This window comes from Aliifodinibius sp. S!AR15-10 (assembly GCF_031569985.1).
In the GTDB taxonomy this organism is placed as follows: Bacteria; Bacteroidota; Rhodothermia; order Balneolales; family Balneolaceae; genus JAMQKA01.
This window is the reverse complement of record NZ_JAMQKA010000008.1, coordinates 63717-151788: the sequence shown is the minus strand read 5'-3', so window position 1 is coordinate 151788 and position 88072 is coordinate 63717. Positions and strand designations below refer to the sequence as shown.

82 protein-coding genes and 1 tRNA gene (1 of these 83 running past the window's edge) are annotated in these 88072 nt (G+C 41.8%); 22 read left to right on the top strand and 61 right to left on the bottom strand.

Annotated elements, in window-relative coordinates; genetic code table 11:
• Nucleotides 1-691 precede the first annotated feature (691 nt).
• Nucleotides 692-1030 carry a hypothetical protein gene (locus NC796_RS07960; RefSeq protein WP_310683723.1) on the top strand — a complete coding sequence of 113 codons (339 nt, stop codon included), beginning with the start codon at nt 692-694 and terminating at the stop codon, nt 1028-1030.
• Between the two features lie 54 nt (nt 1031-1084).
• Complete coding sequence (locus tag NC796_RS07955) at nt 1085-2047, top strand: NAD(P)-dependent alcohol dehydrogenase (protein WP_310683721.1); 963 nt, start codon at nt 1085-1087, stop codon at nt 2045-2047.
• Between the two features lie 314 nt (nt 2048-2361).
• Here NC796_RS07955 and NC796_RS07950 read toward each other — a convergent pair whose 3' ends face one another.
• The 9 genes from NC796_RS07950 to sufB all read right to left on the bottom strand — a co-directional run bounded on the left by NC796_RS07950 (nt 2362) and on the right by sufB (nt 10729).
• Nucleotides 2362-3243, bottom strand: coding sequence for a hypothetical protein (locus NC796_RS07950; protein ID WP_310683719.1), 882 nt, complete (start codon nt 3241-3243; stop codon nt 2362-2364).
• A 98-nt stretch (nt 3244-3341) separates the two neighbouring features.
• Nucleotides 3342-4100, bottom strand: a complete 759-nt coding sequence (locus NC796_RS07945; RefSeq protein WP_310683717.1) for a DUF1499 domain-containing protein — start codon at nt 4098-4100, stop codon at nt 3342-3344.
• 76 nt (nt 4101-4176) lie between these two features.
• Entirely contained in the window at nt 4177-4698 is a 522-nt protein-coding gene (locus NC796_RS07940) for a DUF2480 family protein (RefSeq protein WP_310683715.1), read from the bottom strand.
• Nucleotides 4699-4716: 18 nt separating this feature from the next.
• Nucleotides 4717-5055 carry an iron-sulfur cluster assembly accessory protein gene (locus tag NC796_RS07935; protein WP_310683713.1) on the bottom strand — a complete coding sequence of 113 codons (339 nt, stop codon included), beginning with the start codon at nt 5053-5055 and terminating at the stop codon, nt 4717-4719.
• Between the two features lie 61 nt (nt 5056-5116).
• Nucleotides 5117-5668 (bottom strand): NifU family protein, encoded by a 552-nt coding sequence (locus NC796_RS07930; protein ID WP_310683711.1) that lies wholly within the window; start codon nt 5666-5668, stop codon nt 5117-5119.
• 119 nt (nt 5669-5787) lie between these two features.
• Nucleotides 5788-7035, bottom strand: a complete 1248-nt coding sequence (locus NC796_RS07925; protein ID WP_310683709.1) for a cysteine desulfurase — start codon at nt 7033-7035, stop codon at nt 5788-5790.
• Between the two features lie 8 nt (nt 7036-7043).
• Complete coding sequence (sufD, locus tag NC796_RS07920; protein WP_310683707.1) at nt 7044-8390, bottom strand: Fe-S cluster assembly protein SufD; 1347 nt, start codon at nt 8388-8390, stop codon at nt 7044-7046.
• A 9-nt stretch (nt 8391-8399) separates the two neighbouring features.
• Nucleotides 8400-9176 carry a Fe-S cluster assembly ATPase SufC gene (gene sufC / locus NC796_RS07915; RefSeq protein WP_310683706.1) on the bottom strand — a complete coding sequence of 259 codons (777 nt, stop codon included), beginning with the start codon at nt 9174-9176 and terminating at the stop codon, nt 8400-8402.
• A 104-nt stretch (nt 9177-9280) separates the two neighbouring features.
• Nucleotides 9281-10729 carry a Fe-S cluster assembly protein SufB gene (sufB, locus tag NC796_RS07910; protein WP_310683704.1) on the bottom strand — a complete coding sequence of 483 codons (1449 nt, stop codon included), beginning with the start codon at nt 10727-10729 and terminating at the stop codon, nt 9281-9283.
• A 447-nt stretch (nt 10730-11176) separates the two neighbouring features.
• Here sufB and NC796_RS07905 point away from each other — a divergent pair, with 447 nt between their 5' ends.
• Entirely contained in the window at nt 11177-11455 is a 279-nt protein-coding gene (locus tag NC796_RS07905; protein WP_310683702.1) for an RNA-binding protein, read from the top strand.
• A 42-nt stretch (nt 11456-11497) separates the two neighbouring features.
• On the opposite strand, the gene NC796_RS07900 is transcribed toward NC796_RS07905, so the two are convergent.
• The 5 genes from NC796_RS07900 to greA all read right to left on the bottom strand — a co-directional run bounded on the left by NC796_RS07900 (nt 11498) and on the right by greA (nt 16374).
• Nucleotides 11498-12355 carry a hypothetical protein gene (locus NC796_RS07900; protein ID WP_310683700.1) on the bottom strand — a complete coding sequence of 286 codons (858 nt, stop codon included), beginning with the start codon at nt 12353-12355 and terminating at the stop codon, nt 11498-11500.
• A complete protein-coding gene (locus tag NC796_RS07895; protein ID WP_310683698.1) occupies nt 12355-14121 on the bottom strand; it encodes a caspase family protein in 1767 nt (588 codons plus the stop codon). The genes NC796_RS07900 and NC796_RS07895 overlap by 1 nt, the downstream gene beginning before the upstream one ends.
• A 9-nt stretch (nt 14122-14130) precedes the next feature.
• Nucleotides 14131-15354 carry a hypothetical protein gene (locus NC796_RS07890; protein WP_310683695.1) on the bottom strand — a complete coding sequence of 408 codons (1224 nt, stop codon included), beginning with the start codon at nt 15352-15354 and terminating at the stop codon, nt 14131-14133.
• Entirely contained in the window at nt 15351-15812 is a 462-nt protein-coding gene (locus NC796_RS07885) for an NUDIX domain-containing protein (RefSeq protein ID WP_310683693.1), read from the bottom strand. Before NC796_RS07885 ends, NC796_RS07890 begins: the two co-directional genes overlap by 4 nt.
• 88 nt (nt 15813-15900) lie before the next feature.
• Nucleotides 15901-16374, bottom strand: coding sequence for a transcription elongation factor GreA (greA, locus tag NC796_RS07880; protein WP_310683692.1), 474 nt, complete (start codon nt 16372-16374; stop codon nt 15901-15903).
• Between the two features lie 181 nt (nt 16375-16555).
• Between greA and NC796_RS07875 the strand changes: the two genes are divergently transcribed.
• From NC796_RS07875 to NC796_RS07835, 9 genes are all read left to right on the top strand, one after another.
• Nucleotides 16556-17092, top strand: a complete 537-nt coding sequence (locus NC796_RS07875) for a TrmH family RNA methyltransferase (protein WP_310683690.1) — start codon at nt 16556-16558, stop codon at nt 17090-17092.
• A gap of 253 nt (nt 17093-17345) precedes the next feature.
• A complete protein-coding gene (gene metG / locus NC796_RS07870; protein WP_310683688.1) occupies nt 17346-19382 on the top strand; it encodes a methionine--tRNA ligase in 2037 nt (678 codons plus the stop codon).
• Between the two features lie 60 nt (nt 19383-19442).
• Nucleotides 19443-20804, top strand: a complete 1362-nt coding sequence (locus NC796_RS07865) for a sodium-dependent transporter (protein WP_310683686.1) — start codon at nt 19443-19445, stop codon at nt 20802-20804.
• A 148-nt stretch (nt 20805-20952) separates the two neighbouring features.
• Nucleotides 20953-21528 carry an elongation factor P gene (efp, locus tag NC796_RS07860; protein WP_310683684.1) on the top strand — a complete coding sequence of 192 codons (576 nt, stop codon included), beginning with the start codon at nt 20953-20955 and terminating at the stop codon, nt 21526-21528.
• A gap of 9 nt (nt 21529-21537) precedes the next feature.
• Complete coding sequence (accB, locus tag NC796_RS07855; RefSeq protein WP_310683682.1) at nt 21538-22020, top strand: acetyl-CoA carboxylase biotin carboxyl carrier protein; 483 nt, start codon at nt 21538-21540, stop codon at nt 22018-22020.
• Between the two features lie 17 nt (nt 22021-22037).
• Entirely contained in the window at nt 22038-23393 is a 1356-nt protein-coding gene (gene accC / locus NC796_RS07850) for an acetyl-CoA carboxylase biotin carboxylase subunit (RefSeq protein WP_310683680.1), read from the top strand.
• Between the two features lie 8 nt (nt 23394-23401).
• Nucleotides 23402-23782, top strand: coding sequence for a glycine cleavage system protein GcvH (gene gcvH / locus NC796_RS07845; RefSeq protein WP_310683678.1), 381 nt, complete (start codon nt 23402-23404; stop codon nt 23780-23782).
• Between the two features lie 56 nt (nt 23783-23838).
• A complete protein-coding gene (gene guaA / locus NC796_RS07840; RefSeq protein WP_310683676.1) occupies nt 23839-25389 on the top strand; it encodes a glutamine-hydrolyzing GMP synthase in 1551 nt (516 codons plus the stop codon).
• 68 nt (nt 25390-25457) lie between these two features.
• Nucleotides 25458-27272, top strand: a complete 1815-nt coding sequence (locus NC796_RS07835; RefSeq protein WP_310683675.1) for an ABC transporter substrate-binding protein — start codon at nt 25458-25460, stop codon at nt 27270-27272.
• Between the two features lie 33 nt (nt 27273-27305).
• On the opposite strand, the gene mltG is transcribed toward NC796_RS07835, so the two are convergent.
• The 4 genes from mltG to NC796_RS07815 all read right to left on the bottom strand — a co-directional run bounded on the left by mltG (nt 27306) and on the right by NC796_RS07815 (nt 33204).
• Nucleotides 27306-28388, bottom strand: a complete 1083-nt coding sequence (gene mltG, locus NC796_RS07830) for an endolytic transglycosylase MltG (protein ID WP_310683674.1) — start codon at nt 28386-28388, stop codon at nt 27306-27308.
• Nucleotides 28389-28713: 325 nt separating this feature from the next.
• Nucleotides 28714-30111 (bottom strand): hypothetical protein, encoded by a 1398-nt coding sequence (locus NC796_RS07825; protein ID WP_310683673.1) that lies wholly within the window; start codon nt 30109-30111, stop codon nt 28714-28716.
• An 84-nt stretch (nt 30112-30195) separates the two neighbouring features.
• On the bottom strand, nt 30196-32271 hold the full coding sequence (locus NC796_RS07820; RefSeq protein WP_310683672.1) for a SpoIIE family protein phosphatase: 2076 nt from the start codon (nt 32269-32271) through the stop codon (nt 30196-30198).
• A gap of 24 nt (nt 32272-32295) precedes the next feature.
• Nucleotides 32296-33204, bottom strand: coding sequence for a DUF4097 family beta strand repeat-containing protein (locus NC796_RS07815; RefSeq protein ID WP_310683670.1), 909 nt, complete (start codon nt 33202-33204; stop codon nt 32296-32298).
• Between the two features lie 363 nt (nt 33205-33567).
• On the opposite strand from NC796_RS07815, the gene NC796_RS07810 reads away from it, so the two are divergent.
• From NC796_RS07810 to NC796_RS07785, 6 genes are all read left to right on the top strand, one after another.
• Nucleotides 33568-34095, top strand: coding sequence for an RNA polymerase sigma factor (locus NC796_RS07810; protein ID WP_310683668.1), 528 nt, complete (start codon nt 33568-33570; stop codon nt 34093-34095).
• 10 nt (nt 34096-34105) lie between these two features.
• Nucleotides 34106-35377: an outer membrane beta-barrel protein gene (locus NC796_RS07805; protein ID WP_310683666.1), complete on the top strand. Its 1272-nt coding sequence runs from the start codon at nt 34106-34108 to the stop codon at nt 35375-35377.
• Nucleotides 35378-35408: 31 nt separating this feature from the next.
• A complete protein-coding gene (locus NC796_RS07800) occupies nt 35409-36296 on the top strand; it encodes a hypothetical protein (RefSeq protein WP_310683664.1) in 888 nt (295 codons plus the stop codon).
• A gap of 65 nt (nt 36297-36361) precedes the next feature.
• The gene (locus tag NC796_RS07795) at nt 36362-36862 is read left to right on the top strand and encodes a c-type cytochrome domain-containing protein (RefSeq protein WP_310683662.1); all 501 of its coding nucleotides are present in this window, start codon (nt 36362-36364) and stop codon (nt 36860-36862) included.
• Nucleotides 36863-36966: 104 nt separating this feature from the next.
• Complete coding sequence (locus tag NC796_RS07790) at nt 36967-37527, top strand: YceI family protein (protein WP_310683660.1); 561 nt, start codon at nt 36967-36969, stop codon at nt 37525-37527.
• Nucleotides 37520-38371 carry a DUF5777 family beta-barrel protein gene (locus NC796_RS07785; RefSeq protein WP_310683658.1) on the top strand — a complete coding sequence of 284 codons (852 nt, stop codon included), beginning with the start codon at nt 37520-37522 and terminating at the stop codon, nt 38369-38371. The genes NC796_RS07790 and NC796_RS07785 overlap by 8 nt, the downstream gene beginning before the upstream one ends.
• Before the next feature lie 177 nt (nt 38372-38548).
• On the opposite strand, the gene NC796_RS07780 is transcribed toward NC796_RS07785, so the two are convergent.
• The 10 genes from NC796_RS07780 to NC796_RS07735 form a co-directional block, all read right to left on the bottom strand.
• Complete coding sequence (locus NC796_RS07780) at nt 38549-38896, bottom strand: TM2 domain-containing protein (protein ID WP_310683656.1); 348 nt, start codon at nt 38894-38896, stop codon at nt 38549-38551.
• Between the two features lie 3 nt (nt 38897-38899).
• Nucleotides 38900-39208 (bottom strand): DUF2752 domain-containing protein, encoded by a 309-nt coding sequence (locus NC796_RS07775; RefSeq protein WP_310683654.1) that lies wholly within the window; start codon nt 39206-39208, stop codon nt 38900-38902.
• Between the two features lie 84 nt (nt 39209-39292).
• Nucleotides 39293-43198 carry a DUF2194 domain-containing protein gene (locus NC796_RS07770; RefSeq protein WP_310683652.1) on the bottom strand — a complete coding sequence of 1302 codons (3906 nt, stop codon included), beginning with the start codon at nt 43196-43198 and terminating at the stop codon, nt 39293-39295.
• Entirely contained in the window at nt 43191-45242 is a 2052-nt protein-coding gene (locus tag NC796_RS07765; RefSeq protein WP_310683649.1) for a hypothetical protein, read from the bottom strand. The genes NC796_RS07770 and NC796_RS07765 overlap by 8 nt, the downstream gene beginning before the upstream one ends.
• Nucleotides 45243-45266: 24 nt before the next feature.
• On the bottom strand, nt 45267-46877 hold the full coding sequence (locus NC796_RS07760) for an HD domain-containing phosphohydrolase (protein ID WP_310683646.1): 1611 nt from the start codon (nt 46875-46877) through the stop codon (nt 45267-45269).
• Nucleotides 46878-46888: 11 nt separating this feature from the next.
• Nucleotides 46889-48514, bottom strand: coding sequence for a hypothetical protein (locus NC796_RS07755; protein WP_310683644.1), 1626 nt, complete (start codon nt 48512-48514; stop codon nt 46889-46891).
• Nucleotides 48507-50078, bottom strand: a complete 1572-nt coding sequence (gene pelF / locus NC796_RS07750; protein WP_310683642.1) for a GT4 family glycosyltransferase PelF — start codon at nt 50076-50078, stop codon at nt 48507-48509. Before pelF ends, NC796_RS07755 begins: the two co-directional genes overlap by 8 nt.
• 7 nt (nt 50079-50085) lie before the next feature.
• A complete protein-coding gene (locus NC796_RS07745; protein ID WP_310683640.1) occupies nt 50086-51267 on the bottom strand; it encodes a DUF3492 domain-containing protein in 1182 nt (393 codons plus the stop codon).
• 25 nt (nt 51268-51292) lie between these two features.
• Nucleotides 51293-52222, bottom strand: a complete 930-nt coding sequence (locus NC796_RS07740; RefSeq protein ID WP_310683639.1) for a response regulator — start codon at nt 52220-52222, stop codon at nt 51293-51295.
• Between the two features lie 27 nt (nt 52223-52249).
• Nucleotides 52250-53398, bottom strand: a complete 1149-nt coding sequence (locus tag NC796_RS07735; protein WP_310683637.1) for a hybrid sensor histidine kinase/response regulator — start codon at nt 53396-53398, stop codon at nt 52250-52252.
• 144 nt (nt 53399-53542) lie between these two features.
• On the opposite strand from NC796_RS07735, the gene NC796_RS07730 reads away from it, so the two are divergent.
• The 4 genes from NC796_RS07730 (at nt 53543) to NC796_RS07715 (ending at nt 57802) form a co-directional block, all read left to right on the top strand.
• Nucleotides 53543-55606, top strand: a complete 2064-nt coding sequence (locus NC796_RS07730; protein ID WP_310683636.1) for a TonB-dependent receptor — start codon at nt 53543-53545, stop codon at nt 55604-55606.
• Between the two features lie 195 nt (nt 55607-55801).
• The gene (locus tag NC796_RS07725; RefSeq protein WP_310683634.1) at nt 55802-56386 is read left to right on the top strand and encodes a hypothetical protein; all 585 of its coding nucleotides are present in this window, start codon (nt 55802-55804) and stop codon (nt 56384-56386) included.
• Between the two features lie 119 nt (nt 56387-56505).
• Complete coding sequence (locus NC796_RS07720) at nt 56506-56844, top strand: hypothetical protein (protein ID WP_310683632.1); 339 nt, start codon at nt 56506-56508, stop codon at nt 56842-56844.
• Nucleotides 56845-57508: 664 nt separating this feature from the next.
• Nucleotides 57509-57802, top strand: coding sequence for a hypothetical protein (locus NC796_RS07715; RefSeq protein ID WP_310683630.1), 294 nt, complete (start codon nt 57509-57511; stop codon nt 57800-57802).
• A gap of 17 nt (nt 57803-57819) precedes the next feature.
• Here the strand turns inward: NC796_RS07715 and NC796_RS07710 are convergent, their stop codons facing one another.
• From NC796_RS07710 to NC796_RS07550, 33 genes are all read right to left on the bottom strand, one after another.
• On the bottom strand, nt 57820-65883 hold the full coding sequence (locus NC796_RS07710; protein ID WP_310683628.1) for a hypothetical protein: 8064 nt from the start codon (nt 65881-65883) through the stop codon (nt 57820-57822).
• Between the two features lie 129 nt (nt 65884-66012).
• Entirely contained in the window at nt 66013-68472 is a 2460-nt protein-coding gene (locus NC796_RS07705) for a phage tail tape measure protein (RefSeq protein WP_310683626.1), read from the bottom strand.
• 79 nt (nt 68473-68551) lie between these two features.
• Nucleotides 68552-68809, bottom strand: coding sequence for a hypothetical protein (locus tag NC796_RS07700; protein ID WP_310683624.1), 258 nt, complete (start codon nt 68807-68809; stop codon nt 68552-68554).
• Between the two features lie 86 nt (nt 68810-68895).
• Nucleotides 68896-69234 (bottom strand): hypothetical protein, encoded by a 339-nt coding sequence (locus NC796_RS07695; protein WP_310683622.1) that lies wholly within the window; start codon nt 69232-69234, stop codon nt 68896-68898.
• Nucleotides 69235-69260: 26 nt separating this feature from the next.
• Nucleotides 69261-69701: a hypothetical protein gene (locus NC796_RS07690; RefSeq protein ID WP_310683620.1), complete on the bottom strand. Its 441-nt coding sequence runs from the start codon at nt 69699-69701 to the stop codon at nt 69261-69263.
• Nucleotides 69702-69879: 178 nt separating this feature from the next.
• Complete coding sequence (locus NC796_RS07685) at nt 69880-70266, bottom strand: DUF3168 domain-containing protein (protein WP_310683617.1); 387 nt, start codon at nt 70264-70266, stop codon at nt 69880-69882.
• 1 nt (nt 70267) lies between these two features.
• Nucleotides 70268-70744, bottom strand: a complete 477-nt coding sequence (locus tag NC796_RS07680; protein WP_310683615.1) for a hypothetical protein — start codon at nt 70742-70744, stop codon at nt 70268-70270.
• A 72-nt stretch (nt 70745-70816) separates the two neighbouring features.
• On the bottom strand, nt 70817-71188 hold the full coding sequence (locus NC796_RS07675; protein WP_310683613.1) for a hypothetical protein: 372 nt from the start codon (nt 71186-71188) through the stop codon (nt 70817-70819).
• Between the two features lie 11 nt (nt 71189-71199).
• A complete protein-coding gene (locus NC796_RS07670) occupies nt 71200-71505 on the bottom strand; it encodes a hypothetical protein (protein WP_310683611.1) in 306 nt (101 codons plus the stop codon).
• Nucleotides 71506-71524: 19 nt separating this feature from the next.
• A complete protein-coding gene (locus NC796_RS07665) occupies nt 71525-71854 on the bottom strand; it encodes a phage head closure protein (RefSeq protein WP_310683609.1) in 330 nt (109 codons plus the stop codon).
• Entirely contained in the window at nt 71854-72480 is a 627-nt protein-coding gene (locus NC796_RS07660) for a hypothetical protein (protein WP_310683607.1), read from the bottom strand. Before NC796_RS07660 ends, NC796_RS07665 begins: the two co-directional genes overlap by 1 nt.
• 142 nt (nt 72481-72622) lie before the next feature.
• On the bottom strand, nt 72623-73279 hold the full coding sequence (locus NC796_RS07655) for an NUMOD3 domain-containing DNA-binding protein (protein WP_310683605.1): 657 nt from the start codon (nt 73277-73279) through the stop codon (nt 72623-72625).
• A 204-nt stretch (nt 73280-73483) separates the two neighbouring features.
• Complete coding sequence (locus NC796_RS07650) at nt 73484-74743, bottom strand: phage major capsid protein (RefSeq protein WP_310683603.1); 1260 nt, start codon at nt 74741-74743, stop codon at nt 73484-73486.
• A gap of 85 nt (nt 74744-74828) precedes the next feature.
• Complete coding sequence (locus NC796_RS07645; RefSeq protein WP_310683601.1) at nt 74829-75701, bottom strand: head maturation protease, ClpP-related; 873 nt, start codon at nt 75699-75701, stop codon at nt 74829-74831.
• A gap of 82 nt (nt 75702-75783) precedes the next feature.
• On the bottom strand, nt 75784-77055 hold the full coding sequence (locus tag NC796_RS07640; protein WP_310683600.1) for a phage portal protein: 1272 nt from the start codon (nt 77053-77055) through the stop codon (nt 75784-75786).
• 69 nt (nt 77056-77124) lie between these two features.
• On the bottom strand, nt 77125-78924 hold the full coding sequence (locus NC796_RS07635; protein WP_310683598.1) for a terminase TerL endonuclease subunit: 1800 nt from the start codon (nt 78922-78924) through the stop codon (nt 77125-77127).
• Nucleotides 78925-78954: 30 nt separating this feature from the next.
• A tRNA-Gly gene (locus tag NC796_RS07630) sits at nt 78955-79028 on the bottom strand.
• Entirely contained in the window at nt 79019-79189 is a 171-nt protein-coding gene (locus NC796_RS07625; RefSeq protein WP_310683596.1) for a hypothetical protein, read from the bottom strand. The genes NC796_RS07630 and NC796_RS07625 overlap by 10 nt, the downstream gene beginning before the upstream one ends.
• Nucleotides 79190-79192: 3 nt before the next feature.
• A complete protein-coding gene (locus NC796_RS07620; RefSeq protein ID WP_310683594.1) occupies nt 79193-79576 on the bottom strand; it encodes a hypothetical protein in 384 nt (127 codons plus the stop codon).
• Nucleotides 79577-80088: 512 nt separating this feature from the next.
• On the bottom strand, nt 80089-80550 hold the full coding sequence (locus tag NC796_RS07615) for a hypothetical protein (protein WP_310683592.1): 462 nt from the start codon (nt 80548-80550) through the stop codon (nt 80089-80091).
• A gap of 114 nt (nt 80551-80664) precedes the next feature.
• Nucleotides 80665-80820, bottom strand: a complete 156-nt coding sequence (locus NC796_RS07610) for a hypothetical protein (protein WP_310683590.1) — start codon at nt 80818-80820, stop codon at nt 80665-80667.
• Nucleotides 80821-80836: 16 nt separating this feature from the next.
• Nucleotides 80837-81151, bottom strand: coding sequence for a hypothetical protein (locus tag NC796_RS07605; protein ID WP_310683588.1), 315 nt, complete (start codon nt 81149-81151; stop codon nt 80837-80839).
• 21 nt (nt 81152-81172) lie between these two features.
• A complete protein-coding gene (locus NC796_RS07600; RefSeq protein WP_310683586.1) occupies nt 81173-81328 on the bottom strand; it encodes a hypothetical protein in 156 nt (51 codons plus the stop codon).
• A gap of 1134 nt (nt 81329-82462) precedes the next feature.
• The gene (locus tag NC796_RS07595) at nt 82463-82864 is read right to left on the bottom strand and encodes an HNH endonuclease signature motif containing protein (RefSeq protein ID WP_310683584.1); all 402 of its coding nucleotides are present in this window, start codon (nt 82862-82864) and stop codon (nt 82463-82465) included.
• The gene (locus NC796_RS07590) at nt 82864-83478 is read right to left on the bottom strand and encodes a hypothetical protein (protein ID WP_310683582.1); all 615 of its coding nucleotides are present in this window, start codon (nt 83476-83478) and stop codon (nt 82864-82866) included. The genes NC796_RS07595 and NC796_RS07590 overlap by 1 nt, the downstream gene beginning before the upstream one ends.
• Nucleotides 83479-83660: 182 nt before the next feature.
• Complete coding sequence (locus tag NC796_RS07585) at nt 83661-84173, bottom strand: GIY-YIG nuclease family protein (RefSeq protein WP_310683580.1); 513 nt, start codon at nt 84171-84173, stop codon at nt 83661-83663.
• Between the two features lie 204 nt (nt 84174-84377).
• The gene (locus NC796_RS07580) at nt 84378-84875 is read right to left on the bottom strand and encodes a hypothetical protein (protein WP_310683578.1); all 498 of its coding nucleotides are present in this window, start codon (nt 84873-84875) and stop codon (nt 84378-84380) included.
• A gap of 19 nt (nt 84876-84894) precedes the next feature.
• Entirely contained in the window at nt 84895-85134 is a 240-nt protein-coding gene (locus tag NC796_RS07575; protein ID WP_310683576.1) for a hypothetical protein, read from the bottom strand.
• 24 nt (nt 85135-85158) lie between these two features.
• On the bottom strand, nt 85159-85380 hold the full coding sequence (locus NC796_RS07570) for a hypothetical protein (protein WP_310683574.1): 222 nt from the start codon (nt 85378-85380) through the stop codon (nt 85159-85161).
• A 70-nt stretch (nt 85381-85450) separates the two neighbouring features.
• On the bottom strand, nt 85451-86122 hold the full coding sequence (locus NC796_RS07565) for an NUMOD3 domain-containing DNA-binding protein (protein ID WP_310683573.1): 672 nt from the start codon (nt 86120-86122) through the stop codon (nt 85451-85453).
• A 16-nt stretch (nt 86123-86138) separates the two neighbouring features.
• Nucleotides 86139-86930, bottom strand: coding sequence for a hypothetical protein (locus NC796_RS07560; RefSeq protein ID WP_310683571.1), 792 nt, complete (start codon nt 86928-86930; stop codon nt 86139-86141).
• Between the two features lie 3 nt (nt 86931-86933).
• Complete coding sequence (locus tag NC796_RS07555) at nt 86934-87707, bottom strand: NUMOD3 domain-containing DNA-binding protein (protein WP_310683569.1); 774 nt, start codon at nt 87705-87707, stop codon at nt 86934-86936.
• Nucleotides 87708-87710: 3 nt separating this feature from the next.
• Nucleotides 87711-88072: the final stretch of a replication protein gene (locus NC796_RS07550; protein WP_310683567.1), read on the bottom strand. The gene runs 544 nt beyond the window's last position; the window shows 362 of its 906 coding nt (coding positions 545-906); its start codon lies beyond the right edge, outside the window — the gene reads right to left on this strand; the stop codon is at nt 87711-87713.

Here is an 88072-nt window from a genome sequence, read left to right as displayed (position 1 = left end):
CGAGGACAGGTATGACGTCTATTTTTGCCATCAACAAATTCGAACAATTACTGTAAATCAACATGCTAATTAAAAAGTGTAAAGGATCTCCCCGAACGGGTGTAAACCATGTCCCCGAACAGAACATTCGAAGGGGGAATTTCGTGCTAGTACAATACGACCAGACATACTCGCCCCAAAAAAACAGGTGACCTCGCTCGCTATAGATTTTTCGAAATACTAAAGTTCTGCACTGAAAGTGCAGGGTTTTAAACCCAGTTCTGGGACCAATAAATGGTAAGGGCACGATGCATCGTGCCCCAACAAACGGCAATTTATCAGACTAAACTCCCTCTAATCGCTAAACTCGTTGATATGGATGCGTTCGACGCAGAGCGTCAATCTGGTATACCGCCGCAGAGCGAACGGTACCAAGTTCGGTAAGGTTAGAATTACTTCAACAATTCAACGACTAAACACTTCAACAACTTTCAACCTTAGACCTTCCGACCTTCGACGTTCTGACTTTGGACCTTTTGATCTAGAACTTAAAGGTATAACATCTCGAATTTGCCCCTTCTCACTAAAAAATGCTATTCCTGAGTTTGTTTTATTACCAGGATGCCGTAAACTGAAATTACTGGCCATTAATATTTTTCCATCCAATATTTGATCAGGGAAAAACAACAACATTAAATAGGGAGATATGCAAATGCCACAATTCATATTTGTTTATGTGGGAGGAAACCAATCCTCCAGTCCGGAAGAGCAAAAACAGCACTTCTCAAAATATATGAAGTGGTTGTCAGCACTGGGTGATGCTGCTGTCAGTCCCGCCAATCCATTCAAAAATACAAAAACTATAAGTCCAGATGGCAAGGTTGGTACGGGCAGTTCTACTGGAATTTCCGGTTACACCATCATTGAGACTGACTCCATGACGTCGGCACTAACCATCGCCAAAGGCTGCCCATTCCTGGATATCGGAGGGTCTCTTGAGGTCTCGGAACTTGTAGAAATGCCATTTAAAGAATCTCCTCCCCCTGGTTAAAGAATGACGCGTTTTATACTGCCCCATACCTATTAACCCAACCAGTTAAATAATATGAAAGCAGTTGTAGCGAACCAATATGGCTCACCGGATATACTACAATTAAAAGAAGTAGATAAACCAGTCAACGCCGACAACGAAGTCCTGGTAAAAGTATATGCGACAACGGTAAATCGTACTGATTGTGCCATACTTCGTGCCAAGCCGTTCATCATGCGTTTTATATTGGGCCTGTTCAGACCCAGGAATTCAATTACGGGAACTGATTTTGCCGGAGAGGTTGAAGCGGTTGGTAATGCCGTGACCTCATTTGAGGTTGGAGATCGCGTTTTTGGATTTGATGACGGCGGCCTCCGTTCACATGCCCAGTATATGACGTTTCCGGAAGATAAAGGGATAGGTACAATGCCGGAAAATGTCACCTATGAACAGGCAGCTGCCAGCATTGAGGGAGCCCATTATGCGTATAACTTTATTAATAAAGTTGAGCTTAACCATGGAGACAAGGTGCTGGTTAATGGGGCTACCGGTGCAATCGGCTCGGCGGCCGTACAGCTTTTAACATATTATGATGCCAGGGTTACGGCGGTATGCGGCACAGAAAACATAGAACTCGTGAAATCCCTTGGGGCTGAGAAGGCCATTGATTACCAAAAAGAGGATTTTACCAAGATAAACGAACAATTTGATTTTGTTTTTGACACCGTTGGTAAAAGTTCATTTGCCAAATGTAAACCATTGCTTAAATCCAGGGGAGCTTACATCTCATCAGAGTTGGGGGATATGGTGCAAAATCCGATCCTTGCACTTGTCACACCATTGATGGGCGGTAAAACAGTGAGGTTTCCCTTCCCCTATGATGTTAAGAAGAGTGCACTTCTCGTTAAGAAACTCATTGAAGAGGGCCACTTCACCCCTGTGATAGACCGTAAATATCCACTGGATCAGATCGCAGATGCTTACCGATATGTTGAGAAAGGATTCAAAACGGGAAATGTGGTCATAACGGTGGATTAAAATAGCCTGTGAAGGGATGGCATTATAGCAAAACAGCTGGATGAACGTTTCCCGATAACTGATAACAAAATCGTTGGCGCTGATTGGTCCAATTATCTGCACTATGACTATAATGCGTTTCCCAGTTAGTCATCTTTACGGGCGATCATAAAGATGGATGTCCCAGACAATCTGCGGAATCCGCGTCATCTGCGGGTCCTGTCGTTCTCCCACTGATTACGCAGATCTCGCAGAGACTGTATAGCAACTCTAAATTCAACCGGTAAATACGCTGAACTATACTTTCTCACGGGTATGAATCTTACTGTCTTACCCTACTTTGTTTTCTCCATCCAGCCATCCAGAAAGCGGGCAAACCGTGCGGGCGACTCCGGATCCATATTGAAGTAGAGAGAAGGCTCAATAAGCTCCAGCTCCATAAGCAAAAACGTATCGCCATCGCGGACCATATCCACCCTGCTGTAAAGTGGAGTCGGATCAATCTTTGTTACCAGCTGGTCAGATATTTCACGTAGTAATGGCTCCGGTTCCACCGTTTTCAATCGCCCTCCATGTTCCTCCTGCACCCGGAAATCAGCATCTTTCGGTGTTTTGAGCAGCGTATGGCTGTACACTTCGCCAAAATAGATCAGGGAATACTCCCCCTCATCCAGGATGTGCTTCATCATCGGCTGCACCATAAACGCTTGGTTTGCAAACACCTTCTTCAACTCAGAAAATTGCTTTTTAGCCCCTTCCCTCGTCAGTCGAAATGTGTCATCGGCGCCTGCACTGATAGTTGGCTTTATAACAATTTCTTCAGTATTGAAATAGTCATAAAACTGCAGGAGGCGTTCTTTCTCCAACCCTACATCTTTAGTTCCCCATTCTGTGGGCACAATACCGATCCCCTGTTGCTCCAGGTCCTTCAGGTAGGTTTTATCGATGTTCCATCGAACCAAGTCAAGTGAGTTCTCTAGCTGTGCAGAGGAATCCTGTATCTGTTGCAGAACCTCCATAAACCTATCTGGATCATCCTGGTAATCCCATGGAGAACGGATAACAACGACATCAAATTGATCCCAATCGGTATCATTGCCTCTCCAGGGCACATCCGTCACGTTCCAACCCAACTGGCCCAGCGGTTCATTTAGCAAATAATCATAGTGAACAAAATCGTCAAGACGATCCATGGTCAGGAAAGCGCACTGCTTCATTACTTTATAACCTCTTCGGTAGATAATTTGCTGGTAAAATTAAGGAGCCTGAATATAGAATTGAGACAGGAGAAAATCAGCTATAGATGATGGGATTTCTATTGTAAACGTTGCAGGTAACTTCGAATACGGTCAGCATTCACCCCGATATCACCGCGCCCAATGCGTGAGACCGAACGTACATCGATCTTGCTAGCCAGTGAATCGGTATCAGCGGTGTCTACACGAATTACTACGTCATCCTTGAATCCGTACCACGGAAGTGTATGGGTAGCCTCAATACGTCCTTCTGCGTCGTCATACCCCACAATCTCCCAGGAAGTAGATTCTGCAGCCTCCAACGCCTGTTTGAATGCCTCAGGATACGGCTCTTGTAAAACGAGCGTCTCGATATCGGGGTAGTGCTCTTTCTGCACTTTGGCCACCTCTTCCCCACCATATTCAGTTGCATTCGGTGCATCGGCTCGCAATGGAACAATGGCCCTAAACTGGGGTGGGTTCTGCGTATCTGTGGTGATGTCATGTATGGGCGGGTACTGCTGTGCCTGGTAAAACCAATAACCAAAATTGGCAACTACTATCAACCCAAGAATAGCAGCGGCATAGAGCATGCCTTTTCCCCTGACTGGCGGACTGTCGGATTTGTTAACAAAGGGAAAAACGAAGGCGAGAATCATACCGATAACACCAAGAATGGCACCGCCGGGTATCAATATGCGGAACGAGGTGTACAAGCCCCACCAACCCCACTGGTATCCGTAACCAGACATCAAAAAAACTAATGCACCGACAATGGAGAAGAGTAATGAAGTGACGGCTAATTTAGACAGTGGCGGTTGTTGGTTTGACGACTCCATGTTCGTACCTATTGTTAGTTATTCATGGTAAGTAACAAACCTTGAGTAACTTCCACAAATTTCCCGCCTAAAATAACTACCGAGACTTGCGATATACCGGCACGTTGGAGCAGGCTTCGCCGTACATCAACTTGGCCACATGTGGAAGGAGCTTTTTGGTGGCGTGTATATAAATACTTTCTGGTACGGGCTTGTTGCTGCATCCTTTCAGCAGGACAAACCGGTCTTCATATTCGGTCCAGTCCACCGAATCCAATTTTCTCCTGTACAGTTCAAATAAAAGTTCCTCTTCCCTGCCCTCGAAGATATCCTTGGCATATGGTGTGGCATAAGATACAATCAGCATGTATGCCCACCGGGTTATGATGGCATCCGTGGAACAGAATACCGTTAGATATTTTCCCTCGTACTTAGACCAATCGTGATCTTCCAGCTTCTCCCGGAAGTATTCCTCCTTAAGGATTAACCCCTCGTAAAGAAAATCCTTGAGATCCAGTTCAACGACAGGCGTTTCGTCATAGAATTTTTGCAAGTCAATCGTAACAAGCTTTTTAGACTGTTTAACCTTGTTAACGATTTCACCTTCTGCAGTAGCCATAAACTGAATTGATCATCTTTAGATTGAAAAGGATTCACCGCAGGAGCAGGTCCGGGAGGCATTGGGGTTGTGAAAATGGAATCCCTCCCCGTTGAGGCCTTCCGTAAAATCGAGCGTAGTTCCGGACAGGTAAAGAAAGCTACGCATATCCACAACCAATCTGATCCCTTTGTCTTCAAAGAGCTTTTCTTTGTCGTCATCTTCAGACAATTTGGTATCAAAATCCAGCTCATAGGTGAGCCCAGAGCAGCCCCCACTGACGACACCTACACGAAGAAGCGCATCTTCTCGAATATCCTGCTCCTTTCGTATCTCATTTATGCGGTCGGCCGCTCGTTCACTGACGGAAATGGACATATCTGTTATATTCTTTCTAAATTAAATCCAGCTAATTCAAATAAATTACCGGGGTTAATATCTAGACGGAAACCACCTCAATTTCGGGATCAATACGTTTCACCATGCTCTCGATAGCATAGAGTGTTCCCGAAGTCGCTGTCGGACAGGTTCCACATGCCCCTTGGTAATGCACCTTCAGGCGATTGCCTTCTAAGCCCAAAATCTTGAGTCCACCGCCATCTGCCAAGAGGTATGGCCGAACTTGGTCATCAAGCATTTCATTAATCTGGACCAGCCGGGGGTCATCACTTTCCTGAACTTCTTTCGTTGCATGCACCTCGTCGTCTTCAGTAGCATCAAGCTGTGCCTTGGCTTCACGAATTGGCGGAGCGAGCTTGCGAAGCAGCTCAGACCATACAGCCTGACCATCCTGGGTAACCGTCACATACTTGTCAACGTAGTAGACATTTAAAACGTGATCGATTGAAAAAAGTGCATTGGCCAATTCATCCTCCTCTGCTTCGGAGGGGTTTTCAAAGGATTTGGTCACACCATTTGTAAGCGGTTCGTCTAGTACAAACCGCATTGCATCAGGATTTGGAGTACGCTCGATTTCTTTAATTTTAGGCATAACTGAAGTATTGATTTATTCTTCCGTCCATTATTTAGAACGAATATAAATAGAAATAAATTTCGTTAAAAATCATTTCTTAAGATAACGCTCATAGACGGCATCTATCATGCTTTACTTTAAAACAACTCTTTTGCTTTCTTGATGCCTTCCACAAGCCGATCTATATCCACTTTATTATTGTAAAAACTGAGAGAAGCGCGTGCCGTAGCAGGTACGTCAAATCTGCGCATTGAAGGCTGAGCACAATGATGCCCGGTTCGTATCGCTATTCCCTGCTGATCTAAAATTGTCCCAACGTCGGTGGCGTGAATGTCATCGAAGACAAAAGAGAGCACCGAGGCCTTCTCTTTGGCTGTACCGATAATGCGCAGCCCTTCAATCTTTTGCAGCTGCTCTGTGCCATAATCAAGCAGCTCTTGTTCGCGGGCAGCAATCTGTTCCATGCCGATATCATTCAGGTAGTCGATCGCAGTGCTATAGCCGATTCCCGCAGCAATGGGCGGTGTGCCGGTTTCAAACTTATATGGTAGCCGGTTGTAGGTCGTCTCCTCAAATGTGACCTTGTCGATCATCTCACCGCCGCCACGGAAAGGTGGGATCTGTTCCAGCCATTTTTCTTTTCCATATAAAATGCCGAATCCTGTGGGACCGCACATCTTGTGAGCGGAAAAAGCGTAGAAATCACAATCGATATCCTGAACGTCGATCTTGCTGTGAGGAGCTGCTTGTGCCCCATCCAGCAATACAGGGATATCGTGCTTGTGGGCCTCCGCAACAATCTCCTTAACAGGATTGATAGTACCTAATGCATTGGATACATGCGTGATTGCAACAATCGCCGTGTTTTCATTCAGCGCCTCCACGTATTCTTCCCAGATCAGTTCGCCGTCATCATTAACAGGAATCACTTTCAATTTAGCACCGGTCTGCTCGCCGATAAGCTGCCAGGAAACAATGTTGGCATGATGCTCAATTTCAGAAATGAGAATCTCATCTCCTTCTGAAAAGAACTTTCGGCCAAAACTGTTGGCTACCAGGTTGATAGAATCGGTGGTACCGGTAGTGTAGACAATCTCATGCTCGTACTCAGCGTTGATCAGCTTTTGCACCTTTTTACGTGCAAGTTCAAACTCGTCGGTAGCCTTCTGGCTCAATGTGTGAATCCCACGGTGCACATTGGCATGTTCCGAGGAGTGGTAGCGGTTGATACGGTCGATCACCGTTTGTGGCATCTGGCTGGAGGCCGCATTGTCGAGATAGACCAGAGGTTTCCCCATAACCTGCTGATTCAGGACGGGGAAATCATCTCTGATCTTATCAAAGTTTACCGTGTAGTCCGATATGGTTTTAATAGCTTCAGCCATTTTAGGTTTTAGACTACAAGTTCAGAATCAAGCTGACGGTTCGTGAAATTGTGAACTTCGTTAACCAACAGTTCTTGCACTGAATCAACCGGGATATTCTCGATAGTTTCGAGTGCAAATGCATATACGAGCAGTTCACGAGCTTTCTCTTCCGTTAGTCCACGGCTCTTGAGGTAGAACACTTCGTCTTCCTCCAGCTGACCAACGGTTGCACCATGTGTACATACGACATCATCAGCAAAAATTTCGAGCTGTGGTTTGGTATTTACCGTTCCGCCGCGAGAAAGCAACAGATTCCGGTTTTCCTGGAATGAATCGATCTTTTGCGCATCCTTGCGGACAAAGATTTTGCCGTTGAAAACCGAGTGCGCCTTGTCGTTAATTACGCACTTGTGCAGCTGGTGACTCTCGGCGTGAGAGAATCGGTGATCCATAACGGAGTGCGTATCGGACACCTGGTCCCCGTCAATCAACACGAGTCCGTCGAGCGTAAACTCTACTTCTTCGGCCAATTGCGTCACACGCGGCTCATTTCGAGAAAGCTTCGCCCCGATGTTGATCGTGTACGACTCATAGTTGGAATGGTGGTTTACGTGCGCTCCCACTCTTCCAATATGGATCGACTTTTCACTGTCTCGCTGTATACGAGTGTGAATAACGTGTGCTTCCTCTTCCAGGTTTACTTCAATAGCCGGGCAGTTGAAATACTTGTTTCCTCCAAGACCAACATAATCTTCAACAAGGTTCAGCTTGGAAGATTTCTCAGCCACTACCAGGCAACGCGGAGTTACGAAATAGTTTTCAGGAGCATCGGTTTGAACAAAAAGGATGTGAACCGGTGCTTCGACCTCAACTCCTTCCGGAACGTAGATAAACGCTCCATCTTGCAGAAATGCATTATTGAAGGATGTAAAAATATCGTCTTCAAAATCAGCATACTGGTTAAGGTGTTTTTTAATCTGCTTGTCGTCTTTAGCAGCAAACGAGGCCAGGTTACCGGCTTTCACTCCTTTAGGAAGTGCATCAACATTGGAGTGTTCTTCAGAGAACTCCCCATTGATGAATACCAGTCGTGATTTCTCGGCTTCGGGCAGCAGGTAATTGCTGAAATCAACCGATTCAACCTGATCCTTCAGCTCATCAGCAGCTTTATAGTTATCCTGGTATAGTTCTCTTAGACTGATGAAACGCCAATCTTCATCTTTCGGTTGTGGGAAACGTCCATTGCGAACTTCGTCAGCCCCTTTCAGGCGTAGTTCATCTAATAAATTAGATTTCCCATTCAAAGACCCTTGGAATTCCAACAGGTCTGAAAGGAACGTATCTTTATTCTTTTGTTTAGTAATATTAGACATAGTTTCTGTTTACGATTCTCCATTTACTGCTACAGGTGAATGTTCAGCGACCCATTCATAACCCTCATCTTCGAGCTTCTTAGCAAGCTCTTTATCACCGGATTTAATAATTTTGCCATTCATCATAATGTGAACGTGGTCCGGTACCACATAGTCGAGGATACGCTGGTAGTGCGTTACGAGAACAAAAGTATTCTCTTCACTGGCAAGCTCGTTAATACCATTAGCCACAATTTTGAGGGCATCAATATCCAAACCTGAATCAGTCTCATCCAAGAGGGCTAATCTCGGGTTCAGCACGGCCATCTGGAAGATTTCATTCCTCTTCTTTTCACCGCCCGAGAACCCCGCATTAACGCTGCGTTCCAGGAATTCAGGACTCATCTTAATCAGATCAAGCTTCTCTTTGGCGTAGTCTTCAAACTCCAGCGGATCTAGCTCTTCCCACCCGCGATGCTCTGCCATGGTGTTGTAGGCTTCACGCAACAGATTTGAATTGGTGACGCCAGGAACTTCCACTGGATATTGAAACGCGAGAAAAAGCCCGAGATGAGCTCGCTCATCAGCTTCCAATTCCAGAATACTTTCACCTTCAAAAAGGATATCTCCCTGGGTTATTTCATATGCCTCATGGCCTGCAACTACTTTTGAGAGTGTACTTTTACCACTCCCGTTCGGGCCCATGATCGCATGAATTTCACCTTTTCCAATAGTTAAGTTGACGCCTTTGAGAATCTTAGTTCCATCCTCTTCGGCAATGACATGTAAGTCTTTTATCTCTAGCACGTTAGATGTTTCCTTTAAAGTTTATTTTAGTTTCGAATTGATTATTTCAAGTCAGCTATTCCTGCATGTGATGATAAACAGCAGTGAATCGAGACAGCAGTGACTTATCCAACGCTGCCTTCAAGCTTAATACCGAGCAGCTTATCAGCTTCAACTGCAAACTCCATCGGGAGCTCCTTAAGTACCTCTTTACAGAAGCCGTTCACGATGAGGTTGACAGCGTCATCTTCATCCATTCCACGCTGCTGCAGGTAGAAAATTTGATCTTCGCCTACCCGGCTTGTTGAAGCTTCGTGCTCAACTTTGGCCGTGGGGTTGGCTGACTCAATATATGGGAAGGTGTGCGCCCCACATGTTTGCCCGATCAGCATAGAGTCGCAAACCGAATAGTTCCTGGCATTTTCAGCACGTGGACTGATTTTTACCTGTCCGCGGTAACTGTTGTTGGATTCTCCGGCAGAAATACCTTTCGAAATGATCGTACTCTTTGTGTTCTTGCCGACATGAATCATTTTGGTACCGGTATCAGCCTGCTGGCGTTTGTTGGTCACAGCTACAGAGAAAAACTCTCCAACCGAGTTATCACCAGCAAGTATCACACTGGGATATTTCCACGTAATGGCGGATCCGGTCTCAACCTGCGTCCAAGAAATCTTGGAGTTGTCACCGCGGCACTGGCCACGCTTGGTTACAAAGTTGAAAATACCGCCCTGCCCCTTCTCATCACCGGAATACCAGTTCTGAATGGTGGAGTATTTAATTTCTGCATCTTCAAGAGCAACCAACTCAACAACTGCTGCATGCAGCTGATTTTCCTGGTACATCGGTGCAGTACAGCCTTCAAGATAACTTACGTGGCTGTTGTCCTCACATATGATGAGCGTTCGCTCAAACTGCCCGGACTGCATGTTGTTGATACGGAAGTACGTGGAAAGTTCCATCGGGCACACGGTATCTTTAGGTACATACACAAACGATCCGTCTGAAAATACAGCAGAGTTTAGTGCCGCAAAAAAGTTATCCCCTTTGGGTACGACGGTACCAAGGTATTTTTTTACCAGTTCAGGATGATCTTGAATGGCTTCAGAAATAGAGCAGAAAATAACCCCCGCCTCTGCAAGTTTCTCCTTGAACGTAGTGAAAATAGATTCACTGTCGAATACAGCATCAACCGCGATACCCTGAAGCATTTTTTGTTCTTCCAGCGGAATACCCAGCTTGTCATATGTTTCTTTAATCTGGGGATCTATATCATCCAGACTTTCGGCCTTTTTATCATTCTTTTTCTTAGTAGCTGAATAATATTGAATATTCTCGTAATCCGGCTTTTTATATTCTATGTTCGCCCAGTCCGGCTCTTCCATCTTCTTCCATTTCTCAAACGCTTCCAGACGAAACTCCGTTACCCACTCCGGCTCATTTTTCCGGCGTGAAATTTCACGAATAATATCTTCATTGATACCCGTGGGAAAATCTTCATATTCAATATCAGTGGTAAAGCCATACTTGTACTCACCACCAACCATTGATTCAAGTGCTTCTGTTTCACTCATAAATATTGGTTGCTGATTTTACTTATTTATTAACTTCTGTTTGGCAAACAATCAGTTCGAATGATCCGTTCGTAATCATCTATATTAAGTCTATATAAACGCTAGAAGATACATAAAATGTTGCGCAAGAAAAACTAAAGCGAGTGACTATTTCCAGCTATCTCATCTTCTGTATTAGAACGGTGAAATATCATGATTCAAACCGCTTCAGGCAATTGAAAGGTTCTATCTGCCATATAAGCCAGGGCTATTACAGGACCTGCTGGTTAAAAGTGTTAAAATAATTCTGTATTTCATTTTTTATTAGGTTCATATTTTCGAAAAGTGTAATTTCAATTGTTAACCAGGTTCTGGCGGCAAATATTTTGATAGAGATGGCCTACTGCTATTAATTCAAATCTTTCCGACTATCCCTGTTTTATTACTAACTAATTACTTATTCCAGCAATGACTAACCTGTATGTTGGAAACCTTGATTATGGGGTTTCCAGTGATGATCTAAGAGAACTGTTTGAAGAGTTCGGAGTTGTAACTTCTGCCAAAGTCATTACTGATCGTGAAACTGATCGGTCAAAAGGATTTGGCTTTGTTGAGATGGAAAATGAAGAAGAAGCACAAGAAGCCATTGATGAACTTGATGGCGCGGAGTACGAGGGTCGTACTCTAAAAGTCAATATAGCCCGTCCTAGAGAAAATCGGGATAAACGGAAAGAGTTCAATCGTTGATAAATTCACAGGCCTGTCAGCAACAAGTTGGCAGGCCTGTTTCTATACCAACAGAAGAATGGCTGCCACAGCTACTGTAATGCCAAGCCACTGAAGTTTTGAGACCCTGTCCCCCCATATCCATAAACCGATCAAGGTCCCACCCACTACATTCAGAATGTTCACAATCGGATAGGCTACAGAACCATCGATTTCCCGGAGGGCATAAATCAAAAACACGGCAGAATACAGGTTCGGGATTCCAATCAGGCAACCCATAAACACTTCCCGACGTGTTACCAGGTTCCCTTGGCCAAACATGCTGCAAATAAGACCAATAATAAAGGCGCAGCTAAACACCAGTCCCATAAAACTTAACTCGCTAAACTGCATGCTGAAATCCTCTTCATAAATTTTGAGCGATGAATCGGCCAGTCCGGTTAGCAAGAATATGATCAGCAAAAGCCATGCAGCATCAATCTTGCGAAACCGGATATTTTGTTTCTTGGGAATCAGCAGGCCCAGCGCGGTAAATACCGACAGAAGCCCAAGGAGCTTATTTGTCGTAACTCGCTCTCCATACAGCCAAACGGAGAGCAAAACGGGCAGCAGCAGAGAAAGCCGCATCGCAGCGACGGATACACCCATTCCATTGAGATGAATTGATTTGCTGTAGACCAGGAAATTTCCAATGAAAACAGCACCTGTCACGGCTGCAAAAATAAAGGCGGGATTGGTAAAACCAGTGGCCTCAATCGAAAAGGAAGGAAATCCTCCCAATCCGAATGCTACTATCGCAGCAACAAGATAGTTAATGGTAAATGTGTTTAGCATCCGTAATTTGCGGTGCTCGCCTTCCTTCATTAAGTGCACTAAAATGAGGGAACAGGCGGCACTTGCCAGCAGGTAAAAATAGCTCATTATTCTGCCAGGTTGATCGAGCGATTACCAAAAATGATTGGATCTTCAGGCTCGTCATGCAGCTTGCGTGCAGTGTACGACACATTGCGCTGAAGATACTGGTAGAGATCTGAAATTACTGTTCTGCGTTCCTGCAATGCCTTTGAAAAGAAATAGGGAAAAATATGGTGTTTTTTATCCTCTTGGCCATTGCCAAGGTAGGTATGAGTTGACTGGTCTAATTCGGAAGAAAAGATGATCGTTAACCCTTCATTTTGATTCGTCAACGTGATAGCACTGTTCTGAAGTGGCTGCTGCAGGCTCTGGATGAAAATATCAGTGCTGTCATTAATGGCATCTACGGAACGTCGAAAATCGATATTATTTATAATGACTGTTTTTTGTGCGGGAATGCTGGCCAGAGATTTGTAAAGATCGATTAGGTTAACTGTTTCATTACCCTCCCCTTCCGAAGTTAACAACAGTGCAGGCTGGTAGTCGCCCTGTACCTTTTCCAGCACGCCATATCCACTCAGGTATACAAAAATTTCAGAACTATCGGTTGCCATATACTGCATAAGTGCCAGCGTAGAATCTATCGGTTGCCGATTCTTGAGGTTTTCCATCTTTTCGATTCGGCTGGCCGGATATCCCAGCGCATTATCAAGGTAGGCCTCCATCAGCTGCAGATCCCGGATGGTGTATTTCCGGGGAGAATAATCACCTTGATACTCCTCGTTGCCGATGATCAACCCCATTCCATTCCTGTTAGAAAAATTAAGAATGGGGATATTACTCTCGACATCAATTTTCCCGAATGGTACGGTTGGAACTGCCACCACTTGATTTTTCTTGGCAAAATCGGAGGTTCGCCAGACCAGTGAGACGTCGCTGCGTGACACATAATTCTCTGAAATACCATAAAGCACTTTATACCAATCCTGATCAACCTCTTCTACAATTTGAAGCTGACTGTCCTGGATAAGTTCAGCCAGAACATTCTGGGAGGATTCCCCGGGAGCGTTTCTGAGTTCTGTCATTGAAGACTCCACTTTGGCAAAGGGTCTCAGGATTGAGGTCAGTGGGAAGGAAAAGGCATAGGTGCTGTCGCTGTAATCAACACTGACGCCAACAGAATCGGGGTTTTTATCTGTAATCTCCATCTGGCTCAGGGAACTGCCCAGATCTATATTCATCTGTCCACTGCTAATGGCATAACGCTGATTTTCAGCAACCGGTCGACCGTCATAGAATATATTGACCACCGCAGAATCACGCCCCGTTTCATTAAGCTGCGTGGTATCAGTTCGAATCTGGGTCCCGGAAGTACGCAGAAACCGCTCTTCCCCCGTAGGCCGGGGCTCTCCAACGGGCTTAAAATTAAAAATACTACTTACAGCCAGCAGTCCCCCAACGGCATTCAGTGTTACCGTCTCCAGTCGCCCGTTTACATCATTAATCGCATCGGAGTTTGCCAGGTAAAAAGCTGTGGCAGCGCCCATCAAGCCCAAAGAAAAGAAGACAGGCCGCATCTTGTAATCTTGAACATAACGAGCCATCAACACTTTCTGGGCATACTCATAATTCCGTTTCGACATAATCTGGATATGCAGCACCGGGTCCTCGTGCGTGGGTGGCTGGGCAACGGCAGGAAATTCCTTCGATGAAATTAGCGTGTAATCCTCGGGATCAATCGTTTGACTATCCTTCACTATCCAGCGCGGATTGGTACAGGCCCCTGCCAAAAGCAAGAGTGAGAACAAGTAATATGGCAGAATGCGTTTCAAATCAGACGTTTAAAATGTAAAAATTGCACCTACTCCAACTACACTTCTGTAGCTAAAATGCTGATCTCCTTCGGGATGCGACAACCATAGTGGTATGTCATAACGTAACATAAGGCCACGCGGATTACCAAGGTAGTCTGGAATATTCAAAGACAACATAAATCCCAGCCCGGCATCAGACAAAACGCGCGACTCTTCCTGCCCTGTCAATCCAAGGGAAGTGCCGGTATCATTGAAGAGGTATGAGCGCAGTTGCATCAACTTTCCAACCGTTGGTATCTTTTTTATCGCATGATCGACAGGGTTCGGGTAATCAATTTCAATATTCACGGACCCCACAGAAGTTAACAACGGGCGTTGTCCTCTTTCCAGGGCAGAAATATCCTGTTCACTATATCCACGCAAGTTTGCTCCGCCGGCGACCTGGAAAATACCGGAATCCATCCACGTTGTTGGAATGGTGCCCTTGGCCCGAACGAGGCTGTTTTGGACCCACTGCCCCGTGGAGCGAAAGCTGCGGCCAAACAGGAACTCCGGTACAGCCTGGTTAGAGGCGATTCCTGCAAATAGTCGACCTCGCAGGACGAATCCCTTTCCAAGTAACGCCCGCTGTACAAATTGGGTCTCAGACTGCGTGAATGACGGGGCATCACCAAACATATTGACAGACAAATCGCTGTGGAACCGGTATCGGCCCAGCCCGTTCTCATTTTGCAGCCTGAATTGTAGATTCCCAAGCCACAGCCAATCCTGCTGCCAGGTATTTGGGTATTGTGTGTATGCCAGGTCAAACCGTTTTTGTGTGGTGAGACCCGCTGAAATTTCAAAGTAGTGATACTCATTAAATCCGGGCTGCCACCGCTTGTTAAAACGAATGCTGTGCCTTGAGAGACCTGTTCGGACAGAGCTAAGGAGTTGGACATTTCCCTCGCTGTTAAATCCTGAAATGGAGGGAATCGGTTCGGTAAACACAAAATTGTAGGAAACGGGATTTTCTGGCCACCAGGTACCAAGCCAAACTCCCGCATTTAATCGGTGGGGGCCGTCTCCAAACGTCCCTGGCACCTGCCCGATAAGACGGGCACCAACCCTGATGCCGTCAACATCATTATACCATACGTCGGGATATGGTAGCAACTCGTAGCCTCTGGAATCCTGGGACCACCCTGATGTGGCAAAAAAAAGGATAAGAAACGTGGCGACAACGGTTGTTCGGAAGGGAGTGATTTTCATTTATTAATCGGGATGATCCAGTCTTGTAATATCGCTTGTGAAGTCAATATTTGGTGAATTAGCTGCATTATCCGGAGCTGTTCCGGCCAGTTAATATAACGTTCTGCTACATCAATCGTAATCCATTTGTAGTCGGAGTGTTCCTCGTTGAGCTTGATTCCGGCACCAGCAGGTAGCCGGGCTGCAAAAACCGGGATGTGATGGACTGTATCCGAAGAAGGCTCGTAAAACTGGTTCAATGTGGGTGGCGACCAGAATTTTACCGGCACAACACCTGTTTCTTCCTTTAACTCACGAAATGCTGCTTCCCAGGCTTTTTCACCATCTATTACCTTACCACCCACCATTCTCCACTGATCTGCATATACTTTCCCCGGAGCCCGTTTACCAACAAAAAATTCAGGTATAGATGCATCCCCAATTAAGCGGTAGGGATAGACATCAATCAGTTGAGCCATGGATGTACAGTATCTGGTAATATGGTGATCAAGCCATCAGGCAACTCATGGAAGGTTTAGCGAAACCCAAAATTCCAACTATTTTTTCTTATCGCTCAATATTTTTGACCTCTAGCTTGAGCGTTCCCGCCGGTACGTCTACTTCAACGACCTCCCCAACTTCGCAGCCCAAAATAGCTTTTCCTATCGGGGATTCTATCGATATTTTATTTTCCTTGAAGTCAGCCTCATCTTTGGAAACCAGTGTGTATTTCACCTCTTTATCCGTCCTGTGATTATGGATGGTAACCGTAGAAAGCAAATAAGCTTTATCCGTCTTGATATCTTCCTCATCCAAAATACGGGCATTGGCCAGCGCATTCTCAAGCTCAGAGATTCGTTTTTCAAGCATCCCTTGTGCTTCCTTCGCCGCATCGTACTCTGCATTTTCGCTTAGGTCACCTTTTGCCCGTGCTTCGGCAATTTCTTCAGCTATCTCCTTGCGGCCTCGCGTTTTCAAATCTTTGAGTTCTGCTTCCAGTTTTTCAAAGCCTTCTCTGGATAAGTAATTCTTCTTACTCATGGTGAGGTTTCATTCTTTTACATTCAAAATCTGTTTCAAAAAAAGAAAGCCAGCCAAAAGCTGACATATCTTTGTATTTCATCCTAATTTGTGCGCCTATGAAAATACCATGATATTTGTATTAATGCTAACTATTTAACCGTATTAAATTCACTACCAAACGGTCCCTAAGTAACCTTATATGACAATCAACAAACTTTCTACCAAAGAGATTCTGGAAAACAACCTGGCCAGATCGGCGCCGGAACGGATGGGGAACCTGAAAATTTTGCTTCACGACCTTCGGAGCATGCATAATGTGGGAGCGGCCTTCCGCAGTGCCGATGCGTTCGGTATCTCGGAGATTCTAATTTCAGGCATCACCCCTGCCCCACCACGTCCCGAGATCACAAAAACCGCAATCGGGGCCGAGGAGTTTGTTGATTGGAAACAGTTCAAAGACCCGGAATTCATCTTCCCGCAACTTAAAAACGGCGGATTTCACATCATAGGGATTGAGCAGACCGACCACAGCATTCATCTTCCCGATTACAAACCGCCGAATGAAAAGAAGCTATGCTTGGTCTTTGGCAATGAAGTTACCGGCATAGATGAATGTATACTGCCGTTTATTGATGAATTTGTTGACATCCCCCAATTCGGAAATAAGCACTCTCTAAATGTATCGGTAGCTGTGGGCGTTACACTCTACGGATTTCTGCAAAAATTCTGGGATTAAATCATCAGAGTATAACGCGTTGAGTGGTTAGGAGATGGCTGAGGGGTTCTATTGTGAGTTATGGCTTCATAACTCAACCCGCGTTCAAGTATATTTTTTGTTTATTTTCACTCTGCGCAATCTGCGGAAGAAAATCTTCCCTCTGCCTGTATTTTGGGATTTAAACTATTCGAATTTCGGATTTTTACTTCGAAGCTGTTATCTTCGCAATCTGTTCAAAATAACCTGTTAAAACTGAATTCAAGTATTTCGAATGTCAAAAAAGCTTCTTGTCACTTCCGCACTTCCCTACGCAAACGGACCCATTCACCTGGGGCATATTGCCGGCGCCTACCTTCCGGCCGACCTTTTTGTGCGATACAAGCGACTTAAAGACACTGATGTAGTCTACATTTGCGGCTCCGATGAGCACGGCGTGCCGATTACTATTGCTGCTGAAAAAGAAGGGGTCACTCCGCAGGATATTGTGGACAAGTTTCATGAGATGAATAAAAAGGTTTTTGCAGAGTTCAATATCTCATTTGACTACTACGGGCGAACAAGCTCGGACGTACACCGAGAGACTTCGCAGGAGATTTTCAAAAAGCTTTATGATGACGGGGTATTCAGTAAAAAGGTAGAAGAACAGTTGTATGATGAAGAAGCCGACATGTTTCTGCCCGATCGCTATGTAAAAGGGACCTGCCCGAATTGTGGGTATGAGGAAGCCTATGGCGACCAGTGCGAACAGTGCGGCACCTCCCTCTCTCCCAATGACTTAATCGATCCGGTAAGCTCATTAACCGGGAATAAGCCGATTACCAAGAAAACCGAGCACCTCTACCTGCCGATGGGTAAATACCAAAAAGAGCTGGAGGAGTGGCTGGACACGCGGGAAAACTGGAAGCCCAACGTAATGGGGCAGGTAAAAAGCTGGCTTAATGATGGCCTTAGCGATCGTGCTATGACGCGTGATCTTACCTGGGGTGTGCCGGTACCGGTCGAAGGATTTGAAAACAAAGTGCTCTACGTCTGGTTTGATGCGCCGATCGGCTACATCTCGGCAACAAAAGAGTGGGCGCAGCAGCAGGGAGATCCCGACCGCTGGAAAGAGTATTGGCAGGATGAGAATGTGGAGCTTGTGCACTTCATCGGGAAAGACAACATCGTATTCCACTGTATTATTTTTCCCATGCTGTTGATGCAGCACGGCGATTACGTGCTTCCGGAAAATGTGCCGGCCAACGAATTCCTGAATCTCGAAGGAAAGAAGCTTTCCACCTCACGCGGATGGGCCGTCTGGCTGAATGAATACCTCGAGGATTTTGAAGCTGACCTGCTCCGCTATGTGCTTGGCACCTCCCTGCCGGAGACGAAGGATTCTGATTTCTCATGGAAGGATTTTCAAACAAAAGTAAACAGCGAGCTCGCGGATGTCCTGGGCAACTTTATTTTCCGGACCACCTCCTTTACGGAAAAATACTTTGACGGCAGCGTTCCCGAACTGAAAGATCCCTCTGAAAAAGATAAAGAGGCCCTGGAACAGATTGAGATCCAAAAAAAGAAGATTGCCGAAAACTACGATCTCTATAAAATCCGTGAGGCAATTGCAGAAACGATGAACCTGGCGCGTATCGGGAACAAATATTTTACGGAGATGGAGCCGTGGAAAACCCGGAAAGATAATCCCCAGGTGTGTGCCAATACCCTGCATGTCTGTCTTCAGATTTCATCGGCGCTCTCGGTACTTTTTCACCCGGTTATCCCCAGAAAAATGAATGAACTCCGACAGCAACTAGGACTTGCAGAAAACATCGGGTGGGACCAGGTGAATGGAAACCTGATGAAAGCAGGAGAAGAAGTTGAACAGGGCGAAATTCTTTTCCAAAAAATTGAAGATGAGGAGATCGACGAACAGCTTCAAAAACTGAAAAACAGAGCGGAAGAGATGAGCGGTGGTGAAGATTCCCGAGATTATGAACCGCTGAAGGATGAGATAGATTTTGGAGACTTTACCGCAATCGATATCCGGGCCGGTAAAATTACCAAGGCCGAGCATATCGAAAAGGCGGACAAGCTGCTGAAACTAACAGTAGATGTCGGATTTGAAACGCGTACCATCGTCTCCGGCATTGCGCCTGACTTTGACCCGGATGATATTGTGGGACAGCGCGTATGTGTGGTGGCCAACCTGGCGCCAAAAGCGCTGATGGGCGTAGAAAGCAACGGGATGATACTGATGGCAGAATCGGCTGATGGATCACTTCGCTTTGTAGAAACTGATGCTGAGCCGGGCAGCCCAATCACATAAAAATCACCATTCCCAATAGTTAAAATTTCAAACCTGTTTTTAATCTAAAAGGAGTTTCACTTGGCTATTTCAGATGCAAACACAAGGGGTAGTTGGAATTCAAAATTGGGATTCATTCTTGCCGCTGCGGGTTCTGCAGTGGGTCTTGGAAATATTTGGGGATTCCCAACTCAGGTTGCCTCTAATGGAGGAGCTGCTTTCCTGTTTATCTATCTGATTTGCGCCTTCCTGATCGGGTTTCCCGTGATGGTGGCAGAAATCACGATTGGCCGAAAAACGGGTCGAAATCCTGTCGGGGCCTTTAAGGCACTCAGCGATAACAAGTGGACGTACGCACTCATAGGAATGTGGGGCGTAATCTGCGGGGTGATGATCCTCTCCTTTTATAATGTCATAGCGGGATGGACCGTCAGCTATGTTTTTGAAGAAGTCTTCTATTTCATGGGCATGCAGGATTGGGCAACCTATATTTCTGACACTGATAACGGTCCCATTAATGCCGTCTTTTCCACCATCTTTATGGCCGCTACCGTATCCATTATTCTGGGCGGGGTAAGCGACGGTATCGAACGAGCCACAAAGCTTATGATGCCGCTGCTGATCGGAATCCTTATTATTATGATCGGATGGGTACTAACCCAGGAAGGAGCGGGCGTCGGCCTCCGCGAATATCTCTACCCCGACTTCTCTCGTGTTGGCGTTGACCTTGTCTTTGACGCGATGGGCCAGGCGTTCTTCTCGCTCTCACTGGGAATGGGAGCGTTAATCACTTATGGCTCCTACCTCAGCAAAAAGGAGAATGTCCCGGGTGCTGCCGCCTATGTGACACTGGCCGATACCTCGATCGCGTTTCTGGCCGGTCTCTTGATCATACCGGCAATGTACATGGCGCAGGCACAAGGCGTAGCTATCTTTGATGACAGTGGTAACCTGCTGGCCAGCACCTCCCTTATTTTCCAGGTTCTTCCTCAACTTTTTCACGAACTCGGTGGTACACTGGGTATGGTTGTGGGTGTCGTATTCTTCCTGTTGTTAAGTATTGCAGCCCTCACCTCGACGATTTCCCTGTTGGAAGTACCAGTATCATTTGCTATTGATGAATTTGAAATTCCACGTAAAAAGGCAGCTCAAATTATCGGTTTGGGGATCCTTGCAATATCACTGATCATCTCTTTCAATACCTCCCTGATCGGTATTTTTGTAATCATATTCAATAATATAGGACTGCCACTGGGGGGACTTCTGATCTGCCTCTTCCTTGGCTACTACTGGAAGACAGAGAACGCCCTGTCAGAAATGGAAAATGGTAGTCCGGGAATACGAAAAACTCTTTTTGCCAAGGTGTGGCCGGCGTTTGTTATGGTCATCGCTCCCCTGGCAATTGCCTATAATTTATGGACTGCATTAAGCAACCTCTTTTAGCTGTTATGGACGGGGATTTTTGGGCTTGTTATCCTTGACCACTCATGCTATTTTTGACCAACTTAAATTAGGGTTGAGTTCTGGGTCTTGGTTCCGAATAAAACCATTTAACGACCCAAAACTCACTACTTACGACTAGAACATATTTATGGCTAAAATTGATACATCTGATTTCCGGACCGGCATGGTCATAGAGGTAGAGAACGAACTCTACTCCATTGTCGATTATCAACATGTGAAACCGGGGAAAGGCGGGGCGTTTATTCGCACCAAGTTGAAGGGCGTCGTCAATGATAAAACCATTGAAAAAACCTTCCGTTCAGGCGAAAAACTCTTAGAAATTCGGGTTGAACGCCACCCATACCAATTCCTGTATTCTGATGGAAACCTCTACCACTTCATGCACCAGGAAACTTATGAGCAGATTCCCGTCAATAGGGAAAATGTCAAGAAGGCGGAATTCTTTGCTGACGGCCAGGAGTGTACACTTGTTATCGATACTGATAACGAGAATGTACTTTATGCAGAACCGCCGGATCATTTGATTTCTAAAGTAGTGGAAACTACACCGGGCGTGCGGGGCGATACGGCCCAGGGTGGTAGTAAACCGGCCACACTTGAATCAGGTGCAACGGTACAGGTACCTCTTTTCATCAACGAAGGGGATGAAATCAAGGTTGATACCCGCACTTCCGAATATATAGAACGCGTTAAGTCTAACTAATCACAAATCATGGATCTCAAAGAAATAAAGAAACTTCTCGATCTGATAGCCGAAAGTGAAGTCAACGAGGTTGCCATTGAAGAAGGCGATTTTAAAATTAAGGTAAAGAAAAAGGGAGATACACAGCAGGTAAACCTGCCACAACAAATTCCTGCCCAGCAGTTCCAGGCTCCCGCCCAGGTTTCACAACCACAACCATCCGGCGGAGCCCCGTCCGGGGAGTCAGCACAAGCTGAAGCCAAAGAGGAAAAAGTGGATGGGGATGTGGTCAAGTCACCGATCGTTGGCACGTTTTACCGTTCACCATCACCTGATTCAGAAGCATTTGTGCAAACCGGCGATTCTGTCGAAAAAGGGCAAACCCTTTGTATTGTTGAAGCAATGAAGATCATGAATGAGATCGAGTCGGAATATTCCGGTGAGGTTAAGAAAATCCTCGTTGAAGACGGTGAACCGGTAGAATACGATCAACCTCTATTTGTCATAGGCTAACAGCAAAATAGTTATCCATGTTTAATAAAATATTGATCGCCAATCGCGGCGAAATTGCACTCCGTATCATCCGTACCTGTAAAGAGATGGGCATTAAGACAGTTGCGGTTTACTCCACAGCCGACCAAGACAGCCTGCACGTCAAATTTGCTGACGAGGCGGTCTGTATTGGCCCCCCGCCCAGCAAAGACAGCTATCTCAAAATTCCGAGTTTATTGGCGGCTGCCGAAATCACTAATGCCGAAGCGATTCATCCCGGCTACGGCTTCTTGTCTGAAAACGCGGAATTTTCCAGGATCTGTGCCGAACACGATCTTAAATTTATCGGGCCCTCCCCTGAAATGATTGCCACTATGGGTGACAAAGCCAAGGCCAAGGAAAAGATGATCAGCAACAAGGTTCCCGTAGTACCTGGTAGTGACGGTATTGTTGAGGACCTGGAGGAAGCCAAGAAGGTCTGCAAAGATATCGGCTATCCCGTTATCCTGAAGGCAGTAGCCGGCGGCGGTGGCCGTGGCATGCGGATCGTTCACGAAGAGTCAAAATTGCAGCAAGCGTTCAGCACCTGTCGCAATGAAGCGGAAACGGCATTTGGGAACCCCAATGTGTACATCGAGAAGTTTGTGCAGGATCCCCATCACGTAGAGATCCAGGTCCTCGGGGACCAGCATGGCAATGTGATCCACCTGGGTGAGCGCGATTGCTCCCTGCAGCGGCGACATCAGAAAATTTTGGAGGAATCTCCCTCTCCCCTGATGACGCCGGAGCTACGTGAAAAAATGGGAAAAGCGGCGGTTAACGCAGCCCATTCTGTCAATTATGAAGGTGCCGGTACCGTTGAGTTCTTGGTCGACAAGGATCTGAACTTCTATTTTATGGAAATGAACACCCGTATCCAGGTGGAGCATCCGGTGACCGAGGAAATTACGAATTATGACCTGGTGGAAGAACAGATCAAAGTGGCAGCCGGGGAAAAGATCTCTGACAAACCGTTGAAGATGCGTGGTCATGCCATTGAGTGCCGTATCAACGCCGAAGATCCTGCCCACAATTTCCGGCCAACTGCCGGTACCATCAGCGTATTTCATCCTCCCGGTGGCCACAGCGTGCGCCTGGATACCCATGCTTATGCCGGCTACCGCATCCCCCCGCACTACGACTCGATGATCGCCAAGCTGATTGTCAGTGCCAAAACGCGGAAGGATGCTATCAACAAAATGCGGCGTGCACTGTCAGAGTTTGTTGTGGAAGGCATCAAAACAACGATCCCTTACCACCTCCAGCTTATGGATGATCCCAACTTTCAGAAAGGAACGTTCAATACCCATTACCTGGAGAAAGAGTTTAAATTCAATCCCGATAAATATAATTAAAGACCACAATGGAATATCCCGAAGATCTTAAGTATACCCGTGAGCACGAATGGATTCGAGATAACGGCGACGGCACCGCAACGATAGGGATCACGGATTTTGCACAAAGCGAGCTCGGCGATATCGTTTTTGTTGAGCTGGAGCCTGAGGGTTTTGAGTTCGAACAGGAAGATGTTATCGGAACTGTAGAAGCAGTCAAAACAGTTTCTGAGCTCTATGCCCCCATTGACGGAAAGATCGTTGAGATCAATGAAACCCTGGAAGATGAACCGGAGCTTGTTAACGATGATCCCTACGGCGACGGCTGGATGCTCAAAATCGAAGTTTCTAATGCTACCCAGCTAGAAGACCTGATGTCAGCCGAAGCGTATCGCAAAATAATCCTTTGATTATACTCCATTACCATTTCAATCCTATACCTTCTCTTACTTAGTTTTTCTGCCTTATGCACCATCGACCTGATGAATGGATACTAATTATTGATTTTGGCTCCCAGTATACGCAGCTCATTGCAAGGCGCCTTCGAGAGCTGAACGTTTATTGTGAGATACATCCCTGCAATGCCGATCTAACCGAATTCGACGAAACTGTTCCGGGAGGAATTATCCTTTCCGGTGGTCCGATGAGCGTAAATGACGAGGATGCTCCAGGCCTGAACAAGCATATCTTTTCGTGGAATGCTCCTGTTCTGGGAGTTTGCTACGGTCTGCAGCTACTTGCTCATGATGCCATTCCGGGCAGTGTGGAGCAGGCAGAACGACGCGAATTTGGACGGTCGGAGCTTATCATCGATGATGGCACTGACCTACTTAAAGAGATCCCTGAAGAGTCGATCGTATGGATGAGCCATGGAGATCATATCAAGGAACTCCCGGGTGAATATGATATTATAGGCCATACTGATAATGCTCGTGTGGCAGCCGTACGACATGCCCAAAAGCCGATATTTGGCGTACAGTTTCACCCGGAAGTCGTACATACAGTTTACGGGAAGCAGATCCTGGAAAACTTTGCCTTTGAGATCTGTCATCTTCACGGCAGCTGGACGGCCGAATCGTTTATTGAATCCACGATCAAAGAGATACGTGAACAGGTCGGTGACAACCGCGTCTTGTGTGGACTTTCCGGCGGCGTGGATTCAACAGTAGTGGCAACCCTGGTTCACAAAGCCATTGGGGATCAGCTACAATGTATTTTTGTGGATAACGGGCTGCTTCGAAAGAATGAATTCCAGGATGTGCTGGATATCTATGAAGACAAACTGCACTTGCCTGTTAAGGGGATTGATGCCTCACAGCAGTTTTTGGAAAAACTCGAGGGCGTGTTTGATCCTGAAAAAAAACGCAAAATCATCGGGAATACCTTTATTGATGTCTTTGATGATGCAATCAAAGATGACAATTCGTTCAGGTTTTTAGCCCAGGGAACCCTTTATCCCGACGTCATTGAGAGTGTCTCCTTCAAAGGACCGTCGGCCACGATTAAATCACACCACAACGTGGGTGGCCTCCCGGAAGAGATGAACCTGGAACTGGTAGAGCCGGTTCGTGAGCTGTTTAAAGATGAAGTTCGTAATGTGGGGCGCAAGCTGGGCATTCCGGACCATTTCATCAAGCGGCATCCGTTCCCGGGACCCGGCCTTGGCATTCGCATCATCTCTGATGTTACCAAGCCCAAACTCGACCTCCTGCGCGAAGCCGATGATATTTTCATCTCGGAACTGAGGAAAAACGATCTTTATGATGAGGTTTGGCAAGCGCTGGCCGTACTGTTGCCCGTGCAAAGTGTGGGCGTTATGGGAGATGAACGAACATACGAATTCACTATAGGATTACGCGCTGTTACCAGCGTAGACGGGATGACCGCCGACTGGGCAAAACTGCCGCATCCATTTCTTGCGCACGTCTCAAATCGAATTATTAATGAAGTACGCGGTATCAACCGGGTAGTCTACGATGTGAGCTCAAAACCACCGTCCACAATTGAGTGGGAATAATAAAGAACAAATAGCCGGTGTTACTGTATACATATATAGCATTGACACCACAACAAATATTTGCTTCCGTGAATAAACAGACCGTTACTACAAGACTCTCCATCAAGCTTTTTATCGCTTCTTGGGTTCTTTTTTTGGGAATTACAGCACCAGTCAAGGCGCAAGATTTTGAAGAAGGCCTCAACCTATATAAAAACCAACAATTTGAAGAGGCGGCTAATATATTTCAGTCCCTGGATTCCCCGGAGGCGATATTATTTACTGGTAAGAGCTACTATAGTCTCGGAGAATACCTTAGAGCCAAATCCTATCTCCGGCAGGTTTCTTCTGATGCCCCTCCTGAAATCCAGCATGAAGCGCAATTCACAAGGGCCTTGGCGGAATTCCAGCTCGACCAATTTGGGCCGGCTTTGAACAGGCTGTATGAACTCAAAGATATCAGCCCGCGGACCTCGCTTATCAATAATTCCAATACATTCTATAACGAAATCCTCGATTATCTTACCATTGCCCAACGACGTAAAGCGTTCCAGGAAGCCGACTTTGCTGAAGTTCAAAAAGATCTGGTCCAATCTGCGTTTGGGAAGGTTGATTTTCAAACGGCAAAAATTCTTGTCGGTGAACTTAAAAAATCCGGTATCTCTACGGGCACAATCGCATACCAAGAACTGGATCAGATGTTGGCAGACTCACTGACTTACAATTATCCTCCGAGCATTGAAAACCGGTTTTCCGCGCCCCGGGGCATTGTTTATGATATTGGGGCCGCACTGCCCAGGTTTAAGCCGGGTACCCCTGATTTTGGCGTTTCACAAGGACTTTTCCACGGTTACCTGATGGCAGCGGAAGATTTCAATCAGCGTAATGCCGGGAAAAAAGCATTTATACGCTATCAAAACACCGGTGCAGACATGGATTCAGCGGGTTATGCCATGAATCACCTGGCATGGAGCAACAATGTGGATGCAGTGCTCGGCCCGCTTTTTTCAGAATCTGCTTTGCGCATGGCACAGCTGGCCGAACAGTACCAGGTACCGATGCTTGCCCCTCTGGCCAATTCTGACAGCCTAAATGTAGACAATCCGTATGTCTTCCAGGCCAATCCAACACTCGCCTCCCATGGTAGAAAAATGGCACAACACGCTGTTCAAAATCTGAAGATGGATACACTGGCGGTATTCGCCGAGAAAAACTCCCTGGGCGAAACTTCGGCTTATAGCTTTCGAAAGGAGGCTGAGCGACTTGGCGCACACATCAAACACTTTATGATTGAAGACTTGCAATCAACGGGATATGATATCACAGATTACACCCAGAGATTTGCCCCGGACACGGTAGCTGTAAAAGCGACCAACCAAAGACTCACTTCAGGACCCAACCGGAATATCGTCGGCGTTGATTCTGTATTAAAAAACAGCCTGGATGGAGTTTACGCGCCTTTTACGGGTCAGGCAGCCTCAACCCTGATCGACCTATTGCTTACCGATCTCCAGGTTATGAACAGCAAGCTTCCTATTTTGGGATCGGCGGAATGGGGAGTAATTGAGATACCGGAAGAGCGGCGTGGAGGGCGATCCATTCATTTTACGGAGAGTTACTACATCAACTCCAAGAGCCCACGAGTCAATCAATTCCGGGAACGTTATAAAGAACAATTTGGCCAGGAAGCCTCCCGTTTTGCCATGATTGGATATGATTCAGCCGATTTATTGCTGCGAATACTGGAGCGTGTTGAAAATCCCGCCCTTCTAAAAGATGTGATCAAAGACTATCCCCTGTATGAAGGACTGATCAGCAACATCAGATTTAACGGGACACATGTAAACCAGGAAGTGAAAGTGTTTACAATATCCGATCAGGGTGTTCAACCGGCTGTTTATTAACACCGTCTTAGATTACCAGAAATTGAAGTTGGGTTAGCGGGCATCTCCCGATCGCTCCTGCTGCCGTTCACGTTCCCTTTTTATCCTGTACTGCTCGCGGAGCCATTCCCTCCATTTTTCGCTCTTCTCTTTGTGCTCCTCAAATGTCTCGGAAAAGAGATGATATCCCTCTGGATTGGCCACCATATAGAGGTAATCATGATCTTCCGGAAAGAGGGCTGCCTCAATAGATTTTAGGCTGGGGTTGGTTATTGGCCCGGGCGGCAATCCGGAGTACAGGTAGGTGTTATACGGATGGTCCGTCTCATAGTCTTCATACAACAAGCGACGACGCTCCCCTACGGCATAATTCACAGTGGGATCAGCCTGCAAACGCATTCCCTGCCTGAGCCTGTTCCAATATAAGCCGCTTACCTTAGCCTTTTCTTCATTGTGGCGTACTTCCCACTCTATAATGGACGCAAGGGTAACGATTTCGTCAATGTTCCTGTCCACCTCCTCCAAACGGGCATTGTATTTTTCAATTACAGAGGACTCAAACTCATTTAATATTCGCTTTATCACTGTTTTAGGTGCCGAATTCCAATACATAGAATAGGTATCGGGGAGCATCCGTCCAATCCAGTTCTTTTCTTCAAGTCCATATTCCGAGAGAAAGCTGCTATCGCCAAGTGTCTGTGCCAGTGCCACAGAATCGAACGTAAAATGAGTAGAGATTCTGGATATGAGTCTACCTTTGTATACCCCCGGCAGGATCGTCACTTCAACCGGGTCCTGAATGCCACGGGCCATACGGGATAACAAAACATCGTAAGAATAGCTGCCATCAATAAGATAGTGGCCGGATCTGAAATTATTCCATCCGAGGAGCTTTCCTGCCCATACCAACTCCTCTTTACTACTGACAACCCCTGAATCGGCCAGCATTTCACTCAGCTGATTGAGATCGGTCCTCTCCTCAAGGTAAATGTGAACCGGTCTTTCCGATGTAATTGAACTGGTATCTGAGAGGCGAGATAGGCGTGAGCCAACTACAGCTACCAGGCAAATCAGGCATACCAGTATACCTGTAAATAACTCGGTGGTCGCCAACGGTATGTATCTTTTGATATTCACTATTTGAACAGAACTCTGTTAACGTGCGCTTAGAATGTGGTTAGAATGGTCAAATGGGGTACGCGCAATATATCGGTTACAGAACAAAAAAAGTAGTCCACCACTTCAAATAAAAAACCATATCACCTGTAACCTTTTATCGACTATTTCCGTACGAACTTAACGGATTAACAAGTAGATATTTGGATGCTACACAAAGCACCAAATGCCCTAAAAAAGCTTCCCGTCTTGACCGGTGGGAAGCTTTTTATTTAAATAATATTTTGTCGAAGGCCCATCGTTCCAACGGGTTGGAAGTTCCCTATCGGTTTTTTTAAAAAGTTTATCAAAAGGTAGGATTGAAACGAATCCAAAAGACGGGTGACCGAGAGGTTTCATTCAGATCCCAGGCAAGTTCACATCGAATAAGACTGGACCCTAGCCCGATTCCACCGTTGTGGCGAAGGTCGGAAAAATCAAACTGGTCGAAGTCGGTAAATGGACTCGAGTTGTCTGCTAAATCAGCACTGTAGTTCGCCCATCCTGAATCCAGGAAAAAGCTCAGGTAGAAATCTTCAAAGTCGATCCAGCTGTCATTGTTGTAAGAAGGAGAACCAAACTGGATTTCGGCATTACTCAGAATCATTTGGTTAGCATAGTGGTCTATACTCCCTGAATTGCCTGCCAATGATTTATAAGGAAGAGCCCGCAGCGAACCCACTCCTCCCAGTTGAAATTCCTTAAAATTGGGAGCGTTGCCGGTAATGCTGCCCATCATAAGCCGATATTTTAGTACGCCCCCGGGTTCAAAATTGATGTACGTGGCAAGCTCTCCAATGTACTTGGTGTAGTCATAGTCAGATGAGGTAATCCCCGGATCGGCGATCTCTACCATGCCTGAAAGGCTGAAAGTGAAATGCCTGGAGAGCACCAGCCGCTTGGGATTAAAAGATCCGGAAAACGAGAGGCTACTGAGGTTAAGCGTATCCACCGGGGTGCCGAAAATGAACTCAATCGGGGGATTCTCGCGATACCGGTTTCCCGAACCGAATAAGGCCCAGTCAGTTTTCGTAATGAGACTACTGTATCTGTTATCATTGAATGACACCCCGCCTTCAAACAGTCGCCTGGATCGAAGCAGTACATAGAGCCCGTAGCCTTGCTGTTTATAATAATCCTGGTAATCATATCCTGCAAAAAATGAGGTGAGCGTTGTCTCCGTCAGCCCGATCCGCCAGAAGTCATCGGTTGCCATTGCGTCGTGGTATTCGGCGCCCAGCATCATATACTTTTTACGTCCAATAAGCTTTTCTAAGCCCAACGAATAGTTCCATTCTTTTTGAGCAAAGGAATACCCGATCAGACCGGTTGTCTGTATAGATGGAATTTCCAGCCAGTTATCCCCATACCACTGCATCCGTTCGTTTTCTATTCCCAAAAACAGGCCACTTACCCGGTTATAATGAATCATGGGGAGATTGGGATAAAGACTGTAAAGCGAGACTGAGTTATATGGACCCGCTTCAAACAAACCGTCATAGTCAATACCATTCTCATTGAGCTGATTCAGTCGATATTGAACAATTTCCTTGTCCGAATTACTGGAAACCTCTTCCGCAGAATCTTCACTTGAGTTTTGGAAAAATTCCTGGATCGGTTTTGAAAAGAATGGATCATTTCTAAACGGATCCTCCCCCGAGTTGTCATCAGAACTCTGGCCCAAAGCGGTGAGTGAAAAGCTCAAAAACAAAATTGGTATGAGTAAAAGGATACGATACATGGCAGAAATTAATTTACGCAGTGCTTTACGAATCGGCAATACAGATTGTTACAATGTTGTGGATTCTTTTGCTTTCATCACCAAAATAGTCATGTCATCCTCCTGGCTGCTTGTCCCCGCCCATTGATCGGCAAAACGGGTGATTTGGGAGAGAATATCGGAGGCTGAAGAATCGGCGGCCTCTTTAAATACCGACTCAATCCGGTCCAGCCCCAGCAACTCCCGGTCTTCGTTAAACAGCTCCATCAGTCCATCACTCATCAGCAGAAGCGTATCGCCGGGCGAAAGTGATAATTCTCTCTCGTGGTACGGGTAGTCCGGTTTACTTCCCAACGGCATCCCTTTCAACGTTATACGCTCAACGCACTGCTCTTTTTGGCGATACAACATGCTTGGCGGCATGCCCGCCGAGGCAATCCTCAGGTTATGACGGTCACACTTCAGGAGCATCATGCTCATATAAAGCAGTTTAAGATCCATATTCTTAATACCCGAAGACATCCGCCGGATCATTTCAAGGTTCTCATGCTCATTGGCAAGCGTATGAAAATAGCTTTTGGCCGTTGCAACCATAATCCCGGCTTTCATACCGTGTCCTGTGGCATCACCCAGGGCTACTGTCATCGTACCGTTTTTGGAGAGGCTGAAATCGTAATAATCACCCCCCACCTCATGTGCGGTCTCCATAAATACCGAGATATCCCAGTAGTCATTATTGGGCAGTTGTTTCGGCAGCATGGAGAGCTGCAGGGCCCGGGCCTCTTCCAGCTCCTTGGTCTTGCGTTCATTTTCGGCAGCCAGGAGTTTCCGCTCAAGCTCTTTTTGCTTGTTGATCCGCTCCTGTTCCAGCGACCGCTCTGAAAGATGCTTCACTTCTACCAGCTTATGCTCAAGTCGCTTTTGTGTGCGGGCAAAATCACGAGACAGGTAGATCGACATCGAAAAGATGAGCACGACCGACCCAACAAGGTTCCCATTTATTGAGCCACTGGGAATCATCTCCATATTTGCCAGTATGGTAAACAGGATTCCCATAACGAAAAAGACCAGGCCCACGGCGATAATCCAGACGCCCTCCTTTTTCTTGGTAAATGAGAACAGTAGTACACGAAGAATCTCGATAATGGTCAGTAACAGGAATAGTTCACGGTAGAAGTTTAAACCATCAGCATTAAACCAGGTGGCTACAGCCAGCCCAACGCCCGCAACGGCAAATACCCAAAATTGATAAGGGGTTTTATCAAAAAACAAGCTGTAGGTAAAACGCAGGGCGTATATGATGGTTAGGATCCAGGCGATAAGCGTGGAACGATAGTACGAAATAGCCAGCATTGGGGAGTCAGAAAAAGAGGTTCCCAGCTCGGTATAGCTTATGAGGGCCAGCAGGCCTGTAAACAGTGCAAAATAGAGATTCCTCTTTTCCATGGGATAAAACACAAACAGCAGAAAATGGATAATAGTGAATGCCAGCAGTCCCCCGCCATAGAACATAAGGTTGAGCGGGGTGGTTTCCACCTCATCAATACGGTTTTGAATATGATAATTGAGATCCCCAATGAGAAATCGAAATCCCGCTGTGAAGCCGTATTCATTGAACTGGGCGGCTTTGTGATTAGCATAGCGGACCGCCAGCACATGTTCGGTAGTATCAGTAAACCGGATGGGACGCGGCCTGGAATCACGGTAAGGGACAAAATCCTCTTCAAATATTGAAACCTCTCCCAGGTCATAGATAAGCTCTCCGTCCAGGTATATCTGGGAAGCCCCGTTATGCTGCTCAATTAATAACGCCAACGGGTAGTTCACCAGGGTTGAGTCTACCTGCAAGTGTAACCGAAACCAGCCAATTCCCTCCCACTCGATAAATGGAAGTTCCGACGGCCCCAGGTAGGTGCTTACCTTTTCCCAGTCGTTGTCATCATATTCCGGATCTGCCCACTGCAGGTTGTCCCCGGGCTGGAATTTCCAAGTATCGGTGATGTAAATGGTCTGATCTTCCACTGAAAAGTCAGACCTGGAAAATTGAACGGGACCCTCAAAAAGTTGCAGTGTATATCCTGTTGCGGGAGGAAATAATAATAACAGGAATAGGCCAAACAATTGTAGCCAAGCTCTTGATTGCATGATATGCAGCCTTTTCCCCATCATCTAGTTTGTTTTAATGGTTATTGTGCCAGATGATGTTTGCAGGCTGATAGGAATACCCCCGTCATTTAGCTTACCCTCCAACAACTGCTGTTCCTTACGTCCCGTAAAATGTTCCATCTGGTCAAAAGAGATGTGAGACCCGGAGGCAGACAGGGTCAATCCCGTATTGCCAGGGAGTTCTGCAAAAATATTTCCCGCCGAGGTTTCCATGCTGATCCCCTGCCCCACGTCAATGAAATGGCCCTTGATATTGCCGGCATCGGCCCGCGCAATAAACGACCCGGTTGTATGCTCTGCTATGATATCCCCTCCTGCCGTTCTAAGGCGCAGTTCACCCTCGGTACGATCTACACTTATGTTGCCTCCTTCGGTTTGTGCAAAGATAGTGCCCCTGCTACTTGTTATCTCAATATTACCACCACTGGTATAGGCCCCTATTTTACCTTTCAAACTATGTAGAATGATATTACCACCGCTGGTTTTAGCCATCTGATCGCCGGTGAGTCTACTTAACTTGATATTTCCGCCCAAGGTTTTAAGCTCAGTGGACATCCGTTCAGGGACATAGATCCTGAAGTTAAAATTAACCTTCTCACTAAACAGCCCACCACTTCTTTTCTTCTCTTCCACAGAAGCAATAATTTCATTACCCCGTTGCAGGATGTTTATCCGGTAATTATCAAGGTTTCTGCTACCGGACCATATGGCATATCCCCGCTCCACATAAAGTTCAACCCGCACTTTATCAGTATTGTAAGTACTTTGGACATCGATATTACCAGCGGTAGTGAAGGTTTTAAGGATACCGGCCCCGTTCAGCGTAAATTCTTTAACTACATATGGCTTTTGCTCATCACTGTCCTCGTTTGCCAGCACTGATACGTTTGAGACCAGACAAACCAGGAGCATGAGTACTAGTCCTCTCCAAAGAGACCTTGGTTGATATGATTTTAACAGTTGTAGCAATGTCTGTGATATAAGCCGATCTATTCAATTTTCAGAATGTACGGCAAGGTTAATAAATGGTTACAATTTATCCCCGGTATTTTTTGAAGAAATCTATTAAAAGATTATGCGCTATCTACAGGTACGAAAATGCCAAAGTTCTGCCGTTAGCAAGATATATCATAACTTTAAGGTATTAATTGATGAGAAATCAAATAAATTAATATTCAGAGGCAACCCTCCGCCCAAATATCTTGTATAGGCAAGTAGAGCGAAGGGATAATAGCTGCAAGAATTAACATGATCGCCTGAAAAAACTGGGACCCCTTGTATAAAGAAATTATTAAAGGATGCCGGAAGCGGCAGCGTGAAAGTCAAAAGGAGTTGTACAAGATGTACTATGCCTATGGCATGAGTATCACGCTGCGATATGCAGATACGAGAGATAAAGCGGCAGAAGTACTTAATGATGCCTTTATGAAAGTGTTTAGCAATATAAAAAAGTATGATATGGACAGACCATTTAAGCCGTGGTTACGGAAGATTATAGTGAATACGGCGATCAATCATTACCACAAACGGGATGAAACTGACAAATGGGATAACATTGAAGAGGCTGGCAGTGCCTTGAAGAACGAAGAACAAATTACCAGCGGGATATCTTACCAGGAGTTGATCGATATGGTGCAGGAACTTTCTCCCGCCTATCGAACCGTATTCAATTTGTACGTCATTGAAGGGTTTAAGCACAAAGAGATTGCCCAAATGCTCGATATATCAGTAGGAACTTCGAAATCTAACCTTTCGAAGGCCAAACAGAATTTAAAATCCATGTTGGAGAAAAACCTAATATAGACCGGGAATAATGTCTGAAGACAATAACAAAAGCGATCCTATTGAAGATCTTTTCCGGGAGAAGACCAGCGAGTACGACATTCCGTTTAATGAAGCGGATTGGCTTAAACTTGAGAAAAGGCTTGATAAGGCAGATCGGGCACGAGCCCGCAACAGAAAACGAGTCTGGATTGCAGCAGCCTGCATCGTCCTCTTTTCATTGATTGGATACGGCATCTATCAAAACTACCAGGCTATCAATGAACTGAACAGGCAACTTAGCGAGCAAACGCAACCATCTGAGAGTGCGTCTGGTAATGATAACTTGGATCCAGATTCCCCGACAGAACAACCAAAAACGCCACTCACTCCCGAACCGGAAGAGCAAAATACACAGCTGCAAACACAATCCGAGAGTTCCTCTTCTCCTACTGAACAGACTGAACAACGCAATACCCAAAGTGGTCAGAACCAGCCGCAGGCAACCGAATTTGCTATTACAGCAGACATGGGCAGAGCACTTTTTGTCCGTGAATACACTTGTTCAGGATGTGGCGTAACGCAATCGCTTAAAGATTTTGTTACGCCGTATCGTTTCTGGTTGGCAACCACTGTGGAGTCTAATTCCGTGGATAGCGATATAGAAGAAGCTATCTCTCCTGGTTCACAGGGTACATTATCAAATCGGGATGATGTATTGGCTGCGAAGTCAAACTCCCCGTTTTCTGTGGGGATTGCAGCAGGACCGGATCTTAGTACTGTCGGATCGTTGTCCAACTTCTCAAACCCCGGCTACAAGTTTGGTATCGCAGTTGAGTACCGCATTGCTAAAAATTTTGCGATCTCCACGGGTGTTGGCCAGGCCAACGTGCATTACACAGCCCAGGGACAAGAATACAAGCCACCCTATGGCTACTGGACCAATGGAATTGTGGCTGATCAAACTGTAGCAGACTGCGCCATACTGGAGATCCCGGTCAATCTGAAATATGACTTCCTTCAGTTTGAACGATCTCGGATCTACGCATCCGCCGGGGTCTCCTCTTATATCATGCTTAACGAGAAATATCAATTCAACTATGACCAAAATTACGGGGGCCTGGTACAAAGCTGGAGTGATAAAACCGGCACGACGCACTGGTTGAGCAATGCCAGTATTTCGCTGGGTTATGAGCTGGATATCCTTAGAAACTGGAGTCTGCGTGCTGAACCATTTGTAAAACTTCCCCTTAAAGAAGTAGGCTGGGGTAACGTTGAGCTTTATTCGGTTGGCACTTCAATTTCTCTCAACCTGAGGTTGTAGAAAATATAACCATCACAAATTAACAAGGAATATGATGAAAATTCTAAAAACCAATCCGAATTCTGTTCTCTCACTAGTTTTTATCCTCTCTGCCAGCATATTACTAGCCGGATGTAATTTAGGTGGTAGTAATGATGAAGAAGCCCCTGAACAGACAATCATAACTATCACTAACACACAGTCACACGGACAAGTAATGTCCGATGGAGATGGAAACGTGCTGTACTTTTTTACGCGGGATGTGAAGGGCGCGAGCAACTGTAATGAGGGATGTATCGAAAACTGGCCTGCTATTTCAGCAGATCTGTTAAGCTCCTCAAGCGGACTTGAACCCAGTGATTTCGGTTCCATTCAACGCAATGATGGTACAAATCAAACGACCTACCGAGGCTGGCCGTTGTATTATTTTGCAAATGATAATCAGCCGGGAACTGTAAACGGGGATGGAGTCAACGATGTCTGGTATGTTGCTAATCCGGATTACTCAATCATGATTGCGGATGAACAGCTCGTTGGGCATGATGGCAATAACTACATGAGTGATTATACCCAGGGAGATGAGATCACCACGTTTTTTACTGATATCGACGGCAGAACCCTGTATGCCTTCTCAAATGATAGTTTAAATACCAATACCTTTACCGACGAAGATTTCAGTAATAACGGAGTCTGGCCAATTTTCCATCTTGAACTTGATGCATTACCCAGCGCCATTGATGAAGCTGATTTCGATGTTATTGAAGTTCACGGAGAACGGCAACAGCTGACCTACAAAGGCTGGCCTCTCTACTATTTTGGAGGAACAAACGATGTTGACGGCGATCAGGAACCCGGAGAAACCAGGGGAGTCAGCTTCCCGCAACCCGGGGTTTGGCCCATAGTCAATACCGGTCTTTCGGAAGCTCCTGCCCCTGAGTAATCAAATCCCTCTTGTCTTTCCAGTATCAAAAAATTAATAACGACCATAAATATAAGGACATCATTATGAACTCAATTTCATCCAACTCAGGCCCAATTACCTCGCGATCATCGCTTACTGTAACACTTTTAATCACCTTAATTTGCTCACTTGGACTGATTATGAGTGGGTGTGGAGATAACAGCACCGGAACCAACGGCGGGGGTAACGGCAATGGAAATGGCGGAGGCAACGGGGATGGAGGAAATGGCGGTGGTACTGAACCTACCTTTTCAAACGTCCAAGAAATATTTAATAGTAGTTGTGCGACAAGCGGGTGCCATGACGCTGCTACGGCACAAAATGGGGTAGATCTCAGTTCATACAATGCCGCTGTTAACAGTAATGGAGACCAATGTGGAGAAATCATAGTTGCCAATGAACCTGATAATAGTCCAATTGTCGATAAAATTGAACCTAATCCAGACTGTGGCACAGCACGCATGCCCCAAGGCGGTCCCTATCTTTCTGATGAAGAAATTAATTTGATTAGGGATTGGATCAGCGAAGGTGCCGAGAACAACTAATCATTATCAGTTTCAGTAATAGAATCAGAGACCCAAGCGGGATACAAACTCCCTGTTCATGAAAAATAAATATTTATATTTAACCTTAGTCTGGAGGTAATATCATGAGACGGTTGATCCCTATTGTTGCAGTTGTTCTGTACCTCTTTCCTTTGCACGTAGAGGCACAGTCTTATAAAACAGAAACGGGGCACGCCGAATTTGAATCTGAGGTGCCGCTCCACACCTTCACCGGTATCTCTGATCACCTGGTGGGTCTTATCGACCTGTCAGACTCCACTGTAGATTTCTACATAGACATGAACACCTTTGACACAGGAATCAACAAAAGAGACAAAGATATGCGGCGAACCCTGGAGACCGACAAATACCCTTTTGCGGAGTTTTTCGGTAAACTGGTTTCAAATTTTGATACCACTACCAACCAGCCGCAACAAGTTACGGTACGCGGAGAGTTTACTATCCATGGGGTTACGCAGGATCTCGAGCTAACCGGTACCCTTCAAAAAACCGCAGATGGATTAAAAGTTAAAGCCTCATGGACGTTGAATATCGAAGAATATGACATAGAACCGCCGGGCATTCTCTTCTACCGGGTGGATGAAAACCAGGATATACAGATAGAAGCAACATTAACTCCAATAGAATCTGATACAGATGCTTAAGAAAACAACGCTACTATTCACGCTGTTAATCTTTATCTCATTTTCAGCTAGAGCGCAGATGGAACGAGAACGCGTGGTACAAGAGGGCCCTGTTGAAGAAACATTTTGGGCACCCGGGCTGATTGGCATGAGTACAGTAGAGGTCATCGGCCACAAGAACATTAATGCCACAATCATGCACAGCTTTGGCCTCATCAATGACGAACCGTTACACAACTTTTTGGGCATGGACTTTGGGGCCTCTGTACGTCTCGGTATCGATTACGGGATAACAGACAATTGGTCGCTGGGTGTGGGACGAAGCTCGCCCCAAAAGCAATATGACTTCAGGACCAAATATGCCCTGTTTCGCCAAACTACAACAGATAATGTGCCTCTGAGTATCACTCTGAAAGGAGATATGGGAATTGATACCAATAAAAACGGGTATTCATTTGGAGACCGCCTCAATTTCTTTGCATCAGCCAATGTAGCAAGAAAATTCAACGATCAGCTGAGTCTCCAGGTTTCACCCATGATTTCCCATTTCAACACGGTGTTCACCGGGGAAGAAAAAACACATTTTGCCCTGGGACTTGCCGGGGAGTATCATATCTCAGATCGCTACGCACTGATGGCTGAATATTTGCCGGTACTCGGTGAGCGTTCGGAAGGTACAGCCAATGCATTTTCTGTGGGACTAAACATCGAAACGGGGGGACACGTTTTTCAACTGTTTCTAAAAACGTCTGACTGGCACACCGAGCAGCATATCATCGCCCAAAATGACGACAAGTTCTGGGACGGTGATATCCGGTTTGGATTCAATGTAAACCGAATATTCTGGACCGGGGAGAAGCAGTAGATGAGTTGTTATTAGATTTTCGGTCGGGGGAGCAACTGTCCTCCAACACTAGCTTCTAGGCTACGCAAAGGTCGTGCGTAGCCTAGGTATAGTCTATTCGTAGGGCTCGCAAAGGCTATACGTAGGCTAGACATAGACTATGCGAGAACTTAAAGATAACTCATATTATTTCTTCGGTTAATTCCTAACCAAAGAAGCCACTTCGCGGGCTATCTCCTGGTTGTACTCAAAGGCGAGATTTTTGTAATTAATCAGATCCACAACAGTACCAACCACACACAAGCCCCCGGTAAGCAGATAGAGTATCCCCATCCCTATTTGTCCAATAAGGAACCGGTGAATGCCGGCAGCTCCAAAAAAACCGATTACAGCCGTAAGCAGCAGCGTTTGGGGATCTTTTCGACGAGCCCGGTAGACTGTGGAAAATCGCTCTGCAATCTCCTGGTCCATATTCTGCATCACTTTTGACACATAGGTCGCCTCATCGCCTTCCAGTTCGGGTAGATAATCTATCATTCTTGCCATGACCTATAATTCCTCTCGGTTAATTTTGTGTGAAATAAAAGCTCGCTTCCATAGATACCCTATCCTTCCCAATAATATCAATACTGCAGGCAGACCAAATGGGTGAGCCTGCATTGCATGGGATATTTCCCCCCTGAATGTAAATGCAATGGCATGTCCCAGGCCTTCGCCGGGACAAAAGGGAGCGTTCAGGAATTCAAATAGACATAGTGATTGACCGTTGCTGACGTAGGGATCCATTAACCCCATAAGCACCAGTCCCCCCAGCAATGCTACCCACTCAAAGTGATATTTAAATATTTTCTTAAGCATTAAACAAATAAAACGGAATGGAAGTGAATTTAAAAATATCGACGAATACTCGGTCGTCTACGGAACTCGTCCCAAAATGTTATTCTATCGATTCACATTTAATTGTTTCGGTAACAGATATCGCAATGTAAATCCTATATTATTGGATCGATAAATTTCGCTTGATGAAATTTCGGCGTTGAGCCTTAACTGCCAATATCGTGCAATACGGGCATTAAGCCGTGCTGCATAAGCTAAATACAATCCATCCCTGTTGTGTTTCCCAATAACTTCGGCCTCAACCCAAAAATTCGGATCCTGAACCCGGTCCTGGTACCTAAGATCCACTCCGACCCCTTTAATAACCAGACTGTTTGGCGTCCAGTATGGGATGCCGCTGGAATAATTTCGCGTAGCATCCAAATAGGCCCCCTCCCCGATCACCCTTGTTCTGAACACAGATGTTGAGAATGGAAGTTGCACATAAAAACGACCAAGGGCTTCAAACGAGAATACCTCGTCTGTGTACCAGCTGCCCGATCCAGAAAAAGTAGTCAACAGGCGACCCTGTTTTAACCAGTAATCCTCACGATAAAGCGATCCTTTTACTTGTTTTACGCCCTGGCTTATCGCCGTATTCGTCATCACCGGACTAAAATTCAGTTCTCCCGAGGTAAAAGTGGAATCGACCGCTTTCCAAAGTCCAGCCCGCAGGTTTGGCAACAGAGTACCATCCTGGGTGAGGCGAAATCCGCCACCAAGTGTAGACTGCATCGATTGCTGTCGATAGCTTTGCTGGTAGGTGTAATCCAGCGATGTCAGCTGGTCTGAAACCAAATTGGTATTAAAATCGGATTCCACCATACTGCGCCCGACCGTTATGGTGTGCACGTGATTTGGGCGGTAACCCCACTGCGAGGTCAATCCAATGCCAGCCAGGTTGTTATTGAAATTATCACTGGAATATGAAGCCTCCATTTCGCCGGCAAACCCCTCAGTTGTCCGGAATTGATGCTGCAGGTCTCCGACCATTTTGTCAGTAAAAAATGCCGGGTAGCGTTTATATAGCTCTTTCTTCCGCTCATAATCCTGGTATCCTATTTCCGTGTGGATAAGCTCTTCCACATCCTGTGGGACCCGGTTTTCCTTGAATAGCGGGTATAAAATTTCATATCCGAGGGTTGATCTACCATTGTAGATAAACTCTTTCCCTACATAGGCTCGCAGGCTGTCATTTGCTGGTTCTTCAGTCACTTCCTGTTGAGCACGCTCCCTGAACTCTTCTTCACGGCTCGCCTGCTGCAGCCATTGGAGGCGCGTTTGTGTTGTCACTGAATTACTCCTATCGGCCCATACAAGCGCCTGATCATAGTTTCCAGCCGAATAGGCATAGAGGTTCGCTATCTGATCGGAAAGTGGCTGTAATTGCCCCCTTGCCGAGGAGGGAAAAGCGTGAAGCATCTGAATGGTTGAATCCGGACTGTCATACCATAGCGAGCGCTGCAAGCTATATTTGTATAACGTGTCAGATTTGGGATTAAGCGATATCAGGTCCTTAAGATATTTTTTCATCTGGGGCCAGGTCTGTTCCCCGTCCGTCGACCGCACAAGCTGGGTCAGGACCGCTTCATTTTTGGGAGCAATTTCGTGTTCCCGCCTCAGCCACTTTGTTCTAAATTCCTGACCCTGCGATCCAAATTCGGAGACCATCATATCTTTAAGAGCAATAACCGACTGGTCTTGGTGCCGCTGCCACAGTTTTTCGAGCAGTGCCCAAGCCTGTCCGGATTTTCCTGTCCACCCGTAATACGTTATCAACCGTTTAATATCTCCAGTATTCCATAGATCAGAAGTGAGCAATCGCTTCTCCAGCAATGAAATAGCAAGGTTAATACGATCAAACTCTATAGCAAGAACGATAACACGATTCTGCAGTTCCTCCGACTTGGGATTTCTTTTCAAATTCGCCAATGCATCCTGCAGGCGGGTGTCGGTCCAGTTATCTTCCTCCTCTGCACCCTCCACTCGCTGCTGATAATCCTGGTAAGAGTTGAGGACTCTTGCTACCCTATCCTTGTCGATGGCCTTTCTTTCCATCCGTTGCCTGTGCAGATTTGGAATGTTAAGTGTATCCCGCCTCGTTGAAAACTGGGCCAGGTAGCCATTCCAGATCGGGACGAACGTCAGCTGTTTGGTTTGTGAAGACAGTGCCAGTTCCACCTGTTCCCTGTTTTGTTCCTTCACATACATAAACCAGTAGCTGGGATTATATGTCACTCCGCGCTGTTGTTGTACGGCATTCAGGTTATAAACAATTTGTCGATCGTCTCCTCTGTCAGATCGGTAGGCCTGAGTCTCAGTCCAGTCTTTCACAAAGGGTACGGCATCTTTGGCAGATTTAAACCGGATGAAGGGGTAATATCTGATTGTTTCTTGTATCCTGCGTTCAAACACCTCGTACAGCCCATAGTCCAGCTCACGGTTGCGATGCCAGCCCAGTCCCCGCTCGTTTCTGCTGGCAAAGATATCCTCTTTACTCTGAACCACCTGGTAGACGTCATCGGGGTGCACAAAATGGGTCCATATGCCCGTAAGCAAATACATCCCCTGCTGCTTCGCCATAGAATTATCATCCGCCACAAAACCGCTGGTAATGCGGGGATAGTCAAATAGTGAAGGATCATAGGGATCAGTCGAAAACTCGCGCCCGGTGCCATTTTCCTTGTAGCCGACATAGAGTGAACTCATTGTTTTAACTTGTGGTATCGCCCTGGAGAGCGCCTGGATTCCTGTTGAATCAATAAGGTTTGTCGGCGGGACATATGTAACGGGCAAAGGTCCCAGGTTATCGATGCGCCAACGCTTTCGGGCGGCCTGCATCGCCGATATCATAAATTCCTGGTTTGGCCAATCCTCGAGCCATAATGAGAAGTGGTTATACCCGTGAATTGCCAGTTCATGCCGACTAGCGGCGATATCCTGTGCCATCCCTATGCTACTCCGGTCTTCTTCTCCCGGAATGTTAATCTTGCTCATTGTCCACTCCTTGAAGTCGAATGGTGGCACCACATTGGCGTTATAGTTGAAAGCGATCATTGCGGAATAGTCGATATGGTATTTATCGGCCAGTTTCTGCATATCCGGCCACCACACTTTGGTGACAAATTCTGCGTGGGTCATATCGTATTCCCAATCTATAGGCGGCATTTTTTCACTATACAGGGGAGCAGGAAAATCATCCAAAAAGATGGTGCTTGTATTTGCCACCGGGTAAGCAACTCCTTCAAGCAGTTTCAATACCACGGAAAACAGGATACCGCGATAGCTTTTTTCGTATCCAATCTGGGAATTAAAAAATGCGGAAGTCCCGTCCCCTATCTCATTTTCAATGATGACGGGGGTATCCAGTGAGTCGTGTGAAGAGGCCAACACTTCGACACTGTCATGAAATACGCTCTTGTGGAAACCGCGATGATAGAACGGTTCTGGCTGCTTGAAAGTGCCGTCCCTGAATCCGGGAAAGGCCAATTGGTGGAATTCAAATCCGTCGGCATGAAGTTCCTGCTTATAGTCTGATTGCGGCTTGATTCCCAACAGGTAGCCAAACCTTGCATCCCAAACAGGGGTTGTAGTGAAAAGAGAATTACCTTCAGCTACGAATTGAACTAACTTTTCCACATTGCTATCAGACATTTGTTCTACCTCCGACGTTGTCAGGCAGATAAGCCGTACCGATTCTGGGATGACGAGCTTTTGCTGTGAAAGGAGGCTCAGATCATGGGTGGTATAGGGAATTTTGGTGTAATCGAACGAGCGGGTGAGCTGATATGCCGTTTGACTGCTGGTGCTGTCCTGGCGGTTTTTGAGTACCATAACCATGGGCTCACTCTCCGGCAGGTCGGGCACCGTTTCGTATCCCAAGCCTGATTTATTACTGCAGCCGCCTGTACATCCGTTCATTAGCGACCCGATAGCCAATGCAAGAAACAGTAAGTAGCTGATTCTATTCATCCTGTCCCTCCATCCTAGCAGGCTGAACATGAAGCAGTACATCTTCTATCACTGCTTTCCCTTCCCTGTTTACAATTTCATACACTTTCACATCCGGCGATTCAAAATAGGTAGTGACCTTTCGATTTTCCATGGTTCTGAATTGGGCAATCCACTGTTCAACATCCCGCATTACACTGCCCGAATTGTAAAGGATCCCCTGTTGAATGGAACCGTAGGGTGGTTTCTCAACAAAGATGAAGATACTGGGTGGAGGCACCGGGCGCGGACCCCGTTGTTGTTCCGGCACCGAAAGCCACTGGTGGTAAAGAGAATCGACACTACCGTATTGGTTGAGAAAATAATCGTAATTCATAAAATAATGCCGATTTTTTGACAATGTTCGGTCTATCTCGGGACCTACAGTGGCATAAGAGTATGGCAGATAATCGTCTACAATTTGATAATACGCCTCAAAAAAGCCGTTCGGTAATGTCGATGGCAATACCCGGCTGACCTGCAAGCCACCCTGCAGGTATAAAAGCGAAGCTACAGCCCCTGTAAAAGCCACCCGTTCCACTATTCCTATTACACGATCGTGATGTCGAATAATCCAGTTAATAAATCTTAAAATATTTGCGAAACATAATCCAAATAGTATGGAAATTAAGACGGCATAAAACCCATTCAGCTGGTCGGGATCAATCCAGTCGGTACTTATCGACAGCTGTGGAAGATAGATAAGAGACATGACGAGAAAAAACAGTAGGACTATAATTTCATCAATCGATTCCTCGTGCTTGTAAACAAACAACCTAACCAGGTTTCCGATTAAGAATATACCGGCCCCGGCGGCATAAAGTTGGCTCAAAACGGGCAGCTCCGCAATTAACAACGGGTAATAACTGTAGGCACGCGTATCATACAATTGTTCCCTGAAGAAGGAGAGAATGTTGTAATCCTGGATGAGCAGATAAAGAACAAATGGAGTAAAAAGAAGTACCGAAATCCCCAAAAGATACCCGATTTGGGTCCCAGCCGACCGAAGATAAGATTTTCTTGGTACTGTTAACGAGGCTATCAAAAGTACCGGCAGCAAAATTACAAAAGCCACAAACAGGTTCGTAAGGGCGGTTGCTGAGAACCCCATCAGGATATAAAATCGAGGGCTTTGATATTTTTGACGAAGGTTTCGGACAAAAATTGTGATGGTGGGAATCGCAAAACAGAGTGCCAGATCAAGAGTATTGGCTTCCACCTGGAGATCCAGCGAAAGTGGAAGAAACAGCATTGGCACCAGGGCATAAATTGACATGGCAAAAAGTGGTGCCAGCGGATACTCGTTCTTAGTAATATCTTTCGTTGACCAGTACACAATAATACAGAGGAAAAAGCTCGTCAAAGCCCCCATCAGGTGCAGGATCATCTCCGGGCTAACTTGTGTGAGCATGCTGAAAAGACTCACAAGCGAATGCATCCCCCCCGGCTCAGGCATTGTCGTAAAATATTCCTGCAGGCGTATATTCTTGATGCGTTCAAGATGTAAATACCAGCCCCGTGTAAATGGAGACGCATTTTGCAGGGCGGCAAACATCCGGGTGATACCCCCGATAGCTGCTATTAAAAACGCCAGCAGCGTGTAGGTGTTTGCCCACTCAATATTCTTGAGCCAATCGCTTACAGACTCTTTGGTTCGCCGCCAGCTGAATCCACGGTAATTTTCTATAAACTTGACGTGTGAGACTACTGTCTGTAATTCAAACTTTTTAAAATAGTCTGTTAACCCCTCCTCCCTGTTTTTGATAATATCCACAATTAACGGTATGAAGAGTAACAGGAGAACAATGCTTATGAAATCGTAAATATGCAGGAAGCTGAGCACAAGAATGGAGATAATGATTGTGCCTCCGAGACCGATCCAGGAATAGAACATTCTCTCGATGCCGGGTAAATCCCGAATATGCTCCAGGAAAAGTGGTGCAATGACCACAAAAAGCAGCCAAAACCAGACCGTAATACGGACGGCTGCAAAGAGAGCATCAAATGTATACGATAAATCGAGCATTACGAGGAACGAGGACTGATTAGTTTATTTATCTGAACCAAGAGCACAGATCTCATTCCACCCCAGCGATTGAATAAGCTCAATAGCTGTTGGAACAAGTACCATGTCAAACTGGTTTTCTGCACGCTCAATAAGCTCTCCTGTCAGACGCTCAATCCATTCCTTTTCCGTATTGCTGTCATCATCCTGATGGTTCTCTATGAACTCATTCACAAACTCAAAAAGTCCTACAATTTTTCCCGTCCAGGCTATCTCTTCTCCCTTGAGACCGTACGGTGTTCCGGAGCCGTTGATCCATTCGTGATGGGTTTTTATCCCTTCCTTGACATCTTTATGCAAGGGCAATGCCTCTACGATCATGCTGCCGATAAAAGGATGTTCGAGTTCCGCCCCGACCGTCATCCGGTCATCCAGCTGCTGCGTTACGATATATCCCACATCATGCAGGCGGGCCGTAAGTACCAATCGCTCCTGCTCCTCCTTGTCTAATCCAAAATACTGCCCGAAACTATCGACAAGGGAGATGATACGCGGAGTGTGATAATAGGTCCGCTCCTTTTTCTTCTCCATTTCGCGCAACATCTTGTAGTAGGTATCAATCAGCTTATTTGTTATTTCAAGGTTCTGCCTTCGGTAGAGTAAAAGATCATTAAGGGTTGTTGAAATGTTTGCTTCAATCTCTTCCTCCCTGCCCGAATCCTCCGAGAGCCCAAAAAAGATTATGGCCCTGGAATATTCTGTTTTTAGCTCATTAACTTTGATATGATCCACTTCGGGGACTAAGGAGAGTGCAGCTGCGCTGTTTAACTTTTCTTCAACCTCTCCACTGGAAGCATCTCCTGGAATATTTGATTTCATCCAGGCAATAAACTCCTCGTTAAGTTTGTGTTTCGCTAAAAAATCGGGGGCTTGCTGGGTCAGTTCAATGATTGCTCCAAACCTTGCGGTGTTCAGGTTGGCAAGATAACCCAGCATCAGGTTGGCAATACGGTCGATATTGAGTGTACCGGTACCCAGGTCACTGGCTACCTCACCGGCTTTCTCCTCGTAATTTTTTGTCGGCTTAGCCTCTGCAGAATCAATTTCAACCAGACTTTTCGATAAAATACGGGCCACAATCGATAGCTTTGCTTTGATACTGTCGGGGCTTTGCACATACGGGCCGACACAGTAGATTCCCCAGAGCTCTTCGTCCTCATAAATGGGTATATGCTCACATTTGCCAATGGAATGGGATGAGATCCCGGTATTCAGGAACTCGTCGCTCCATGGAATACTTTTTTCCAGGTCTTCCAGCTGTTCCTCAAATTCGCGGACCTGTTGCTGCTGTTTCTTTGATAGCTCTCCTGAACCCCCGGAGGTTACATGTATAATATTATCGACGATTACCTGCCGGCGATATAGTGTTAGTTTATCTTCCTTCTCCCTTTTGTAGACAAAATGGATCGGTGCCCGGTACAGCAGATCCATCCACTGAACAATATCGATGAACTTAGGCGCCTCTTTTCGTGAAATATTTTCTGCGGCCAACGACCAAAACTCAAGCTCACTCTCTGTATCAAACTCCTCCACAGCAAAAGCATTGGAAAGCCTGCTGGCAACAGTTTGAAAATAACTTTTCACATCTCTGATCATAATACGATGAATTAAAATGCAGAATAATAGTAGTAATCTAATCGCTTAAAAAATCGGTACGCCATCCATCCTGTTATGCACGCAAAGGTGACAGACCCGGCTATTAGCCCTACCGCTGCATATTCCAATGATATAACCCTGCTGCATATATAACCAACAAAAAAATTAACAACCGTGGATATAATCATGGCATACATTACGAACGAAGGGCGATTCAGTGTAAAGAAAAACAATGAATTCAGTAAGCCATAGACTAAAAACAGGTATGCTATGCTGGCCATCCAGAACACTCTCGGGGTCATGGGGTTGGCAAAGAAATCCCTGATTTCAGGTACCTCATTAATAAACGCTCTCAAGCTGTTAATACTGACATATGTAATGCCAATGGATACAATGCCCACCACAAGAAGCAATATTACCTGTTTAACATAAAATGATTTGAAATATTTGTTAAAAAGGTCTACCTGCATAAAGGGCGCCTGCTTTTGCACGGGCAGCATCCGTTTGGAAAATGCATGGATACTGTACTCGAGCACCGCAATCGTCAATACCAAGCTGAGAAGGGCCCAGTCCATACCCAGCTCATAGGGCGTATTAAACCAGATAATATAAGGCGGGGGCGGCGGACCGGCCGACCAGGCCAGCAGGCGATCCAAGAACAGAAATAGGAAGTAGCAAAAACCATAAATAAAATAGCGATAGCTGTTGTAGTATCTAACTTCCGGATTGGGGAGGGCCTGATCCTGCATATCCTGCCCTGATAACTTGATCTTCAGACGATAATAAACAAATGCGTATAGCCCCAAGAGCAGAATCGTAAAGCCCATCCCAATCCACTGGGCCAGGTAAATCCCCATCTCAAATCCATCCATGCCGACGATAACGACAGCGGTACCGATTAAAATAGCGGTCAATATCATCACGCGGTGCTCCATCGCGTATAACACCCCGGAAGCCAACAGTAGCAAGCTGATAAGCACCATGTAGGTTAGACCAATCAGCATCATGCCCATCGGGTAGAAAGGAATAACAATATTGATAAGGTAGAATCCCACTGTCACAAGTCCGACCGTAAACACTCCTTTCCCGATAATTTGTTTTGTCGCTTTAAAGGCCAGCCTAAAGTTTTCTTCTCCCTTGTACTTTGAGACATGTCGTCCCAGTGTCTGCACAAATCCCCCGGTAATGACAAACGCACCTATAGTACCGACAGCGACCATTGTGGCTTGCGCCTCGTTGAATTCAAGCCATGCCCAGAGTGAATACCGAAAGATCAAGACAGCCGCAATCTGACTTATCATCGGCAGTGAGAACAGGAGCCCCAGGGAATAATGTTTGCCAAACAGCTTGGCACTTTCCATCAAGGGAGGCTTTTTTAGCTTGTTTATCCTCTTTGGCCCTCTGGCTCCATCCTGTCGAGCTATTTCCTCCTTAAGCTGTTTGTAAATTTCATCCGCAAGCTCAAAGACGGTTTCAATCTCGAACTCCTCCTGTACATCGATATCCCGAAGACCAAACGATTCCAGCGTAGCAGCTACAGCCCAGACGCTCACAGGATTCCCAACCTGTTCTTGGACCTTCTCCCTGAGCTCAACCAGGGAGATATCACCGGGTTTTATTTTCGTTGCTTCAGACATATTCGGGTTCCAACTCTACAACTTGTTTTACAGAAGGAAGTGAAATCTCCTGTTTAAGTGGCTGGCGCTGTTGCTGGTGCATCCGTTGATAGGTTTCATAATAGCTGTTCACAGACTTTTCGATCGTATATTTTAAGAGCACACGTTCCCGGGCCTTGCGACCCATGCTAATGCGCAGGTCGTCATCCATCAGCAGTTTAATGACACCGTCAGCCAGTGATTGTGGATCCCGGGGACGGCAGAGTTCGCCACACCCTTCCAGTGCCTCACGGATCCCTCCCACATCGGTGGCAACAACTGGACGTGCACAGCTCATCGACTCGATAACAGTGTATGGGAATCCCTCGGAAATAGAGCTTAAAATTGAAATATCGCCCTCATTAAAGAGTTCCTGGGGTGCATTGTGGAAGCCGCCAAATTTAAAATTATCACCTACATTGAGTTTTTTCACAAGTTTCCGGCATTTTTCAGTGTAGTCCGGATCGACATCGAGTCCGCCATAAAGCACAAACCGGACATTGGGAATCTCCCTTCGGACCAAGTCGCAACAGCGGATCATCGTCTCAATATCCTTCAGTGGAAAAACATGCGCTGCCGCCACCACGGTTGGAGTACCCTCTGTTTCCGGCGGCTTTGGTGTCGGTTTAAAAAGATCGGTGTCTACCCCATTATAGATCGGCTCAATTCGGGCATCATCTGCCTCATATCGCTGCTCCCACTTCTTGTTGACGGAGGTTACCGGCGAAATTTGGTCGGCGTGGTAGTATGCTGCCCTGGTGATGAAGGTGCCCAGGTCAATCAGGAGTTTTTTTGAAAAGTACGGGAAGTTATCCCGGCTAACGTTGATCAGCCGTTCCCGGATGAATACCCCGTGATCGGTCAGCAGCGAGGGAATTCCATACTCATACTTTGCGGCAATAGAGGTGATGGCGGGAAAGCCGGCAATGGTGGCGTGGGTCAGGCTTACATCGGGAACCGGGACTGCAAGAGCCATCAAAAAGTGGTAGAGCCAACGCATTCCGAACGTAACGTCAAAAACACGTGGTGGCTCCTCTCCTATCTTTAGGTTTTCCGCCTCTTGGTATTTTTGAGAGAGTTGTTTCTTAAACTCCAACCATACCAGCGGATTCCTGAGGGTTTGTTTATAATCAAAGTGACGGTAGTATTTCCAAAAACCGTAAACTATTTCTCCGAACTCTCTCGCCGATCCAAACGGATTCATCAAACCATCCACAAAATCGCGGAATAACGGGAAGAAGTATTTCTTTACATTTTTGTCGTTGGTCTGCCCCCTGCGCTGGATATGGCGGGAAAAAGGGACGTCCTTGTAAAAATATTGAACCGGTTCTTCGGCTCCCCACAGCGGTACATGAATAATCGATTTTACGTTTTCAGTGAGGCGATAGCGTGTTTCCACCACCGGGCTTCCGGTTATGGCAAATAGCGTGAAATCCACTTTTTCTCGGAGCTCCGTACACAGCATGTGCGACCATGTGGAGACACCGCCCCCACTGTATGGGTACGAGCCTTCCGTCTGAAATAATACGTGGGGCTTTGGACTCACGATGATATCAGCTTGTTTTTAAATAAGGTTCTAAAACGCTGTTATACTGATCAAAAATAGCCTGCCAAGTGTGATATTTTTTGAACTCTGCAAATCGTTTTGCTAATTCGCTTTGCCATCGGGGTTGATATTCCCAGAGAGTGGTAATTTTTTTGGCGAGTTCCTCCACGGGACTTTGAGGCTCCACAACAACTGCATATTTTTCGCTCACATCTCCTATCTGCCAGCCAACGGGCAGCACCTGTCGAGACAGCGCTTCAAACAACACAAGGGGTTGAGACTCATTATGACTGGTAATACAGAGGGCATCCATCTCATCGATCCTCTCGGCGGCCGGTCGGTTCCAGACCAGCTCGATATTGGCATACTCTTCGGCTCGTTTCTTCACTCTCCTTTTTAACTGATCTTCCCCCGCATCACTAAGCATCATAAGTCCTTTGGCCTCAATGTCGACTGCGTTAAAAAATTCAAAAAATCGAAGAGGATTTTTCATCTCTGCACAGCGACCGATCCAACCAACAGTGAAGGTTTTGGAACGAGATTTCCCAGCTTTTATCCAGTCTGCTCCAACCCCGTTCGGGATATATTGCACCTGTTGAGCACCCAGTGATTCTTGTTCAGAAATGTTGCATTCCGAGACACTGATGACCTCGTCAGCGGCCTTATAGACACTGCTTGCAATTCCTTTAAAAAGAGTTGTTATGTATAATTTCCCCGTTTTGTGATCCGGTATCTTATAGCCACATTCCAGTGCCACGGCTCCCATCTTCACCTCTTTCCAGTAGAGCGCGTGTTCGGTCAGGATAAGAGGCTTGCCAGACTTTGCTGCCAGGGTCATTCCCAGCCATCCAGCAAATCCTGTATTGGCTATATGGACGCAATCAGCTTCATCAAACGCATGTGCCATCTTCTCCTGATGTTCTTGAAGCCATTTCGAAGAATCCTGCTCCCAGTCTTGGGAGATATCGGGTGGCGGTATCCGGATAAACCGGGTTACGTGATCGGGAACATTATACAGCGCCTCATCGAGAGCAGTATACTGGAACTCATCGGTGGCAATCTGAACAATGGTAAATGCAACGTGATCAAAAGCGGTGATATATTGATATACCCATTCGCTTACCCCACCCCGGTACCAGGGATAGGTCCCTTCGATCACAAGAAGAATCCTGGGTTTAACGCTCATCATATTGTAAAAAAAATGTCAGCCGTCGTTAGATATCTTTATAAAGTCGCCAAAAAATAGACCCTGTTTGGGTCAGTAGTTTTGAAATCATCTCAAACTCTTTGGATGAAAAAAGTTTGTTCCTTTTTAGGATTAGATAGGCAAAGAGGTCAGCATCCCCGGGAATTTTCATTTTGTTGATCAACAGTTTTCGCTCATCTAGCGCAAACATCGGGATCCCAACTTCAGCCGGATAGTTATTATCCTTCGAAAAATCGACCAGAATCCCCTTTTCCTCATTGAATACGTGATTGGTCATGTAGGCTTTTTTTTCGCTGAGCATCTGCTGGAAGGTCTGCTCGTTTTCCAAATCCTCTCCCCCATAGTCCGGCGGCAGCTGTTGTCCTGCTGAAGTAATCAGGTTAGGCTTGCCATCTGAAATGGTCCAGAATGAAATCGAGTCTACACCGAATAACTTTTGAATTTCTACACACAGCTTTTTCACGGTAGAGATAAAATCGCCACCGATCGCTTCGGACATAAGCTTAGAAACGAGCTTCTTTTTATGATCCACAAGGTTTTCCGAAAGATCGTCGAGGTCCAGGTTAGTAACCAGCTTCATTCGGACCTGGTTTAGTACCTCTTCCTTGTTGTCAACGAACATCGATTTGTCGATGAAATCAGCTGCACCGAGTTCCAGTGCTTTTTTCTCTTTTTCCACTGTCGGAAGGTTTGTGATCACCAGCACCGGTATCGCCCTTTTTTGGGCATCATCCATCAATGATTCCAGGAACTCCAGGCCACTGATTCCCGGCATGTGGATGTCAGACATAATCAAGTTCACGTGTCGTTCCGACAGGATGTCTATCCCCTCCTGTGCATTCCGGGCATGAATTAAATCAAACTCCTTGCCCAATAAATTTTTGGTAATAATGTGCATGGGTTCGTCGTCATCGATTACTAATATCTTGTAATCCATTGAATTTCAATGACTTATATTAATGATTTAATTTATATTCGGGAGCTTGATTGTAAATGTTGTACCCTCTCCCTGGCAGGAATCAATCAAGACAGATCCACCATGCAGTTCGGTAAACTGTTTAATAATATCCAGCCCAATTCCCGATCCCTTTTCACCGTTTGTGCCTGTGCGAACATTCTTGGGGCCATCATCAGTAAGCAAATCTGGAAGCTCATTCTCAGGAATGCCAACCCCATTGTCTGAAACCTTAATTTCGACCTGGTCCTTTTCAGTGTTTTTGTCCACCCCAATTGAGATCGTCCCCCCTTCGGGTGTAAACTTCAATGCATTTGATATCAGGTTGCCTACCACCTGTTCCATCTTCTGTCGATCAAGTCGTAACTCTATCTCCTTGTCGGATTCAAGGTCAAACGAAATTTTTTTCGTCAGTGCCGTCGGTTGGTGTAGCTCAATGACCTCTTTTACCATTTCATCCACATTGACCTGTTCGGTGTTTAACTCTGATATACTTCTTTCCGCAGTCCCTTTATTTAACAGGTCATTCACCAGGCGCTGAATCTTACGCCCGCTTTCCTCGATGGAATGATACATCGTTTCTCGATCCTCCATTGATAGATCTTCTGAGCTTTCAGAAAGCAGTTGGGCCACACCAATAATGCCGGTGACGGGATTCCGAATATCGTGGCTTAAAATGCGCATCAGCTCATCTTTGCGTTTATTCAAGGCATTAAGCCGCTGTTCCCGCTCTTTTAGTTCATCAATTTTTTCCTCAAGCTCGTCTTGTAACTGTTTAAGACGCACGTGAAGATCAATTCGGGCCAGAACCTCTTCGCGCTGGAACGGTTTTGTGATGTAATCTACGCCTCCCACATTGAATCCCTTAACCTTTGAATCGGTCTCGGACAGCGAACTCAGGAAAATGATAGGGATATCCTTCGTTGATTGCTGATCCTTGAGCTTTTTGCAAATTTCGAAGCCATTTAGATCCGGCATAATCACATCAAGCAAAATAATATCGGGAGCTTTTTCAGCCACGATATCCAATGCTTTGCGGCCATTAAGAGCCTCCAGAATTTTATACCCCTCCTTCTTTAAAACATGGGATAATAGCCGTACATTTTGCTCCGAGTCATCCACTATTAAAATGGTGGTGGTGTCAGAATGATCTGGCATTTTTTTACGTTATTCTAGCTTGTTGGATGATGATATCTGGATAGCGCAATGTAACACACAATTCATTGTTGTCAAATTTCAACTGATGAATATATGTGTTTATCATATTGAACCCCAAGACATTAGTTCATACAATACATATTTATGCAAAATTCTACGAGAACCACCCAACATTTTCGTCTTTTTAGCTTCATCACATTTATATGCCTGGCACTTTCTAGTCTTGTAAGTGCACAAAATAAAAATGAAAATCCATCTGACACCCTTCAAGCTTCACTTGAAGCGATTGAAATTCAAGCTACCCATTCGGCCCTTAGCAGCGAGCATCCCCCCATTTCGTTGAGCGTACTACGAAATGACCAGCAGACGCTCACCCATAAAGCCCCGGTCACGATGGACGACCTGTTTGACCAGGTACCGGGCATTTGGGTGAACGACCGCGAAAACTACGCGCTGGGCGAACGCATTACGGTGCGGGGCATCGGGTGGCGCGCGCAGTTTGGCGTTCGCGGCATACAAGTGGTGATGGACGGGGTTCCCCTCACCATGGCCGACGGGCAGGCGATGCTTACGGTCGTGGACCCGATTTTTATCCGACGTGCCGAGCTGATCCGTGGCCCGTCTTCTATGTTTTGGGGAAACAGCAGTGGCGGAGTGCTTTACCTCAATACTACTCCCCCTGCAAACACAAAATCGCCTTTCATGGTGCGAAGTACCATTGGCTCCTACGGCTTAATTAAAAATGACGTGCAATTTTCTCAACGGTTTGGGAAGCATGGAATTAGCGGGTATGCCTCATACCTAAATCAGGGTGGATATCGCGACCACAGCGAAGTCACCATTGGTCGTGCGGGCGTTACCGGATCCGTTGACCTAAACGCAAACAGCCGGATCGAATATTTTGGCGCCTATGCCAATATGCCCCAGGCCGAGCATCCCAGCGGGCTGACCAAGCAGCAGGCACAGGATGATCCGACCCAGGCCAACCAGGGATTTCAAAGCCTGGACGCCGGCAAGCAGATCAGCCAGGGACAGTTTGGCGTAAGCTTCTCGAATCAAAATTCGCTCGGTTTCCTTAAGGCAACGGCCTACGGGACCTACCGGGATCTGGAGAATCCCCTGCCCTTTGCCATCATCACGCTCGACCGGCGCGCAGGCGGTGCACGGGCTACCCTGCAGCGGGATGCGGGCCGGTTCTCATTCAGTTTTGGGGCCGAAACCAAAATTCAGCGCGATGATCGCGTGGAATATGACAATGATGACACGCAGCGCGGCGGCATCCAGGTTGACCAGATTGAGAATGTATACAATCACGCCGCGTTTCTAACATCAACCTATACGCTGAACAGCCTGAAATTGCTCGGTTCGGTGCGCTACGACTGGATCCGGTTTGACACCGACGCCGGTTCCCCGGACCAGTCAGGGGAACGCGACTTCCAATCGGTGAGTCCCGGGGTGGGCATTAATTATTCCCTCGGCAATGTGGAGTTCTTCAGCAATCTTAGCACGGGCTTTGAGGCGCCTACGACTACCGAACTGGTAAATCGCCCAGGAGGCGGAAACGGCTTTAATCCCGATATACAGCCGGAACAAACGCTTGGTTTTGAGCTGGGAAGCCGCGGGCAACTGTTTTCATCCAGACTCTCCTATGATATCGCGCTCTACAACCTCTGGATTTCGGACCTGCTGTTCCCCTACCAGCTGGAAGCCAACGGTCCCACTTACTACCGCAACCAGGGGGAAACCGTGCACCGGGGAGTGGAGGCCAATGTACAATATGATATTTCGCGTTCCCTGCAGGCGGGCCTCACATACAATCTTACCGATGCAGAGTTTACCAAAGCCACCCTTGACGGGGAGCCCCTGGATGGGAAAGCGGTGCCCGGCGTGCCGCAGCACCGGCTTTCGGGCGTGCTGCACTGGCGACCCGGAAACTTCTGGCTTACCACAGATGCCCAACACGTAAGTGAATTTGCGGTCAACAACAGGAACACCGCCTACAATGATGCCTACTGGGTGGTCAATGGTCGTGTCAGCTACAACAGCCTGCCCGTTGGTAGCGGAATCACTGTTACCCCATTCCTTGCGGTTAACAATCTCTTCGACGCCCGATACAATGGTTCGGTGGTAGTCAACGCTTTTGGGGGACGGTACTACGAGCCGGCGGCAGGTATAAATTGGCGAACGGGACTCAGTCTAGAATTCTGATTTTGCCTACCTATACCTTATTTTTTCAATCCAACCCAGACAAAACAGCTATATTTAGCAAAAAATCACCTCATATAATAAAAATTTAATGCTAAATCGCTGTTTGTTAAAAATTTGTAACAAATTACCCCTCTGATCTCTCCTATATTATCATCTACAGACAAAAGTCAAAAGTAAAGACTTCGGAGGACAACAATGTTAAAGCATGTCATCTTTTTAGGTATCCTGTTTGTAAGTAGTTACCTCTATATGACTGAGCGTACTATTACACACGGTCCTGGTGTGGTAGCTCCATCTGAACCTGTCCAGCAACAGGCTTTTGGGATAAAAGATATCAAACACAACGGTTTCAAAGTTAAACCATTGGCTGAATTTAATATTGAAGCCCGCGTTCTATCCAAAGCCCGATACCACGATAAACTTGCCGAATTTGCCCCACTAGATCTCGTTGTAGGTTGGGGACCAATGTCTGACGAAAAGAACCTAAATGAGATTTTAATCAAGCAGTCTGAACGCTATTATGATTGGCAAATAACCCATCAGCCGATACCACTGCACAAAATGGTCCAGAAGTCTGCCAATATTCACCTGGCTCCCTCCACCCCGGAAATAGAAAAAAAGATCTGGGATATTCGGAAGGGTCATATTGTAAAATTAAAGGGATATCTCGTAGAAGCGAGCACCCAGGACGGTTGGTCACTGAAAAGTTCCTTGAAACGAGATGACTATGGTAAAGATGGATCGGAACTGATGTGGGTAAAAGAGATTGAAATAAAATAACCAATTCTGCAGCAGCCTCTTTAGGCCGGGGGCTGCTTGCAGCAATTACTGTTGAAACTCCTTCCTAAAGTAGATAAACTTGAAGGCTCTCATATCAGCGATTTAACCCAAAGTTTTCTATGCACTGGCTCAAAGAAGTCTTCGTAGATATCATTGTCACCCTGTTCATTATTTCGGCAATTTTTATTGAAACATCATGGATGCAGTGGGTAATTATCGGTTACACTACTCTTATGCTACTGGTGAAAATTATCGTCCTTGTCGGTGACAGCTCGATGCAGCTAATCCGAAAAACTGCAACAGACGCCCCGGACTGGGTTCCTCACTTGCTCTATGCCCTGAATACCGGATTCCTGTTATACGGTCAATGGTGGGCAACAGCAATCGCATGGGGACTGATATGGATTCTCTCCTTTATTGCCCAGCGCAAGCTTAACGCCATGAGAGGCCTTGCCTAACTATATCTGGTAACTGGAACATTCCTGTATAGCCTCCTCAAGCCCATCTTTTATAAATTACATCAGTAAAAATCTGAAGGCAAGGTTAAGAAAACGGTTTATCACTTACCCGTAGCTATTAATCTCACAACTACAGACCGCGGATAGTGCTGTCGCCTTCAGCTAAAAAAAAGAAGATGTTGCCAAGCCCGTGGTGTAAACGCATCCCATCTGTGTACTCCTAAGTTTATGTATTAATAAATTTGTATTCAGTTAAAAACTAAATACACTATATTCGAAACAAACCTAACTTTATCATAGAAAACTGTTCATCAAATATTAAATACGTGTAACTCGTTGGCTGCCATTAACTTATAGATTTGTAGTGTTTATATATATACTGAAAATATCCCATTTTGGGTAGCAAATGGGTAGTAAATTCCGGTTGATTTTTAATTTTAACAATTCTCTTCCCAAAAAGTAGACAAATAAAAAACTCCCAGTACATCTTTCGACATACTAGGAGTCACTAAAGAGAACCTATGTAATTAAAGATTTACTTTGTAATGTCCGTTTTAATTGATGTTATCATGTAGACCTTTTAGGTTTATACAAGAAAATCACAGAATTTTTAATTTACTTTATATTTATTGTCAGTTAACCCAAATAAAACATATACAACATTATGAAAAATCTATTATTAACATTGTCACTTTTATTCACACTAATATTAACATCAAGTTGCATTAACGATGCAAACACTATCAACAAAAAAGCAGATGTTGAAATAACAGCACTAAAGAGTATAGAAGGACAAACATGGTCTGAAATTAACAGTACATTTAATGGAGACCTTAAAGAAGGAAATAAACTCTATATTTACGGTGCTACTTTAACAGATGGTAAAGATTATAGAGTTACAGTTACATTAAATGGAAACTATTGGGAATTGGAGTCTATAAAAACTCTTTCTGAATAGTTACTACCTTTTTAAATTTAGGTCAGTGTGCCAGCAAAATACCAGAAGAAATCTGCTGATGCACCTGACCTATTTTCTATAAATACATCATTATCTGCGTTGTAAAATATAGTTGCCTGTCCATCTGTTCCACTTGTTCCAGTAGGTTCACCAGTTATATTATCACCTTCCCACCTATTTCCAGCATCAAAGTTTTCTAAGTGGTTTAATCCAAGTGGTTGGAGTCTCAACCCAAAACTTGCACCATATTGTTCATACTGTGCAAATACCATTGCTATTGCTCCAATTCCATCCGCTATCTGAACATAATCATCATCTGGTATTGTAACCCTATTACTGAAAAATGATGTTAATTTAACAGTACCATCTGCTTCTGCGTAAAAGTCTGCATTAGTTCCACTCTTATCATCAGCACCTGCAAAGAATGCTTTAGTACTTCCAGCACCTGGTTGCATTCCTGTGTATTCTCCGGTAGTGTTTCCGCCGTAAAATTTGTCATCTTCGAATGTCCACCCCGCTATTTGATTCGTAACAGACCCCATTTGAAATATAGGATTCCCCGAAATAGTAGGACCTCTCAATTCATAATCCCCATTTAACTCACCCATTACAATTCTATTATCTGTACTATTACCTACAGAAAATCCATTAAATGATGTTGTGTAAGCATCGGAATTACCCATTGCTATCTCTTGCCCACCAATAGTCTTTTTTAGTGTGTCCGCATCAAAGTCAAAGCCTGCTATTTGCTGAACATTACTTGTACCGTCCGAGCTCATTTCAAATACTATACTACCAGTACTTAATCCTGTTCTTACTGCAAATCCAGAATGGGTGGAACGTCCGTATATATTTCCAAATTCCGCCAAGAAGTTATTTGAAGTATCAAAGACGTTGATGACTGGTTTTGTATCATAGTTGGCAGGAGAGAATGCTGTACCGTCCGACAGTATATTGATGCTTCCGCCGGTGATAGATTTGTTTATTCTTTTATCGCTGAATGTCCAACCTGCTATTTCTGCGCCACCACCATGAACATGGAATACTTCTGTCGAACCTGAACTAATATATATTCCATATTGACCAGAATGTCCGGTTCCTGTCAACTCACCTATTTGAACTTCATTATTGTTATTATTGTCTTTGGAATTTAAATAAGGATTTCCACTTTCTATGTTCATGTACACATGAGAGCCACCGCTGTTTTGAACACCTATGAATGGTCTTGTCTCATTGTTGAAGAATCCAGTTATTGCTACATCGTCTCCACTGCTCCATTCATCATTTAAATCATTTCCGATGGATACTCTAGTACCTGTTCCAGTACGTTCGAGTTTATTTGCTTCAAATGTCCAACCTGCTATTTGTGCAGTAGAAGATGCAGCATTAAAATCAAATACAGTGTTTCCGCCGTATCCCATTTGAAGTGAACCAGAGTTTAAGTCAAATCTTGTTCCACTAGTTCCATCCCAATTTTCCGACTCAATACGTCCTGTTCTTACAAAACCACCACGTATTAATGTTTGCCCGTCTCTGTTTCTCTTTCTGCTATCATAACCAAGAACAGAATATTCATCTGTGTTGTCATTTGTTCTAATATAGAATTTACCTGTTCCTGTGAATTTCCAACCCGTTGCACCACTGTCAAAAGCAGTTCCACCACCAGCATCCGAACCAGTAGTGATTATTACAGGATTGTCTCTTGATGCTGCTGTTAAATCATGAGTTGCCCAAACACCATTATCATTTGTTACCGTTACTTCACAAGGTTCAATTGCAACTATTATATAATCTGCTACAGGATGGTGTACACCATATGTATCTCCACACATTTCATATGGAACACCTTGCTCCGCGTTTGTTCCAGCACCATCTGCAAAGTGATTTACTGAAAATGGTTCATCAGAATAGGCATATACACCACTCACTGTATTAACAGTTGCCGAACCTATCTTATTGATATAAGAAATATCATGTATTAACACTTCCTTACTCATTGGAGCAAGAAGCATTTGGTCAGATGTTCCCGATTGTTTAAAAATGCTTATTGGTTTGTCAGATTTTATATAATATGTATCACCATTAGCATCTAATCCTACACCAGCACCATATCCATCGTTTGTTTCGTCTAACGTATAAACATTATTTGTATCTTCATCTGTTTCTTGAACTGTAAAATTAGTACCGTCAGAAAAGTCTTGACTGATAGATGCCGAAACATTTGCTTCTCCTTGGAATGATACTAAATAAAATGTATGTGGTCCGTCCCTATCTAAATGAACACCAAATAATTTTCCACTATAAACTTCCGATGGAATACTATCTGCTCTACTATGAATAATGTTGACAGGTTTATTTACGTCAATTAAATCTCCTTGTACAAGATTTAATGTACCATTATCACCAGCACTACCACTTTCCGTTAATTCTCCATTTACCCATATCTTTGTGTTATCTTCAAAGATAGCATAATCCATGAGTCCATCTCTAGGAACTACTCTTCTAGATAAAGCATACATTGAACCTTGCTCTGCTATATCATATTCTGTTGCTCTGGATTGGATTGCTCCTTGTATTCTTAATAGTCCGTCAGAATTCCAACGGATTTTTTTACCTGCTAAATTACCACTACCATCATTGTCAAATTGATATGCGTTAGTGCTATCTAATTGTGTGGAATTGATTATCTGTCCTGATGAGCTAAGTGTCAGATTACCTGCGGAAAGTGAAGTGTTATCGAATGTCCAACCTGCTATTTCTGCGCCACCACCATGAACATGGAATACTTCTGTCGAACCTGAACTAATATATATTCCATATTGACCAGAATGTCCGGTTCCTGTCAACTCACCTATTTGAACTTCATTATTGTTATTATTGTCTTTGGAATTTAAATAAGGATTTCCACTTTCTATGTTCATGTACACATGAGAGCCACCGCTGTTTTGAACACCTATGAATGGTCTTGTCTCATTGTTGAAGAATCCAGTTATTGCTACATCGTCTCCACTGCTCCATTCATCATTTAAATCATTTCCGATGGATACTCTAGTACCTGTTCCCGTTCTTTCTAGTTTTTCACTATTAATGGTAAATCCACCTATCTTACCACCATCAAATAAGACATTCGAACCTGTTATCTGTCCGTTACTTCTCATTATCAGTTCATTATTCGATGATGAGATTGCAGTGTCTGATATTCCAAAACCACCGATGTTACCAAAGGTTGCTGCAATTCCACCTTCCAAGTAAACAGAACCCGATGCCCAAAGTCCGTACCCGTCTAGTGCTCCAAACTCTGGTGAAGTTATTCCGTCTAATCGTCCGACTCTTACTTTTTCTATACTTCCCGTTCCATTAGTGAAGTCTGCAACTGCATCCATTCCGTCACGTACTCCTATGAACGGTGAGTTGCTGTCGTCTGCCGTTAGGTAGATGTGTCCCTGTCTATCAGTGTCCGACGTGTTACCTAGTCTCACGTACTCAAATCCTGCGGAAGGTACTGAACCTGATAATAGAGATGCACTTACTGCTCCGTTATTGACTACACTGTCAACCTGTATGAATGATTGATGGAGAGAATTACTGTCCGCATCAAAACGTTGTGCTAATGCTATGTCATTTTGTTGGAAAGAATGACCATAACTGCTACCAGTGTCGAACGTCAAGTAGTACTGGGAACCTGCGATGTTGGAAGAACCAGATACTTTGCCGGAATTTGCTATTAGTACACTTCCGTTTGTTGCTCTTATTTGGTGTATCAATAATTCATATACATTGAATGTCCCACGTACTGTCAAGTCTTGGAACTCTGCATCTGCGTTCTCATCTATTCTCCATCCTGTTCCGCCAAATCCGCTATTGAATACGTCGTCAGTCAGTTTTTGGAGATAGGTTGCGTCATCCTTAAACTGACTTGTCCCGTTGACGTTTAGGGTGTAGCCTTGGTGGTCTTGAATACCAATACCAACACCAGACATTCCAGTTAAGAATATCCTATGCCCAAAATCATTAGTAATGTTCAAGTCCTCTCCTGAATCCATAAAGATTCTAGCATCTACTGTCCCTACTCTTACCCACTCTATACCAGAAGTGGCCACTCCGCTCCTACCTAATGTAAGCCAATGGTCGTTACCATCACCATCATCGCCGATTTGTAATTGAGAACCAGAGGTAGGACTATCAAAGGACGTCGCTGTGTTTAATAGCATTTTATTAAACTCCACATCATCACTCGTCCGCACAGGTTGATCCATGAAGTAGATGTCGGTGAGTTGGCCTACCTGTGTTTGGATTTGGCCTGACTGGATGTCGATATCGCCAGATGTTACATTGAAATCTCCACTTCCAGATTTTATCTCTGCTAATACTGTACCTTCAGGATATTCAAAGGTGAATGCATCATCATCCCTATTTGTTAAAAATGATTCATCGGAAGCACTATTATCTTCATTAAGTAATAAGATTCCAGGGGCATCAGATACACCTGTGGCACCTACTGATAATCTGATTTTTGCAGTTGTCGGGACTGAACCACCACCGACTATATTCAATGCTGGAGTTGTATCTGCATTTATGGTTATTTGTCCATTGCTTGTCATCCCTGCCTGTGCGGTGAGTAGGCCTCCTGCTGTTAGCTGGTTTATTTGAGTAATATTTCCAGATTTATCAAGTCGGAATATTTCCGTGTCGGAAGGAACACTATCATCATGCCAATAAACACGAATACCTTCACTTCCTGGTGCTCCTGCTACTCTCCAATCAAAATAATCTCCGGCATCCCAAGCGGCCTCCCTGAGTAGTATATGCCGTGGATAACGGATTTTGTCATTTCCATTAATATCAAAATCTAGGTTGCCTCCGCTTATATTAACAACCCCATTAAACGTACCCCCTGCAAAGGTAGGTGAATCCCCAGTACCCAATGCCTGTTCTTGTCCTAGGGTGAATAACTGTGTTCCGTTGATGGTGAGTAGGTCAGATACATTTAGAGAACCTGATATATCAAATATAAAGTTTGTATTATCCCATGTCAGTCTATCGTTATTTTCTGCTGCTCTACCATCTCCGTTAGCAAATAATATACTATCTTGTTGATATACATCGTTTTGTTGCTCTACATCAACAAATATAATTCCTTCACTTGCATGAGAGCGTATGACATACCCAATTTTCCAAACAAAATTAGGGTAAGAAGGTTCAACATTAGTTATTCCTCCTGCGGTTGTTGTGGATATAAAGACTTCATCTCCTGCGCTGAACGCACTTGTATCTAATCCTCTAACTCGTCCGAAAGTTGTTATATAACCAACACCGTTATTATTGATATTATTTTGAGTAACTAATCCTATAGTTGAATCAACCGTATCTATTGAATCTGCTCTTGCCAACCTTATTTCAGGGTTATCACCTGAACTACCAGAAACATATACTACATCACCATTTGAAATAGAACTACCTTCGACATTCTTTGCTCTTAATACACTCTCTTGACCAATGTTAATAGTTACTTCTGATTGGTCGTTATAGTAACTTAAAGCATTCTCGTCCGACTGATAAAATAATCTACCTTCTTTATGTGCAGGTAAAGAACCTTCAGGGAATAAACCTACATCTATATACCCATTAGCAACAATATTGTTGAATTCTACATTGCTACTAGTTCCTAATGCCTGGTTATTTCCATTTGGGAATATCTCACTAGCGAATATTATTCTATCAAATGAACCACTTATACCAAGTTTCTGACCCCACTTGTCATTACCTTCATCCCAGAATAAATAGGCATCATTTGAAGAACCACGTTCAGCATATATTCCACCATCTAATGTAGGTGTTCCACTTTGGGAAGCATTAACTGCTATGTACTGGTCTTCTACATGAAGTTCATTAGTAATAGTGTTATCTATACTACCTGATACTTCTAAATCATTTATTATTGCTTTATCAACTCTTAATATTCCTTTGTTAGTACCGTCGTCCGCAAGAATTTCAATTGCTCCACTGCCATCCCCTTGAACTCGTCCATCACTATCCATGTCTAAATACTGTTGGATAGTTACAGAACTATCAAAAGTCTTTGAACCTGAAACATTAGTTATTTCAGACAATTCATTTGCTATCTGTAAAAACCTATCATTACTTTCGACTGTAGAATAAACATCTAAATTACTTCTCATTGTTACAGGGTCACCTTCAGAAAGGTTTTCAGACTCATTGAAGTATCTGTTATCTGCTTCCTCTTGGTCAATCCCTGAAACTGTTGATGTCGAAGAACCTACAGTTGAACCTGCATCATTTTCACCTATCTTAACATACTCTGAAAATGTGTCATTAGATGCCGTTGCCCATTGAAGTCTAATTAAATCTCCCCGCCATTTAGAATCTTTTCCAGACAGAGTACCATTTAATAAAAAGTGGTTATTAGACCTGTATGTCAGTACATCAGTAGGTTGGAAAAGGGCAAGTAAATCAGCATCTAAGTTTTTATTAGAATTACGCTGCATATTCATGATGTTTGTCATCACGAACTCTTCATAAGATACACCTGTACCACCAACGTGCTTAAAGTCTGTTAATGTCCTGTGATTTCCTCCTGTTAAATAACGAATTGCAGAATTAGATAAACTATCTATACCTCTGTCTGGTCCTTCACCAAATATTATCTTTTCCAATTCAGCATTGTAAGTATAGTTTCCAGTCCTTTTTAATCTTAGGTTCCTAGAAGCACCATCACTTACTGCATCCCCGTTGATATAATAAGACGACATATCAACCCATTTAACTTCATCAGGGTTTTCTCCACCTTCCACCGAACCATATTGCATTTGTACAGTGAATTGAGAACCTGATACAGTTTCAGGAATATTTTTACTTCTTTGCTGAAAACTTTGTGATATATACCCCGGACCAAATCCAGAAACATTAATACTACTATTACCTTGATTTGAACCCCAAGTACCATCGTTAATATCCATCTGATGGTCACCCACTGAAACAAGTATGTCCGCAGAAGCAGTTACAAAACCAGATTGTGTAGTCTGTATTTGAACTTCTCCTTCAACTCTTACAATACTTTCAGATGCCTGCTCTATTCTCATTTTCTCTTCTGGAAAGACAGAAGAAACAAACACAGAATATTCAGGTTCAAAGAGTAGATTTTGTATAGCAGTTTTGTGGTTATATTCTAACTCAAGTTTCTTAACTGCTGGATAAGGTTTGTTTTTAGATGTGCCTAATAAAAATCTTTTATCCTTATCTACATCAACCGTTAAATCAACGTTAGAAGAGGAAGCAACTAAACTACCTGTATAATCATATTGGAATTTTTCAACCGAAGCATTGTCTTTTGCTAGATGTGATAAATCGTAAATATTCCACTGGTTATTCCATTGTCTTAAAACAAATCCTGGTGGAAGTATATTCTTTAGTGCTTCAAGTTCTGTTATTGGTTCAAAAGTACCATTAGAAAAAGAACTAAAATCTTGATTTTGAAACTCGTCATAGTAGACTTGGTTAAAATAATCATCTGTATCGCTTAAATTATTTGCAGACCAATCATTGTAGGATACTATATCAAGATTTAATTCAGTTGAATTATTTAATAGATTTGATATACCAGTTATATATTTATTATAACTTATATCTGAATTGGTAGGAGCATCGTTACTTTCAAGTAAGTGTAAATCCTTTGCTGTTATAGATGCGGCAAACGGGAATGGTCCTTCATTATAATCTATTAAATCGGGGATAACATACCCTGTCCATTTAATATTACCATCCTGCTTTAATCTTAGTCTGTACTTCTTTTCATCACTGTTGAAGATATCATCAAGTATAGTTACATCAGATAATTCTTCAATCATTAGATTTAATACTAATTCACCCTTTTGTATAGGGTTATCCCATATCTTTTTTACGTCCGCTCCGTTGTAACTGAATTTAAACGGTTTTCCGCCATCACCATTCTTTAGAGTAGAACTTCCTCCGTAATTTCTTTCAAGTAGTTCAACTCTAAAAGTTGTAAAATTCCCGTTGATGTGTGTTTTATTAATTATATGGTACTTACTCTTGTATGCCATAATCTCTCTTGTTTTATTCTCTCTTTAGTAATAGTTTCTTACATGCCTTACTTCAATTCTCTCCAACTCTGTGCCCTTCTTAATGGTAAGACATGGCTGTTATATTGAACTCCTTAGAAGGGAAATGCGCTACCTATTTATTCTGTGGTTGACTTCTTTCTGATTACGGAATATCTCTTTACCGTCAAGATTTACAACATTTGTAATCATTTGTCCTCCACCCATTCCGCTAGGTAAAGGTTTAGGTTTTGGTATTACCGTTTCTCCTGATGATAACATAGCAGGGAAAGTATCATTAGGGAATCCCGGTGGTACTATACCACCATCTGCCATACCTTGTGCTTGACCTCTTTGCTCTCTGTTTTGCATTCTTTTGTTAATTCCTGCGGATACTCCCGTAGCAATTGCAGTCAGAGCAGCACCACCGGCAAGATATAATGCACCGGGTCCTTGAGTACCTGGTATTAATAACATTGCTGAACCCATTGCTATTAACATCTGACCCAATTGTTTAGCAAAATCAGCAACAATTAATAATATTTTCTCTAATCCTGTTGCAAATTCATTACCTACACCTGCCATTGATTTACCAACTGATTGCGCAAATGCTGAAACAGCAGATGTCATTTGACTTGCCATGAAGTTATTAAAATTCTTTCCTGCCTCCTGTGCATCCATAACAAACTTTTCAAATAGATTTGGTCCTTCCACCATTGCTGCTTCTGTTGCAGTCTTAAATCCAGTGGTGGCGGCAGTCATACTTTCCAAATTAGAAATATGTCTATTTGCCTGTTTATCATTTACTCCTGCATCTCCGGTCTCATCTTTTGATGCTGAATCACCTGAAACACTAACATCACTTACTCCCAATCCTTTTTTTAGATTTTGAAGTTCTTTACTTAATGTTCTTGTACTCTCCGATGCCTTGTCAGTTTTAAAAATATAGTCTTTAAGTCCTGTTAACCATCCTCCTAATGTATCTTTTATATCACCTAAACTTTCTCCAAACCCTACCGCTCCATCTTTTGCTTGAAGTAAGTTTTTATAGGATTTTTTTAGTGCTTTGTCACTTTCTTTAAGATTCTTATTAACAGAATCAGACATTGATTTAAGGAATTGGTCTACACCTTCCAATGCAGGTGATAAAGATGGAGCAAGTCTATCTGTAACTGCTTTGAATGAATCTAAAATACTACGTGCCATTGATACGAAAGCATCAGTTATAGATGCAACCAACGACCATGCTGAATTACTTAAACTTGCCCATAGATTTTCAAGACTTGCTGTAACAATATCCCAATTATCAATTATATTTTTACCAACTACTATCAACCCTGCAAGTCCAGCAATTACTAATGTTACAGGAGACATCAACGCACCTATTACAGTTGCTAATGTTCCAAACATTGATAAGAGTGGTCCAAGTGCTGCAACTATACCTGCTATTGCAATTCCATATTCAATAGTTGATGAAGAAAGGTTAGAAAACCAATCAAAGACAACTGAAGTCTTTTCTATAAGATTATTAAATACTGGTATTAGTTTACTACCTATTTTAATCCCAAGGTTAGTAAGTTTTTGTATTGATTTATTAAATTTTTGTGTCACTGTTTCAGAGACAGTTGCAAACCCATCATTTACAATTTCATTAGAATCTGCAATGTTTTCAACAATCTGATTATATTCTTGTCCCTGCGAACCTGCTGTACCTAACACTGCTGATAGTGCTCTTACATTTGGTACAAGTTTACCTAATGTTTCAATGTTACCATCAGAACTTTTTATTAAATCGGTGAGAGTTTTTGCTAACCCCTTCTGACCTATTTGTTGTCTTATCTCTTGAGCAGATGTTCCTAATTCTTTGAACGCTTTTCTTTGTTTAGGAGTGGTTTTAATTAAGGAATTAAGAATTGAACGTAGTCCTGTAGTTGCTTCCTTTGCACTAACTCCCAATCTCGTGTAAGTAGCGATTGAAGCACCTACTTCACTAAATGATACTCCCATTTGAGATGCTGGTCCTAATACCCTACCTAACGACCCTGCTAATTCTTCTGCTTCAAGATTACCTTCTCTTACAATAGCAGTAAGTTTATCAGTTGCTTCTGAAGCACTAATATTTTCTTTACCATATGCATTTAAAATAGCAGTGGTTGTCCTTGCTATTTGTTTCGTCTCTCCCAATCCAATTGCTGATGCTTTTGCAGATTGTTCTAATACTTGAAGTGCTTGCTCCCCTCTTAAACCTGCTGAAGTTACTGCAAACAATGCATCTGCTAACTGTTTAGAAGATTGTCCAGTCTGATTAGATAGGTCTATAACTGAATCTTTCATTCCATCAACGGCAGTAGAAGAAAGTCCGACTAGGGTTTCAATCTTAGTCATTGATTTTTCAAAATCTGCCGCCATCTTTAGAGAAGCACCTGCGGCAATTGTTATAGGAGTGGTGATGTTTTGAGTCATACTTGACCCAATACGTTGCATCTTTCGTCCAAACCTTTTGAATCTTTTCTGTGCTTTATTCAGGTTCTTTTGAAAGTTCTTTATATTTGCGCCTATGATGAATGAGACGTTTCTCTCTGTACCTGCCATGCTTATTCTCTCTTGATTTTATATAAGAAAACTATACCCCAATATTCCGTGGAGTATAGTTTGTATTCTCTCTTGATTATTATTCTGATATCATATCTAGGGATGCTTTTACTTTATCGTAGGATATATATTTTGAACCTGGTTCCTTTAATTTGTCCATTTCCCAAGGAAACTTTTGTTTCTGGATATGCTTTGAAAGTTTTCCTGAAAGACCTGCGGAAATTCTTGATGCGTTATACCGTAATGCTGAATACAATAGTTGTCTATCAACACTTAAAGACTCTTTATCATATTCATATTTTCCATGAAGTCCGTTAAAGAATTGCCTTGGAGTCATGTCTAATAGTTCATCAGCATTTAGGTTTAAGACTCCTATACCTAACTGATAAATTCTGTCCTGTGTTAAAGGTTCAGGTTCTTTACCTACTTTTTTTTATCTGCTAATTCCTCTCCTGCAAATGCCTTCATAACTTTAGAGTTATTAAAGGTTTCTTGCAGTTTTATGAATAGTGATGGTTCTTCATCTATAGCATCTTCAATTTCATCTGCTGTCAATGGTTTACCATCAAAATCATTATCCTTTTTAGCACCCTTTTTGAATGCTTGTTCAAAGAGTTTCAGTAAAGAATCAAAGTTTAATAACACTTCTGTATTTGCATCTTCAAGTGTCTCAACATTTGACCCATTCATATAACTGAAAACTGCTCTGAAACTGAACTTTATAGGGTATTCCTTGTCGTTTATTTTGATATATTCTATCATCTCTTTAGTTTATTTTATGTTATGTATTATGCTGTTACTGAACGAGTAAGTGCACCATCTCCTTCGAATTCCCAAGATGATTCAACTGCTTCGTCTGAACCCGCCACATCAAAGGTGAAACTATTTACAAAAGCATCGCCTGAATAAATAACATCTCCTGTTGTTGGTGAGGATGGTCCAAGTTCAATACTTCCTGAATTAGTTGTATCTATGAAGTCAGAAGTTATATTACCTTGTTGGGAAGAACCTGAAACATCTTCTATACGGTGTGCTGTTAATGAAGCATTCCAATCTTTACGACCTCTTATTTTATCATTCCATTCTCCGGAATCAATATCAGATACGTTAATTGTTTCTCCATCGACAGTTATACTAAAAGAAAGCACACGGCCTACTTTCGTCCCGTTATATTTGAACTCAAGTTCTCTACCTTTACGGATTTCTTCTTTATCTGTGATTGTTGGCATTTTATTATTCTCTCTTGATTAAATTGTTGTTATAATTTCTCTCTTCTATATATATGTATTGTTAGAAGTCGGTTTCTTCTGTAATTATTTATATGGTTAAACACCTATTAATAGAAAGGGGTATATATCGACTAGGTGTTTTTTTAACTTCTTAGGAAGGGAATGTCAGAGTGATATATTACTTAAACCGGATTTTTAACTCTATAGGTATTGCATATGCTTCTTCTTCCGGTAAATAATCGTCATCATTAATTAATTCTATTCTTACATACTCAATAGTTTCTCCACCAAAAGTACCTGATTTTTCTGATAAATTATCTTCTATAAGTTGTGCTATTTCCATCATTTTGCTATACGTCTTTGCGTATACGTGTACATCAAAGGAATGGTCTACAATGGAAATCCCATCATTGTCATATTCTCTGTTAGAATTAACAGTTCTATAAGTTATTGCGGGAAACCCTGAACCCTCGTCTCTGACTATTGGAGTTACTCTGTCGTTAATCTCATTATTGATTTCAGTATCACCAGTGATTAGTGAAAATATTGCTTCGTCTTTTGCCATCTTATTTCATTTCCTTTTCAATTTTCTTAATAATACTTGCTATAAAATCTGCTTCGAACTTCTTTACTCCTGAATCCCATGAACTACGTAAAAACGCATATTTACGTGCGGGTACTTTACCAGTGGGTATTTTACCAGTTACTAATCCAAACCTTGTTGCTGTTCTAAATCTTTCTACAGTCCCGTATTCTAAAATTCCAGCAAGTCCATAACTAGAAATATTAGGAAATAAGGAGACATCATTTTTTACAACACCAACTTTAAGGAAAGGTGTTTTAGTTTTTGCTGTAGTCACTCCTATCATTTCTTTTAATCTACTTGATGGAGAATTATTCTGCATCTTCTGTATGATAGGTTTTGTTTTTCTCCGTCCTGTACTCTTTAACCACTTATTATCAATGGAATCATGCATATCTGATAATAAATCTAGTGCTTCATCGAACTCTTTTTGGTCTATATCAACGTTTATATCACCCATTCTCAATGAATTCCTCTAGTTCTTTAATTAGCTTTTCTACGTCCCCTTCTTTCCAATTATACCTGTCTGGCATTAATTCTCTTGTACTTCATTCTCTTTGGAGTCATATGATATTGCTTCTTTATCGGACTCCTTAGAAGGGGAATTTGAGAACAAGAGATTCTTGTATTCTTGTACTGATTTTTGTCCAATTCCATCAATTGACTCCGCATATCCCAAACGTGGTTTTAATTGTTCTTCTGTATAAATACCATGCTCGAATAATATTTTTCTATATGGGTATTCTTCACTTAGAAATGGCCATTCTGAATTATATCCGACCGCATAACCCTCACTTATTAATTTATATGCTTCTTTTGGTGAAAGTTTTACGTAAGTATCTTTTATAAATCGGTGTTCATTTTCTGGAACTTCTTTTATCAAAATTTTAATTGGGTTGTCCATAATTATATATCCTATTTACTGAAAATTCTCACTACATAGTCTACTCCAAACCCCACAGCAACCATTGCGGCACTTAGGTAGTACCATATTTTATTTAATTTCTCTGTATTTTCATCAACTTGTTCTTCAGTTTCTTCAAAACGGTTATCTACTTCATTTTCTCTTTCCTCTAGTCGTTTGTCAATTTCTTTTTGTCTCTTTTCATACCGTTGAATAAAACCTACTGAACCCATTTTTTCATCTCCTAAAAATGCTGATTCTATTCTTTCAACTCTGTTATCTAACGTTTTTAGTATCTTCTTTTCTTCACCATTCATTTTAAATTTGTTGTTTATTTTAAAATTGTCCTTCTGTAAATTCCGATTCAATATATTTATAATTTCTTCTACCTTTTTTGAAATATGGGTTAATTGATTTAATATCCCATGTCCTACCATCCCAAACTAATCTATCAGCAGTATCTATATCTTCTCTATGTCTGATTACCCAATCGACTTTTTGGACTCTCTTCTTTTTATTTCCTGTAGTATCTTCATCGCCTGATTTTGGAATAGGTTTTGCCCATACCGTAGCAATTGAAGAAGTTGCATAGGTTATTTCACCGTTATTTGCTCTGCTTCCACTTTTAGATATAAATTCTATTCTCTCAACTAATTGTTCAGTCATTAATGAAACCTACCTATCTTTAATCCAGATATTAGAGTTCTAATTGATTTTATTTGCATTGGGTCTAAGTTTTCATCTACTGTCATTGGTAAATCTCTTTTCCACAATATCAATGCAATCATTTTAATTGATGTCTTAAATCTTTCAGGAACATCGCTTTCACTTGTTCCATATCCTATAGTAAAATCAACACGTACTGGATAATCATTACTGTCTGCGTTTTCTAAATCCGGCAAATTATCACCGTGAAAGTCTATTCTTACAGGATTTTCTTGTTTATAAACAGTGTATTCAGTTGATGATAACGTTTGTTCATTCCCATCAGTATCATCATATTTAACTGTTAGTGAACCACTTTTATAGGGTTTTTTAGGGATTTTAATATTTTCGAAAGATGTTAGATGCATTCTATAATCAGTATCTATTAAATTATACCCTGTCTGTTTCTCTATTACTTTTTCACTTGCATCAACTAACCCTGTGATTAAAGAATCTTCAACTGTTCTATCTTCTCTAAAGAAATCCTTTGCATCACTTAATGAAACAGAAGCAGATACTGGTGTACTGGTCTGCTCTAATGGATACTGTTTATCTTCTTTTCTTGTATGGTAGTATACGTGACTCATAGTCGTTTATTTAATTATCTCTTCTCTATGTATATGTATTGCAGGTTTGCTGTTTCTTCTGTTATTTTCATTTTCAGACATAAAAAAAAAGACCCACTGTTAATTCAGTGAGTCTTATATAACAGTTATGGTAAGTAGTATCTTATTTTACATATTCAAATTTTTGAGTTTGATATATTTCTTTGCAATGCTTAAGAACACTTGATGCACTTATATCAAAATACTCTGCTGCTTCTTTCTGGGAGTCAAATATTTTATCTGTCTTAACATGTCTTACCTTTGTGGCATTTGGATTATTTGAACCTCTTATATCATTATTTTTATGCCATTCTTTTCTTGCTTCACTCATTTTTTGAATTGTTTTTTTAGCAAATTTCCTACCTTTAAGTGTTTCACTAATTTTTTCTTTATGTTCTTCTGAAAGTTTTTTGCCTTTATGTGCTTCACTCAATTTTATTCTAACTTCTTTCGGAATATTTTTGCCATACCAGTATGATTTCTCTCCGCTTTTATCTACTAAAAATACTTTGTAAGAATATGGTTTACCATTAACGCAATTGTCAAACCTTTCCCTACATTTATTTATTAGTACCTCTTCCAGTTGATATGCTTCAACCTTATCTGTAAATATTCCTAGTATTTGCTTTTCTAAATTGTCAGTATTTGGTTGCCAAGTGTTATCACTATAACTGCCCATGTAGTTATCGTTTTCAGGATTACCTTCACATTTTCGACAACCTATGTAAAATTTATCAGTTGTCCTGTCTATTATTTTATATATGTAATATTTAATAGTCATTGTTTACTCTCCTTAAATAAAAAATGGTTGACACCAACCACACTACTAATTGATGCCAACCATTAAAAATATCTTTGTAGTGTGTTTGTATTAATAAATATAAGTGTAGATGAAAATTGTCTCAATAATTTGGAGAAATGCTTAAATAAAAAAAGGTTCCTTGCTTTTACACAAAGAACCTTAATTATTAGTTATTATTTACTATTACGTTATATCGACCTCGTAAAACGCAAAACTCTCGTCATGTGCTATACCTACATCTACATAAGTATTCATCACTAATCGAGTAATTCCATTAGTTGCCTGTGTATAAGGGTCAGGTAGTAACTCAATTCCGCCCCACATGCCTATCAAGACATCATTGAAGTTTCCAAAGTAGAATGGTGAGAATGTTGAACCATCTGCTACAAGATTAGTTGCAGAAGCATTATATCCATTCACTTCACTGTCTTCCCATACATAGATTCCTGAACCGGAATCTTTTTTGGTTTTCTTAGCAGCAGAACGTCCTTTTGCACTTGCCAAATATGCTAAACTACCAACGTTAGCATCTTTAGATGCAACTTCACCTTCTAAGTCAATTACATCATTATATGCAAGCGAACCTGAACCGTTTCCAGTGGAACCACTTATTTTAGTTGCGGCAGAATGTATTCCTGTTGGGGAAGCACCTGAACCACTAATTGCGGCACTTTCTATACCACGTTGTGCAGCAGAAAGCAATTGTCCTCTTATTCTACCTTCTACAGAAGGAGAAGTCTGCTTTAATGCCTGATTAGAAATATCTACAAAAGTTCCACCACGTTTTGGTGATAAAGTTACATTACCAAATGTAGGAGTACTTTCAGAATTAGAGTCAGTTTCACCTTCCCAAGTAAATGTTGGTGAATTTGTCTCTTTACTGAATTTAACGTCTCCTACCAATCCGGTCATAAAGTCAGCACCCAATTGTCGTAGAATCAAACGTTCATTCAAATCTTCAATGAATGCCCCTCTTTCGTCATATGTGAGGTCTCCACCTTCAGTACTAATTGTAAGGTCATTTCTAATACCTCCGCCTAATACGTTCGTAGGAAGTACTAAACCGTTACCACCTTGCAATGTTACACCTGCGGCAGATGCTTCATTTTCTGCTTCTCTGTTAAGTTCTGCGTAAAACCCTTGTTTATAATTGTCTAATTGACGTGGGTTAACAGCATATTTAACAGCATCTATGAAATTGAAATTCTTAGGTTTCTTATTAGAACCGTCATTATGATTGCGTAGTGCATCATCTTTACGTTTTTCTTCTAGCATTTGCTCTCTTGCTAGTATATTAGAACTCTTTTCATAGTTCTTTTTTGCTTCGTTAAATTTCTCTTGAACACCTTCTGGAAAATCTTCACCTTTATATTCTTTGTTTAGATTCTCCATCGTTTCAAGAGCTTTATTCATCTTCTCTCTTTGTTGTTTTATTTTGTCCATCTTATTGTTTCTCTCTTGATTTTAATTAAAATTAAAAGGGAGCATGTTCTCTCTTGATGGAGAACCTTTTACCCTGTTGTTATTATTAACTTCTTAATAGTTCTGATTTCATTCTCATTAACTCAAGTTCTCTTTCTCTAGTTATATCAGAACTGTCTGTTTCTTTATTCTCAATTTTTTCTTCTTTACTGTCTTCGTCTTTTAACTCTTCCTTCAATGCTTTCAGTTTTTCAAGTCCTTCAACTTCAACACCAATGGTATAAGTCATTTGCTTAGAATTATTTTCTTTTTCCTCTTCTTTCGTCATATTTTGAGGAACTGGAAGTTTTAATTGGTCAAAAACTGATTTATCCATTGCCACTTTTTTATATTTAGGTTCAACTGCTTTATCAACTAACCCAAAGTCAACTGCTTCGTCAGCATCTAACCATCTACCATCTCCACCGTTTTCACTCATTAGTTCCATGTAAAATTCTTGGTCTTTATTTCCTCTCTTTGCATATATATTGGAAATAACACTATCAGTCTTTTTTAAGTCCTTTGCTAGTGCTTCAAAATCAGTGGTGTTACCAATTCCCATTGTCCAAGCACGATGAACTAACATCATTGCATTAGTGGATATCTCTCTTTCATCTCCTGCCTGGAATATTATAGTTGCTGAACTAGCACTCATTCCCTGAATTTTAGTTTTTACAGTTGCTGAATTCTCTTTCAACAAATCATGTATTGCTAATCCTGTATCAACTGAACCACCTAAGGAATTTATATTAACTTGAATTTCATCTACATTTAATTCAGCAATTTCCTTTAATTTATCTCTCATATTCTGAACAGTGTTTTGCTCATCTTCTGGCGTAAATGGGTCTTCTCCAATTACTCCGTCAATAGAAATTGTTGCAATATTTTCCTGTTCATTCTTATCTATAGAGATATTCAGGAAACTATTTTCATTCTTCATTTTTTAACTCTCTTGATGTTAGTATTAAATTATTTTCTCTCTTCTATATATATGTATTGGTAGAAGTGTGTCTCTTCTGTAATTATTTTGACTCGTCTAATATCTTATTTAAAGAATCTCTTAGGTTTTCAATTGCTTCTTCATCTGGACTTTCTTCTCCTAATATTCCCATATTCTTTTGTTGCATTCTTATATCTAATCCAACTGTGTCCATATCTAGGAAATCTAATGCATCATCAATTGTGAAAATACTTCTATCAATCATCTGAGAAAGGAAGTCCCCAGTATCTGCAAGTGATGCTCTTACTAATTGTTTAGTGTCAATTAATACTGTATATCCTTGTTCCTTTTCACTTTCAGTAAAAAGTTTATTCCTTATTTCATTCTGAAATAATTTTATCTTAGGGTTTAAGCAGTTGTTAACATAAGAACGGGCATCTGCTTCCTTTGCTTTGTAACTCGTTGCTTCCTTATCAGTTAAGAAACTTGATGGCATTTGCAACCAACGTGATATATCTTCAACCGTTGCTTGTGCTCTCTCTATTAACATTGCATCAGATGCTTTCACATCCAATGACTCATAGTTCCAACTACCTTCAAGTATTGCTGTTTTAAACCAGTTCTCTTGACCGTTATATACTTGTTCAAATTCTTTTCTTACTTGGCTTTTTGCTTCATTTACAACTGAAGGTTCTGTTCCTAATGAATCATCTGTAGATAGTATCCCTCCTATATGGGCATTATTCTCAAAGTATCTATTACTAAAATTTTGAACTGATAGGTGTCCTTCAAAACTATTTCTTGCCCCTGCTTCTAATACTGAAAGACCGGAATAACCATTTAGAGTAAAGTCATAAATATGTATAACATCCCTTGCACTATACATTCTATCTATGTCTTTGAATTTATAGAATACTTCTCTTGTACTTTTATCTCTAAAGATGTCCGTGTCTTTTGGTTTCTCTATATGAAGTCCTGTAATATTATTTCCACTGCGTTCTATTCTTGCAAATCCATTACCATATACTAAAGCATGAACTATTAATAACTTTTTGAAATGGGTTGCTGAAAGGTAGGGTGATGATTGATACTTTAGTATCTCGTTAAGTTGGTGGTCTAAATCTTCTGTATTACCATTTTCATCACGTTTGACAATATTTATAGGTAGGCTAGCAATATGATTACTTATGATATTTACACCACTATAGAACGCAGATAACTCTAATGACTTTCTATCTGTTGCAGTTACACCTTTTGTATTAATACCAAGGTTTCTTAACAACCAAGGTTCAGGGTTTTTAATGGTGCTTGTCTGATTAGAATAATTTTGAATTGCTCTTGAAAAAATGTTCATATTACATACATATAGTTAATTTCTTTTCTCTATATATATGTATTGGTAGAAGTGTGTCTCTTCTGTAACTTATATTTCTTCTTTCTGTTTTCTCATTTTAATGATTCTCTCTGCTATTGGAGATAGTTTTTTAGTCTCTTGTGATTTATTCATGTCTGAAATTACATAAGTCCAAATTGACATACCTAGTGTATCAACTCCATCAATTCTTTTTTCATCAGAAATCTTAATAGGTTTAATAGTATCATTATAGGAATGTTCTTTAATAGCAACATTTTCCATACACCAACGCATTACTTTATTTCCGTTATGCTGTATTCGTTCATCGACTATTAACTTTTCCATTTCTTTCATTGCTATATTCCAATCTTTATATGATGATTGATTGAAGTTGATAAAATCATCATCAGTTAAACCCACTGCCGCCAAATCTTTAATTATAGTTTCTGACTGATATGGGTCATATGTTACATATCTAACATTAAATTCTTCCCACATTTGGATTATCTGGTCAGTGATGATTTCATATTCTATACTACTTTTCCCTGCTACTAATAAATCCCCCATGTCCTTCCATTCCTGTATTAAAGAAAGATACTTTTGAGACCTATCATCATCCCTGCTAAATCTATCCTCTGGCAAAAAGAAATAATCAAAGGGATATACCTTTACATTATTTATTGAATTACCTTCGAAGAAAGTGATTTTAACGTTTGTCAAGTCCAATCTTTTAGATAAGTCAAATGATATAATAGCAGGTAAGTGGTTTACATCTTCTATTGTCAATCCTTCTTTATGACATGCATCCCATTTCTCAATGTCCATCCATCCTTTATCACTGCGACCGAATAGATTCAGGTTTTTAACTAGTACATCATTCTTAACTCTTACTTTATTTCTTCCCTCTTGTATCCTCTCATTGAAATGACGTTGAGTTATAGATTCATCAAATAATGGGTTTGCTTTTCTCCATATTTCTTCACTATCCCAGTTTTCCTCATCCCCTTCGTCAATGGTATAAATGATGGATAAAATATTATCTCGTTTTTCTTCCCCTGATAGTATTGCTATATCTCTTTGGTAATAGTCATATCCTACTGTGTCCGTTCTAAAACCTGCTGTTGATATATTTACAAACAATGGATTTAATCTAGTGGTGGTTCCTGCCTTAATAGTATCCACCATTTTGAAATCAGTATTATCTTTACTCTCGTCAAAAATTGCACAGGAAACGTTTAACCCGTCTGCTGTATCTGATTTTGTCGCAATGGGTTCATAGTATGAGTTATTATCCAGACACTTAATTCCTAAAGATGCTATTGAATGATTTATATTAAAGAGTTCCTGTAATTCTTCGGAATTCTCTATCATCTTTTGTGCTGAATTCCAACTTAACTTTTTAGAATGATTGCGGTTAATGGCGATGTTATATACTTCCGTTGCATCCCCTTCAAAGAGTAAAAAGTAAAGTGCGATAAAAGCACCCATCATGGATTTCCCATTCTTTTTACCCATGAATATTGATGCTTCAGAGAACCTGCGAATTGCTGTATCATGTTTGCGTTCAGTATGTAACCACCCAAATAATTGCCCTAATATGAATTTCTGGAAAGGTTGAAGGACAATAGGTTTGCCGGAGAAGTGTCCCTGAAAATGTTTAAGATAGGATTCTACAAAATTAAAGAAGTGGTGTGCTGCTTCAGGTTCAAAATAATACGGGAAGTCCTCTGTATTTTGATATTCTAAATCCTTCTGAAATCTGTTTACTGCTTGCCTGGTATATATACACGATGGAATATCACCGTTAAGGATTTGTCGGCAATACGTATCTATGTCATCAATCCCTGATGGGATAATTTCTATTTCCATTTTAAATTTTTCCTCTCTCTTGAATATTTGAGCAGGAGAGCAGAATTGCACTGCTGACCTTTTCCTTGGAAGGGAACTGTTCTTCTAACGTGAACTACTCCTGCTTTGCTTTCTTAATCTTATCTATCAAACGTTCTATATCTTTTCTACAAAATTCTTCATCTTGTGCCCAAAACATTGGGTGTTTTTCACATATTTCAATTGCTAATTTTCCTATAGAAGTGTTGTAATCATCCTTAACTGATTCTATTTTATTTATATTCATCTCTTAGAAATTTTTTGCTCTTAATGAACGTAGTTTAGTTTGCTTTTCATTCTCTTTTTCGTCCTCTTTATCATCACTTTTGTAAGGATTTTTGAACTCATTTTTACGAGGATATATCCCCAAGTCATCTTTTAATTGCCGTATCTTGGTAAGAACTGTATTTAATGTTTTATGGAGTTCTGAATCACCACTTTTGTTGTTCAATTTCTCTTGTATTTCCACTCTCTCCTGCTCTAAGACACATAAACTCTCTATTATGGGTAAAAAAGCAGGTTCTAACACATCTCTTGCCATTAAATAGCGGCAATATAATTCCCAAAATTCAGCACCGTTATCATTTAAAATTTTTGGTGTGTGCGGTTTGTATTGATACTTTCCATTTTCCATTATTTTACTCTCTTGATTGTTTATTTACCGATTGTAGTCTTAGTCCTGCGACCCAGTGTTGTTTTTTATAAAAAAAATCAGGCGGGGTTGTAGATTACAAGGTCTGTTGTATATGTCAGAATTTAGACCCCCCTTGCGTTATATCATCCCATGCATTAGTCATATTCCTACCTAGATTAGTCTCTCTTGTACTCAATTGCGTAAGTAGTGGTATGATGTCCCTAAGTGTTCTATCTCCTTAAACAGCGAGTCTATTTGTTATTATCTTCTGTTCAAGTTATAGTCTTGTTCTCTATCTCTTTCTAATAGTAAGTCCTTAAGGATACTTGCTATTCTTTTAATATCCTTATCTGTCGTACCTGATTTGTTTATTATTGTCTGAAGGTATTTAATGTTATTCATTGTTATTAGTGTCCGACGAATCTAGATTAGTTAACATCTTACGTAATTCCTCTGTAGTTACTCCTGCTTCTTTAACTGCTCTTGTTAAATATTCTATTCTGTCGTTTATATTATTGTCCATTGATAAATCTATTTAGTGAATTGGCTATTGGTATTAATTCTTTTTCTATTGCCCGTTGAAGTTTCTTTATACTAATATCTAATTGCATGCTTTTTGCTGAATAACTTTCTGGTTGTTCTCTTAGTATTATTCTATCAATTCTGTCGTATAAAGGTTTTTTCATTAGTAGTCGCGACTCTTTATTTGCTTTCTTTAGTTCCTTTGCCCTTTCAATTATCCTATCATATTTGTCGTTATCTGTCACAGTAAATATATATTTGTAATCGCCTCCGACTTTTTGTGACCATTCATTATTAGAAGGTAATTCATGAATATCACGTTCTATAGAAATATCATAGTTATCTGCTCTTTCAATTGTATAGATGTATTTTATTAATAAATCTCTTTTAGTTTTGTTTTTTTTATTGTCCGCTGCTTTATACTGTTCTTCTGATATTATGTATTTACTCATTATATTAATCCTATCTTGTTTAAGTTTGTCCGTTAGATTGTTCTTTTAATATTCTTTCTACGTCTGCTCTGTTGCGTAAGTAGTGGTATGATGTGGGTAAGGTGTTCTAACTTCTTAGGAAGCGTATTTCTTTAGTATATCTTTTAACTCAATTCCTGCTATGTTTGCTCTCTTTGCACTGTCTGCAAACTCCTTTGCTGCAATACTACTATCCTGTAATGCTTTACTTATTTCTTTAATACGTTTGTTTAATTCTTTGTCTTTAGTCATACTATGTTATTTATTATTAGTGTCCGTTTCGTTCTAAGTATTCATTTTCTTCAATTGAAAGTACTCCTTTTTCTACTTGGTAAAATATAGCTTCGCTACATATCATTTCTAATAGTTTTAGTTTATCATAGTTACTACTACTATCTAACATATCTTCTAATACTGTTATTTTCTTATTAATTTTTTCAATATACTTTTCTAGGGATTCAATACTGTTAACTGTATCAGGATGAATATGCTCTAAATCATCTTTTGCGTGATTTAATTTAAATTTTTCTTTCCCAATCTGTTTAGTTATTTCTTTTGTATATGCTATTCTTATATAATCCATTGAATTATTGTCTGAAGGTATTTAATCTTGTTCATTGGTATTAGTGTCCGACTCTTTATATTCTTTAATCACTTCTTCAACTGCATTCTGTGATACTGATAACTGATATGCTATTTCATGTACTTCCCAACCCCGTTTGCTAAAACTGATTATTGCATTGCGTTTAACGTCTTTCATTGTTCTTCTCTTTCTCTATTGTTATTTCTTTATAGCATGTCCTACATATATAGATTTCTTTATTGTCATTAAATGTTGTGATGTTAAGTAAGTCCGTGCAAATGTTATTGCATTCTGGTTGGGTATTCTCTTTTATTATTCTCTTTACCTTACTTAATGGAGTACGTACATATTTTGCTATTCCCTTTACTTTCCAACCTTTTGCGTGAAGAGATAATATTAATTTCTTATTGGTCATTCTTCATTCTTCTTACATTTCTCTTGTTCGCAATTACAATCATTTTCTTTATTCTCTAGTACGTCCCATATAGGTGCTGAATAGTATTTACTAAAGTCTTCTGTTCTGTCTCTGTCTCCTTTACCGTTGCTCATAGTATTATTATTTTAATTAGTGTCCGTTGGATTATTAATATTTACCTTCCTTAATTACCTTTACTATTGAATAATCGTTTTTCTTTTCTATTTTAATTCGAAGTGATTCAAAATTTATATCTCTTGCATACATTGATAACCTATATTGTCCGATATTCAAATAAAATGGAAGTGATATAGTATTCCATCTTTTTCTATTATATAGGTACTTAACTAGTTTGTCTATCATTTCAGTATTCCTTTAATATTCTTAATTGATTTTTCTCCAAGTGCATATACACTGAATATGAGTATTAAATTAAATAAAGTGTCGGTTGCTATCTCTATTTTACTTGTCTCAATATCTACTGCTAATTGTCCTAACACTATTACTATTAGAAGTATCATCACTATTAGCAAATATGTCCGACTCTGACTGTATTTGAGTCGGTGACCTTTTTCAGTACTTCTTGTCTGTAGTAAATCTTTTATCATTATTAATTGTGTCAGTTTGTTTATCTATATGTATTAAATAATTACCTTTTCTTCTGTTGTGGAACTATACCTCCATGTGATGGCATCAACATCTTTACCACTAAAGTCAGGAATAAAGAGAACCCACTTCCACAAAAGTACATCCACGAATGCCAACTTTTTGTTGCTATTATATCGTAACTTCCAAAAACTAATAATACCACTGATGTTATTAATGTGAATATGAATGCTATCACAATTGAAGCATGCATTATTATTGATATAATATTCTCTTCTTGCTGATTTTGTTTAGTCATTATCGTATTGATTTTTACTTTCTTTTCTAGTTTTCTCTGTATGTTCTTGTTTCGTGAGCCATTGGAGGTTACTTTCATCATCACTTCCGCCATATCTTCTACTTTTGATGTGGTCACAAACGTCCGCGACCTTGATGATACCTTTTTCTAAACTCTTTTCACTTAATGGATTTTCTCTTTCATCAGTAAAGAATTTAATAAGTTCTTCCGGCGAATTATCTTTATTGTTTTCATATACTTTGAATATAATTTTCTCATGCTCTGCTCTTTTCTTTTTCCTATACTCTTCACGGATGTCTCTCCACTTTTTTGTCTGATAAAATTCTCTTGAAAAGTCTAAACCCGTTTTAGGTTCTACAACTTTATTTTTTTCTCGAAAGTCTGATGATTTCATTATCTGTAAATACCCCTTGGGATGTGAACATTAATTTCTGTTTCTGGTTTTAACTCAACACCATTATCATATAACCTTCTAATTTCTGTGTATATATTATTCAGTATTGTCTTGCACTTATAGTATCTGTTATAAAATGTATCTTCATCAAAGTCCGTATTTTTATATACCAGTTTTGCAACGTCCGTTAAGGTGTTAATACTTTCCGTTTGCTCTTTTAAAGTCTGAATAAATGCTCTTACAATCTCTATATCTGTTTTATTCTTAAATATGTCTTTATAGTTAAATTCTAACCATTCCAAATAACTATAATAGATATATCCAGCATGATTTTTATTAGCTGTGTCCGTTGGTATTTCAAACTCGTCTAACTCTTCAATGTCAAATGTGTTTTCTGTTTTTCTTGCCTTTTTCTCTAGTTTTATGAGATGGTTTTTTATAGTTGCAGTGAAGTAGAAGAAAGAAGCATTACGAGATGGGTTATAGTACTTATTATTATGTTGTCTGGATTGGACTAAAACTTGATATACCTTTACATGCAATACATTAAATAAATCTTCTCTATTTAATGCCGTTCCAGTAAAATTATATCGGTTGATGATTGCTTCAATCATCCTTTCTACCGCAGGGTGTATCTGGTAGGTGTAAATCTTATTTATTTGGACTTTACTTAACTCGGAATTGGAGACAAAGGAGTCAATTGCATCTTTTGTCTCCTTCGTCCAATACCAATTACTTCCTTTTTTATCTTCTCTCTCTCCTGATGAACTGATTGTTTAATCCTCTTATTATTTATTTAGTTTACGTACTTAAATTTCTGTGTTTTGGTATTTCCTGAAGCATGAAAGTAAACTGACTGTTTGGTTACTCCGAAGTGCTCTGCTGCTTCTGTTAGCGTATCAAATTCTTTACCTGATGGAATATGCTCAATTCGTCTTGCTCTCGGATGATTTTTTCCACTGAAGTCGGCATGGTTTTCTCTCATTCTTTTTCTTGTTATTTCAGAGCATTTTCCATACCTACCACCTTGTTTTAGATTGTACCCTCTATATTTTCGATTTGCCAAATAGTGATTCATCCATTCCTGTTCTTTTTCATCAAGTTCTTCCGCTGAATTAGCAGTATCAATTTTGAAGAACTCAAAAAATTCTTCACCTAATTCATTCCAATCTTGCTGCAAATGTCTGTTGTAATGTTTATTCTTTTTTAGTTTAGATACATGGTCAGATTTTCTTGTTTTGAATGGTATGCTACATGCACCTATGTAAGTTTCTGTTGTCAGTGAATTTTGTATTCCGTAAATAGTCATTGTTAGTTGTCCTCTTTGTTTAATAGTTTTTTTTTGGTTATAGATTTTTATTAAAAAAAGAAGCAGGAAGGAAAATCTATTGAAAAAAACCTCCCTGCTCTTGCTCTCATCTTACACTATGGAGAGCATCACTTATTAGAGTTCCTTATTTAGTCTTATTCCTGTCAGAATTAGTCTCTAAGAAGGTCAATTTATTTGTCAGTGTTATGATGTCACAAATTCTAAAAAGTTTTCTGGTAAGTCGTTAACGACCTCTGGGAATTCATCAATTGAGACTTCAACCCATTCAACTTCTGCGACTTTTTCTTTTGCTTTCTCGGAGTTCATCACTTCATTTTGGTTAATTTTAGTTAGCAATTCTTTATGCTCATTTGCTAACTCATTTGTTTCTTTTACAAACTCTTCATTCTGTTGGAGTTCATAACTATTAGTAACCTGTATGCTACCATCTGGCTGTTCAACAATATTACCATCATATTCTTTGATGGTTTCCAATCGTTTCTGCTGAAACTCCTGTAGTTCTTTCTGTGCTGTTTCGTCAAGTTGCGCAAAGTCCTCTTGGATTAACTCAATGTTAGAGTCAATTTCTTTAAGGTTTTTACGGAGACTGAATAAGAGTTTAGTGCTCAAATCATTCTCTTGTTCAATGAAGTTTTCTATATCTGATTTTATGTCTTGTAGTTGTGTAAAACTATATTTCATTATCTCTTGTAATTTATTTTTAGTTGTTATTAGTTTTGTTTAATTCTATTTGTTTAATTCTATTTAATATCTCTTCTGGTGATTCATCCTCAATCACAGTTATTTTATACGTCTTAGTAGTAACTATTTCTTCATTCTCCCAATCAACTGGATTTTTTATTTCATCTTTTAAAGTAACTTCTATGCTTCTTTGTAATTCCTTTTCTTCTAATTTTGATAATACTTTATTTAAGTCTGATTCCTTGTATTGTATTTTCATAATGTTATTTCTCTTGTGATTTTTTTAGTTGTTGTTAGATTTTTCTTGTAAATCTTTTAGAAGCAAGTCCAATCGAGTATCTAACTCGTCCCACTTACTTTTATACTTTTTTATTTTCTTTTCTAAATTCTCTGCTTTCTCAATAATATTGTCAAAATGTTCTTCTGACAATTCTACTTGTTTTAGAAGTACTCTAGTTTTGATTTTGATAAGTTCTTCTTGCGTTTCTCTTAAATCGTTATTCATTCTTTAATTTCCTTGTTTCTTTGTCTTTCAATAATAAATATAACCCCGACAAATTTCTGTCCGTTTTTCTTCAATTATTTTCTACAAACTCAAATTTAGGGTTTGCTGCTTTACCTGAAGTATGATATCCAACTGCTTGTTCTGTAATATCATGTGCTTCCGCACATTCTTTTCTAGTTCCATATATTTTCTTGTTACAACAATTGTCTTGTAAGCATTGAGTTGGTTTTGCCGTTGGACTTAATGAACCACTCATGCCATGCATAGGATTTAATGAACCTGTTCTATTAAAACAGGGATGATTTTTTCCACTGAAGTCTGGTCTATTTTTCCCTTCCCAGTATCTATGATTATTTTCACCACTATTTGACTTTCTTATCTTTTCCCTTGTTTCTTCTTTTAGTTTATATCCTGGATAGATTCTGTTATATCCATTATTTCCCTTGGTTTGCAATATGCTCATATAAAATCTTTCATCTGTCATCGCTTCTTTTTTTGTTTTGTTAACTATTTCCAATGGAATGCATATATTAAATGATTCTTCACCATATTGGTTATAGTCTTTTTGCAAGTCTGAATTAGGATGTGTATTATTTCTTAATTTATATAAATGGTCTGCTTTTCGATTCCCTAAGCAATATTTATCTGTATTAGCACATCCTATGTATAATTTATCTAATACAGTATTATTTATTGCATATATAGTATATTCATTTATTTCCTGCATTTTCTTGTAGTTCATTCTAGTTATTATTTATCTAATTATTTTCTGCAAACTTAAATTTTTGTTTATTTGCCTTTCCTGACGTATGATAGATTATAGAACTCCGTGCACAACTATGTGCTGATGCGCATTCTGTTATACTATGATATATCTTATTCCCACAACAATTGTCTTGTAAGCATTTAACTTTTTTTATTTTACTTCTTTTTCCGTTTGATTTAATCAAAGATACTTTGTCTCGATATTTCTTTAACCATTTCTCATGTTCTTTTCTGCTGAAATCATCTCCTTTGTCCGCCATTTCCCATATATCATCTATTGTCAGTGTCTTTTGGTCTGTATTAAAATCTGTCAGAGTGTACATATTATATTTTTTATTAGAAGGATTCATGATGTTCAAGTAATTAGATTTCACTGATATAATTTTTTTAGTTTCAGTGATGTAGTATTCTGGGAAATTTGGGATATGATATAGTGTCTCTCCTTTATATGATTTTCTTATCCTGTCATATTCTTCCGCTGAAATCCATTCTAAATTAGATGCTGAATTATTTCTATAGTCATTATCTTTGAATTTGATGTGCTGATAATTGTTAGGATTTGAACAGAAGTACTTTGCTACTAAATGTGGGAGTTTAACTATGTCTAAATTCAAATCATTTGGTTTATCTTTATTTATTCTACCATCGCAAAGAACTGTGCGGAATCTCCCGTCACGATGCTGGATACTTCTTAAAGTCCTTATCTCTCCTTTATATTTTTTTGATACATACCCGTCACGATGAACCCAATTGTTGACGAATCCCTCTATTGGTTTCTTGTTCATTTTCTAAACAAATTTAAATTTAGGGTTTGCTGCTTTCCCTGAAGTATGGTAATGAACTGAACTTGATTTCATGTCATGTGCTTCTGCACATTTCTTTCCAGAATTATATATTTTATTATTACAGCAATTATCTTGTAGACACTGTGTTTGTTTTGCACTAGAATGGTTTTCAGAAATTTTATCTCTTGTTTCTTTGGTGTGTTTTTCTCCATAGAAATGGTGATTTTCACCGGATATTGCTTTGCTGATTTTTTCTCTTGTTTCCCTAGTGCGTTTTTTACCTTTCCAGTATCTAGAATTATTTTTACTTATTTTATCTCTATGTTTTTTTGTTAATGTCTTTCCTTTCCAATATCTAGAACTATTTTCGCTGATTTTATCTCTTGTTTCCTTTGTTCGTCCTTTACCAATCAATGATTTACTTATCTTATCTCTTGTTTCTTTTGGACGGGTTTTTCCATACCAATAAGAATTTTCACCACTTTTATCTTCTATAAAGAATTCAGCAGGTGTCGGCACTCCATTGACACAATTATCAAATTTTTCTCTGCATTTATGGATTAGTTCTTCTTCTAACTGGTATGCTTCAACTTTGTCTGAAAATATTCCTAGTATTTGTTTTTCTAAATTGTCAGGATTTGGTTGCCAAGTGTTCTCACCAAAACTTCCCATATAGTTATCATTCTCTGGATTACCTTCATATTTTCGACAACCTATATAGAATTCTTGTGTTACTATGTCTATTATCTTGTAGATATAATATTTAATGTTAGTCATTGTTTACTCTCCAAATAATTCATTGAATTCAATTTCAGTTTCTTCTATTTCTTCATCACTTCTTATACCTTTACTTGATGTAGATTTAGTACCTGAATATCTATTAGATAAGTCCACTTCTTTATTATTCTTTTTAGGTGCTGAACTATTATCATATAGATGAATATTTTTATCTGCTAATTTTGCTAAGTCTTGTAAGAACTTGTTTTCAGGTGCTGAATAAGTATCATCTAATTTATCTTGAAGTATTTTTAGATATTCTTTTGTAGTCTTGTTAAGTACTTCCGATGGAATATTATCTACATCTTTATGCTGAAATATTAATTCTTCAAATTTAGTTTTTTCAAATGGTGTTATGTCATCTG

Coding starts and splice junctions, on each gene's coding strand:
- NC796_RS07945 (WP_310683717.1), bottom strand. CDS start 4,100: ATGGAGTCGTCAAACCAACAACCGCCACTGTCTAAATTAGCCGTCACT.
- NC796_RS07615 (WP_310683592.1), bottom strand. CDS start 80,550: ATGAGTAAATACATAATATCAGAAGAACAGTATAAAGCAGCGGACAAT.
- NC796_RS07640 (WP_310683600.1), bottom strand. CDS start 77,055: ATGAACATTTTTTCAAGAGCAATTCAAAATTATTCTAATCAGACAAGC.
- NC796_RS07775 (WP_310683654.1), bottom strand. CDS start 39,208: ATGCTTAAGAAAATATTTAAATATCACTTTGAGTGGGTAGCATTGCTG.
- NC796_RS07585 (WP_310683580.1), bottom strand. CDS start 84,173: ATGACTATTTACGGAATACAAAATTCACTGACAACAGAAACTTACATA.
- NC796_RS07905 (WP_310683702.1), top strand. CDS start 11,177: ATGACTAACCTGTATGTTGGAAACCTTGATTATGGGGTTTCCAGTGAT.
- efp (WP_310683684.1), top strand. CDS start 20,953: ATGGCTAAAATTGATACATCTGATTTCCGGACCGGCATGGTCATAGAG.
- NC796_RS07660 (WP_310683607.1), bottom strand. CDS start 72,480: ATGAGTCACGTATACTACCATACAAGAAAAGAAGATAAACAGTATCCA.
- NC796_RS07605 (WP_310683588.1), bottom strand. CDS start 81,151: ATGGATTATATAAGAATAGCATATACAAAAGAAATAACTAAACAGATT.
- NC796_RS07745 (WP_310683640.1), bottom strand. CDS start 51,267: ATGATGAGCGTTAAACCCAGGATTCTTCTTGTGATCGAAGGGACCTAT.
- greA (WP_310683692.1), bottom strand. CDS start 16,374: ATGAGTAAGAAGAATTACTTATCCAGAGAAGGCTTTGAAAAACTGGAA.
- NC796_RS07680 (WP_310683615.1), bottom strand. CDS start 70,744: ATGGGTGATATAAACGTTGATATAGACCAAAAAGAGTTCGATGAAGCA.
- NC796_RS07635 (WP_310683598.1), bottom strand. CDS start 78,924: ATGGAAATAGAAATTATCCCATCAGGGATTGATGACATAGATACGTAT.
- NC796_RS07875 (WP_310683690.1), top strand. CDS start 16,556: ATGACAATCAACAAACTTTCTACCAAAGAGATTCTGGAAAACAACCTG.
- NC796_RS07770 (WP_310683652.1), bottom strand. CDS start 43,198: ATGAATAGAATCAGCTACTTACTGTTTCTTGCATTGGCTATCGGGTCG.
- NC796_RS07570 (WP_310683574.1), bottom strand. CDS start 85,380: ATGAATAACGATTTAAGAGAAACGCAAGAAGAACTTATCAAAATCAAA.
- NC796_RS07765 (WP_310683649.1), bottom strand. CDS start 45,242: ATGCTCGATTTATCGTATACATTTGATGCTCTCTTTGCAGCCGTCCGT.
- NC796_RS07580 (WP_310683578.1), bottom strand. CDS start 84,875: ATGAAATATAGTTTTACACAACTACAAGACATAAAATCAGATATAGAA.
- NC796_RS07565 (WP_310683573.1), bottom strand. CDS start 86,122: ATGAACTACAAGAAAATGCAGGAAATAAATGAATATACTATATATGCA.
- NC796_RS07675 (WP_310683613.1), bottom strand. CDS start 71,188: ATGGACAACCCAATTAAAATTTTGATAAAAGAAGTTCCAGAAAATGAA.
- NC796_RS07950 (WP_310683719.1), bottom strand. CDS start 3,243: ATGAAGCAGTGCGCTTTCCTGACCATGGATCGTCTTGACGATTTTGTT.
- NC796_RS07710 (WP_310683628.1), bottom strand. CDS start 65,883: ATGGCATACAAGAGTAAGTACCATATAATTAATAAAACACACATCAAC.
- NC796_RS07620 (WP_310683594.1), bottom strand. CDS start 79,576: ATGGAAAATGGAAAGTATCAATACAAACCGCACACACCAAAAATTTTA.
- NC796_RS07670 (WP_310683611.1), bottom strand. CDS start 71,505: ATGAATGGTGAAGAAAAGAAGATACTAAAAACGTTAGATAACAGAGTT.
- NC796_RS07735 (WP_310683637.1), bottom strand. CDS start 53,398: ATGCCAGATCATTCTGACACCACCACCATTTTAATAGTGGATGACTCG.
- NC796_RS07715 (WP_310683630.1), top strand. CDS start 57,509: ATGAAAAATCTATTATTAACATTGTCACTTTTATTCACACTAATATTA.
- NC796_RS07935 (WP_310683713.1), bottom strand. CDS start 5,055: ATGTCCATTTCCGTCAGTGAACGAGCGGCCGACCGCATAAATGAGATA.
- NC796_RS07690 (WP_310683620.1), bottom strand. CDS start 69,701: ATGCCAACAATCACAGATAAAGAAGAAATCCGTAAAGGTAGAGAACTT.
- NC796_RS07665 (WP_310683609.1), bottom strand. CDS start 71,854: ATGACTGAACAATTAGTTGAGAGAATAGAATTTATATCTAAAAGTGGA.
- guaA (WP_310683676.1), top strand. CDS start 23,839: ATGCACCATCGACCTGATGAATGGATACTAATTATTGATTTTGGCTCC.
- NC796_RS07780 (WP_310683656.1), bottom strand. CDS start 38,896: ATGGCAAGAATGATAGATTATCTACCCGAACTGGAAGGCGATGAGGCG.
- gcvH (WP_310683678.1), top strand. CDS start 23,402: ATGGAATATCCCGAAGATCTTAAGTATACCCGTGAGCACGAATGGATT.
- NC796_RS07600 (WP_310683586.1), bottom strand. CDS start 81,328: ATGAAAGACGTTAAACGCAATGCAATAATCAGTTTTAGCAAACGGGGT.
- NC796_RS07930 (WP_310683711.1), bottom strand. CDS start 5,668: ATGCCTAAAATTAAAGAAATCGAGCGTACTCCAAATCCTGATGCAATG.
- NC796_RS07610 (WP_310683590.1), bottom strand. CDS start 80,820: ATGACTAAAGACAAAGAATTAAACAAACGTATTAAAGAAATAAGTAAA.
- accB (WP_310683682.1), top strand. CDS start 21,538: ATGGATCTCAAAGAAATAAAGAAACTTCTCGATCTGATAGCCGAAAGT.
- NC796_RS07800 (WP_310683664.1), top strand. CDS start 35,409: ATGATGAAAATTCTAAAAACCAATCCGAATTCTGTTCTCTCACTAGTT.
- NC796_RS07575 (WP_310683576.1), bottom strand. CDS start 85,134: ATGAAAATACAATACAAGGAATCAGACTTAAATAAAGTATTATCAAAA.
- NC796_RS07645 (WP_310683601.1), bottom strand. CDS start 75,701: ATGAAGAATGAAAATAGTTTCCTGAATATCTCTATAGATAAGAATGAA.
- NC796_RS07790 (WP_310683660.1), top strand. CDS start 36,967: ATGAGACGGTTGATCCCTATTGTTGCAGTTGTTCTGTACCTCTTTCCT.
- NC796_RS07740 (WP_310683639.1), bottom strand. CDS start 52,222: ATGGATTACAAGATATTAGTAATCGATGACGACGAACCCATGCACATT.
- sufB (WP_310683704.1), bottom strand. CDS start 10,729: ATGAGTGAAACAGAAGCACTTGAATCAATGGTTGGTGGTGAGTACAAG.
- NC796_RS07655 (WP_310683605.1), bottom strand. CDS start 73,279: ATGACTATTAAATATTACATATATAAAATAATAGACAGGACAACTGAT.
- metG (WP_310683688.1), top strand. CDS start 17,346: ATGTCAAAAAAGCTTCTTGTCACTTCCGCACTTCCCTACGCAAACGGA.
- NC796_RS07760 (WP_310683646.1), bottom strand. CDS start 46,877: ATGATCAGAGATGTGAAAAGTTATTTTCAAACTGTTGCCAGCAGGCTT.
- NC796_RS07700 (WP_310683624.1), bottom strand. CDS start 68,809: ATGACTCCAAGGCAATTCTTTAACGGACTTCATGGAAAATATGAATAT.
- NC796_RS07795 (WP_310683662.1), top strand. CDS start 36,362: ATGAACTCAATTTCATCCAACTCAGGCCCAATTACCTCGCGATCATCG.
- sufD (WP_310683707.1), bottom strand. CDS start 8,390: ATGTCTAATATTACTAAACAAAAGAATAAAGATACGTTCCTTTCAGAC.
- NC796_RS07560 (WP_310683571.1), bottom strand. CDS start 86,930: ATGAACAAGAAACCAATAGAGGGATTCGTCAACAATTGGGTTCATCGT.
- NC796_RS07725 (WP_310683634.1), top strand. CDS start 55,802: ATGTTAAAGCATGTCATCTTTTTAGGTATCCTGTTTGTAAGTAGTTAC.
- NC796_RS07590 (WP_310683582.1), bottom strand. CDS start 83,478: ATGATTGAAGCAATCATCAACCGATATAATTTTACTGGAACGGCATTA.
- NC796_RS07890 (WP_310683695.1), bottom strand. CDS start 15,354: ATGAAAATCACTCCCTTCCGAACAACCGTTGTCGCCACGTTTCTTATC.
- NC796_RS07625 (WP_310683596.1), bottom strand. CDS start 79,189: ATGAATATAAATAAAATAGAATCAGTTAAGGATGATTACAACACTTCT.
- NC796_RS07705 (WP_310683626.1), bottom strand. CDS start 68,472: ATGGCAGGTACAGAGAGAAACGTCTCATTCATCATAGGCGCAAATATA.
- NC796_RS07955 (WP_310683721.1), top strand. CDS start 1,085: ATGAAAGCAGTTGTAGCGAACCAATATGGCTCACCGGATATACTACAA.
- NC796_RS07925 (WP_310683709.1), bottom strand. CDS start 7,035: ATGGCTGAAGCTATTAAAACCATATCGGACTACACGGTAAACTTTGAT.
- NC796_RS07695 (WP_310683622.1), bottom strand. CDS start 69,234: ATGATAGAATATATCAAAATAAACGACAAGGAATACCCTATAAAGTTC.
- NC796_RS07720 (WP_310683632.1), top strand. CDS start 56,506: ATGCACTGGCTCAAAGAAGTCTTCGTAGATATCATTGTCACCCTGTTC.
- NC796_RS07805 (WP_310683666.1), top strand. CDS start 34,106: ATGTCTGAAGACAATAACAAAAGCGATCCTATTGAAGATCTTTTCCGG.
- NC796_RS07555 (WP_310683569.1), bottom strand. CDS start 87,707: ATGACTAACATTAAATATTATATCTACAAGATAATAGACATAGTAACA.
- NC796_RS07820 (WP_310683672.1), bottom strand. CDS start 32,271: ATGCAATCAAGAGCTTGGCTACAATTGTTTGGCCTATTCCTGTTATTA.
- NC796_RS07730 (WP_310683636.1), top strand. CDS start 53,543: ATGCAAAATTCTACGAGAACCACCCAACATTTTCGTCTTTTTAGCTTC.
- NC796_RS07650 (WP_310683603.1), bottom strand. CDS start 74,743: ATGGACAAAATAAAACAACAAAGAGAGAAGATGAATAAAGCTCTTGAA.
- NC796_RS07815 (WP_310683670.1), bottom strand. CDS start 33,204: ATGCTCCTGGTTTGTCTGGTCTCAAACGTATCAGTGCTGGCAAACGAG.
- NC796_RS07685 (WP_310683617.1), bottom strand. CDS start 70,266: ATGGCAAAAGACGAAGCAATATTTTCACTAATCACTGGTGATACTGAA.
- NC796_RS07900 (WP_310683700.1), bottom strand. CDS start 12,355: ATGAGCTATTTTTACCTGCTGGCAAGTGCCGCCTGTTCCCTCATTTTA.
- NC796_RS07595 (WP_310683584.1), bottom strand. CDS start 82,864: ATGAAATCATCAGACTTTCGAGAAAAAAATAAAGTTGTAGAACCTAAA.
- NC796_RS07960 (WP_310683723.1), top strand. CDS start 692: ATGCCACAATTCATATTTGTTTATGTGGGAGGAAACCAATCCTCCAGT.
- accC (WP_310683680.1), top strand. CDS start 22,038: ATGTTTAATAAAATATTGATCGCCAATCGCGGCGAAATTGCACTCCGT.
- NC796_RS07755 (WP_310683644.1), bottom strand. CDS start 48,514: ATGTCTGAAGCAACGAAAATAAAACCCGGTGATATCTCCCTGGTTGAG.
- NC796_RS07785 (WP_310683658.1), top strand. CDS start 37,520: ATGCTTAAGAAAACAACGCTACTATTCACGCTGTTAATCTTTATCTCA.
- NC796_RS07940 (WP_310683715.1), bottom strand. CDS start 4,698: ATGGCTACTGCAGAAGGTGAAATCGTTAACAAGGTTAAACAGTCTAAA.
- NC796_RS07885 (WP_310683693.1), bottom strand. CDS start 15,812: ATGGCTCAACTGATTGATGTCTATCCCTACCGCTTAATTGGGGATGCA.